Here is a 114,102-nt window from a genome sequence, read left to right on the forward strand (position 1 = left end):
CGACGCCCGCGCGGGCCTCGCCAGCCCGGTGCCAGGCGCCACCGCGGCCGCCGCGCTGCCGGGAGCGGGCGGCGCTGGCGCGGACTTCGGGTTGGGCGGCTTCGCCGAACGCATCCCGGGCATCTCGCGGATGAAGGGCAACCCGAAGCTGCCGTTCGTGATCGCCGTCGCGTTCGCGGTCGCCGTGATCACCGCGCTCGTGCTGTGGAGCCGCGCGCCCGACTATCGCGTGCTGTACAGCAACCTGTCGGACCGCGACGGCGGCGCGATCATCACCGCGCTCCAGCAGGCAAACGTTCCATACAAGTTCGCCGACGCCGGCGGCGCGATCCTCGTGCCGTCGAACCAGGTGCATGAAACGCGCCTGAAGCTCGCCGCGATGGGCCTGCCCAAGGGCGGCTCGGTCGGCTTCGAGCTGATGGACAACCAGAAATTCGGCATCAGCCAGTTCGCCGAGCAGGTGAACTACCAGCGCGCGCTCGAAGGCGAGCTGCAACGCACGATCGAGTCGATCAACGCCGTGCGCGGCGCGCGCGTGCATCTCGCGATCCCGAAGCCGTCGGTGTTCGTGCGCGACAAGGAAGCGCCGAGCACGTCCGTGTTCGTCGATCTCTACCCGGGCCGCGTGCTCGACGACGGCCAGGTGCAGGCGATCACGCGGATGGTGTCGTCCGGCGTGCCCGACATGCCCGCGAAGAACGTGACGATCGTCGACCAGGACGGCAACCTGCTCACGCAGTCCGCGTCGGTGTCCGGCCTCGACGCGAGCCAGCTCAAGTACGTGCAGCAGATCGAGGGCAATACGCAAAAGCGCATCGACGCGATCCTCGCGCCGATCTTCGGCACCGGCAACGCGCGCTCGCAGGTCAGCGCGGACGTCGATTTCTCGAAGATCGAGCAGACCTCGGAAAGCTACGGCCCGAACGGCACGCCGCAGCAGGCCGCGATCCGCAGCCAGCAGACCAGCAGCGCGACCGAACTCGCGCAGGGCGGCGCATCGGGCGTGCCGGGCGCGCTGTCGAACACGCCGCCGCAGCCGGCTTCCGCGCCGGTCGTCGCCGCCAACGGCCAGGGCGGGCCGCAGACGACGCCGGTCAGCGACCGCAAGGACCAGACGACCAACTACGAGCTCGACAAGACGATCCGCCATCTCGAGCAGCCGATGGGCAACGTGAAGCGGCTGTCGGTCGCCGTCGTCGTCAATTACCAGCCGGTCGCCGACGCGAAGGGCCACGTGACGATGCAGCCGCTGCCGCCCGCGAAGCTTGCGCAGGTCGAGCAGCTCGTGAAGGACGCGATGGGCTACGACGAGAAGCGCGGCGACTCCGTCAACGTCGTGAACAGCGCGTTCTCGAGCGTGAGCGACCCGTACGCCGACCTGCCGTGGTGGCGCCAGCCGGACATGATCGCGATGGCGAAGGAAGCCGCGAAGTGGCTCGGCATCGCGGTCGCTGCGATCGCGCTCTATTTCATGTTCGTGCGCCCGGCGATGCGCCGCGCGTTCCCGCCGCCGCAGCCGGTCGCGCCGGCGCTCGCGGCGCCGGACGATCCGGTCGCGCTCGACGGCCTGCCCGCGCAGCTCGGCGCCGACGAAGCCGACCCGCTGCAGCTCGGCTTCGAGAACGAGAAGCACCGCCACGAACGCAACCTCGACTATGCGCGCACGATCGCCCGCCGGGATCCGAAGATCGTCGCCACCGTCGTGAAGAATTGGGTGTCCGATGAACGCTGAAGGTTTGACCAAGAGCGCGCTGCTGCTGATGTCGATCGGCGAGGAAGAAGCCGCCCAGGTATTCAGGTTCCTCGCACCGCGCGAGGTCCAGAAGATCGGCGCCGCGATGGCCGCGCTGAAGAACGTCACGCGCGAGCAGATCGACGACGTGCTGCAGGACTTCGTGAAGGAAGCCGAGGGACACACCGCGCTGTCGCTCGATTCGAGCGACTACATCCGCTCGGTGCTGACCAAGGCGCTCGGCGAGGACAAGGCCGGCGTGCTGATCGACCGCATCCTGCAGGGCAGCGACACCAGCGGCATCGAGGGCCTGAAGTGGATGGACTCGGGCGCCGTCGCCGAGCTGATCAAGAACGAGCACCCGCAGATCATCGCGACGATCCTCGTGCACCTCGACCGCGACCAGGCGTCCGAGATCGCGTCGTGCTTCGCCGAGCGGCTGCGCAACGACGTGATGCTGCGGATCGCGACGCTCGACGGCATCCAGCCGGCCGCGCTGCGCGAGCTCGACGACGTGCTGACCGGCCTGCTGTCCGGCAGCGACAACCTCAAGCGCAGCCCGATGGGCGGCATCCGCACCGCGGCCGAGATCCTGAACTTCATGACGAGCAACCATGAAGAAGGCGTGCTCGAAAGCGTGCGCCAGTACGACGCCGATCTCGCGCAGAAGATCATCGACCAGATGTTCGTGTTCGAGAACCTGCTCGACCTCGAGGACCGCGCGATCCAGATGGTGCTGAAGGAAGTCGAGTCGGAAACGCTGATCGTCGCGCTGAAGGGCGCGCCGCCCGCGCTGCGCCAGAAGTTCCTCGCGAACATGTCGCAGCGCGCGGCCGAACTGCTCGCCGAGGATCTCGACGCGCGCGGCCCGGTGCGCGTGTCCGAAGTCGAAACGCAGCAGCGCCGCATCCTGCAGATCGTGCGCAACCTCGCCGAAAGCGGCCAGGTCGTGATCGGCGGCAAGTCGGAAGACGCGTATGTCTGATTCCAAGCGCGCGCGCGCCGGCACCCTCACCGCGTACCAGCGGTGGGAGATGACGTCGTTCGATCCGCCGCCGCCCCCGCCGCCTGCCGACGATGCGGCAGCGGCGGCCGCCGCGCTCGCCGAGGAATTGCAGCGCGTGCGCGACGCCGCGCACGCCGAAGGCCATGCGGCCGGGCACGTCGAAGGCCAGGCACGCGGCTACCAGGCCGGTTTCGAGCAGGGCCACGCGCAGGGCTTCGAGGCCGGCCAGGCCGAAGCGCGCGAACAGGCCGCGCAGCTCGCGGCCCTCGCCGCGTCGTTTCGCGAAGCCGTGTCGAACGCTGGGCACGATCTCGCGGCCGACCTCGCGCAGCTCGCGCTCGACATCGCGCAGCAGGTCGTGCGCCAGCACGTGAAGCATGATCCCGCCGCGCTCGTCGCGGCCGTGCGCGACGTGCTCGCCGCCGAGCCGGCGCTGTCCGGCGCGCCGCATCTCGCGGTGAATCCGGCCGACCTGCCCGTCGTCGAAGCGTATCTGCAGGACGATCTCGATACGCTCGGCTGGAACGTGCGCACCGACGCGTCGATCGAGCGCGGCGGCTGCCGCGCGCATGCGGCCACCGGCGAAGTCGACGCAACGCTGCCCACGCGCTGGCAGCGCGTCGCCGCCGCGATCGGCAAGGTGGGCGCGTGGTGACGCGCGTGCCCGAGTCGTTCGCGCACGACGGCATGACGCCGCTCGAACGCGAACTCGCGCTCGCGTCGTTCGGCCCCGACGGCGCGCACGACCCCGCCCGCCATGCGAAGCCGCTCGCGGTCGGCACGCCCGACGACGCGCCACGCGCACCGCACAATCCGCATCTCGCACAGTGGCGCTCGCACCTGAACGGGCTCGCCGAGCGCAGTCAGCGCGCGCTGCCGCTGCGCCCGTGCGGGCGCCTCACGCGTGCAGCCGGCCTCGTGCTGGAGGCGATCGGGCTGCGCCTGTCGGTCGGCGCCGAATGCACGATCGAATTGCCGCCAGGCAGCACGCTGCCGCACGCGGAAGCGGAAGTCGTCGGCTTCTCCGGCGACCGCCTGTTCCTGATGCCGACCACCGACGTCGCGGGCGTCTTGCCCGGCGCGCGCGTGTGGCCGCTCGAGAACGCGCCCGTCACCGACCCGCTCGCGGGCGCCAAGCGGCTGCCGGTCGGCTGGAAGATGCTCGGGCGCGTCGTCGACGCATCGGGCCGCCCGCTCGACGGCCTCGGCCCGCTCGGCTCGAACGCCGACGCCCCGCTGTCGGCGCCGTCGATCAACCCGCTCGATCGCGAGCCGATCCACCACGTCCTCGACGTCGGCGTGCGCGCGATCAACGCGCTGCTCACCGTCGGCCGCGGGCAGCGGATGGGGTTGTTCGCGGGCTCCGGCGTCGGCAAGTCGGTGCTGCTCGGCACGATGGCGCGCTACACGAGCGCGGAAGTGATCGTGATCGGGCTGATCGGCGAACGCGGCCGCGAAGTGAAGGAATTCATCGAACAGATCCTCGGCGAGGACGGACTCGCGCGCTCGGTCGTCGTCGCGGCGCCGGCCGACGTGTCGCCGCTGCTGCGGATGCAGGGCGCGGCGTACGCCACGTCGCTCGCCGAGTATTTCCGCGACCAGGGCAAGCACGTGCTGCTGCTGATGGATTCGCTCACGCGCTACGCGATGGCGCAGCGCGAGATCGCGCTCGCGATCGGCGAGCCGCCCGCGACCAAAGGCTATCCGCCGTCGGTGTTCGCGAAGCTGCCCGCGCTCGTCGAACGCACCGGCAACGGCCCCGAAGGCGGCGGTTCGATCACCGCGTTCTACACGGTGCTGACCGAAGGCGACGACCAGCAGGACCCGATCGCCGATTCGGCGCGCGCCATTCTCGACGGCCACGTCGTGCTGTCGCGCGCGCTCGCCGAGGCCGGTCACTATCCGGCGATCGACATCGAGGCGTCGATCAGCCGCGCGATGACCGCCCTGATCGACGAAAAGCATCTCGACCGCGTGCGGCAGTTCAAGCAGATGCTGTCGCGCTACCAGCGCAATCGCGACCTGATCGCGGTCGGCGCGTACGCGCCCGGCCGCGACGCGCAGCTCGACCGCGCGATCGCGCTCTACCCGCGCATCGAATCGTTCCTGCAGCAGGGCTTTCGCGAATGCGCGCCGTTCGCGTCCAGCCTCACCGCGCTCGATGCGCTGTTCGACGTATACGGAGGCTGACCCGGATGGCACACGGCTTTCCCCTTCAATTGCTGCTCGACCGCGCGCAGGAAGACCTCGACACGGCCGCGAAGCAGCTCGGCACCGCGCAGCGCGAGCGCGCGTCGGCCGCCGAACAGCTCGACGCGCTGCTGCGCTATCGCGACGAATACCACGCGAACTTCGCGCAGTCCGCGCAGCACGGCATGCCGGCCGGCAACTGGCGCAATTTCCAGGCGTTCATCGATACGCTCGACACGGCGATCGCGCAGCAGCGCAACGTGCTGGCCGCCGCCGAAGCGCGCATCGACGAAGCGCGCCCGAACTGGCAGCAGAAGAAGCGCACCGTCGGCTCATACGAAATCCTGCAGGCGCGCGGCGTCGCGCAGGACGCGCAGCGCGAGGCGAAGCGCGAGCAGCGCGACGCCGACGAGCACGCCGCGAAGATGCTGCGCATGCGGGCCGATGCGGCCCGATCGGCATAACCGTCCACCGCCTTCGAACGAGAGAATCGCCATGCCTCCCCTTCCTCTGCTCGGCGCGCTGATCGACACCGCGGGCGCCGCACTCGGCGCCGTCCGCGGCGCGGGTTCGTCCGCCGGCAACGATGCCGCGGTCGCGCCGGCCGCCGCGCCGTTCGCACAGACGCTGAAGCACAGCGTCGTCACGCGGCACGACACAGCGCACGGCAGCAAGCCGGATACCGCGACGAAACACGCGTCGTCGACGCCGGCCGCCGGCGCCAGACATCCCGGCGATGACGACGACAAGTCCGCCGACGATGCGGGCACCGCCAGCAATGGCGACGCCGCCGCGCTCGCCGCGGCCGCGGCCGCCGTGCAGGCGCAGCTGCAGGCACGCGTGAACGACGGAACGCCGGCCAGTGCCGATGCAGCGACGGCCGCGGCGGCATCCGCCCAGCCGGATGCCGCGGGGCACGCAAGCCAGGATGCGACGGCCGTGCCGGCATCGGGCCGCGACGCGCTCCAGGCTGCGCTGGCGAAGCTGACCGGCGGCGCGGGCGCGATCGGGGCGAGCACGGCATCGGCGACGTCCGGATCGGCCGCCGCCGCGCCGCTCGCGTCGAAGGCGTCGGCGTTCGACCGCACGCTTGCCGACTCAAAAGGCGCGCTCGCCGCGCAGCAGACACCCACGCAGGCCAACGCGCAGGCGCTGCAGGCCGCCGCGAGCGCCGAGCCGGCTGCGCATGCGCTGGCGCAGACCGGCGACACTGCGAGCCCGAGCGCCGACGCGATGGCCGCGGCCGCCGCAACGGCTGCCGCCGCGGCGCAGTCCGGCGTGCCGGCATCGCCGGCCGCCGGCGCGATCGCCGCGGCCAACCCGCACGTGCTGTCGCCGCAGGTCGGCACCGCCGACTGGACCGACGCGTTGAGCCAGAAGGTCGTGTTCCTGTCGAACGCACACCAGCAGAGCGCCGAGCTGACGCTGAACCCGCCAGACCTCGGCCCGCTGCAGGTCGTGCTGCGCGTCGCCGACAATCACGCGCACGCGCTGTTCGTGTCGCAGCATGCGCAGGTGCGCGATGCGGTGGAAGCCGCGCTGCCGAAGCTGCGCGAAGCGATGGAAGCGGGCGGGCTCGGCCTCGGCAGCGCGAGCGTCAGCGACGGCGGTTTCGCATCGCAACAGCAGAACGCGCAACAGAGCTTCTCCGGCGGCCAGTCGCCGCAGCGCGCACGCGCCGGATCGTCAGGCGTCGATGCACCGGTCGACGCTGTGCAATCCGCAGCGGCCGCCGCGACCGTGAGCCGCGTGGGCCTCGTCGATACGTTTGCCTGAACATCGCGCGCCGCGTGCCGGTGCGTGCCGCTCAGCGGCCGTGCACCGCCGCGGCCGCCTCGCCGCGCGGCATGCCGCCCTTGCGCGCCGCGACGATGAAGTCCGCCGCGCGCTCGCCGATCATCACCGACGGCGCATTCGTGTTCCCGCCGATCAGCGTCGGCATCACCGACGCATCCACCACGCGCAATCCTTCGACGCCGCGCACCCGCAATTGGGGATCCACCACCGTCCGCGCGTCCGAGCCCATCCGGCAGGTGCCGACCGGGTGATAGATCGTGTCGGCATGCGCGACGATCGTCGCACGCAGCTCGGCTTCGCTCTGGTCCGCCCGCGTGTACAGCTCGCGCCCGCCCTGCGACGCGAGCGGCGCCTGCGACAGGATCCGGCGCATCGCCTGCGCGCCACGCACGAGCAGGTCCAGGTCGCGTGAATCGCTGAAAAAGCGCGGATCGATCAACGGCGCATCGCGCGCATCGCCGCTCGCGAGCGCGACCGTGCCGCGGCTGTACGGACGCAGCGCGCACACGTGCAGCGAATAGCCGAAACCCCAGTGCATCTTGCGGTTGTGATCGTCGACCAGCGCCGTGCAGAAATGCAGTTGCAGGTCCGGACGATCGATCGACGGATCGCTCTTGATGAAGCCGCCCGCTTCCGCGACGTTGCTCGTCATCATCCCCGAGCGGCTCGAGAAGTAGCGCGCGAGCGCCGGCGTCATCTTCGCGATCCCGCGCAGGCAGATGCCGACGAGCTGCGACGAATTCACGCGCGTGTTGATGATGAAGTCGATATGGTCGATCAGGTTCGCGCCGACGTCCGGCGCATCCTGCACCACCGCGATCCCGTGCCGGCGCAGCTGTTCGGCCGGACCGATCCCCGAGCACATCAGCAGTTGCGGCGAATTGAACGCGCCGGCCGACAGGATCACCTCCGCGCGTGCACTGAGCGTCTCGACGCTGCCGTTGCGCGACACCACGACGCCCACCGCGCGCTTGCCGTCGAAGCCCACACGCAGCACCGTCGCATCGGTGATCACGTTCAGGTTCGGCCGGTTGCGGCCGTAGATGTACGCCCGCGCGACGCTGCAGCGCGAACCGTCGCGATGCGTGACCTGATAGAAGCCGACGCCTTCCTGCGTCGCGCCGTTGAAGTCGTTGTTCAGCGGATAGCCGGCCGCGTGCGCGGCCTGGATGAATCGTTCGGAGAACGGATTACGAAAGCGCAGATCGGAGACGGTCAACGGGCCGTCCGCGCCGTGCCACGCATCGGCGCCGCGCTGGTTGCCTTCCGCGCGGCGAAAATACGGCAACACGTCCTGCCAGCCCCAGCCCGTCGCGCCGAGTTGCGCCCACTCGTCGTAGTCGCCCGGGTGGCCGCGCGTGTAGATCATCGCGTTGATCGCGCTCGAGCCGCCCATCCCGCGCCCGCGCGGCTGGTAGCCGCGCCGGCCGCCGAGCCCCGGCTGCGGCACCGTCTCGTAGCCGTAGTTCGTGCCGAGCTTGAACGGCACGAGCGCCGCGATACCCACCGGCATGTTCACGAGCAGGTTGCGCTCCGTATGCGAGCCCGCCTCGATCAGCGCGATCGTCGCGTCGGGGCATGCATCGGCGAGACGGCTGGCGAGGCTCGACCCGCCCGACCCTCCGCCGACGATGATGTAGTCGTATTGCATGTCATGTCTCCTTCGCGTCATGAACGGCACCCGGCGCGGCCCGGCTCCGCTTGTAATGTTCGGGCATTGTAGGAATGGCCGTCGCGCGCGCGGCACGCGGATTCAAGAGCGATTCCTCTAAACGCCCGCGTGAACTAAATTTAAGATGTATCGATTCATTCGACGCGATGCACCGGCCGCGAGAAGCCGCGCCGTCGCGAAACTGGGGAGACGACGATGCAGCGCCAGGTTCTGCAGGCCGTGTGCCGACCGGGTCGTCCGGACGCACTGCGCGCGGCCCGCATTTCATTTCAAACGGCGGGCCATGCGGTGACGTCCGGCAACGCGCGCGCAGCCGATCGAAATCGAACGGCGCGCGGCGCCGCCAACCGTTTGGACGGCTTGTCGCACGCGCGGCACGACGTACCGGATTCCGCACGGCCGCGCGCAGCGCGCCGCCCCGCTCCGGTGCATCGGCACGCACGCGCAGCACGACATCGCATGCACGCCGGGCAGCGCATCGCGTCCCGCGCGCGTGCCGTGCAACCCCGTTTTCGGATGCGGACACCGTCGCGCGGATGCGACGCATGCCGCACGCAGCAACCGGTTTCAGACCGCGTATCGCATCCGGCCCCGCGCCGCGCGACGCGCGCCACCCCGATCCGCCCCGCCACGCTCGACGAGCGGGCACGTGCGGCCTGACCGCTGGCCGACGCGCCACGCCCCACTGGAGGAGACGACATGAAAAACGACCTGCCCGAACTGGCCCCGCAAGCGCTGCCGTCGCTCGATGCGCTGACGTCGCTGCTGCGCGATCAGCGCGCGGCCTATCTGCGCGCGCCGTACCCGGAATGGGACACCCGCGCGCAGCATCTGCGCGCGCTGCGCACGATGCTGATCGATCACGCGGATGCGCTCGCCGACGCGATCAGCGCCGACTTCGGTCATCGCGCGAAGCAGGAAGTGCTGCTGTCGGAAATCTGGATGGCGAAGGAAGAGATCGACGACGCGCTCAAGCACGGCAAGCGCTGGATGAAGCCGATCCGCAAGCCGATGAACAAGTGGCTGCGTCCGGCGCGCGCGAAGGTGCTGCCGCAGCCGCTCGGCGTGGTCGGCATCGTCGTGCCGTGGAACTACCCGGTGCTGCTGGCAGCGGGCCCGCTGATCTGCGCGCTGGCCGCCGGCAACCGCGCCATCGTCAAGATGTCCGAACTGACGCCGCGCACGTCCGCGCTGTTCGAGCAATTGATCGCGAAGACCTTCTCGCGCGATCACGTCGCGGTCGTGAACGGCGATGCCGAGATCGGCGCCGCGTTCAGCGCGCTGCCGTTCGATCACCTGCTGTTCACCGGCTCGACGCACGTCGGCCGTCACGTGATGCGTGCCGCGGCCGACAACCTGACGCCCGTCACGCTCGAACTCGGCGGCAAGTCGCCGGCCATCGTCGGCCCGAACGCGCGCTTCGACGCGGCCGTCGACGCGATCATCGGCGGCAAGACGCTGAACGCGGGCCAGACCTGCATCGCGCCCGACTACGTGCTGCTGCCGCGCGGCATGGAAGCCGCGTTCATCGAGCGCGCGCGGGCGCGCTTCGCCAAGCTGTATCCGGACCTGTCGGCCAACGGCGATTACACGACGATCGTGTCGCCGCGCCACTACGCGCGGCTGCAGCAACTCGCGACCGACGCGCAGGCGGCCGGCGCGCAACTGCATCCGCTGACCGATGCGCCGTCCGATCCCGCGTTGCGCCGCTTCGTGCCGTGTGCGGTCACGCACGTGCCGGCCGCATCGCAGTTGATGCAGGAAGAAATCTTCGGGCCGCTGTTGCCGCTCGTGCCGTACGAGCGCCTCGACGAGGCGATCGCCTACGTGAATGCGCGCCCGCGGCCGCTCGCGCTGTATCTGTTCGACGAAGACCGCGGCACGATCGACCGCGTGATGCGCGAAACGATCTCGGGCGGCGTGACGGTCAATGAAACGCTGATGCACATCGCGTGCGGCAGCCTGCCGTTCGGCGGCGTCGGCGCAAGCGGAATGGGGGCGTATCACGGCTACGACGGCTTCGTGACGTTCTCGAAGATGAAGCCGGTGCTCACGCAGCCGCGCGTGAACATGCGCGGGCTGATCGCGCCGCCTTACGGCAAGCGTTTCGCCGCGGTGATCAAGATGATGCTGAAGTTCTAGGTGGCGCGGGCCGCGCGTCACGCGCGGCGGTCCACCTGAAAATGCCGCGCGGCGACGCTGCCGCGCGCGCCGTCACACGGGCCAGAGCGGCCCTTCCTGCATCGCGCCGATCTGCTCGCGCAGTTCGAGGACGCGCGCTTCCCAGTAGCGATGCGTGTTGAACCACGGGAATGCGGCCGGAAAGGCCGGATCGTCCCAGCGGCGCGCAAGCCACGCCGCGTAGTGAATCAGCCGCAGCGTGCGCAATGCCTCGACCAGATGCAGTTCGCGTGGCTCGAATTCACAGAAATCCTCGTACCCGGCGAGCAGGTCGGCGAGCGCACGCGATGCGCCTTCGCGATCGCCCGGCAGCAGCAGCCACAGATCCTGGACGGCAGGCGCCATCCGGCTGTCGTCGAAGTCGACGAAATGCGGGCCCGCGTCGGTCCACAGCACGTTGCTCGGATGGCAATCGCCGTGCGTGCGCAGCAGGCGGATTTCGCCCGCGCGCTCGAACGCCGCCTCGACGCCTTCCAGCGCGAGCGTGACGGCCGTTTCGTACGCGGGCCGTACGTCGTCCGGAATGAAATCGTGCGCGAGCAGGTAGTCGCGCGGCTCGTAGCCGAACGTGCGGATGTCGAGCACGGGGCGCGCGACATACGGCTGCGTCGCGCCGACCGCATGGATGCGGCCGATGAAGCGGCCGAGCCATTCGAGCGTATCGCTGCGGTCGAGATCGGGCGCCCGCCCGCCGCGCCGCTCGAAGATCGAGAAGCGGAAGCCGTCGAACGCGTGCAGCGTGCGGCCGTCGAACGTGCGCGCCTGCACGGCCGGAATCTCGCGCGCGGCGAGCTCGGCGACGAACGCGTGCTCTTCCAGGATCGCTTCGTCCGACCAGCGCCCGGGCCGGTAGAACTTCGCGACGACCGGCGGGCCGTCTTCGATGCCCACCTGGTAGACGCGGTTTTCGTAGCTGTTGAGGGCGAGCAGGCGCCCGTCGGTACGCAGCCCGGCCGGCATCAACACGCTGTCGAGCGCATCGAGCACGCACTCGGGCGTGAGGCCGGCGAACGGCGGGCCGGCGGGAGCGGCGGGGGTGGAAGTGACGTCTTTCATGCCCCGCATTGTGCCGTCAGCCGCGCCGAAAGACGAGCTTCCGGTGCGGCATGCACGCTCAGTGGATCGCGGCGCCGGCCGGCAGCACGGATTCGCCGGTGTCGATCAGGTCCTCGAGAAAGAACGGCTCGGTGTTGAGTTCTTTCGACTCGCCCGGCACGCCCGCGTACCAGGTCACCATGGCCATGTCGCCCAGAACGCGCTGAACGATGCCGCGCGCGCCCTTCGGCACCGCGATATGGGTAGTACAGACAATCGACCCGACATGCATGATGGTTCCCCACTCTTGAAACTTGAAACCCGGCCCGCTGGCGAGCCGGCAAATGCACGATCCGCGCCGCCCTCGCCGGGGTGTTGCGCGTATCCCATTGTTCACGGTTTATCGAAGCGCGAAAAGAAGAAGAAGCGGGTGAAGTGCCGCGAATTCGTCGAATGTCTCCAATCAACCACTGCATCGCGCGTGCGCTTGCACGGGCGGATACCCCCATCATACCCTGTCGAATGTGACTGTCTGCCGAATCGGGCCGGCCGCCGCGCGGCGCGCACGCGAATTGCGCAACGGGCGTATCGTCTGCCCTTTGCCCGGCCGTCAGGAGATTTCGCGTGACCGCATCCAACGGAACCACGCCCGCGGCCTCGCGCCGCGATGCATCCCCGCCCTATCTCGAACGTGGTTCGCGCAACTATTGGCGCGCGAGCGTCGCGCTGCTGTTCGCCGGCTACGCGACCTTCTCGCTGCTCTACTACGTACAGCCGCTGCTGCCGGAATTCTCGAACGCGTTCGGCGTGAGTCCCGCGCAAAGCAGTCTCGCGCTGTCGTTCGCGACGGGCGCGCTCGCCGTGGCCGTGTTCGTCGCGGGCTTCGTGTCCGAAGGGCTGAGCCGCCACCGGCTGATGACCGCATCGCTGATGCTGTCGTCGCTCCTCACGCTCGTCGCCGCGTTCGCGCCGCACTGGCACCAGATGCTGGTGCTGCGCGCGCTCACCGGGCTCGCGCTCGGCGGCGTGCCCGCCGTCGGCATGGCATATCTCGCCGAGGAAGTGCACCCCGACGGGCTCGGGCTCGCCATGGGACTCTACGTCGGCGGCAACGCGATCGGCGGGATGGCCGGGCGCGTGATCGCGGGCGTGCTCGCCGACCTGTTCACGTGGCGCATCGCGATCGGTGCGATCGGCGTGCTCGGCCTCGCCGCGACGCTCGCATTTCGCGCGTTGCTGCCGCCATCGCGCCATTTCACGCCGCGTCGCGGGCTCGGCTTCGCGCAGCATCGCGCGGCGCTCGTCCGGCATCTCGCCGGCCGCCGCGAATTGCCCGTGCTGTTTGCAACGGCCTTCATCCTGATGGGCGGCTTCGTCACGCTGTACAACTACGTCGGCTATCGGCTCCTCGCGCCGCCGTATTCGATGAATCAGGCAACGATCGGCGCGATCTTCATCGTCTATCTGGTCGGCGTCGTCGCCTCGCCGTGGTCGGGGCGGATGGCCGATTCGATCGGCCGCGGCCGCGTGCTGATCGCGAGCGTCGTCATCATGCTGGCCGGCGTCGCGCTGACGCTGCTGCAGCCCGTCGCCGCGATCGCGTTCGGCATCGCGTGCGTGACGTTCGGCTTCTTCGCCGGGCATTCGACCGCGAGCGGCTGGGTCGGACGCCTCGCGACGCAAGGCAAGGGGCAGGCCGCCGCACTGTATCTGCTGTCCTACTATCTCGGTTCGAGCATCGTCGGCTCGCTCGGCGGACGCTTCTGGAGCGCGTACGGCTGGCCCGGCGTCGCGGCGCTCGTCGCCACGCTGCTCATGGCCGGGCTGGCGGCCGCCGCGTGGCTGCGCTCGCGCGAACGCAGCGGCGCGGCGTGACGCCGTTCGTGCACGCGCGCCGGCGCATCGCCGGCAGTTGCGCCGGATGGCTACCTTGCGTTACCTTTGAAGCTCATTCGCGTTCAAGCGCATTTCGACACACGATGCATCCGCTCACGTCCGCTCTCGCAAAATCCCGGCCGCAGTTCGATACGCGGCCGCAGGCGTGCGCGCATCCGTCGGTCCTTCCCCCTCCTGTCGCACCGCCGCTCGTCGGCGCCGCGCCGCCCCCGCCGGCGGCACGCGCCGGCTGACCCGCCGGCTTTCGTTCTCCGTTTTCCATTCGCCCGTTTGCGGCCGTTCGTGCGCGTTGACGCACGGTGCGTTGCTGCGCGCGCGACATGGAACGTTTCGATCCGTTCGACAGGTGGATTCACATGGTTTCGTTCAAACGCGCGCTCGCCGCGCATGGCGCGACGTCGCTCTTCGTGCTGCTGTGGAGCAGCGGCGCGATCTTCGCCGAACTCGGGCTGCGTCACGCATCCGCGTTCGTCTTTCTCACCGCACGCTTCGCGCTCGCGTCGCTCGTGCTGCTCGCGCTGGCTGGCATGCGCGGACGCTGGCTGCCGCCGCGCGGCGAGCGGCGCATGGCCGCGCTGACCGGCTTGCTGATGATGGGCGGCTATTCGATCTTCTATTTGCTCGCGCTCGAGCGCGGAATCGCGCCGGGCGTGCTCGCGACGATCCTCGGCGTGCAGCCGATCCTCACGCTCGCGATCGTCGAGCGACGCTGGCAACCGATGCGCGTCGCGGGGCTCGGGCTCTCGCTGGCGGGCCTCGCGCTCGTCGTGTACCGCGGCGTGGGCGTCGGCGGCGCCGGGCTGCCGATCGCGGGTGTCGCCTGCGCGCTCGCCGCACTCGTCGCGCTGACCGTCGGCTCGCTGCTGCAAAAGCGCGTGCGCGCCGCACCCGCCGACGTGCTGCCGCTGCAGAACGCACTCGGCCTCGCGCTATGCGTGGCGATCCTGCCGTTCCGGCCGATCTCGCTCGATGCGAGCTGGGCGTTCGTCGTGCCGCTGCTCTGGCTCGGCATCGTGATCTCGGTGATCGCGCAGCTGCTGTTCTACCGGCTGATGCAGCGCGGCGATCTCGTCAACGTGACGAGCCTGTTCTATCTCGTGCCCATCGTCACCACGCTGATGGACGCGGTCTGGCTCGGCAACCGGCCTGAACCGCTCGCGCTCGCCGGCATGGGCGCGATCGTCGCGGGGCTCGCGCTCGTGTTCCGCACGCCGGCCGCTCGCGCACAACCCGATCGCGCGTAAGCGTGCACGCGCCGCCGCGCCCGCGGGTGCGGCGGCGCGCGTCGAAGATGCACGACATTCGCGCGCGAAATGAAATGAACGTGAAAGACATGCGCAAGGCATTCGTCCGATTCGCGGGAAATATGCGAAATCCCCGGGGTTTTCCGCTGACTTTTAACGGTCTGGATAGCGAAAAAAGGCGCCGGGTTGCCTATACTCGAATTGCCCGCCTTGCTCGCAATCGAGGCGGCTCGACACTAGAAATACCCGGCAGGGAGCTGGAAGCGGCGCCAGCGCGCCGACTCCGACCGACGCCCCACCGGGGTGGGGCCGAAGTAAGCGCTGAAGCGCCAGCTCCGGCCGACACTGGAGACACGCATGACGACCTATTTCACGATCGGCGACTTCATCCTGTTGATTCCGATGGCGCTGGCCGGCGCGCTGTTCCTCGGCGCGGTGCCCTGCGCAACCGAATTCCGCCACAACCTGCTGCGCGTGCTGGGCGTCATTCTCGGCGTTGGCGTCGCGGTGTTGCTCGTCGAAGGCCTGCCTGCGCTGATCTAGCAGCGCATCTCGGCGTGCAGGTCACGTCGCTGCACCGCAGCGACGTGATGGGGTGCATGCATGCGCGGCGATACGGCACGCGATGGTTCGCATCCCGTATCGACTGCATCGATCACCGGTCAGATCGCCTGATCGGTGGACGGCTTTTCCCACAGATTGATGCCACCTTCGGTCGCGTAGCGATCGATTTCCGCGAGTTCGTCGGCCGTGAACGCGAGGTTCTTCAGCGCGCCGACGTTTTCACGCACCTGCTCCGCCCGGCTCGCGCCGATCAGCGCGGACGTGACGCGACCATTGCGCAGCACCCATGCGAGCGCCATCTGCGCGAGACTCTGCCCGCGCCGCTCCGCGATGCCGTTGAGCTTGCGCACATGCTCGAGGTTGTCCGCGCTCAGGTGATCTTGCTTCAGCGAACCGCCGCCCGGCTTGTTCACGCGTGCGTCGGCCGGCACGCCGTTCAGGTATTTCGACGTGAGCAGCCCTTGCGCGAGCGGCGTGAACGCGATGCTGCCCGTGCCGACGCCGTCGAGCGTATCGAGCAGATCCTCTTCGATCCAGCGGTTCAGCATGTTGTACGACGGCTGGTGAATCAGCAGCGGCACCTTGTACTGCGCGAGCAGCGCGGCCATCTCGCGCGTCTTCGCGGCCGAATACGACGAGATGCCGATGTACAGCGCCTTGCCCTGCTGCACGGCCGATGCGAGCGCGCCGGCCGTTTCCTCGAGCGGCGTGTGGGCGTCGAAGCGATGCGAATAGAAGATGTCGACGTAGTCGAGGCCCATGCGCTGCAGGCTCTGGTCGAGGCTCGCGAGCACGTACTTGCGCGACCCGCCGCCGCTGCCGTACGGGCCCGGCCACATGTCCCAGCCGGCCTTCGTCGAGATCAGCAGCTCGTCGCGGTACGGCCGGAAATCCTCCTTCAGCAGCCGGCCGAAGTTGGTTTCGGCGCTGCCGTACGGCGGCCCGTAGTTGTTCGCGAGATCGAAGTGGTTGATGCCGAGGTCGAATGCGGTGCGCAGGATGTCGCGCTGCGTCGCGATCGGCGTCGCGTCGCCGAAGTTGTGCCACAGGCCGAGCGACAGGGCGGGCAGTTTGAGCCCGGACTTGCCGCAGGTGCGGTACTGCATGTCGGCATAACGCTCGGAAGCTGCTTCGTAGGCCATGAGTCTGTTCCATCAGGACATCGGGGGAAGGGACGCGCGCCGCACGCGAACATCGCGCGCCGGCGGCGAGGAAAACGTACGACGACTATGGTAGCGAACGCGGCGCGAGCGCGCACGGCGATGGACGCGGCCGCGCTCGTCGCCTACACTGCGGCGTCTCGAATCACCGTTACAGCGAGGTTGGTATGTCCCGGGTCATCTCGGTTGCGCTGCTCGTCGGCGGCGTCCTGCTGCTGTATTTCGGCGGCCAGTCGTTTCATTCGATCAACGACAACGTGTCGCGCTTCTTCACCGGCTCGCCCGCCACGAAGACGATCCTGCTGATCGTCGGCGGCGCCGTCGCCATGCTGATCGGCCTGATCGGCCTCGCGATGCCGGCCAGCAAGCGCTGAGCGCAGCACTGCGCCACTGCGCAGCGGTCTGCGTCACGCGATCGGGCCGCGCACAATGCAACGGGCGGCCTGGGCCGCCCGTTTCTTCATCCGCCGAGCCGCCGCGGCGCCCCGTCGGGCGACCACGCCGGCCGAAACCGCTGCTAGAACTGCACTTCCGGCTTCGCCGCCGAACGCGTGCCCGGCAGCGGCCGGTTGCTCACGCCGTGATACGTGTACACGAGCGAGAACTTCACCTGGTCCGAACGGTTCTGCCCTGCCGAATGCAGCGTATTGCAGTGGAAGAACACGACGTCGCCCGTCTGGAGCGGCGGGCAGGTTGCCGCGTCGATCATCTTCCGGTTTTCCGGCAGGTCGCCGCGGAAGAACTTCGCATTGTCGAACGCTTCCGGCCCGAATTCGGCCGTGTGCGAGCCCGGCACCAGCCACAGCGCGCCGTTTTCGTTCGTTTCCGGCCCGAGTGCGAGCCACACCGACACCATGTCCGCGCGTTCGAACGACCAGTAACGGAAATCGCGATGCCAGCCGGTGAGGCTGCCGTACGCCGGATGCTTCGTCATCATGCAGTTGTGATGCGCGCACGACAGAACCGGCTGCTCGCCGAAGTACTCGCGCATCCACGCGCCGATTTCGGGCGCGATCGCGCGCTCGGCGAACGCCGGATCGCGCGCGTACGCGTCGAGCAGCCGCCGCACCGTATGCCCGCCCGGTGCATGCTTCGACTCGGGCGCGCCCGGATAGCGCAGGTCCGCCTCGAATTCGATCGGCTCCGCCGCTTCCTGCAACTGGCGTTCCGCGACGCGCTTGAGCGCCGCGCACTGCGCTTCCCCGACGAGGCCGCGCGCAACGACGAAGCCGCGTTCGCGCAATTCCGCGACTTGCGCGCGGATCGATTCCGACTGCAATGGTGACGACATGGGATGCCAGACGTTTATTGTGTGAATGTGACGATTGTAAATCGGCGCCGGATGCCTCGAACAGCACCATTGTCGTGCGCAGGGGCATGCCAATCGGCGATTTGATCTGACTCAAGGGAACTGTGCGGCGCGACGCGAGCCTCAGCGACAGGCGGTATGCGGCACGCGCTTGCGGCACGAGGGTTTATGGCGACTTTTGCCGGTCATGAAACCCCTGTAGCCTGTCGCGGCCTGTCAATTCTGGCGGGCGCGGCGCGCAACGACTTTCGGTAAGATGCGTTGCGCCATCCGAGGCCGTTCATACCAGTGCGCTCTCAAGGGCGCCATCCATACAAGCGAAGCATCGTTCACATGCCATTCCGTCTGACTTCCCGTCTCAGCCGCGCTGCGAAGCGCGTCGTGCCGTCCGCTCCCGCCCGTTCGCTGCGCCACCACGGCGCACGCACGCAGGCGCTCGCCGAGCGCACGCACGCGCATAGCCGGCTTGACGGCATCCGCGCGTGGTTCCACGCGTTTTTCTCGATGGTGAGCACGCAGGCGTTCGCCCGCCGTGCCGGCCTGCGCTCGCTGCTGCAGAAGCCGTCGTCGCTGCGCGCGCTCGCGCTGCGTCGCACGCTCGGCCCGCAGCGCCGCGTCAACCGCCCGCGCCGCCTCGCGGCGAGCACCGGGTGGTTCGGGTTCGGCGCACGCTGAAGCCGTGCCGCGGGCAATGCCCGCGACGATCGCCGCGTTGCGGCGCTCGACACGCATAAAAAAACCCCGGCATGCCGGGGTTTTTTTGTTTCGTGCGAACGACGCTTACGCGACGCGTGCCGTCGGCTCCACGCCGGCCGCTTCGGCCAGTGCGAGTGCCTTGTCGGTGGCTTCCCACGAGAATTCCGGCTCTTCGCGGCCGAAGTGGCCGTAAGCTGCCGTCTTCTCGTAGATCGGGCGCAGCAGGTCGAGCATCTTGATGATGCCCTTCGGACGCAGGTCGAAGTGCTCGCGCACGAGCTTCGTGATCACGGCATCCGACACGCGGCCCGTGCCGAACGTGTTGACCATCACCGAGGTCGGCTCGGCGACGCCGATCGCGTACGACACCTGGATCAGCGCGCGCGACGCGAGGCCGGCAGCGACGATGTTCTTCGCGACGTAGCGGCCTGCATACGCTGCCGAACGGTCGACCTTCGACGGATCCTTGCCCGAGAACGCGCCGCCGCCGTGCGGTGCGGCACCGCCGTAGGTATCGACGATGATCTTGCGGCCGGTCAGGCCGCAGTCGCCCTGCGGGCCGCCGATCACGAACCGGCCGGTCGGGTTCACGAGGAACTTGATGTCGCCCTTGATCAGGTCGGCCGGCAGCGTCGGCTTGATGATTTCCTCGATCACGGCTTCGCGCAGCGCCGGCAGCTCGATGTCCGGTGCGTGCTGCGTGGACAGCACGACGGTGTCGATCGCATCCGGGCGGCCGTCGACGTAGCGGACCGTCACCTGCGACTTCGCGTCCGGACGCAGCCATTGCAGGCGGCCGTCGCGGCGCAGGCTGGCCTGGCGCTCGACAAGGCGGTGCGACAGGTAGATCGGCAGCGGCATCAGTTCCGGCGTTTCGTCGCATGCGTAACCGAACATCAGGCCCTGGTCGCCAGCGCCTTGATCGAGGTTGTCGTCATGCGCGCGGTCGACGCCTTGCGCGATGTCCGGCGACTGCTTGTCGTACGCGACGAGCACGGCGCAACCCTTGTAGTCGATGCCGTAGTCGGTGTTGTCGTAGCCGATGCGCTTGATGGTGTCGCGCGCGATCTGGATGTAATCGATGTTCGCCGTCGTGGTGATTTCACCGGCCAGCACGACGAGACCCGTATTGCACAGCGTTTCCGCCGCAACGCGGGAATATTTGTCTTGCTCGAGGATGGCGTCGAGAATCGCGTCCGAGATTTGGTCCGCGACCTTGTCCGGATGGCCTTCGGAGACGGATTCGGACGTGAAGAGATAATCGTTTGCCACTTTTTCAGGCTCCTGTGTGGATACGGTTGGTTTCACGTAGCCAGCTTCGTTGGGCCTGAAGCGGCGACGCTTTAGCGGATTACCAGGACCGGGCAGCGCGCTTCGCGCCAGCCGGCTTCGCCCCGCAAGTTGTCAGTTAACTCGGCGAAGCCCGTATTATAGCGGCTTTCGTGAATTGTCACAGAGCGCCACCCGTGCCGCATCGTCCGCTGTTCTACCCCCCTGTTCGCAACGTGCCGGCCAGCCGGCCCCACGGAGGTTCCGCATGCTAGGCCGCCTCGGCACGCACCTCGCCATCGGCTTGTTGAAGCTGCTCGCCCTGCTGCCCTACGGCTTGACCGCACGGTTCGGCGACGGCCTCGGCTGGCTGCTGTACCAGATTCCCAGCCGGCGAAAGCGCATCGTACATATCAATCTGAAACTCTGCTTCCCCGACTGGAGCGACGAACGGCGCGAGGAAGTGGCGGGCCTGCACTTCCGTCACGCGATCCGCAGCTACGTCGAGCGCAGCGTCCAGTGGTTCGGCTCCGAGCGCAAGCTCGCGAAACTGATCCAGGTCGACAGCGCGGTCGACCTCACCGATCCCGATCTGCCCCCGACGCTGTTCCTCGGCCTGCATTTCGTCGGCATCGAAGCCGGCTCGATCTGGCTGAACCGGTCGCTGCACCGCCGTTGCGGGTCGCTGTACCAGCCGTTCTCGAACGCGATACTCGAGGAAGAGGCGAAAAAGGCACGCGGGCGCTTCGACGCCGAGATGGTCGGCCGCGCGGACAGCGCGCGCGTCGTGCTGCGCTGGCTGCGCGACCGCAAGCCGGTGATGCTCGGCGCGGACATGGATTACGGGCTGCGCAATTCGACGTTCGTCCCCTTCTTCGGCGTGCCCGCCTGCACGCTGACGGCCGTCGGCCGGCTCGCGAAGACGGGCCGTGCGCAGGTCGTGCCGTTCATCGGCGAGGTGCTGCCGAACTACAAGGGCTACCGGCTGAAGGTATTCAAGCCGTGGGATCACTACCCGACCGGCGACGACGATCTCGACGCGCGGCGGATGAACGCATTCCTCGAGGAACAGATTCCGCTGATGCCCGAGCAGTATTACTGGGTTCACAAGCGCTTCAAGACCCGGCCGCCCGGCGAGCCGAGCCTCTATTGAGTCAGTCGGGGCCGCGGGCGCGCCGTCAAACGCGCGCCTGCGCCCTCGTCACCTTCGGCACGCCTTTCGCGCGCGCCTGCCACAGATCGTAGGCCGACTGCTGCGCGAGCCACAGATCCGCCCGCCCGCCGTTTTCCTCGCCCAGCCACGCCTCGAGACGCAGCGCCATTTCGGGCGAGATGCCGGCATGGCCGTGCAGGATGCGCGACAGCGCCGCCCGCGTGACGCCGAGCTGCGCGGCGGCTTCGGTAACGGTCAGGCGGAGCGCCGGCAAAATGTCGTCACGCAGCGTTTCGCCCGGATGGGGCGGATTGAAGATGCGAGTCATGGCGTTGAATGACCTCAGTGATAGTCTTGATAGTTGACCAGGACGACATCGGGGCCCTCGACCCTGAACGTCAGGCGCCAGTTGACGCCCACGCTCACCGAGTAGTAACCCTCCAGCCCGCCGGCGAGGCGGTGAAGGCGCCAGCCCGGAACGTTCATGTCGAGCGGCTGACTCGCCATGTCGAGACGGGCAAGCTGGCGCCGCAACCTCGGGGCATGATCCGGCCGGATGCCCGCCTCGCTCCCGTTCGTGAAAAACGCCTGCAGCCCCTTGTGCTGCCATGACTTGATCATGGGCCTCCCATACTCTCGGCGATATCGATGGCATGGCCCGCATGGCGTATAGCCAGACTATACGAATCGCCCGATTGAGTTGTCAATTTGACCGGTACGAAAACACGCACGCGGCTCGTCCCGTGCGCAGGCAAAGAGCCCGGGCGCGTGCCGCCGGATTCGCTCGCCCTGGCAACGCCCGCCACACCGCACCACCTCAATCTGCCCACTCGCCGCCCGTGCAACCAGTCGGCCGATCGGCCGACATCTTCCGGCTCCGCCGCCCGAACGACACCCGCCGCCCGCCCGCGCAGGACGCCCCTGTCCGCTGCATGTATCATTTGCGGTTGAGATCAGCACGACGAACGAGGCTGCCCGGGATGGCGGCACATCGTCTTCGTCGCGCCGACCGCCTTGTTCGCCATGGAACCCCGGACCCTGTGAAACTCTCGTTCACCAAGATGCACGGCGCGGGCAACGACTTCGTCGTGCTCGACGGCTATTCGCGCGCGTTGCCGCCGCTCACCGAAGCGCAAGTGCGCGCGCTCGCCAGCCGGCACTTCGGCATCGGCGCCGACCAGTTGCTGCTCGTCGAAAAACCGACCATCGACGGCGTGGACTTCAAGTACCGGATCTTCAATTGCGACGGCGGCGAGGTCGAACACTGCGGCAACGGCGCGCGCTGCTTCGTGAAGTTCGTCAGCGACCGCGGCCTGACCGACAAGCGCACCGTGCGCGTGCAGGTAATGAAGGGCCTGATCACGCTGACGATGCAGGACAACGGCGAAGTCGTCGTCGACATGGGCGCGCCCGTGTTCGCGCCGGCGCAGGTGCCGTTCGACGCGTCGGGGCTCGACGGCCGCACGGAAGGCCGCGACACGCTGTGGCCGCTCGACGTCGGCGGCCACACGCGCTGGATCTCGACGGTGACGATGGGCAACCCGCACGCGGTGCAGGTCGTCGACGACGCCGAAGCGTATCCGGTGCGCGAAGAAGGCCCGCTGATCGAGCGCCATGCACGCTTTCCGGCGCGCGTGAACGCCGGCTTCATGCAGATCGTGTCGCGCAACGAGGTGAAGCTGCGCGTATACGAACGCGGCGCGGGCGAAACGCTCGCGTGCGGCACCGGCGCGTGCGCGGCGGTGGCGGCCGGCATCCGGCGCGGCCTGCTCGATTCGCCGGTGACCGTGCACACGCACGGCGGCACGCTGACGATCGGCTGGGACGGCGCGCGCGACGAAGCCGCCGCGCTGACGATGGCCGGGCCCGCCACGACCGTGTTCGAAGGCGAGATCGACCTGAACGTCTGACCCTTCAACGTCCTGACTCCTGATAACTGAACGCTCCCGTCACATGAACGATCGCGAAGTCGCCGACTACCTGCTCGCCAATCCCGAATTCTTCGCGCAACACGCGGAACTGCTCGCGACGATCCGTCTTGCGAACCCGCACGGCAAGGCCGCGATCTCGCTGCAGGAGCGGCAGATGGAAATGCTGCGCGACAAGAACAAGCACCTCGAGCGCCGGCTCGCGGAGCTGGTGCGCTACGGGCACGAGAACGACAGCCTGTCCGCGAAGTTCAGCCGCTGGACCGCCCGCGTGATCGCCGAGCGCGACCCGTACGCGCTGCCGCGCACGATCGCCGACGGCATTTCCGACGTGTTCGACGTGCCGCAAACGGCGCTGCGCGTATGGGACGTCGCCGACACTTACGCGCAGGCCGATTTCGCGCGCCAGGTCGGCGAGGAAGTGCGTCTGTTCACGAATGGCCTGTCGACGCCGTACTGCGGCGCGAACACCGGCTTCGAAGCGGCCCAGTGGCTCGCGCCCGCGGTGGTGCCGGCCGCGAACGCGGCGGAAGGCGGCGAAGCCGCGCCGGCCGGCGACGGCGCGGCCACGTCGGTCGCGCTGCTCGCGCTGCGCGCGCCGCTCGCCGGCGCAGACGCGCCCGCCTTCGGCCTGCTCGTGCTCGGCTCGCCCGATCCGCGCCGCTTCCACGACGGGATGGCCACCGATTTCCTCGCGCAGATCGCGACGCTCGCGAGCGCCGCGCTCACGCGCCTGCTGCCGCACTGACGCCGCACCCGCGATGACCGACGATCCGATCGCCGCCTACCTGTCGAACCTGAAGCACGTCAGGCAGCTGTCGGAACATACGCTGCGCGCGTATACGCACGAACTCGACGAACTGAAGAAGCTCGCGTCCGGCCGTCCGCTCGAAGCGCTGACGGCCACCGACATGCGCGGCGCGGTCGCCCGCGCCCACGCGGGCGGCCTGTCCGCGCGATCGATCTCGCATCGGCTGTCCGCGTGGCGCGCGTTCTACCGCTGGCTCGCGCAGCGCATCGAGATGCCGGCGAACCCGGTCGCCGCGGTGCGTGCGCCGAAGCGCCCGAAAACCTTGCCGAAGGCGCTGTCGGTCGACGACGCATCCGCGCTGATGGACGCGCCGCTCGCCAACACCACCGAAGGCATCCGCGATCACGCGATCCTCGAACTGTTCTATTCGTCCGGGCTGCGCCTCGCCGAACTCGTCGGGCTCGACGTGATGTACACGCAGGCCGACGGCTACCGGTCGATCGGCTGGCTCGATCTCGCCGAAGCCGAAGTCACCGTGCGCGGCAAGGGCAACAAGGAACGCAAGGTGCCGGTCGGCCGCAAGGCGATCGACGCGCTGAACGCGTGGCTCGCGGTGCGCGGCGAATTCGTGAAGCACGACCCGCATCCGCTGTTCGTGTCCGTGCGCGGCAACCGGATGGCGCCGGGCGTCGTGCGCGAGCGCGTGAAGCGCGCGGCGCTCGCCGCGGGCATTCCCGCCAACGTCCACCCGCACGTGCTGCGCCACTCGTTCGCGACGCACGTGCTGCAATCGAGCGGCGACCTGCGCGCGGTGCAGGAACTGCTGGGCCATGCGAGCGTCGCCGCGACGCAGGTCTATACGTCGCTCGACTTCCAGCATCTCGCGAAGATTTACGACAGCGCGCATCCGCGCGCGAAGAAGCGCGACTGACGCATCCCGTCTTACCCGCCGCGCACGGCGACCGGCACCGGCCGGCTTCGCCCGCGGCCCATTTCGATCCGATCATGCAAACCGTCACACTCAAACCGTCCAAGGAAAAATCGCTGCTGCGCCGGCATCCGTGGATCTACGCCAATGCGATCGATCGCGTCGACGGCAAGCCCGCGCCTGGCGCGACCGTGATCGTGCGCGCGCACGACGGCCGCTTCCTCGCGCGCGGCGCGTACAGCCCGCAGTCGCAGATCCGCGTGCGCGTATGGAGCTTCGACGAGAACGAACCGATCGACCACGCGTTCTTCAAGCGCCGCGTGCAGCGTGCGGTCGCGCACCGCACGACGATGGTGTCAGGCACGGGCGCCGTGCGGCTCGTGTTCGGCGAGGCCGACGGGCTGCCGGGGCTGATCGTCGACTACTACATCGCGGACACGGCCGAACCGGGCGCCGCGCCGCGCGGCCAGCTCGTGTGCCAGTTCATGGCCGCCGGCGTGGAAGCCTGGAAGGACGCGATCGTCGCGGCACTGAGCAGCGCGACCGGCTGTCCGAACGTGTACGAACGCTCGGACGTATCGATCCGCGACAAGGAAGGGCTCGAACAGACGACCGGCGTGCTCGCCGGCGACGCGCCGCCCGCGACGCTGATCTCGAACGAAAACGGGGTGCGGTATCACGTCGACGTGCCCAACGGCCACAAGACGGGCTTCTACGTCGACCAGCGCGACAACCGCGCGCTCGTCGCGCAGTACGCGGCCGGCCGCGACGTGCTGAACTGCTTCTGCTACACGGGCGGCTTCTCGCTCGCCGCGCTCAAGGGCGGCGCGACGCGCGTCGTGTCGATCGACTCGTCGGGCGACGCGCTCGCGCTCGCGCAGCAGAACGTCGTGGCGAACGGCTTCGACGCCGAACGCGCGACCTGGCTCGACGCCGATGCGTTCAAGACGCTGCGCCGCCTCGTCGACGAAGGCGAGCGTTTCGACCTGATCGTGCTCGATCCGCCGAAGTTCGCGCCGACCCGCGACAGCGTCGACCGCGCGGCGCGCGCCTACAAGGACATCAACCTGAGCGGCTTCAAGCTGCTGCGTCCGGGCGGCCTGCTGTTCACGTATTCGTGCTCGGGCGCGATCGACATGGATCTGTTCCAGAAGATCGTCGCGGGCGCGGCCGCCGACGCGAAGGTCGATGCGCGCATCCTGAAGCGGCTCGGCGCGGGCGTCGATCACCCGTTGCTCGCCGCGTTCCCGGAAGGCGAATATCTGAAGGGCCTGCTGTTGCAAATCGTCTGATCGCCCCGATCTACGCGCACACCCGCGTCCGCCGGCCGTTCCCGCTGGCGGACGCGCTTGCCCCTGTCGTCCGGACGACGGGCACGGGCTTGACAGGTATGTTTCAATGGATGGTTGTGCGCCCCGGCTCGCGAGTCGACGGCGCGACGCACACATCCTGGTTTTGACCCCGATTCACGAACCACAGGCGACCGACATGGCCACTCCCGTCACCATCCTCACCGGCTTCCTCGGCAGCGGCAAGACGACGCTGCTCAAGCGCATCCTGAACGAACAGCACGGCATGAAGATCGCCGTGATCGAGAACGAGTTCGGCGAAGAGAACATCGACAACGAGATCCTCGTGCAGGACTCGAACGAGCAGATCATCCAGATGAGCAACGGCTGCATCTGCTGCACGATCCGCGGCGACCTCGCCCGCGCGCTCGGCGATCTGGCCGCGAAGAAGCGCGAAGGCAAGCTCGATTTCGACCGCATCGTGATCGAAACGACCGGCCTCGCGAACCCGGGCCCCGTCGCGCAGACCTTCTTCATCGACAGCGAGATCGCCGACGACTTCCTGCTCGACGCCGTCATCACGCTGGTCGACGCGAAGCACGCGAACGCGCAGCTCGACGAACACGAAGTGGTGCAGCGCCAGGTCGGCTTCGCCGATCGCCTGTTCATCACGAAGTCGGACCTCGTCGACGACCAGGCCGTCGCGGCGCTCAAGCACCGCCTGATGCACATGAACCCGAAGGCGACGATCAAGGTCGTGAATTTCGGCGAAGCGGACATCAAGGAAATCTTCGACCTGCGCGGCTTCAACCTGAACGCGAAGCTCGAGATCGACCCGGACTTCCTCGCCGAGGACGATCACGCGCACCATCACCACGATCACGACCATGATCACGCGCATTGCGACCACGATCACGGTCAATGCGCGCACGATCACGACCACGGTCACCACCATCATCACGCGCACCACGACGACAAGATCAAATCGTTCGTGTACCGCAACGACCGCCCGTTCGACCCGAACAAGCTGGAAGACTTCCTCGGCGGCATCCTGCAGATCTACGGGGAACGGATGTTGCGCTACAAGGGCGTGCTGTACATGAAGGGCGTCGATCGCAAGGTCGTGTTCCAGGGCGTGCACCAGATGATGGGCAGCGATCTCGCCGCCAAGTGGCTGCCGGTCGAGAAGAAGACCAACAAGATGGTGTTCATCGGCGTCGACCTGCCGCAGGACCTGATCACCGACGGCCTCGACGCCTGCCTCGCCTGAGCACTCGGGCAAGCCCCGCGAGCCGCCCGCGCGGCCGCCTCGGCGAGCCGCCGGGGCCGTCGCGCGGCGCCTTTTCCGGGAAGGGTTTCGCCGTCATCGCTTTTTCGCGATTTGCGCGTTATATTTTCTAGATATTGGCGCAGCCGACGGGGATCGACCCGATACGGCGCCCGCTTGCGATTCAGTTACAATACGTGCCCGCTGGAGTACGGCAATAACAGGCCCGGTTCTTGCAGAACCATTACCCGGGCATCGCAACCGCGCCGGATCGCCCATCCATCACCGGCCGCGGCCGAAGCGATCTGCCGCGCAGCACACCGGTTCGCCGCGCGCAAATCCGCGCCAGGCCTATCCTGGTATTTGAGAACCGGTTTTCCAGAGGCTTTCGGCCCCGCGGCGGCAAATCGCAAATGATTGCAAGCGCAGTTGCGGGTAATCCCAAAGTGCAGGCACTATCTCCGGATTTGCCGCACATTGAAGAAGCAAGCAGATGACGAAGAAACTCTTGACCGAAGCCGAAATCCTGAAGATGAGCGACAAGGATTACATGAATGAGGATCAGCTCGCCTTCTTCAAAAATCGGCTCGAACAGTTGCAGGCGGACATCCTCAAGAATGCAGGCCAGACGACCGAGAACCTGCGCGAGACGGTGATCGTGCCCGATCCTGCCGATCGCGCGACGATCGAGGAAGAGCACGCGCTCGAGCTGCGTACGCGCGATCGCGAACGCAAACTCCTCAAGAAGGTTCAGCAATCGCTCGCCCGCATCGATTCCGGCGACTACGGCTGGTGCGAGGAAACCGGCGAACCGATCGGCATTCCGCGCCTGCTCGCGCGTCCGACGGCCACGCTGTCGCTCGAAGCGCAAGAGCGCCGCGAGCTGCGCCAGAAGCTGTTCGGCGACTGATCGAGCGGCGTTCCGCTCAAACACGCTGCTTCCCGAAAGCGCGCGGCCTGCCGCGCGCTTTTTGTTTTTCCGGCGCCGATCCCGGTGCCCGGCCGCCGGCGACGACGCGCGCCGGCCGATTTGCATCCTCCTCTTGATATCCCGGCGCCCGCCCTAAAATGAAACGGACGCGCGCCGGGCCGCTTCCCGGCGCACTGCGATTCATGCGGCGGCGCCTCGCGCCGCCCGACTCTTCCCCGTTTTTCTCAAGGAACGCAGATGGAGCAATTTCACGGCACGACCATCGTTTCGGTCCGGCGCGGCGACAAGGTCGCGCTCGGCGGCGACGGCCAGGTAACTCTCGGCAACATCGTCATGAAGGGTGGCGCGCGGAAAGTGCGGCGGATCTACAACAACCAGGTACTGGTCGGATTCGCGGGCGGCACCGCCGATGCGTTCTCGCTGCTCGATCGCTTCGAGGCGAAGCTCGAGAAGCACCAGGGCAACCTGACCCGCGCGGCCGTCGAGCTCGCGAAGGACTGGCGTACCGACCGGATGCTGCGCCGCCTCGAGGCGATGCTGATCACGGCCGATGCCACCACCACGCTGGTGATCACCGGCAACGGCGACGTGCTCGATCCGGAAGGCGGCATCTGCGCGATCGGTTCGGGCGGCGCCTACGCGCAGGCCGCGGCCCGCGCGCTCGCGGAGAACACCGAGCTGTCGCCGCGCGAGATCGTCGAAAAGTCGCTCGGGATCGCCGGCGACATGTGCATCTACACGAACCACAACCGCATCATCGAAACGATCGAGTAAGGACCGCACCATGAGCACCATGACCCCTGCCGAGATCGTCTCGGAACTCGACAAGCACATCATCGGCCAGGCCAAGGCGAAGAAGGCCGTCGCGGTCGCGCTGCGCAACCGCTGGCGCCGCCAGCAGGTCGCCGACCCGCTGCGTCAGGAAATCACGCCGAAGAACATCCTGATGATCGGGCCGACGGGTGTCGGCAAGACCGAAATCGCGCGCCGCCTCGCGAAGCTCGCCGATGCGCCGTTCATCAAGATCGAAGCGACCAAGTTCACCGAAGTCGGCTACGTCGGCCGCGACGTCGACAGCATCGTGCGCGACCTGATCGAGATCTCGGTCAAGCAGACGCGCGAATCCGAGATGCGCAAGGTGCGCAGCAAGGCGACCGACCAGGCGGAAGACCGCATCCTCGACATCCTGCTGCCGCAGCCGCGCGCGGTGGGCTTCGGCGGCAACGCCGATCACGCGAACGACGACAACAACGCGACGCGCCAGACGTTCCGCAAGCGCCTGCGCGAAGGCCAGCTCGACGACAAGGAAGTCGAACTCGACCTCGAGCAGCCGTCGGCCGGCATGGACATCATGGCGCCGCCCGGGATGGAAGAGATGACCGAGCAGATCCGCTCGATGTTCTCGAACCTCGGCAGCGGCAAGAAGCAGCGCCGTAAGGTGAAGATCAAGGAAGCGCTGAAGCTGCTGACCGACGAGGAAGCGGCGAAGATGCTCAACGACGAGGAAGTGAAGACGAAGGCCGTGCAGAACGTCGAGCAGAACGGCATCGTGTTCCTCGACGAGATCGACAAGATCACGTCGCGCAACAACGAAGGCAGCGGCGGCGAAGTGTCGCGCCAGGGCGTGCAGCGCGATCTGCTGCCGCTCGTCGAAGGCACGACGGTCAACACGAAGTACGGGATGGTGAAGACCGATCACATCCTGTTCATCGCGAGCGGCGCGTTCCACCTCGCGAAGCCGAGCGACCTGATTCCGGAACTGCAGGGGCGCTTCCCGATCCGCGTCGAGCTCGACTCGCTGTCGGTGAACGACTTCGAGGCGATTCTCGTCGCGACCGATGCGAGCCTGGTCAAGCAGTATCAGGCGCTGCTCGCGACCGAAGACGTGCAACTCGAGTTCGCCGCCGACGGCATCCGCCGCCTGGCCGAGATCGCGTACGCGGTCAACGAGAAGACCGAGAACATCGGTGCGCGCCGGCTGTACACGGTGATCGAGAAACTGCTCGAGGAAGTGTCGTTCTCGGCCGGCAACCACGCCGGCGAGCGCGTGACGATCGACGCGAAGTATGTCGACCAGGCGCTCGGCCAGGTGTCGCAGGACGAAGACCTGTCGCGCTACGTGCTGTAACGCGCGCGGCGTCGAATGCGAAACGGGCGGCCCCTTCGGGGGTCGCCCGTTTTTTCATGGCTGCGCGATGCCGCTCGGCCGTCTTCAATACCCGATCGCGCGCCTGCTGAAACGCGAGATCGTCGCGCGCGTGTCTCCGGCCCCAGGCCCGCGCGGATAACGCGCCCGGCTTACTGCCGGACCGGCTTCTTCGCGAGCTTGCGCTGCAGCGTGCGGCGGTGCATGTTCAGCGCGCGCGCGGTTGCCGAGATGTTGTTGTTGTTCTCCGCCAGCACGCGCTGGATGTGCTCCCATTCGAGCCGGTCGACCGACAGCACGACCGGGTTCTCGAGCGCCTCGTCGGCCTGCACTTCGCTCGCGTTGGTCTGCAGCGCGGCCAGGATCGACTCGATGTTCGCCGGCTTCGCGAGATAGTTGTCGGCGCCTTCCTTCACGGCCTGCACGGCGGTCGCGATGCTCGCGTAGCCCGTCAGCACGAGAATCCGCGCGTCGGGCTGCAGGTCGCACAGCGGCGCGATCAGGCTCAGGCCCGAATCCTCGCCGAGATGCAGGTCGACGGTGATGAACTGGAACTTGCCGCCGGCGGCGAGCCGCAGCGCCGCCTCCTTGTCGTGCGCCTGCTGGACCGCGTAGCCGCGGCGCTCGAGGCCGCGCGCGAGCGTACCCGCGAACACCTCGTTGTCGTCGATCACCAGGAAATTGTTCTCGCTCATGTGGTTTCTCCGTCTACGTGTTGGTTGAGGCGGCCGGCGCCGCGATGTGCGTCACCGGCAGGCGCAGCACCGCGCGCGTGCCGCGGCCGGGGGTGCCGGCCGGACGGCTGTCCGGCGTGGCAGCCGTGCGCTCGGCCGCGCGCTGGCCCGATGCAGCAGCAGCATGGCCATTCGCCGCGCTGCCGGCGCGCACGGCGGCGCTTGCCCCGCGCGGCGCGACATCGGACAGCTCGATCTCGCCGCCCAGGCGCACGGCCGCGCTGAATGCCAGGTACAGGCCGACCCCGTGCCCGCCCTGCGTGCTGTCCACCGGCATCGCGCCGAGCGATTCGCGCAGCGCGGCCGGAATGCCGGGCCCGTCGTCGCATACTTCGAATTCGATCTGTTCGGCCGACCGGTCGTTGTACGAGAGCCGCGCGGCCAGCGTCACGCGGTGCGGGCTGGCCCGCGCGGCGTTGTCGAGCAGGATCGTGAGGATCTGGCCGGCCGCGACCGTGTCGTCGAGCGCGACGCCCGACGGGCGTGCGCCGAGCAGTTCGAACTGCACGTGCGGATGCCGCAGGCGCCAGTGCTCGACGAACGTGTCGAGCCAGTCGCCCACCGGCTGGCGGCTCGCGGGCGCGCTCGCACGGCTGCGCAGGCGCGCAAGCGCCGATGTGCAAAGCGTCATCTGCTCTTCGAGCACCTTCAGGTCGGCCTCATAGCGCGCGAGCCCCGGATCGGCACGCGCCGCGTCGCGCAATTCCTCGGCGAGCATCGCGATCGTCGACAGCGGCGTGCCCATCTCGTGCGCGACGGTGGCGGCCTGCACGCCGAGCGCAACCGCCCGCTCGTCGCGCAGCAGATGCGCCTGCGCTTCGCCGAGCGCCGCATCGCGCTGGCGCAGCGCGTTCGACATGCGCGCGACGAACCACGCGGTCAACCCGACGCTGACCATGAAGTTCACCCACATCCCGGTGCGGTAGTAGTCGAACAGGTTCGCCGGGTTATCCATGTTGAGCGGCACCGAATCGAAGCCGAGCGCCGCATAGCACGCGACGGCGAACGCCGCGAGCCAGATCATCAGGTGCCACGGCAGCACGGCCGCCGCGATCGCGAGCGACGGCAGGTACAGCGACACGAACGGATTGGTCGTGCCGCCCGACAGGAACAGCAGCGCCGACAGCGCACCGAGGTCGACCCACAGCTGGCCGAGCAGCTCGAAATTGGTCTCGGGCCGCGCGCGCAGCACCCGCACCCAGGTCAGCGCATTGAAAACGATTTCGAGCACGATGACCATCAGCATCGCCGGCAACGGCAGATGCACGCCGAAATAGGTCTGCACGACGCCGATCGTCGCGAGCTGGCCGATGATCGCAAGGTTGCGCAGCCAGAACAGGTGGCTGAGATTGACGCGCCCGGTGGTGGTGATTCGTTGCATCCGGCCAGTTTACCCGTTTAGCGCCCGACGCCTCTAGCGGGGCCGGATCGAAGACGTTGGATGCACGGACCGCGATGCATCGGCGCCTCGCGCCGCGGCACGGGGATCCGTCCGCCCACGGTCAGCCGGGCGCGCCGGCCATGCGCTGCGCGATCTCGTCGGCGAGGCATTCCGGGCATCGGCAGCGCGCGCCGGCCGCGGGCGGCGCATCGCCGGGCGGCACCGGCATCGACGCGCACCAGCAGTCGAACGGCTGCGTGCGGGCACCGCAGTCGAAGCCGCGCCCACAGTGCGGGCAGCGCGCGCGGTGCGGGGCCGAACGAGCGGCGGCGGCGGAATCGGTCATGGTGCAATCGCGGAAGCGGGCATGAAATCGCCCTACGCGACAAGCATAGCGCGGCGCGCGGATTTTGCACGTCGGCCATCCGGCCGATGCTGCCCGCCATCGCACCGGAACGCGCGCTGCGCGCACCCGCCCGCACTGCGACCCGGATCGGCGCCGCACGGCCCGGCGCCATAGCCGGCGGGCCGCCGCGCGCAGCGCCCGCCCTGTGCCACCCACCTTCCAGCCAGCCCAAAAACCCGATGCTGCGCTGCGCCACTCCTGTACAATTCGCCCTGTTTCAACCGTTCCCAGCCAGAGCCGCCGCCATGTCCGAGCCCATCGACCTCTCGCAGATCGCCCCCACGCTGAAAGCAGAAATCCTCGCCGAAGCGCTGCCGTACATCCGCCGCTACCACGGCAAGACCGTGGTGATCAAATACGGCGGCAACGCGATGACGGAAGAACGGCTCAAGCAGGGCTTCGCGCGCGACGTGATCCTGCTGAAACTGGTCGGCATCAATCCTGTGATCGTCCACGGCGGCGGTCCGCAGATCGACCATGCCCTGAAGAAGATCGGCAAGGCCGGCACCTTCATCCAGGGCATGCGCGTGACCGACGAAGAGACGATGGAAGTCGTCGAGTGGGTGCTGGGCGGCGAAGTGCAGCAGGACATCGTGATGCTGATCAACCACTTCGGCGGCCATGCGGTGGGCCTGACCGGCAAGGATGGCGGCCTGATCCACGCACGCAAGCTGCTGATGCCGGATCGCGACAACCCGGGCCAGTACATCGATATCGGCCAGGTCGGCGAAGTCGAGGCGATCAACCCGGCGGTCGTGAAGGCGCTGCAGGACGACGCGTTCATCCCGGTGATCTCGCCGATCGGCTTCGGCGAGGACGGCCTCTCGTACAACATCAACGCGGACCTCGTCGCCGGCAAGCTCGCAACCGTGCTGAACGCCGAGAAGCTGCTGATGATGACCAACATCCCCGGCGTGATGGACAAGGACGGCAACCTGCTGACCGATCTGTCCGCGCGCGAGATCGATGCGCTGTTCGAGGACGGCACGATCTCGGGCGGCATGCTGCCGAAGATTTCGTCGGCGCTCGACGCCGCGAAGAGCGGCGTGAAGTCGGTGCACATCGTCGACGGCCGGATCGAGCACTCGGTGCTGCTGGAAATCCTGACCGAGCAGCCGTTCGGCACGATGATCCGCTCGCATTGAGCGCGCGCCGGCCGCCCTCCGGCCCCGACCTGCCGGCGTCGCTGCGACGCCGGCGCATCTCCCGCAGCCGGCCGCGCGCCGGCGCACCCGTCTGGCTGTTCGATCTCGACAACACGCTGCACCACGCATCGCACGCGATCTTTCCGGAGATCAACCGCGCGATGACGCAGTACATCATCGACGCGCTCCACGTCGAGCGTGCCGAAGCCGACCGGCTGCGCACCGGCTACACGCAGCGCTACGGCGCGGCGCTCCTCGGCCTCACGCGCCACCATCCGATCGATCCGCACGATTTCCTGCGGGTCGTCCACACGTTTCCCGACCTGCCCGCGATGCTGCGCGCCGAGCGCGGCCTGGCACGCGTCGTTGCGTCGCTGCCCGGCCGCAAGTTCGTACTGACCAACGCGCCCGAGAACTATGCGCGCGCGGTGCTGCGCGAGCTGCGCATCGAGCGGCTGTTCGAGCGCGTGATCGCGATCGAACACATGCGCGACCGCCACGCGTGGCGCGCGAAGCCCGACCACACCATGCTGCGCCGGACGCTGCGCGCCGCGCATGCGCGGCTCGCCGACGCGATCCTCGTGGAAGATACGCGCGGCCACCTGAAGCGCTACAAGCGCCTCGGCATCGGCACCGTGTGGATCACCGGCCATCTGCCGGGCCATTTGCCCAACGTCGGCCGTCCGCATTATGTCGACCAGCGCATTCGTTCGTTAAAATCGCTGCGACTGGGCACACGATCGGGGCGACAGAAATGCAGCCGACTTACCCGCAGGACCAAGCCGTAACGGAAAACCAGGCCACACCGTCCCGCCCGCGCCCGAAGCCGGGCGAGCGGCGCGTGATGATCCTGCAGACGCTCGCCGCGATGCTCGAGGCGCCCAAGCCCGAGAAAATCACGACCGCCGCGCTCGCGGCCCGGCTCGACGTGTCGGAAGCCGCGTTGTACCGGCATTTCGCCAGCAAGGCGAAGATGTACGAAGGGCTGATCGAATTCATCGAGCAGGCGCTGTTCGGCCTCGTCAACCAGATCGTCGCGAAGGAGCCGAACGGCGTGCTTCAGGCGCGTACGATCGCGCTGACGATGCTCAATTTCGCCGCGAAGAATCCGGGCATGACGCGCGTGCTGACCGGCGAGGCGCTGGTCGGCGAGGACGAGCGGCTCACCGAGCGCGTGAATCAACTGCTCGACCGGATCGAAGCGACCGTCAAGCAATGCCTGCGGGTCGCGCGCACGGAAGCGGATGCACCCGACGGCGCGGCACCGTTCGAACTGCCGCCCGACTACGATCCCGCCGCGCGCGCGAGCCTGCTCGTCAGCTACGTGATCGGCCGGTGGCACCGCTTCGCGAAGGGCGGATTCCAGAAGCCGCCCGCCGAGCAGGCCGATGCGCATTTGCGGTTGATCTTGCAGTAACGCGTGAGACGGCGGCGGGCGCGCAAGCGCGCCGTCGAGCGTCGCATTCGCGTGACGACCTCGTCGATGCGCAGGCACCGATTCCGCGCCCGCCGCGACAACACGGCATGGCCTCGTCCGTCCCGCTCCCAAGCCCAAGCCCAAGCCCAAGCCCAAGCCCAAGCCCACGGTCATGACGGCCTGATTCGATCCGGGGTTCGAGTTTCTCGCATGCCCTCATTAATTCGCGATCCTAATTAGCCACCCGCCGGAATGAACGGGTCATCGACGCGCGCTCATCCGTCAAATGGCCTCTCAATCCTCGCGGAACGCCCGCACGTCGCCGTCCCGGCACGGGTATGCGGCGTACGAGTGACGGGCCTCTGACGATTCTTAAAAGATATTTAGTACTCGACCTACGGGAAATCCAAACAACTTGGACATCGTCCCATTCTTTCGAATCACTTACTTCGGAACAATATCACCTGTTTCCCGCAGCTGCTGCCGCCCCGTAGCAGCGACGCGCGACAGCGCAATGGAAACGTCCGTGCGTCGTCTTTCGACGCGAGGCTCTTACTAACAGGTACGTAAATGTCCAAAAAAGCACTTTCCATTCTGATGGCGACAGCAGGTCTCCTCGCCGCTGCCTCGTCGGCTCAGGCAGCTGACGGCACGATCACGATCACCGGCGAAATCACCGCCCAAACCTGCAACATCTCGGGCGACGGCGGCGGCAAGGATTTCACCGTCACGCTGCCCACCGTGTCGACGTCGGCGCTCTCCGTGCCGGGTTCGACGGCCGGACGCAAGCCGTTCCGCATCAACCTGTCGAACTGCTCGCCGAATTCGGGCAACGCATCGGTGTACTTCGAGCCGGGCACGACGGTCAACTCGCAAACGGGCCAGCTGTTCAACGCGACGGGTGACGCGAAGAACGTCGAGGTCGGCCTGCTGAACAAGGACGGCTCGAACATCAAGCTCGGCGCGGCGCAAGCGCAGCAGAACTCGCAGACCGTGCCGATCGCGGGCGGCGCGGCAGAGCTCAACTATTTCGCGCAATACGTCGCGACCGGCGGCGCCGCGACGGCCGGCAAGGTCGGCACGTCGGTCATGTACTCGGTCTCGTACCAGTAATCCGGCTTCGCGACCGGCGGCCCGCGCCCGCGATTCAGCGGCGGCGCGCGGGTCGCCCTCCCAATCACCAGCGAGTCTGTTTATCTACAAGGAGAAATCGGCGATGAGAATGCCAACGAACTTGAGTCTGAGCGTGGGCACCGCGGCGCTGGCCGTGTCGCTGTTCGGCGCGGCAACGGCAGACGCCAGCGTCGTGATCGGTGGAACGCGCGTGGTGTATCCGGAAAAGGAGCGTGAGGTCACGGTCAAGCTGACCAACGAAGGCGATCGTCCGTCGCTCGTGCAAGCCTGGATCGACGACGGCAACGCGAACGCGCTGCCCGACGAATCCAAAGTGCCGTTCATGCTGACACCGCCGTTGTTCCGTCTGGATCCGAAGAAAGGCCAGAGCCTGCGGCTGATCTACACGCAGGAACCGCTCGCACAGGACAAGGAAACGCTGTACTGGCTCAACGTGCTCGACGTCCCGCCGCAGGCCGCGGACGACGCCAATACGCCGAACCTGCTGCAACTCGCGTTCCGCTCGCGCATCAAGCTGTTCTTCCGCCCAGCCGCGCTGCAAGGCGTCGCCGACGAATCCGCGGAAAAGGTGACCTGGAATTTCGCACCGAAAGCCGGTGGCGGCTATGCGCTGCAGGCGAAGAACCCCACGCCTTACCACGTGACGTTCACCAAGCTCACCGTCAAGTCCGGCAGCACGACCTGGACTGACGACAAGGGCGGCATGGTCAAGCCTGGCGCGACCGAGCAGTTCGACGTCGGCAACGTGCAATCGATGCCGGGCGCACCGATCGAGGTCGATTACACGTTCCTCAACGACTACGGCGCGGGCATCGAAGGCAGCTACGCGCCGAAGAAAGCGCACTGACGCCACCCAGGCATTCCTGACTCAATCCGTCGCTGATCGACGGCGCGTAATCGCGCCGGCGCCGGCAGACCGTCGCTCGCAATATGACGATGCGGCATCAATTTATCGAATTCATGCGAGCGAATCATCAAATTCAACCGTTGGAAGCTACCGCACGCTTTGCGCTGAAGCCGAGCTATCTGCTCGTCATGGCGACGCTCGGCGGCTGGACGGCCGGTGCGCAGGCTGCCGACACGACGGCCGCCCCGGCGGAGCGCTTCGACGTCGCGCAGGTTCAGTTCAACGACACGTTGATGATGAAACCGCGCGGCCAGCGGCTCGACCTCGATCGCTTCGCCAAAGGCAATCCGGTGCCTGCCGGCGACTACCTGGTCGACCTTTACGTCAACGAAACGTGGACCGGCCGCTCGACGGTGCGCTTCGATGCAGCGGCAGGCGCGACCGACGCGACGCCGTGCTTCGATCGCACGCTCGTGAGCCGCCTCAACCTCGACGATCAGGCGCTGACCGACGCCGCGCGTGCCGAGCTGGTGCGCGTGCAGGCCGGCGAATGCACGAGCGTCGACAAACTGGTGGCCGGCGCGACGACCGAATTCGACATGTCGGAGCTGCGGCTGAACGTGAGCATTCCGCAGGCCGCGCTGCTGCGCAATCCGCGCGGCTACGTGAGTCCGGAACTGTGGGACAGCGGCGTGACGAGCGCGACGCTCAAGTACAACGCCAACGTGTTCCGCAATACGTCGTCGGGATACGAAAGCACGCAGGGATACGTCGGATTGAATGCCGGCGTCAACGTCGCGAACTGGCATTTCCGGCACAACGGCACCTACACCGCGCAAACGCGGGGCGACAGCCGCTACCAAAGCCTCAACACCTACGTTCAACGCGACCTGCCGGCTTGGCGCAGCCAGTTGAAGATCGGCGAGACCTACACCGACGGCACGCTGTTCGACAGCGTGGGCATGCGCGGCGTCACACTCGAGACCGACGACCGGATGCTGCCCGATTCGATGCGCGGCTACGCACCCGTGGTCCGCGGCGTCGCAACGAGCAACGCGCACGTCTCGGTTTCGCAGAACGGCGCGGTGCTGTACGAAACCAACGTCGCGCCGGGGCCGTTCGAGATCAACGACCTGTACGCAACCGGCTACGGCGGCAACCTGCTCGTCACGGTGACCGAAGCCGACGGCAAGACGCACAGCTTCACGGTGCCGTATGCGGCCGTCGTGCAATCACTGCGTCCGGGCATCTCGCGGTTCGGCGTCGCGCTCGGGCAGTTGCGCGAGCCGCAGCTCGAACGCCATCCGAATTTCGCGCAAGCCACTTATCAGCGCGGCATCAGCAACCTGATAACGGGCTACGTCGGCGCGATCGTCGCGGAGAACTACCTGGCCGGGCTGGTCGGTGCGGCACTCAATACGTCGCTCGGCGCGTTCGCCGCCGACGTCACGCATGCGAGCGCGCGTATTCCGGGCGCCTCCGCAACGACCGGGCAAAGCGTTCGCGTCAGCTACAGCAAGTCCGTCGAGGCGACCGGCACGAACGTCGCGGTCGCCGCGTATCGCTACTCGTCGCGCGGCTACTGGACCATGCGCGACGCAATGTATGCCCGCGAACTCGCGGCCGGGGGCAACGATACAAACAGCGTCTACCGGCAACGCAACCAGGTCCAGCTGACGCTCAATCAGACGCTCGGCGAAAAGCGCGGCAGCCTGTTCGCGGTGGGCTCGACGGTCAACTACTGGAATCACCCGGGCACGACGACGCAGTTCCAGCTCGGCTACAACAACAGCCTGCGCGTCGCCGGCCTCAACCTGAGCTACAACCTGTCGGTCTCGCGGCAACGCGACGGCGCCACCGGCCAACTGAGCAACCAGGTGTACGCGAACGTAACGGTTCCGCTCGGCCGACGCTCGTATGCCCCGACGCTGAGCGCGAGCGTCGCACGCAACAGCCAGGGCGGCACGACCGCCCAGACGTCGCTGACCGGCACCGTCGGAAAGTCCAACGCGTTCTCGTACGGCGTCAACGTCAATTCCGGCGGCGGCGCGACGTCCGGCGGCGGCAATGCGCAGTATCGCAGCACGTTCGCGACGTTCTCCGGCAGCGCGACCGGCGGCAGCGGCTACTCGAGCGTGTCCGCCGGCGTATCGGGCGCACTCGTCGGTCACGCGGGCGGCATCACGCTCGCCAACGATCTCGGCGACACCGCCGCGATCGTCGAGGCGAAAGACGCTGTCGGCGCGCAAGTCACGAACGGCACGGACGTGCGGATCGACGGGCGCGGCTACGCGGTGCTCCCGTATCTGACGCCGTACAAGATGAACACCGTCGAACTGGACCCGAAGGGCATCCCGACCGACGTCGAAATGCTGACGACCAGCCAGCAGGTCGCGCCGCGTGCGAATTCGATCGTGAAGCTCAAGTTCGGGACGGTCAGCGGTCGCGCAGTACTGCTGACGATGCGTCAGCCTGATGGCTCACCGGTGCCGTTCGGCAGCACCGTCATCGACGCAGACGGCAAGACCATCGGGTTGGCCGGACAGGGCGGCAAGTTGTTCGCCCGCGGCCTGGACGACACCGGCACCCTGACGGCGAAATGGGGCAATCGCAAGACCGAAGTCTGCTCCTTCAGTTACCAACTGCCTGTCAAGCACAGCAAGAGCGACGTGTACACGCGTGTCGAATCGACATGCGACAACGCTGCAGCGTCGCATAACGCCGCAGCAACCGATGCACGGGAAGGGGCTGATGATTCGATCGACGCTGTTGGCGCGAAGCTTCCTTCCGGCAACGGTTCGCACTAGGAAACCCGGCACGCCCCAAAGCCCATCCAGGCGAAATGTCACCCAATGCAAAACGAAAAGACCATGCTCAAATATCTGCTGATTACCACGCTTTGTATCGCTGGCTCGGCGTATTCAGTCGCCAGCCGAGCGCAAATTCCAACTTGCTATAACGACGAAACGGGTGCCGATTATCAGCGCAGCTTCTCTTTCGGCACCGTCCTTGTCCCGCGCGACATACCTGACGGCACGGTTTTGGCGACAAAGATCCTGACGCTGCCATATCGATGCGACGCGAATACGACTTCGCCGTATGGATATTCGTTTTACTTCATGAACAATCAGCGGCCCACCGGCATTCCCGGCGTTTCGTATGTGTTGACCAGCTTGCCCGCGCCGGAATCCCTGGGGCTGCGCTTCACCAATCTCGAGACCGGAGAGGTCATGATGGTCTACAACGGCGCAACGCAGGATTGGGCACCGCCTCATACGACGACGAAACCGATTGAAGGCCGATACCAAATCAAGGTCGAACTGATCAAGGCCAGCGATCGCATATACAACGCGGTCATCCCGAACGGTACCGTCGGCATATGGCAGATAGGCGCAAAGAACCGGGCTCGTCCCACGTACGGATACAAGTACCAGATCTATTGGAATGAAGCCGGCAAAGGAAAGCTGATCATCATGCCGAAGACCTGCACCGTCACCACGCCGGATATCAAGTTCCCATTGCCGCCGGTGGCCGCGAGCAAGCTCGGTACAGTGGGCATGACCGCGGGTGATACCGGCTTCAACATCGGACTGAATTGCAAGTCCGGATCGAACGTCTACGTGACGCTGACTGATTTGACGAACCAGGGCAATACGGGAAATCAACTGACGCTCACGCCGGATTCGTCGGCGCAAGGCGTGAAACTGCGCATTTTGAGAAATGGACAGCCCGTCGGCTACGGTCCGGATTCGGCCGCCATCGGCAACACGAATCAATGGTATGTCGGCCCGTCCGCAACGCTCAGCAACATTCCGCTGACCGCGCAATATATCGCGACCGGCAAGGTGTCCAGCGGAACGGTGAAGGGCGTCGCTACGTTCACGATGAGTTACCAGTAGTCGCAGCACGCCGAATGGCACAGTAATTCGGTAGTACCGGTCGCCGGGTAGCGCAGAGCGACCGATACTCACTGACGACCATCGCCCGATCGATGGTCGAACGACCTTCCATTTTGCAATCCTTATAGATGCATCGGAAGGTTGGCTTTCGGACCCAGTCGGATGTTGTTCGTACGACCTGTCATGGCAGGTGAGCGACCTGATGACGAAGTCCATTTTTTTCTCAACCAGTACCAGAGGATTTGATATGAAGCTCGCACTCTCCAGCATCGCAGCACTCGCCGTCGTTGCCGCAGCAACCCTGCCCACCGTGGCACACGCCACCGACGGCACGATCACCATCAACGGCCAGATCGGTACGCAGACCTGCACGATCAACGGCAACGGCACGGGCGGCAAGGACTTCACCGTCGCACTGCCGAAGGTGTCGACGTCGTCGCTCGCCACCGGCGGCTCGACGGCCGGCCGCACGCCGTTCAAGATCGGCCTGACGAACTGCTCGCCGGCAACCGGCAACGTCTACACGCACTTCGAACCGGGCACCACGGTCAACTCGACCACCGGCCAGTTGTTCAACGCAACGGGCACCGCGAAGAATGTCGAAGTCGGCCTGCTCAACGGCGACACGAGCAACATCGGCGTAGGCAAGGCCGATGAAAATTCGAAGGCGGTCGCACTGTCGAACGGTGCTGCAGAGCTGCCGTATTACGCTCAGTACGTCGCGACGGGCGGCCCTGCAGGCCAAGGCACGGTGAACACCTCGGTGATGTACTCGATCATGTATCAGTAAAGTCCGAGAACCGGCGCGCGTCCCGTGCGCCGGATCGTCACAGGGGCGCGGGGGCGCGCGCCCCTTCCCCGGCATCCTCGGCGAACCAGCGCGCCATCGATCCGCATGCCGACGGCATTGTCGTTCTACCCGTCGTGGCTGCATCTCGCCTCTTTCAGGATTCCGTAACCAACCAGGCCGACAACGCTCGCGCCGGATGACTCGCCATGGGTCAACGCAGTACCTCATCCAGGCAGTCGGTTCCGAAGCACCGTCGCGCGTCACGTGTTCTCCATGCCGCCCGTTGGTCTGTTCCGAAAATTCGAACTCGTCCAATATCCAAACCTGCTAAACAAAACTACTTTTCACCTGTTCAAGACAATAAAGGTGATCTGGTGAACCGCAGTTATTTCCTCTCGTCCCGAGCACGCGTGCGCCTGTACGTCGCACATTCGGCCCTGCTCGCCGGTGCGGCGATGTCGTCGCCATCGACTGCACAAGTCACGGGCGGTGGCGCGCAGCAAGCCGACGGCATCGAACTCGAAGTTGCGCCGGGTGAATATTCGACGCACAAGCCCGGCCAAGACGTGCTTTCCGCGATCAACGGCGGCACGCTGACGACCCGCAGCCGGACCCGCATCTTTTCGACCGGCAACAGTTCGGCGGGTGCCGCCGCGTGGGGCAGCAAGTCGCGTGTTGTCCTTCGCGATACCGAAATCCGGACCCGCGGCAGTTCCAGCACCGGCATCGACCTGCGTAACGGCGGTAGCGCATCCGCGGAGCGCGTGTCCATCGATACCGACGGCGACTATTCGCATGGCGCGTCCGTCGACGGCAACAATGCGCACCTCACGCTGTCCGACAGCGTGATCGTGACGCGCGGCAAGGAAGCGAGCGGCATCACGGCGATCCTGGCGCCGGGCGGCACCATCGACGTGTCCGACACGCTGATCCGTACCAGCGGCCTGTTCGGCACCGGCCTGTCCATCAGTTACGGCGGCGTCCGGGCGACACTGACCCGCACCGATATCCGCACGGACGGCGACTATGCGTCGGTGCTGTATCTGCCGAGCTCGTCCACCGTTGCATTCAGCGACTCGTACCTGGAAACCGCCGGCGACTACGCGCTCGGCGTGGACACGCGCGAGGGCAGCGTCGAGCTCGCGCGCACGCGCGTTATCACGCACGGCAAAAGCGCGCACGGGCTTTATGCATCGAAGGAATACACCGATACGCCGGTCGTCGATGCCACCGATACGTTCGTGACCACCACCGGCGCGCGCGCGATCGGCGCGATCGCCCGCCTCGGCGGCAAGTTCTCGATGACGCGCGGCGGCATCACGACGAGCGGCGAGAGCGCGCGCGGCGTGATGTCGGCCGGTACGGACTCCGTCGCGTCGCTCGTCGATACCAGCGTCGAAACCCACGGCAAGGAAGCCGTCGCGCTTTATTCGAGCGCCGGCGGCACGATCGATCTCGTGCGGACCAGCGCGCGCGCAACCGGCGACGGCGCTCATGCAGCGGCCGTCTACGGCGGCACGCTGACGATCGACGACGGCTTGCTGATCAGCGAACGCCACGGCGCGATCGACGCGTCGGACGCGACCATCGTGCTGAAGAACGGCACGCGCGCCATCGGCGGCAACGGCAAGCTGCTGTCCGTGCATGCCGAGTCGGGCGAGCCGGTCAGCCTGACGCTCGACGCCCGCTCCCATGCCGTCGGCGACATCGTCAACCAGCCGACCGACGACGGCAGCCCGACGGATGCCGTGACGGACGTCACGCTCGCCAATGCCTCCACGTGGACCGGCGCGACCGACGTGGTCCGCTCGCTGTCGCTGGACACGAACAGCCAATGGACCGTCACCGGCGACTCGACGGTCGGTTCCGTCTCGCTGAACGATTCGACGATCGCATTCGACACGCCGGCTGCCGACGTGCCACTCACGCCGCGCACGCTCGTCGTCACGGGCGACTATGCGGCCCGCAACGGCAGGCTCGTCCTCCATACGACGCTGCAGGACGATGCATCGCCCACGGACCGCCTCGTGATCGACGGCGGACGCGCATCGGGCGACACCGGCATCATCGTCAAGCGCACCGGCGGCGACGGCGCGCCAACGACCGTCGGCATCCCGATCGTCCAGACCCGCAACGGCGGCACGACGGATGCAGCGGCATTCAAGCTCGACGCGGCCTCGGACGGCTTCCGGCAACGCTTCGGCACGTTGTCCGCCGGCGGCTACGACTACATGCTGGCGCGCGGCGGGCAAGGCGGACAGCCTGACGACTGGTATCTCGTCTCCGCGGCGAAACCCGAACCGCCGATCGAACCGGAAGTCACGCCGCCGCCACCGCCCCCACGCGCCGCCGCACCGGAACCCGACGCGTACATGGCAAACGCCGATGCCGCATCGATGATGGCGATCCATACGCTGCATCAGCGCGACGATCGCTCGCTGCGCACCAGCGCGGCAGGCCCGCTCGACGGCGCGGTCTGGCTGCGCGCCGAGGGCCAGATGACGTCGATGTCGGGCGGCAACCGCAGCGTGTCGGGCAACGGCCGCCTGATTCACGCGGGCGCCGACCTGTTCCGCTTCGGCGACGGTCGCGGCGGCAGCGTGCGCGTCGGTGCGATGGGCATGTACGGCAGCCAGACGAACTGGTCGACGCGCCCGCTGTGGAACCCGCTCGAGCGCCGCATCACGAACGCCACCTCGCGCGGCAGCGTGGCTGGCTACAACGTCGGGCTGTACGGCACCTGGTACGGCAACCGCGACATCCTGACCGGCCCCTACGTCGATACGTGGTTCATGTACGGCGCCTATGCGAACAGCGTCGGCGGCAGCCTCGCGGCCGACTCGTACCGGTCGCGCACCGTCACGGGCTCGGTCGAAACGGGCTATTCGCTGCCGTTCTACGAGCGCGGCGACACGCGTTTCTTCGTCGAGCCCGAAGTGCAACTCGTCGTGTCGGACTACCGCGCGGATGCGCATGCCGCGCCCGGCGGCCGGATCGACGGCCAGGGCGCCACCGACGTGCTGACCCGCGTCGGCGTGCGCGTGCACGGCGTCACTGCGATGTCTGCCGGACGCGAGCTTCGGCCGTTCATCGAGGCGAACTGGTGGCACGGCCCCGGTTCGCGCTCGCTGACGCTCGATCGCAATGCCTTCTCGTTCGCCGTGCCGCGCGACCGCGCCGCCGTGCGCATCGGGGCGACCGGACAGGTGAGCCGGCAATTCTCGGTGTCGGCAAGCCTCGGCGTGGAAGGAAATCTGTCCGACTATTCGGTGGTGAAGGGGCAACTCTCGGCGAAATACCGCTGGTAACCCCGCCGGCGGCCCGCGGGGTGCGAAATCCGCACCCCGCGGAATTCCGCTATACTTTGCCGACTGCCGCCTCCTTGGCGGCAGGTCGGAAGCGCGCCGATTTGCTGACTCGATTGCGGGCGCGCGAACCGGCCGGGCATGGATGTGTATCTTTGTCCCGGCGGTTCACTACAAATGCGGCTAAAGAGGTCGTCAGCCGCGCACCTTCGCCTCCGCGCATCGCCGACACCATTTAGCCGCCCAGTCATAAGGCGGAACGAATGGAATCGATCGGCATCGTCGCTCCACAGACCATGCACTTCGCCGAACCGCTGCGCTTGCAAAGCGGCAGCGTGATCGGCAACTATCAGCTCGTCGTCGAGACGTACGGCGAGCTCAACGCCGCGCGCTCGAACGCGGTGCTCGTCTGCCACGCGCTCAACGCGTCGCACCACGTCGCCGGCGTCTATGCGGACGATCCGCGCAGCACCGGCTGGTGGGACAACATGGTCGGCCCCGGCAAGCCGCTCGACACCAACCGCTTCTTCGTGATCGGCGTGAACAACCTCGGCTCGTGCTTCGGCTCGACCGGCCCGATGAGCGTCGATCCGTCGTCCGGCAAGCCGTACGGCGCGCGCTTCCCGGTGGTTACCGTCGAGGACTGGGTGCATGCGCAGGCGCGCGTCGCCGACGCGTTCGGCATCGAGCGCTTCGCCGCCGTGATGGGCGGCAGTCTCGGCGGGATGCAGGCGCTCGCGTGGAGCCTGATGTATCCGGAACGCGTCGCGCACTGTATCGACATCGCATCGACGCCGAAGCTGTCCGCGCAGAACATCGCGTTCAACGAGGTCGCGCGCTCGGCGATCCTGTCCGATCCCGACTTCCATGGCGGCGACTACTACGCACACGACGTGAAGCCGAAGCGCGGCCTGCGCGTCGCGCGGATGATCGGCCACATCACGTACCTGTCCGACGACGACATGGCTGAGAAATTCGGCCGTGCGCTGCGCCGCGCGGACGGCGCGCTCGACGCGTACAACTTCAGCTTCGACGTCGAGTTCGAGGTCGAGTCGTACCTGCGCTACCAGGGCGACAAGTTCGCCGACTACTTCGACGCGAACACGTACCTGCTGATCACGCGCGCGCTCGACTACTTCGACCCGGCCAAGGCGTTCGACGGCAACCTGACCGCCGCGCTCGCCCACACGCAGGCGAAATACCTGATCGCGAGCTTCTCGACCGACTGGCGCTTCGCGCCGGCGCGTTCGCGCGAGATCGTGAAAGCGCTGCTCGACAACAAGCGCACGGTCACCTACGCGGAAATCGACGCGCCGCACGGCCACGACGCGTTCCTGCTCGACGACGCGCGCTATCACAACCTGCTCCGCGCGTATTACGAACGAATCGCCATCGAGGTGGGTGCATGAACCAGCAAGCGCTGAACTCCCTGTCCGCCCGTGCGGACTTCCGTGCGATCGCCCGCTGGGTCGAACCGCGTGCGACCGTGCTCGACCTCGGCTGCGGCGACGGCTCGCTGCTGTCGCTGCTGTCGGAAGAACTGGACGTATCCGGCTACGGGATCGAACTGAACGATGCGGGCGTGCTCGCGAGCGCGAAGAACGGGATCAACGTGATCCAGCAGAACCTCGAGGACGGCCTGCGCCTGTTCGAGGATCACAGCTTCGATTTCGCGATCCTGTCGCAAACGCTGCAGACGATCCACCAGACGGCCGCGATCCTGCGCGAAACCGCGCGCGTCGGGCGCGAGTGCATCGTGTCGTTCCCGAACTTCGGCTACTGGGCGCACCGGCTGTCGGTGCTGCGCGGCCGGATGCCGGTGTCGAAGTCGCTGCCCTACCAGTGGCACAACACGCCGAACGTGCGGGTGCTGACGATCAAGGATTTCGAGGCGCTCGCGCCGGAAGTCGGCGTCACGATCCTCGACCGCATCGTGCTGCACGAAGGCCAGCCGATTCGATGGGGAGCGAACTGGCGTGGTAGTCTTGCTGTCTACCGCGTCAAGCGCAGCTGAGCCAGGGGGCCGTTGACGGGAGATCCGGCCCGCACATGCGTGCGACCGCCCCCTGCGCGGTCCGCGCCGCCTGCGCTGCCGCCGCAATCAGTCAACGCTACCCAGTTCCTGTCCATGTCGAAAACGCCACACGAGGCGCCCGCACTCACCGCTCACGAGGATCACCCCGGCTGGCGCGCCTATCTGAACACGCACATGCTGATCTGCGTGTTCCTGGGCTTCACGTCCGGCCTGCCGCTCTTCACGCTCGTCTACCTCGTGCAGGCATGGCTGCGCTCCGAGGGCGTGAACCTGAAGGAAATCGGCCTGTTCGCGCTGATTCAGTTCCCGTATACGTGGAAGTTCCTGTGGGCGCCGCTGATGGACCGCTACATCCCGCGCCTGCCCGGCTGGCGGCCGGGCCGCCGGCGCGGCTGGATGCTGTTCACGCAGGTGCTGGTCGCCGGTGCGATCGCCGCGCTCGGCTTCGTGTCGCCGCGCGACTCGATCTGGACGGTCGCCGCGCTCACGACGCTCGTCGCGTTCTTCGGCGCGAGCTCCGACATCGTGATCGACGCGTATCGCCGCGAACTGCTGCGCGACACCGAGCAGGGCCTCGGCAACGCGGTGCACGTGAACGCGTACAAGCTCGCCGCGCTGATCCCGGGTTCCCTGGCGCTGATCCTGTCCGATCACATGCCGTGGGACGTCGTGTTCGCGCTCACCGGCGCATTCATGCTGCCGGGCATCCTGATGACGCTGGTGGTGCGCGAGCCCGAAGTGGTCGGCGCGCCGCCGCGCAACCTGCGCGACGCGATCGTGCTGCCGTTCCGCGAATTCATCCAGCGCGATGGCTGGGCCGGTGCGCTGCTCGTCATCGCGTTCATCTTCCTGTTCAAGATCGGCGACACGATGGCGACCACGCTGTCGACGTCGTTCTTCCTCGACATCGGCTTCACGCGCACCGAGATCGGCATCGTCGCGAAAACCACCGCGCTCGTCGCGAGCGTCGCCGGCGGCATCGTCGGCGGCGTGTGGCTCGTGAAGATCGGGATCGGCCGCGGGCTGTGGATCTTCGGCGCGCTGCAGATGGTGTCGACGCTCGGCTTCGCATGGCTCGCGCAACTCGGCCCCGGCTCGCCGGTGCTCGCGATGCTGTACGACTTCACGGTCTCGACGAGCCACGCGATCGCGGCCGGGCTATCGGTGTTCGGCATCGCCGTCACGCCGCAATTCAGCCCGATGACGGTCGCGCTCGCGATCGTCTATGGCTTCGAAACCTTCACGACGGGCCTGACGATGGCCGCGTTCGTCGCCTATATCGCGAGCACGACCGACCCGCGCTACACGGCCACGCAATTCGCGTTGTTCACGAGCCTCGCGTCGGTGCCACGCACGCTCGCGTCGGCCGCAAGCGGCTTCATCGTCGCGAAGATCGGCTGGTTCGACTACTTCATCGCGTGCACCGCACTCGCGATCCCCGGCATGCTGCTGCTGTTCAAGATCGCGCCGTGGAACGGCGTCGCACGCAACGGCGAGGCCCGCCGTGCGCAGTGATCGACTGCATGGCCTGGCACGCATCGCCGCGTCGCTGAGCGTCGGCATCGCGGCACTCGCGACCGGAAGCGCGCATGCGGCCGACGCAAACGCGACCTCGGCAGGCTCCGCACCGGCCACCGCGCCCGCTTCGCCGTCCACGCCGGCGGCACCCGCTACGCCGTCCGCGGCCGAAGCCGCGCAGCCGACCGGTGCGGCCGCGTCCACGAAAGCCTATACGCCGACACCGCAGCAAGTCCGCTACGGCAACGCGATCGCGTTCCGCACGCTGATCCCGTCAACGCTGCTCGAACAGCTCACCGCGACCGAATACGCGCAAATCGTGCAGGCAGCCGCCGACAGCAGCCGCCTGCTGCCCGAGAACCAGCCGCGCGTGAAGCGCCTGCGCGCGATCGTCGCGAAGCTCGCGCCGTATTCGGTGAAGTGGAACGATCGCGTGAAGAACTGGGCGTGGGAGGTCAATGCGATCCGCTCGCGCGACATCCGCATCACCTGCCTGCCGGGCGGCAAGGTCCTCGTGTACGGCGGGATGCTCGACCGCGTGCGCCTGAACGACGACGAATTCGGCGTGCTGCTCGCGCATGGCATCGCGCATGCGCTGCGCGAGCACGCGCGCAGCAATTTCAGCACGACGTCGCAAACCTCGCTGCGCGCGGCCACGCTGCCGCCGCTGTTCGGCGTCGGCGACCCGCTGCCGCAGGCCCTGAACCTCGGCGCACGCCTGCAGACGCTGCGCTACGACCCGACCGACGAAACCGAAGCCGACGTGATCGGCGGCGACATCGCCGCACGCGCGGGCTTCGATCCGCGCGCGGCGATCACGCTGTGGGACAAGCTCGCGGCCGCGACGCGCGCGGACAAGGCGACGGGCTTCATCTACCTGCACCCGTACGGCGCCACGCGGCGCCAGGATCTGCTGAACCGCCTGCCCGACCTGATGCCGCTGTACGCGAAAGCGGTCGGCAAACGCGTCGACGCGCTGCCCGACTACGCGGGCATCAGCGCGCAGCGGCGCAAGGTCGTGCGGCGCTGAGCGCCGCATCCGGCGTTCTGCATTCGGCGGCGCACGGCGTCCGGCACTACGCGCGGACGACCGATTCGACCGGCCGGCTTCCGGCGCCGCTTTCGCGCATCGCACGCACTTCGTCACCCGGGCTGCGGCCGAACAGCCGCTTGAACTCGCGGCTGAACTGCGACGCGCTCGCATAGCCGACCCGCGCGGCGGCGGCCCCCGCCCCGACGCCGTCCTGCACCATCATCAACCGCGCCTGGTGCAGGCGCGCGGCCTTCACATACTGCATCGGCGACGTCGCGGTCACGTGCTTGAACTGCGCGTGGAACACCGCGAGGCTCATTCCGGCCTCGCGCGCGAGCGTCTCGACGTCGAGATCGGCCGTCAGGTCCGCATGGATGCGCCGCAGCGCCTTCGCGATGCGGCCGAAATGATGCTGCTGAACGAGCGCCGCGCGTATCGCGTCGCCCTGCGCGCCGGTCAGCACGCGATACGCGATCTCGCGCATGATCGCCGGCCCGAGCACGCACGTATCGTGCGGCGACGCGAGCGCTTCGAGGAGGCGCACCACCGCGTCGGCAAGCGGCGCATCGAGCGGTGTCGAGTAGACGCCGTGAGGCTCGCTGACCGCGGCGCCGAGCGTCTCGTCGAGCAGGATCGCGAGTTCGGCGATCACCGCGAGATCGACGCGGATCGAGATCGCGAGAAACGGCTCGTCCATGCTCGCGAAGGTTTCGCATTCGAACGGCAACGGCACCGACAGCACAAGATACTGCTGCGCGTCGTAGACGAACGAGCGCTCGCCGAGATAGCCGAGCTTGCGGCCCTGGCACACGACGATGATGCTCGGCTCGTACAGCACCGGCATACGCGGCACCGGCCGGCTCACGCGGATGAAGCGCACGCCGTCGAGCGCCGCCAGCGTGTCGCCCTCGTTCGGCGCGAGGCGCGCATGCAGCTCGATCATGCGGCGCCGCACGCGGTCGCCCGAGTCGTCGAAAAGGGGCTGGAAGCTCATCGGCGTCATCCTGTCCTGCAAGAGAATCTGGCTCGCAATGTAGCACCCTGAAACCGTTTTGACGGCCGCTCGCGTGCAATTCGAGAGGAATAGGCAAATCTTCGAGACCTTCGTGTATTTCGCCGCGGCCGCGCGCTCCTTACGATGGGCACCTGTCTCGCCGCACCGCCACATGGTGCGGCGGCAGTCTGTTTCGCCGGATGTTTTCCCGGACAAGGAGCCCCCTGCATGAGCACAACTTACGCTTACGCGGCGACCGATGCGCGCTCGCCGCTCGCCCCGTTCGAATTCCAGCGCCGCGCGCTGCGCGACCTCGACGTCCAGATCGAGGTGTTGTACTGCGGCGTTTGCCACTCGGACCTGCACCAGGCCCGCAACGAATGGCGCAACACGATCTACCCGGTCGTGCCGGGCCATGAAATCGTCGGCCGCGTGACCGCGACCGGCCCCCAGGTATCGCGCTTCAAGGTCGGCGAGCTGGTCGGCGTCGGCTGCCTCGTCGACTCGTGCCGCACCTGCCCGAGCTGCGAGGAAGGCCTCGAGCAGTATTGCGAGAACGGCTTCGTCGGCACCTACAACGGCCAGGATCGCGTGACCGGCGACGTCACGTACGGCGGCTACTCGACGCAGCTCGTCGTCGACGAGGCATTCGTGCTGCGCGTGCCGGAGACGCTCGACCCGGCCGGCGCCGCGCCGCTGCTGTGCGCGGGGATCACGACCTATTCGCCGCTGCGCCAGTGGAACGTCGGCCCCGGCAAGAAGGTCGGGATCGTCGGCCTCGGCGGGCTCGGCCATATGGGCGTGAAGCTCGCGCGCGCGATGGGCGCGCACGTCGTGCTGTTCACGACGTCGCCGTCGAAGATCGAGGACGGCAAGCGGCTCGGCGCGCACGAAGTGGTGATCTCGAAGGACGAAGCGCAGATGAACGCGCACCTGAACAGCTTCGACTTCATCCTGAACACGGTCGCCGCGCAGCACGACCTGAATCCGTTCCTGCACCTGCTCAAGCGCGACGGCACGATGACGCTCGTCGGCGCGCCGGAGCACGACCACCCGTCGCCGCAGGTGTTCAACCTGATCTTCAAGCGCCGCCGCCTCGCGGGCTCGCTGATCGGCGGGATCGCGGAGACGCAGGAAATGCTCGATTTCTGCGCGGAACACGGGATCACGTCGGATATCGAAACGATTCCGATGCAGCAGATCAATGCCGCTTACGAGCGGATGCTGAAGAGCGACGTGAAGTACCGGTTCGTGGTGGACATGGCGTCGCTCAAGCAGTAAGCGACGCGCCAGACGAAACGGGCCGCATGTTCGACATGCGGCCCGTTTTGCATCCGGCGACCGGCAGGTTCGACTGCGGTGCGCGTCATGCCGCACCGCGTCGACGATTACTTCTTGTAGTCGTAATCCACCGTCAGCGGCGCGTGATCGCTGAACTTGATGTCCTTGAAGATCGACGTGCTCTTGGCGGTGCCGGCCACGCCCGGCGTCGCGATCTGGTAATCGATCCGCCACCCGACGTTCTTCGCGTATGCCTGGCCGCGGTTGCTCCACCACGTGTACTGCTCCGCGCGCGGGTCGAGCGTGCGGAACACGTCGACATAGCCGACGTCGTCGAACAGTTGCGTGAGCCACGCGCGCTCTTCCGGCAGGCAGCCCGAATTCTTCTGGTTGCTCTTCCAGTTCTTGATGTCGATTTCCTTGTGGACGATGTTCACGTCGCCGCACAGGATCACCTCGCGCTTTTTCTTCAGCTCGGCCAGGTGCGGCATGAACTCGTCCATGAAGCGGTACTTCGCCTGCTGGCGCTCTTCGCCGCTCGAGCCGGACGGCACGTACACCGACACGACCGACAGCTTGCCGTAGCGCGCCTCGACGTAACGCCCCTCGGAGTCGAATTCGCTGCTGCCGAAGCCGATGATCACGTCATCGGGCTCGTGGCGGCTGTACACGCCCGCGCCGCTGTAACCCTTCTTCTCGGCGTGGTGGAAATAGCTCCTGAAGCCGTGCGGCTCGACGAATTCGGCCGGCAGGTCGTCGGCCGACACCTTGATTTCCTGCACGCACACGCAGTCGGCGTTCTGCTCGCCGAACCATTCGAAGAAGCCTTTCTTCGCGGCGGAGCGGATGCCGTTCAGGTTGGCGGTAATCACTCGCATCATGTCGGGTTCCGTTGTTCAGTTCAGTTCGATGTTTTTTTACAGGATCGCAGCCTAGCGGATCTTCACCCCGTCGAGCTCCGGCTTCGGCGGCGGGAATTCGAGCTTCATGTCGGTCATCGTGCGCAGCAGCAGTTCGGAGATCATCACGTTGCGGTGCGTCTTCGAGTTCGCCGGAATCACGTACCACGGCGCATGCTCGGCCGACGTCGCGGCGAGCGCGTCGCGGTACGCCGACTGGTACGCGTCCCAGTGCTTGCGCGCGTCGAGATCGGAGATGTCGAATTTCCAGTGCTTGGCCGGATCGTCGATGCGCGCCTGCAGCCGCTCGCGCTGCTCGTCCTTCGAGATATGCAGGAAGCACTTGATGATCGTCGTGCCGTTCTCGGCCAGCATCGTCTCGAAATCGCGGATCTGCCGGTAGCGGCGCTCGCATTCCTTGTCGTCGATGAGGTCGAGCACGCGCGGCACGAGCACGTCTTCGTAGTGGCTGCGGTTGAAGATCGCGAGTTCGCCCGCGGCCGGCACCTGCGCATGCACGCGCCACAGGAAGTCGTGCGCGGCCTCGATCGGCGTGGGCGCCTTGAACGGCACGATGCGCAGGCCGAGCGGATCGACGTCGCGGAACACCGCGCGCACGGTGCCGTCCTTGCCGCTGGTGTCCATCCCCTGCAGCACGAGCAGCACGCGCTTCTTCTGCTGCGTGTGCAGGCGCTCCTGCTGCACGTCGAGCGCCGTCGACACGGCGGTGAGCCGTTCGCGGTCGGCGTCCTTCGAACCCGACGAGAACGGCTTCGCGCCCGGATCGAACGCATCGAGCTTGAATCCGGCAGCTTCCTTCTCGCGCGTGCCGTACGGCACGCGGAAATCGTCGAGCGACGGTTGTTTCGCCATTCGTTCCTCCGTTGGACGGTGTGGTGCGCACGTGCACACGATAACGCATGCACCAAAACGACGGGCCGCCCCGAACAGGTTCGGCGGCGGCCCGTCGTCAAGCGCGGTTCAGGCGCGCGCCCATGTTCAGCCGAGCTTCTTCTTCAGCAGTTCGTTGACCTGCTGCGGATTGGCCTTGCCCTTCGTCGCCTTCATGGCCTGGCCGATCAGCGCGTTGAACGCCTTTTCCTTGCCCGCGCGGAATTCCTCGACCGACTTCGCGTTCGCCGCGAGCACCTCGTCGATGATCGCTTCCAGCGCGCCGGTGTCGGAGATCTGCTTCAGGCCCTTCGCGTCGATGATGCGGTCGGCCGCGCCTTCGTCGGTTGCCTGCTCGTCCCAGATCGTCGCGAAGATTTCCTTCGCGATCTTGTTCGAGATCGTGCCGTCGGCGATGCGCTGCAGCACCAGCGCGAGCTGGGCGGCCGAGACCGGGATCGCGTCGATCTCGATGCCGTCGCGGTTCAGTTGCGACGACACGTCGCCCATCAGCCAGTTCGCGGCGATCTTCGCGTTCGCCGCGCCGGCCTTCGCGACCACCGATTCGAAATACGCGGCCATCGCCTTGCTCGACGTCAGCACGCCCGCGTCGTACGCGGACACGCCATATTGCTCGGCGAAGCGCTGCTGCATCGCGGCCGGCAGCTCGGGCATCCCGGCCTGCACGCGCTCGACCCAGTCCTGGCCGATCACGAGCGGCATCAGGTCGGGATCGGGGAAGTAGCGGTAGTCGTGCGCGTCTTCCTTGCTGCGCATCGAACGCGTCTCGCGCTTGTCCGGATCGTAGAGGCGCGTTTCCTGCACGACTTCGCCGCCGTCCTCGATCAGCTCGATCTGGCGACGGACCTCGTAGTTGATCGCTTCCTCGAGGAACCGGAACGAGTTCAGGTTCTTGATCTCGGCACGCGTGCCGAACTTCTCCTGGCCGACGGGGCGCACCGACACGTTCGCGTCGCAGCGGAACGAGCCTTCCTGCATGTTGCCGTCGCAGATGCCGAGCCACACGACGAGCGCATGCAGCGCCTTCGCGTAGGCGACGGCCTCGGCCGCGCTGCGCATTTCCGGCTCGGTGACGATCTCGAGCAGCGGCGTGCCCGCGCGGTTCAGGTCGATCCCCGTCATCCCGGCGAAGTCTTCATGCAGCGACTTGCCCGCATCTTCCTCGAGGTGCGCGCGGGTCAGGTTGACGGTCTTCTCGTACGCTTCCTTGCCGGCCTTTTCGTTGGCGGGCACCTGGATCGTGATCTGGCCGCCCTGCACGACCGGAATCTCGTACTGGCTGATCTGATAGCCCTTCGGCAGATCGGGGTAGAAATAATTCTTGCGCGCGAAGATGCTGCGCGGCGCGATGGTCGAGCCGATCGCGAGGCCGAAGCGGATCGCGCGCTCGACCGCGCCGCGGTTCAGCACCGGCAGCACGCCCGGCAGCGCCAGGTCGACCGGGCAGGCCTGCGTGTTCGGCTCCGCGCCGAACTGCGTCGACGCGCCGGAGAAAATCTTAGAGACGGTCGACAGTTGCGCGTGCGTCTCGAGACCGATAACGACTTCCCACTGAGTCATGCTTACACCCCCGCCGGAACTTGCTTGTGCCAGTCGGTCGCGCGCTGGAACGCGTCCGCGACCTGCAGCATCCGGGCTTCGTTGAAATAGTTGCCGATGATCTGCAGGCCGACCGGACGCTTCGCGTTCGCGCCCGCGCCGAAACCGCACGGCACGCTCATGCCGGGCAGGCCGGCGAGGCTCACCGACAGCGTGTAGATATCCGCGAGATACATCTGCACCGGATCGTCGCCCTTCGCGCCGAGATCCCATGCGACCGTCGGCGACGCCGGGCCCATGATGACGTCGCAGGACTTGAACGCTTCCTGGAAATCCTGCGCGATGATGCGGCGGATCTTCTGCGCCTGCAGGTAGTACGCGTCGTAGTAGCCGTGCGACAGCACGTAGGCGCCGACGAGAATCCGGCGCTTCACCTCGGGGCCGAAGCCTTCGGCGCGCGACTTCTTGTACATGTCGAGCAGGTCGCCGTACTGCGCGGCGCGATGGCCGAAGCGCACGCCGTCGAAACGCGACAGGTTCGACGACGCTTCAGCCGGTGCGATCACGTAGTACACGGGGATCGACAGCTCCGTCTTCGGCAGCGATACGGGCACGAGCGTCGCGCCGAGCGCTTCATATTGCTTGAGCGCCGCGTCGATCGATGCGCGCACGTCGTCGGCGAGACCGTCGCCGAAATATTCGTTCGGCAGGCCGATGCGCAGGCCCGCGAGCGGCTTGCCCGCGTCGTTGCCGGCCGCCCACGGCTGGCCAAGGTGGCGCGTGAAGTCTTCGTCGTCGTGCTCGAGGCTCGTCGAGTCGCGCTCGTCGAAGCCGGCCATCGCGTTCAGCAGCAGCGCGCAGTCCGACGCGCTCTGCGCCATCGGGCCGCCCTGGTCGAGCGACGACGCGAACGCGATCATCCCGTAGCGCGACACGCGGCCGTAGGTCGGCTTGATGCCCGTCACGCCCGCGAACGACGCGGGCTGGCGGATCGAGCCGCCGGTGTCGGTGCCGGTCACGGCCGGCGCGAGGCGCGCGGCGACGGCGGCCGAGCTGCCGCCCGAGCTGCCGCCCGGCACCGCATTGGTGTCCCACGGGTTCTTCACCGCGCCGAACGCCGAGTTCTCGTTGGACGAGCCCATCGCGAACTCGTCCATGTTGGTCTTGCCGAGCGTGACCATGCCGGCCGCCTGCAGGCGGGCGACGACGGTCGCGTCGAACGGGCTCTCGTAGTTCGCGAGCATCTTCGAGCCGGCGGTCGAGCGCCAGCCGCGCGTGACGAACACGTCCTTGTGCGCGATCGGCAAGCCGGTCAGCGCGCCGCCCGCGCCGCGCGCGAGCTCGGCGTCGGCGGCCTTCGCCTGTGCGAGGGTCAGATCGGCGTCGACATGGACGAACGCGTTCAGGTCGCGAGCCGCGTCGATCCGTTTCAGGTAGAGCTGCGCGAGCTCGACGGCCGAGCATTCCTTGGCGGCGAGCGCGGCGCGCAGTTCGGTCAGGCTTTTTGCGTGCATTGAGTGGTTTTCCTGGGAATTCTGGGTCGCGCGCAGCGCAGGGCCGGCGCGCTTGTCAGCGAATGCTTACTCGATCACCTTCGGCACGAGATAGAGGCCGTCCTGGACGGCCGGCGCCGGACGCTGGTTGTCGTCGCGATTGACGACTTCCGTCACGGCGTCGTCGCGCAGGCGTTGCGCGACTTCCTGGATCTGTTCGATCGGGTGGGCGAGCGGCGCGATGCCGGCGGTGTCGACCGCCTGCATCCGCTCGACGAGGCCGAAGAATTCGTTGAGCTGGCCGAGCGTATGCTCGGCGTCGGCGTCGGCCATTTCGAGTCGCGCCAGGTGCGCGATGCGTTTCACATCGGTCAGGGTCAGGGCCATGCGATCACCGGAAAAACAAGACTGCGCAACACCTCGAAAACAGCGTTGCGGCGGGGGGTTGGAGGGTGCGATCCCACCCTCAAAAATCGGGGCCGAAGCGGCAAAAATACCGCCCGTTTCGATTCAAATACCGTGAAATTATAAGGTATCATTACGCGTTCGACCCAAACCCGGCAGCCTTTTCCCGCACCGTTTCGCCCCACTTCGGCAAGCCGTGCGTGCTTCGTGCGCCCCCGGTAGACATCACTCGCAGCTTCGTGCGCCGCGGCGGCCGCTTCCGCCACGCTTCCCGAGGCTGTTATTTTTTCCGCTGCCGCCCTCAGCGCTCGCTATGCAGGGCCGGCCCAGAGCGAAACAGGATTCTGAATGTTCGGTTTTTTGCGCAGCTACTTCTCCAACGATCTCGCGATCGACCTCGGCACCGCAAACACCCTGATCTACATGCGCGGCAAGGGCATCGTCCTCGATGAGCCGTCCGTCGTGTCGATTCGCCAGGAAGGCGGCCCCAACGGCAAGAAGACGATCCAGGCGGTCGGCAAGGAAGCCAAGCAGATGCTCGGCAAGGTACCGGGCAACATCGAGGCGATCCGCCCGATGAAGGACGGCGTGATCGCCGACTTCACCGTCACCGAGCAGATGATCAAGCAGTTCATCAAGACGGCGCACGAATCGCGCATGTTCTCCCCGTCGCCGCGCATCATCATCTGCGTGCCGTGCGGCTCGACCCAGGTCGAGCGCCGCGCGATCAAGGAAGCGGCACACGGCGCCGGCGCCTCGCAGGTCTACCTGATCGAGGAGCCGATGGCGGCCGCGATCGGCGCGGGCCTGCCGGTGTCGGAAGCCACGGGCTCGATGGTCGTCGACATCGGCGGCGGCACGACCGAAGTCGGCGTGATCTCGCTCGGCGGCATCGTGTACAAGGGCTCGGTGCGCGTCGGCGGCGACAAGTTCGACGAAGCGATCGTCAACTACATCCGCCGCAACTACGGGATGCTGATCGGCGAACAAACCGCCGAAGCGATCAAGAAGGAGATCGGCTCCGCGTTCCCGGGCTCCGAAGTCAAGGAAATGGAAGTGAAGGGCCGCAACCTGTCGGAAGGCATTCCGCGCAGCTTCACGATCTCCAGCAACGAAATTCTCGAAGCACTGACCGACCCGCTGAACCAGATCGTGTCGTCGGTGAAGATCGCCCTCGAGCAGACGCCGCCGGAACTCGGCGCCGACATCGCCGAGCGCGGGATGATGCTGACGGGCGGCGGCGCACTGCTGCGCGACCTCGATCGCCTGCTCGCGGAAGAAACCGGCCTGCCGGTGCTCGTCGCGGAAGACCCGCTCACGTGCGTCGTGCGCGGCTCGGGCATGGCGCTCGAGCGCATGGACAAGCTGGGCAGCATCTTCTCGTACGAGTGATGGTCTAAGCAGTCCCGTTTGATATGACGCACCCGCGGCGTGGCCGGATCGCTCGTTCAGAACGAACCGCCACGCCGTTTGCGCGTCTGAGCATTATTTAACCGATCACCACGCGCCCGGCGCCGACCATGGAATACAGTCCGCCGCCCCTCTTCAAGCAAGGTCCGCCCGCGCTCGCGCGGCTCATCTTCTTCGTCGCACTCGCGATCGCGCTCCTCGTGTCGGACGCGCGCTTCAGCACGCTCGAAATCGTCCGCGGCGTGCTGGGCACCGTGCTGTACCCGCTGCAGCGCGCGGCGCTCGTGCCGCGCGACCTGTTCATGGGCGCGGCCGACATCGCCGTCACGGGCGCATCGCTGCGCCACGAGAACGACGCGCTGCGCAAGCGCAACCTGCAGCTGTCCACGCAGGCCAACCAGGCCGCCGTGCTCGCGCAGGAGAACGTGCACCTGCGCGCGGTGCTCGAACTGCGCCAGCACATCGCGACGCAATCGACGCCGGTCGAGATCCAGTACGACACCAGCGACCCGTTCACGCAGAAGATCGTGATCGGGCAGGGTTCGCAGCAGGGCATCCAGGACGGCGCACCGGTCGTCAGCGAAGACGGCGTGATCGGCCAGGTCACGCGCGTGTTCCCGCTGCAGGCCGAAGTCACGCTGATCACCGACCGCGACCTCGCGATTCCCGTGCAGGTGCTGCGCACCGGCCTGCGCAGCGTGATCTACGGCACGCCGAAGGGCGACTCGCTCGACCTGCGCTTCGTGCCGACCAGCTCCGACCTCCTCGTGGGCGACGAACTCGTCACGAGCGGCCTCGACGGCGTCTACCCGCCGGGCCTGCCGGTCGCGAAGGTCGTGCGCGTCGACAAGCTCGCCGACACCGCATTCGCCCGCGTGACCTGCGCGCCGATCGCCGCCGTGCGCGGCGCGCGCCAGATGCTCGTGCTGCACTACCAGAACGACGCCCCGCCGCGCCCGGCCGATCCCGATCCGGCCGCCGACAAGAACGCGAAGGGCGCCAAAAAGGGCGCGAAGGCTGCCGCAAAAAGCGAGAAGGCCGCCGCGAATGCGAAGCCGGCCGCCGCGCCTGCGAAGCCCGCGGCCGGGCAATCAGGAGCCCAGCGATGAACCGCCCGCAATACATCCTGCAGCCGGTCAACCCGTACTTCATCGTCTTCAGCCTCGCCGCCGCGTTCCTGCTGAACCTGATGCCGTGGGGCCGCCTGCCCGGCGTGCCCGACTTCGTCGCGCTCGTGCTGCTGTTCTGGAACATTCACCAGCCGCGCAAGGTCGGAATGGGCGTCGCGTTCGCGCTCGGCATCCTGATGGACGTGCATGACGCGGGGCTGCTCGGCGAGCACGCGCTCGCCTATACGCTGCTGTCGTACGGCGCGATCACGATCCACCGGCGCGTGCTGTGGATGCCGATCGGCGTGCAGGTGCTGTATGTAACGCCGCTGCTCGTCGTCGCGCAGCTCGTGCCGTTCGTGATCCGCCTCGTGATGGGCGCCGCGTTCCCCGGCTGGCGCTATCTGGTGGACGGCTTCGTCGAGGCCGCGCTGTGGCCGATCGCGAGCCATCTGCTGCTGATGCCGCAACGCCGCCCGGTCGATCCGGACGATACGCGCCCCATCTGAGCCGCGCCGCCAGGACCGACCTTGAATACCCGCCGCCCCCAAGCCCGCCGCGCGCCGCGCTCCGGGGCCGCCCGTCGCCCGCGCCCGCTCGCCGCGCACGGGCCAGATCGAACGTAACCGCATGACCGAATTCAACGACACCCAGCAACAGCTCTCGAGGTTCCGCCTGCGCGTCGCGGCGGCGGGCGTGTTCGTGTTCGTCTGCTTCGGGCTGCTCGCGAGCCGTTTCTTCTACCTGCAGCTGTTCCAGCACGGCAAATACGCGCTGCAGGCCGAGGAAAACCGCATCTCGGTCGCGCCGATCGTGCCGAACCGCGGGATCATCACCGACCGCAACGGCGTCGTCCTCGCGAAGAACTATTCGGCGTATACGCTCGAAATCACGCCGTCGAAGCTCGACGACACGCTCGACAACACGATCGACAAGCTGTCCGAGATCATCCCGATCGATGCGCGCGACCGCCGCCGCTTCAAGAAGCTGCAGGAAGACTCGAAGAACTTCGAGAGCCTGCCGATCCGCACGCGCCTGACCGACGCGGAAGTCGCACGCTTCACCGCGCAGCGCTTCCGCTTCCCCGGCGTCGACGTGCGCGCGCGGCTGTTCCGCCAGTACCCGCTCGGCATGACGGCCGCGCACGTGATCGGCTACATCGGCCGGATCTCGAAGCGCGACCAGGATCGCATCGACGCGATGAGCGACGACAACGACAGCGATCAGGAAAATTACGATCCGCGTCGCGACGCGAACAACTACAAGGGCACCGACTACATCGGCAAGATCGGCGTCGAGCAGAGCTACGAGACCGAGCTGCATGGCCTGACGGGCTTCGAGGAAGTCGAGGTGACGGCCGGCGGCCGGCCGGTGCGCACGCTGTCGCGCACGCAGGCGACGCCCGGCAACAACCTCGTGCTGTCGCTCGACATCGGGCTGCAGCAGGTCGCCGAGCAGGCGTTCGCCGGCAAGCGCGGCGCGCTTGTCGCGATCGAGCCGAAGACGGGCGACGTGCTCGCGTTCGTGTCGTCGCCGAGCTTCGATCCGAACTCGTTCGTCGACGGCATCGACCAGCAGACCTGGGACGAGCTCAACAACTCTCCCGACAAGCCGCTCCTGAACCGCCCGCTGCACGGCACCTACCCGCCCGGCTCGACCTACAAGCCGTTCATGGCGCTGGCCGGCCTGACGCTCGGCAAGCGCACGCCGGGCTGGGGCTTCCAGGATCCCGGCTACTTCACGTTCGGCGGCCACACGTTCCGCAACGACGTGCGCTCGGGCCAGGGCTGGGTCGACATGAACAAGGCGATCATGGTGTCGAACGACACCTATTTCTACATGCTCGCGCGCGACCTCGGCGTGAATGCCATCGCGAACTTCATGAAGCCGTTCGGTTTCGGCCAGATCACCGGGATCGACATCCAGGGCGAGGCGCGCGGGATCCTGCCGTCGACCGACTGGAAGAAGAAGGCGTTCAAGAAGCCTGCGCAGCAGAAGTGGTTCGACGGCGAAACGATCAGCCTCGGGATCGGCCAGGGCTACAACTCGTTCACGATCCTGCAGCTCGCCCATGCGACCGCGACGCTCGCGGACAACGGGATCGTGATGAAGCCGCACCTCGTGAAGGAAATCGAGGATCCGATCACGCGGGCGCGCCACCTGACCGTGCCGAAGGAAAGCGAAGTGATCCCGCTCAAGCAGTCCGACATCGACGTCGTGAAGCGCGGGATGGAGAACGTGGTCGAAAACCCGTCGGGCACCGCGTACAAGGTGTTCCGCGGCGCCCAGTACCTGGCGGCCGGCAAGACCGGTACCGCACAGGTGTTCTCGTTGCAGGGCTCGAACTACAAGGGCCACCTGCTCGCCGAACACCTGCGCGACCACGCGCTGTTCATCGCGTATGCACCGGTCGACCATCCGCAGATCGCCGTGGCGCTGGTCGTCGAGAACGGAGGCTGGGGGGCGCAGGCCGCGGGCCCGATCGCGCGCCGCGTGCTCGACTTCTACCTCGTCGACCGCCAGAACCCGCAGAGCGAGTCGGCCGCCGTGGCCGCGGCCGCCTCGGCGACCGAGCCGGTGAACGCACCGGTGATCGGCGACGCATCGAAGCCCGCCGTCGTCGCGGCCGGCTTCACCGCGCTGCCGCAACCGGTCCCGCCGAACGCGGCCAGCGCGGCGAACGCCGCATCGGCGCCCGACGCGGCGAGCGCCGCGCAGCCGGCCGACGCCAGCGCCGCCGCGCCGATGGCCGCGAGCCTGCCGCCGATCCGGCGTCCGCATCGGCCGCGCCGGCCCGCCAGCGACGCGCAGCCGGCTGCCACCGCACCGCGCGACGACAACTACCGTGCGACGGCCTCCGCGAAAGCGGCGACCGCCGGCACCGCTCATTAACGGAGAAAGGCATGCAATTCGACAAGCGCGCCTGGCTCGACAAGATCAAGCAGATGTTCGCGGGCTTCGACCGCCCGCTCGCCCTCATCGTGTTCCTGCTGCTGTGCGTGGGCATCGTCACGCTGTACAGCGCGGCGATCGACATGCCGGGCCGCGTCGAGGATCAGCTGCGCAACATCATGCTGACGTTCGTGCTGATGTGGGTGATAGCCAACATCCCGCCAACGACGCTGATGCGCTTCGCGGTCCCGCTCTATACGTTCGGGGTCGCGCTACTCGTTGCGGTCGCGCTGTTCGGGATGACCAAGAAGGGCGCGAAACGCTGGCTGAACGTCGGCGTCGTGATCCAGCCGTCCGAAATCCTCAAGATCGCGACACCGCTGATGCTCGCGTGGTACTACCAGCGCCGCGAAGGCGGGGTGCGCTGGTACGACTTCGTCGCCGCGTTCGGGATCCTGCTGGTGCCGGTCGCGCTGATCGCGAAGCAGCCCGACCTCGGCACGGGCCTGCTCGTGTTCGCGGCCGGCTTCTTCGTGATCTATCTCGCGGGCCTGTCGTTCAAGCTGATCGTGCCGGTGCTGATCGCGGGCGTGATCGCGGTCGGCTCGATCGCCGTGTTCGAGCAGCGCATCTGCCAGCCCGACGTGCAGTGGCCGCTGATGCACGACTACCAGAAGCACCGCGTGTGCACGCTGCTCGACCCGACGTCCGACCCGCTCGGCAAGGGCTTCCACACGATCCAGGCCGTGATCGCGATCGGCTCGGGCGGCGTGCTCGGCAAGGGCTACCTGAAGGGCACGCAGGCGCACCTCGAGTTCATTCCGGAAAAGCACACCGACTTCATCTTCGCGGTGTTCTCGGAAGAATGGGGGCTCGTCGGCGGCCTCGTGCTGCTGACGCTCTACATGGCGCTGATCGCGCGCGGGCTCTATATCGCCGCGCAGGGCGCGACGCTGTTCGGCCGCCTGCTCGCGGGCTCGCTCACGCTCGCGTTCTTCGTCTATGCGTTCGTCAACATCGGGATGGTGAGCGGCGTGCTGCCCGTCGTCGGCGTGCCGTTGCCGTTCATGAGCTACGGCGGCACCGCGCTCACGACGCTCGGCATCGCGATCGGGATGATCATGAGCGTCGGACGACAGCGGCGGCTGATGAAAACCTGACGACACGGTGCGGCACACAGCTGCCGGCAGTCGCAGCAACGAAGAAACGGCGCCCCGGGCGCCGTTTTTCGTCGGGCCGGTCGAAATCGAACGCGGTCACGCCGTGCGGCGCGCGCTCATTGCGGCGTCGCGCGCGGGCTCCCGTGGTCCGCACCGGCGCCCGATGCCGGCCCCTGCGTCTTGAGCCGCGCGCTCAGCTCCTTGAATTTCAGCTCGGCCGTCTCGTCGCCCTGTGCCGCCGCCGCCGCGTAATACGCGCGCGCGATGTTCAGGTTCTGCGTGACGCCGTCGCCACCGCGCTCGTAGAACGACGCGGTCACGTACTGCGCGGTCGGCTCGCCGGCGTCCGCCGCAAGCTTGTACCACTCGAACGCCTGCCGGTTGTCGCGCGGCGTGCCGCGCCCGTCGAGGAACTGGTTCGCGAGCGACAGCTCGGCCTGCACATGCCCCTGCTTCGCTGCCCGCAGGAACCAGCGGTGCGCTTCGACCGGGTTGCGCGCAACGAACTCGCCGTCGTCGAACATCCGCCCGTACACGTACTGCGCGTGCGACATGTTCGCGTCGGCCGCGCGCTTCAGCCAACGCAGCCCTTCGTCGACGTTCGCCGTCACGCCGACGCCGGTGAGCAGCATCATCGCGTAATTGAACTGCGCGAGCCGGTCGCCGCGCTCTGCCGCGTCGTGGAACTGCACCAGCGCCGCGCGATAGTCGCCGGCGTTGTAGTCGGCGACCGCCGATTGCGTCTCGTGCGCCGGATCCGGTTGCGCGTGCGGCGCATTCTGCGCGGCCGCGGCGACGCACACGGCCCACAGCCCGAGCAGCATACCGATCCGCCCGTGCGCAGCGATCGCACCGGCCGCACACCGCGCGCGCATGCCGCCCGCGCCATCGCCCGCATTCATGATCGCACCTCCTGCAATGCCTGCCGCGTCGCGCGCAGCAGCCACGTCACGTCGGCCGACAGCGTGATCATCCGGTAGCCGGCCTCGCGATACTGGCGCGCGCTCGCCGTATCGCCCGCGAAGATGCCGACCGCGACGCCGGCCTGCTTGCCGGCCGCGAGCACGCGCGCCATCGCGGTTTCGACGTCCGGGTGGCGGCTGTCGCCGAGATGCCCGAGGCTCGCCGCGAGATCGGCCGGCCCGATGAACAGGCAGTCGACACCGGGCGTCGCGGCGATCCGCTCGACTTCGTCGACGCCGCGCGCCGATTCGATCTGCACGATCACCGCGAGCTGCGCGTTCGCCGTCTGCAGGTAATCGCGGCGCATCCCGAATGCCGCCGCGCGCACCATCCCGGCGACGCCGCGCAGCCCGTCCGGGGAATCGGACGACGGGAAGCGGGTGAGCCGCACCGCATGCGCGGCGTCGTCGGGCGTCTCGATACCAGGAAACATCAGCGTGCGCGCGCCGGCGTCGAGCGCGCGCTTCACGAGCCACGGCTCGCGCCCCGGCACGCGCACGACGGGCTCGCTCGGCAGATGCGCGGCGGCCAGCGCACGCAGTTGCGACGCGACGTCGCGACTGTCGTTCGGCGCATGCTCCATGTCGATGCACAGCCAGTCGTAGCCGGCGTGCGCGAGCGCTTCCGCGGCCGAGTCGCAACCGAGCGACAGCCAGAGGCCGTACAGCGGCTCGTCGCCGTCATGCAGACGTTGCTTGAGGGAATTGGTGAGCGTGCTCATCGATACGGCCTCCTGGCGGACAGGCAATCGAACGGGACAAGCAACAGGCGAAGCGTGCGCAACACGCCGGGCCCTGGGACGTTAGTCGGTCGCAAGCGGCCGATCTGACAACGCGGGCCGCGCGACGGCGCACGGACGCGTTTTCCGGTGCCACGCAACGATCATAGCGCGGCGTTACACGGAATGTGGGAACGGGCAGAGAGCGGCGCCGCGCGAGGCCGGTACGGCGCGATGGCAGACAGCCCGCGCCGGCTGGCGGGGCTGACGGGAAGGCAGGATCAGCGGCCGGGCTGGCGCTCGACGTCGGCCCAGCAGTTCGGCGTTTCGTACAGGCGCACGCGCTCCAGGCGCAGGTTCACGCCGTAGTGCGCGTCGTACACGTTCGCGAGGATATCGAACGCGATCGCCGCGAGGTTCTCGACGGTCGGGATCCGGTCGATCACGACCGTCTTGTGGTCGGCCATCTGCTCGAGGAACGAGCGCACGACTTCGTCGCGCGCGTAGACCAGGAACGCATGGTCCCACTTGTTGACGAGGTGCTCGACCGCGAGCGCCTTCACGTCGGCGAAATCCATCACCATGCCGCGGTCGGGCGCGCCCTCGGTATCGACGAGATCGCCGCGCAGCGTGACTTCGAGCACGTAGCGATGGCCGTGCAGGTTCCGGCACTGGCTGCGGTGATCGGGAATGCGGTGGCCCGCGTCGAATTCGAGTTTTCGGGTAATCAGCACGATGTCAAAAGCCGTGGCTCAGGGAATGTTCAGATATTTGTGGGTCTGCATCGACAGCCGCCACTGCGGATGCCGCTTGCACCAGTCGATCGCAAGCTTCGTGTTGATGTCGCGCGACGGGCCGTCCATCGGCTGCACCAGAAAATACGCGAAATCGAGCTTCGCGTAGTCGGCGAGCCGCTGGTTGTCCTGCGGGATCACCACCTTCAGTTCGTTGCCCTTCGTGACGACGAGCGGCGCATCGGCCTTCGGGCTCACGCAGATCCAGTCGATCGTCTCGAGCACCGGCAGCGAACCGTTGGTCTCGATCGCAATCTCGAAGCCCGCCGCATGCAGCGCGTCGACGAGCGGCTGGTCGAGCTGCAGCATCGGTTCGCCGCCGGTGCAGACGACGAAGCGATGCGCTTCGCCGTCCGGCCACAGGCCGGCGATCGTCGCGACGAGCGCTTCGGCATCCTTGAACTTGCCGCCGTTCTCGCCGTCCGTGCCGACGAAGTCGGTATCGCAGAAGCGGCACACGGCGTCCGCACGATCCTCTTCGCGGCCCGACCACAGATTGCAGCCGGCGAACCGGCAGAACACGGCCGGACGGCCGGCGTTCGCGCCCTCGCCCTGCAACGTGTAGAAAATTTCCTTGACCGCGTAAGTCATCGTGCTTCGTCCGGCTCGCGCCGCTCGTTGTCGATCAGAATCGGTTATCGATGAAGCGCTGCCGGCGCATGTGCGTCACAGCGGCGCTTCGGTCACCCGCTCGCCCTTCAGGTAAGCCTCGTAGCCGCGCTTGCGCAGCTTGCAGGCCGGGCATTCGCCGCAGCCGAAGCCCCAGTCGTGCAGTTCCGCGCGCTCGCCCACGTAGCACGTGTGCGTCTCGACGCGGATCAGCTCGACGAGCGCCTCGCCGCCGAGTTGTTCGGCGAGCTGCCAGGTCTGCGCCTTGTCGAGCCACATCAGCGGCGTCTCGAGCACGACACGCGTGTCCATCCCGAGGTTCAGCGCGACCTGCAGCGCCTTCATCGTGTCGTCGCGGCAGTCCGGGTAACCCGAGAAATCGGTCTCGCACATCCCGCCGACCAGCACGCGCAGCCCGCGGCGATAGGCGATCGCCGCGGCGATCGTCATGAACAGCAGGTTGCGGCCCGGCACGAACGTGTTCGGCAAGCCGTTCGCCGTGGTCTCGATCTCGATCGTGCGCGTCATCGCGGTATCGCTGATCGCGCCGAGCACCGACAGGTCGATCATGTGATCGTCGCCGAGCCGGTCCGACCAGGCGGGGAACTGATGCTTCAGCGCTTCGCGCACGCCTTCGCGACATTCGAGTTCGACGCGGTGGCGCTGGCCGTAATCGAAGCCGAGCGTCTCGACCGTCTGGTAGCGTTCCAGGGCCCAGGCCACACACGTGGCCGAGTCCTGCCCGCCGGAAAACAACACGAGCGCGCCGTCTTTAGCGTCTGTCCGAATCACCGTGATACTCCGTGAATGTGTAGGCTCGCGTCGCGCTGCGCCCCGGGGCCGACAGCCGCCGGACGGCCCGACGCGTGCCGGCCTGCGCCGGCTCGACCAGTATAGGCAGCGCGGTCGGCCGCGAACGCGGCGGAGCGCTTATACCGCCCATCGCGCGGCATCGTTGCCGCGCGTCACGGCGGCGCCTGCGGGCAGCCATGCCGTGCGCATGAAGCGATGCGCTAAGTCATTGAGCGGGCACGGATTTTATCACGCCCCCGAAAATACTGCCGGGCAGGCCTCCGACGACACGCAATACCCACCACAAACGAAAAACCCCAAGAACCTTCCGATTCTTGGGGTTGGAACTGCTGGTGGCCTGGGACGGAATCGAACCATCGACACGCGGATTTTCAATCCGCTGCTCTACCAACTGAGCTACCGGGCCAACGAAGAAGAGAAAGTATATCCAGCCTGACGCACTCGCGCAAGTGGTTTTCGTAAAATATTTTATGCAACGCCGTCCGACGGCTTCTTGCCGAGCTCGACGCCAAGCTGTTTGAGCTTGCGATACAAGTGCGTGCGCTCGAGGCCGGTCTTCTCCGCGACGCGCGTCATGCTGCCGTTCTCGCGCGCGAGGTGATACTCGAAGTACGCGCGCTCGAACGCGTCGCGCGCTTCGCGCAACGGGATGTCGAACGGGATCGCGGCCGTCTGGCCCGCAAGGCCGAGTGCCGCGGCCATGTCGTCGCCGAGCGTCGGCAATGCCGCCGCGGACGCCACCGCTGCCGGGCCCGCGGCCTGGCCGGCACCGGCCTTCAGCGCCGCGTTGACGGACACGGGTGCCGCGCCGCGCGCGAGACCGTGCTCGACGGACTTCAACAGCTTCTGCAACGCGATCGGCTTCTCGAGGAAATCGAGTGCGCCGATCTTCGTCGCTTCGACGGCCGTGTCGATCGTCGCGTGCCCGGACATCATGATCACGGGCATCGTCAGCAGGCCCTGTGCCGCCCACTCCTTGAGCAGCGTGACGCCGTCGGTATCGGGCATCCAGATATCGAGCAGCACGAGATCGGGCGCCTGATTCAGACGGTACTCCCGCGCGGCCTGCGCGTTCTCCGCCGCCTCGACGACATGTCCTTCATCGCTGAGGATCTCCGAGAGCAATTCCCGGATGCCCATTTCATCATCTACCACCAGGATGGTTGCCATTTACGCTGCCTTTGTCTGCACACTTGCTTTTGTCTTGGCCGGAGCCGTCCCGCCCTGCGCGCCAGGTTCGGCGCCTGGCGTATCGCTCGCCATCTGCAGGAACAGAATCGACACCTGCGCCCCCTCGACGGTCTCGCCGTGCATGCGATTGCGCAGATCGATCCGCGCGCCGTGCTCGTCGACGATTTTCTTGACCGTGGCCAACCCGAGCCCCGTGCCCTTCGCCTTCGTCGTGACGTAAGGCTCGAACGCGCGCGTCAGGATGCGTGCCGGAAAACCGGGCCCGTTGTCGGACACGGTAAGACGTACCGCGACGCGCGTTTTGCCCTCGGCGTCGGGATCGCCATATTCTACTGTCTTGGTTTCGATCAACACACGCGGATGCGCGACTTCCGCGACCGAATCCTGCGCGTTCTGCAGCAGGTTGTGAATCACCTGGCGCAATTGCGTCGCGTCGCCGCGAATCACCGGCAGCGACGGCGCGAGCTCGGCGACGATCGCGCTCTTGCCTTCGCCGACGCCATACAGCCCGAGCACCTCGCTCGCCAGTTCGTTCAACTGCAGGTTCGACAGCACTGCCGGCGGCGTGCGCGCGTACTCGCGGAAATCGTCGACCATCCGCTTCATCGCGGCCACCTGGTTGACGATCATCGTCGCGCCGCGCTTGAGCACGTCCGCGTCGTGCGGCGCGAGCTTGTCGGACAGCTTCATCTGCAGCCGCTCGGCCGACAGCTGGATCGGCGTCAGCGGGTTCTTGATCTCGTGCGCGAGCCGGCGCGCGACTTCACCCCACGCGACCGAACGCTGCGCGGAAATCACGTCGGAGATGTCGTCGAACACGACGACGTAGCCGGACGTCTGCGGATCGTCCGCCTCGCCCTCGACCGTCGATACGAGCCGCGTGCCGCGCACGAGCAGCGTCAGCGGATCGGCTTCGCCGGGCACTTCGACCGCGAACTGCTGCTGCCAGTGACCGCGATCGCCGCTGCCGCCGTCGGATGCCGCCTCGCGATCGGCGAACGCCTTGCGCACCATCGCGCCGAATTCCGCAACGACGCCGATCCGGTCGAGCGCCGTGCCGATCATCGAGTTGAACGGCTGCCGGAAGATGCGCTCGGCGCCGCGGTTGGCCGTCGTCAGCCGGAACTGGCGATCGAGCACGAACACGCCGGCCGTCAGGTTCGCGAGGATGCTCTCGAGATACGTCTTCGAATGCTCGAGCGCGACCCGGTTCTTCTCGACCGCGAGCCGCGCCTCGGACAGCTGGCGCGTCATCGCGTTGAACGACTGCGTGAGGAAGCCGAGCTCGTCGCGCGTCTTGATTTCGCGCTTCGGCGTGTAGTCGCCTTCCGTGATCTCCTTGGTGCCCTGCGCGAGCAGGAACAGCGGCCGCGCGAGCTGCTGGCCGAGCGCGAGCGCGAGCATCATCGCGATGAAGGTCGCGAGGAACAGCGCGAGCGTCAGCGTGCCGATGTACATCTTGCGCAGGCCGGTGCGGCCAAGCGATTTCTCCTGGTACTCGCGATACGCGCGCTGCACCGCGTCCGCGTTGTGCGCGAGCGTCGGCGGCACCGGCTGCGTGAGCTGCAGGAACCGCTCGGCCGGCTGCAGCAGCGACGTCGTCGCGTCGGGAATCGGCCGCACGACGCGCAGCCGCAACGCGCCCTTCGCGCCATGCGCCTGCGGGTCGCCGTCGACTTCGCCTTCGATCGCCGCGTACACGCCGTGCTCGCGCGCCTGGCTCAGCATCAGCGAGGTCGGCAGGTCGTCCGGAATCAGCGCGGCGAAATTGCCCGACGCCTGCGCGACGATGTGCAGGTCGGGCGCGGCGCCCGAGCCGCCGCGGCTCGGTTCGACGATGGTCGCGTCCTGCACGCCGAACTGGTCGCGCAAGCGCAGCAGCGTGAGCGTCGTGCCGTTCGTGTTCGCATCGACGCTCGCGAGCTGGTCGGTCATCAGCCGCGCCTTCGTCTGCAGGTCGGACAGCGACGCGTCGAGCATCCCGCGGCCGAGGTTCAGGCCGGCCGTCAGCGCGGTCTCGACGTTCACGTCGAACCACGACTCGATACTGCGCGACACGAACTGGTACGACACGATGTAGATGATCCCGCCCGGCACCACGCCGACGAGCGCGAAGAACACCGCGAGCTTCGCGAGCAGCCGCGTGCCGAACTTGCCCTTCCTCAGGCGCACGACGATCATCCCGATCAGCCCGAGCACCACGAGCAGGAACACGAGCGCGACGACGATGTTCATCGCGTACAGCCACGAGTAGTAGCGGTCGAAGAATTCGGTGTTCGCGCTCGCGGCCGCGAGCAGCACGAGCAGCAGCAGCGCGGTGATCGCGACGGTCGATACGATCACGCGAATGAGGAGGCTCTTCCCGCTGGCCGCGCGGCGCACTTTATTTAGCACGTTCGGTCACCGTGAAGTTGAAGCGCTTCCAGTCCGACCCGAGCGTCCAGTCGCGGTTGTTCACCGCGTCGACCTGGAACGGCTTCGGCATCAGCGCGGTATCGAGCTGCATCCGCACCGACGCCGTGTAGGTTTCGCCGCCGCGCACCTGGTTGCGGTCGATCACGTGCCACGACGTGATGTGCCTGACGACCGCGAGCGCATCTTTCAGCGACGGGAAGCCGAGCTGCAAGCCGCCCGTCGACACGCGATATTCGCGGGTGAGCGGCTGGAACGACAGGCGGATCGTCTGCGACACCGACACCGGCTGCTCGTCGAACCAGTACCAGCGCGCGCGGCTCAGCTCGAAGTCGGTCGTGAAGTACAGCGGGATGCCCTTGTTGACCGCATCCTCGAGGTTCGGATTCAGCTCGAAATCGAAGCGGGCATCGAGGCTCCAGCCGCTTCCGTCGGCCTGCAGCGACGCGCGCTGCACGGCGATCGATTCGGCATGCGCCGGCCGAACGACAGTCAGCCACAGCGCCAGCGCGACCATCAGGACGGCTGCGAGCCGAAGTGGAAAAAGGTGTTTGATCGTCACCGTTTCTGAAACCGCGCGTAGAAAAATCCGTCGTGATCGGTGTTCTGGTCGAGTGCGCCGGCCGCCCCGCCGCGCACGCCGCCCGGCAGCAGTTGGCCGGGCGCGTCCAATCGTACCGCATCTTCACAGGCCGCTTCAAACCAGCGCGCCTGCAATTCGCCTTCTTCGGGAAAGATCGAACAGGTCACGTAAAGCAGTTCGCCGCCCGGCTTCACGAGCGGCCACAGCGCCGACAGGATGCGGCGCTGTTCCACGACGAGCGCCGCGATGTCGGCTTCGCGGCGCAGCCAGCGGATATCGGGATGGCGACGCACGATGCCGGACGCCGAGCACGGCACGTCGGCGAGGATGCGATCGAACGGACGGCCGTCGTACCACGCTTGCGGCGCGCCCGCATCGCCGACGCGCACGTCCGCCGTGAGCGACAGGCGCGCGAGGTTCTCGCCGATGCGCGCCGCGCGCGTCGCATCGCTTTCCAGCGCGACGACGTCCGCGTCAGCCAGTTCGAGGATATGACCGGTCTTGCCGCCCGGTGCCGCGCACGCGTCGAGCACGCGCATGCCGTCGCGCGCACCGAGCCATTCGGCCGCGAGTTGCGCGCCGGCATCCTGCACCGACACGACGCCGTCGGCAAAACCCGGAATGCGGTCGACCGGCAGCGCCGACGCGAGCCGCACCGCATGGCGGCCGATCGCGGTCGCTTCTATTCCGCCGGCGCGCAGCGTGTCGAGATACGCGTCGACGCTCGAACGGCGAGCGTTCACACGCAGCGTCAGCGGCCCCTGGCGCTCGCCGGCCTCGAGGATCGCCTGCCACGTGTCGGGCCATGCACGCTTCACCGCGTCGACCCACCACGTACGGTAATTCCAGCGCGCAACCGGATCGCCCTGCAGCGCCGCTACGAGCGCGTCGCGCTCGCGCAGGAAACGCCGCAGCACCGCGTTGACCATCCCCTTCGCGAATACGTATTCGCGTCGCCCGCCGATCACCGTCACGGCCTGGTCGACGATCGTGAACGCCGGATACGCCGCCGCGTCCTCCGGATCGAGCAGCAGCGCGAGCGCGCCGGCAAGCACCGCGTGCACGTGTGCGGGCGGCGCCTTGCTGACGAGCTTGCCGATCAGCCAGTCCGCGCTGCCCAGGCGACGCATCGTCCGGTACGCGATGTCCTGCGTCGCGCCGCGCGCGAGCGCCTGCGCGCCGGCCGGCATCTGCGCGAACACCGCGGCGAGCGCCGCCGGCAACGCGGTACCGCGCCGCACCGCATCGACTGCCTGCGCGGCCGCGTCGAGCGCGAAGCCCAGCGAATCGGGCGCGAGGTGCAGCGCGGACAGGCGCGCAGGGCGGCCGGCGGTGGACGGAGCGGAGGAGCGGGTTCGTGTCATCGGAGCAAAATCGGCAAACGGGACGCGGCAGGCGGCGAGGCCACGATGGCCGCGTGGCCGCGCGATCCCAAACCGCGCATTGTATCGTGCGGCCCATGCGGCCCCTTTACGGGACGCGCAAATGAAACGCCCCGCAGCGCGGGGCGTGCGGGGCGATGCGTGAAGTGCGGCGCGGCTTAGTCGAAACGGCCGGTACGGGCCATCTCCATCAGCCGCGCAATGCGCTCCTCGGTGGCCGGGTGCGTGGAGAACAGGTTCTGCAGGCCGCCGCCGTGCAGCGGGTTCATGATCATCATCTGTGCGGTGGACGGATGCGCTTCGGCCGCCTGGAACGGGATGCCGGCCGCATAGCGATGGATCTTGTCGAGCGCGGTGGCGAGCGACTGCGGATCGCCGGAGATCTGCGCGCCGCCGCGGTCGGCCTCGAATTCCCGCGCACGCGAGATCGCCATCTGGATCAAGGCGCCTGCGATCGGTGCGAGCAGCGCGACCGCGATCCCGGCGATCGGGTTGGCCGGCCGGCCGTTCTCGTCGCGCCCGCCGAAGAACATCGCGAAGTTGGCCAGCGCCGAAATCGCGCCCGCCATCGTCGCGGTGATCGTCGAGATCAGGATGTCGCGGTGCTTCACGTGCGCGAGCTCGTGCGCCATCACGCCGCGCATTTCGCGTTCGGACAGCACGCGCAGGATGCCCGTCGTCGCGGCGACCGCCGCGTGCTCGGGGTTGCGGCCCGTTGCGAACGCGTTCGGCGCATCTTCGTTGATCAGGTAGACGCGCGGCATCGGCAGGTTCGCGCGCGTGGCCAGCTCGCGCACCATCCGATAGAACTGCGGTGCCGTGTTCTCGTCGACTTCCTGCGCGTTGTACATGCGCAGCACCATCTTGTCCGAGAACCAGTACGAGAAGAAATTCATGCCGAGCGCGAACAGCAGCGCGATCGTCATGCCGCGCGAGCCGCCGATCATGCCGCCGATCACGATGAACAGGGCCGTGATCCCGGCCATCAGCATCGCCGTTTTGACCCAATTGAACATACCCACTCCTTATCCGTCAGGGGACCGCCGCGCATCAACAGGTGCGGCGAGAAATTGTAAGTGATTTGTTAGATAAGGTCTTGCCGGAAAAATTCAATTTCAACGTTGCGACGCCGCCAGCCGCAGGCCGAGGCCGACGAACGCACTGCCGACCGTGCGGTCGAGCCACTTCTTGACGCCCGGCTTGCCGGAAAAGCGCTGCGTGACGCTGCCGGCGACCCAGGCGACGACGCTGGTCCAGAGGGTGCTCATCACGACGAACACCGACCCCAGGGCCAGGAACGCCAGTGCCTTGTGCGGGCTGTCGGCCGACACGAACTGCGGGAAGAACGACACGAAGAACAGCACGACCTTCGGATTCAGCACGTTGGTCCAGAAACCCTGCATGAACAGCTGGCACAGCGGCTTCGCGGCAGTGGGCTGCGCATCGGCATTCGCCGGCGCGGCCGCCTGCTTCATGACGATCATGCGCACACCGAGGTAGATCAGGTAGGCGGCACCGACCAGCTTGATCGCCGTGAACGCGGCAGCCGACGCCGCGAGCAGCGCGGTCAGCCCGAATGCGCAGGCAAGCGCGTGCACGCAGCAGCCGGCCGAAATGCCTAGCGCCGACATCAGCCCCGCGCCGCGGCCCTGCGCAACGCTGCGGCCGACGATATACGCGGTATCCGGGCCGGGCGTGACGTTCAGCAGGAAAACCGCGAGCACGAAGAAGCCGAAATGGGTGATGCCAAACATGAAAACCTCAAAACCGAAAAGCGCAGGGAAATTCTACGCGCGCCTGCCGCGTCGCGCGACTCGGCCATCCGGCCGATTGTGCGCGGCCGGCACACCGTGTCGAATGGTGTTCAGGCCGCGTCGGGCAACGTGAAGCGCTGGCCGGCAGCGAGCGGCGAGCCGGCCAGGAATTCGCGCGCGGGCAGCCGCTTGCCGCCCGGCTTCTGCAGTTGCGTCACGCGCAGCGCGCCGCTGCCGCAGGCGACGATCACGCCTTCCGGCGCGGCTTCGACGATCGTGCCGGGCACCGCGTCGCCGCGTGCGGCCACGGGCTCGGCCGCCCACAGCTTGATTGCCGCGCCGTCGAGCGTCGCGACGCCGCCCGGGAACGGATCGAACGCGCGCACCTGGCGCGCGAGCACGTCGGCCGGCTTGCGCCAGTCGAGCGCCGCTTCGTGCTTGCCGATCTTCTCCGCGTAGGTCACGCCGTCGGCCGGCTGCGGCGTGGCGGGCAACGCACCGTCACGCTCCAGCCGCACGAGCGCGTCGACGATCAGCCGCGCGCCGTCGGCGGCCAGCCGGTCGTGCAGCGTCGCGGTCGTATCGTCGGGTGCGATCGCGATGCGCGCTTCCTCGATCATCGCGCCGGTGTCGAGGCCGACATCCATCTGCATCAGCGTGACGCCCGTCTCGGCGTCACCGGCCTCGATCGCGCGGTGGATCGGCGCCGCGCCGCGCCAGCGCGGCAGCAGCGACGCGTGGATATTGATGCAGCCGGCGCGCGGGATATCGAGCACTTCCTGCGGCAGCAGCAGTCCGTATGCCGCGACCACCATCACGTCGTGCGGAGTCGTGCGCAGCAGCTCGATCGCGTCGGCGGCTTCCTGCGGGTATTTGCCCGCGCGGCGCAGCGACGGCGGCTGCGCGACGGGCATCCCGTGCTCGACGGCGTAGCGCTTCACCGCGCTCGCCTGCAGTTTCATCCCGCGCCCGGCGGGGCGATCGGGCTGGGTGAGCACGAGCGGCACCGGAAAACCGGCCTCGTGGATCGCGGCGAGTGCAGCCGCGGCAAATTCCGGCGTGCCGGCAAAAATCACGCGCAACGTATGGGTCATGACAGCGTTCGGGAGGGCTTGGCGAACGCGCGTTACATCGCGCGTTCGAGTTTCTTCATCTTCGTCTTGATGCGGGTCTGCTTCAGCGGCGACAGGTATTCGACGAACACGCGCCCCATCAGGTGATCCATCTCGTGCTGCACGCACACGGCCAGCAGGCCCTCGCAGTCGAGCTCGAAGGTCTCGCCCCGCTCGTTGAGCGCACGCACGCGCACGTGGTCGGGACGCTCGACTTCGTCGTAGATGCCCGGCACCGACAGGCAGCCCTCTTCGTACACCTGCTTGGCGTCGCTCGACCAGACGATCTCGGGATTGATGAACGCGCGCAGCTCGTTCTTCTCCTCGGAGACGTCGATCACGATCACGCGCTCGTGCACGTCGACCTGCGTGGCCGCCAGGCCGATGCCCGGCGCTGCGTACATGGTTTCGGCCATGTCGGCGACGAGCTTGCGGATCCGGTCGTCGACCTTGTCGACGGGCTTGGCGACCTTGTGCAGCCGCTTGTCGGGGTAATGAAGAATGTTCAGCAAAGCCATGGTGTTCGGTATTCGGTGGAGCGGCGTGCCGCATCGGCCATCCGGCCGGCTGGCGCCGCCGCCGGGATGCAATGAAGATGAGGCGAACGCGCGGCATATCCATGCCGCGAGTCAAGCCTCCTGCAATCGGCCGGACGCCTGTGCGCGCGGCCCTGTCGAGTATTTCGGATGATGAAAATTTTATCATGGCGCCACGTCGTTCGCTGGCCGTCGCATTCGAGGGGAACCTCATGTCGCCGCAAGCGCTGACCACTTCCGCGCTGCGTGCATGGCTGCAACTCGCGCATGCGCCGGGCCTCGCGCCGCCCGTGCTGCAGATTCTGCTCGATGCATTCGGCACGCCCACGGCGCTGCTGCGTGCGTCCGACGGCGCCATTGCCGCGGCGAGCAGCGCCGCCGCCGCGCAGGCGGTACGCGCAAGCGAGCGGGACGACCTCGACACGCGCACCGACGCCGCGCTCGCGTGGCTCGATGCGCCGGGCAACGCGATCGTCGCGCTCAACGATCCCGCGTACCCGGCGCGGCTGCGCGACCTGCACGATCCGCCGCCGCTGCTATATGTAAAGGGCCGGCTCGACCTGCTGCATGCCCGCGGCCTTGCCGTGGTCGGCAGCCGCCACGCCACACCGCAAGGGCTCGCCGACGCGACGCGCTTCGCCCACGCGCTGTCCGATGCGGGGCTCGCGATCGTTTCCGGCCTCGCGCTCGGCATCGACGCGGCCGCGCATCGCGGCGGGCTCGACGGCCGCTCCGGCACGATCGCGGTGATCGCGACCGGCGCCGATCTCGTCTACCCGGCACGGCACCGCACACTCGCCCACGAAATCGCCGCACACGGCACGATCGTGTCGGAATGGCCGCTCGGCACGCCCGCACGGGCATCGCATTTCCCGCAGCGCAACCGGCTGATCGCCGCGCTCGGGCTCGGCGTGCTAGTCGTCGAAGCCGCGCCGCGCTCCGGTTCGCTGATCACCGCGCGGCTCGCGAACGAGCTGGGCCGCGACGTGTTCGCGATGCCCGGTTCGATCCATGCGCCGCTCGCGCAGGGCTGCCATGCGCTGATTCGCGACGGCGCGAAGCTCGCCGCGACGCCGCTCGACGTGCTCGAGGAATACGGGCTGGGTGAGCCAAGGACTCAGGCTCGGGCTCACGCCGCCGACGGCGCGGCAGGCTCCGCGAATTCGGGCACGATCCCGGGCGCCAGCGATGAATCCGGCAATGCCGGCAGGCGCGCGCGTGCGCGTCCCGTGCAAGCAGCGTCGGTCGATCCAGCGGCAGCCGTCCGGATCGAAGCCGCACCGCCCGGGTCTCCTGCAGAGCGATCGGTGCTCGTCGCCCTCGGATACGGCCCCGTTACTTACGAATGGCTCGCCGAGCACACCGGCCTGTCCGATGACGTGCTGCACGGCGCGCTGCTCGCGCTCGAGCTGGCCGGCCGCATCGCGAGCGTCCCCGGCGGACGCTTCGCGCGGCTTGACGCGGCGCCCACCCCGCCTGCGTCCGGCGTGCTACATTCCCCGGCATAGGGGCGGCCGTGCCGCCGACGATATCCAAGGAATTCCATGCCCGCGCTGAATCTCGACACCGATGCCGATCGGATCGCCGAGCGCCTCGCCGATCCCGACACGCTGCTGGTCGCCTGCCTGTGCGCCGAATGGTGCGGCACGTGCCGCGACTACCGGACGGCCTTCGACCAGCTCGCCGACGCCCATCCCGATGCCTGCTTCGCGTGGATCGACATCGAAACCCACGCCGACCAGCTCGACGATCTGGACGTCGAGAATTTTCCGACCATCCTGATCGAGGACGCCAACACCGCGCGCTTCTTCGGCACGGTGCTGCCGCACGCGGCGATCGTCGAACGGATGCTGTCCGACCTGAGTGCGGTGCCCGGCACGCCGCACGCTCCGAAATTGCGCAACGTCCTGAACGTCGAGGCGTGAACCGCGCACCGGCCGGGCGGCTTTTCGCACCGTTGCGCGTGCCGCCATGTCGGGCGCTTGCCGCCGTTGCGGCCCCCCTCTATGATGAGCCGCTTTTTACACGCCGCGCCGCCGTCGCTGCGGCGTGTGCTATAAAGCCGTCGTAAAAGGGACCCACACCGGCGATCCCGGTCTACCAACACACACCTGTCATGTCCAAAGCACTGATCATTGCGGAAAAGCCTTCTGTCGCGAACGACATCGCGCGCGCTTTGGGCGGCTTTACCAAGCATGACGAATACTACGAGAGCGACGAATTCGTCCTTTCGTCCGCAGTCGGCCACCTGCTGGAAATTGCCGCCCCTGAAGAGTACGAGGTCAAGCGCGGGAAATGGAGCTTCGCCCATCTGCCCGTCATCCCCCCGCATTTCGACCTCAACCCGATCGCAAAAAGCGAATCGCGGCTGAAGGTCCTCACCAAGCTGATGAAGCGCAAGGACGTCGATCGCCTGATCAATGCATGTGACGCGGGGCGCGAAGGCGAGCTGATTTTCCGCCTGATCGCGCAGCACGCGAAGGCGAAGCAGCCGGTCCAGCGCCTGTGGCTGCAATCGATGACGCCGCAGGCGATCCGCGACGGTTTCGCGAACCTGCGCAGCGACACGGACATGCAGCCGCTCGCCGACGCCGCTCGCTGCCGCTCGGAAGCCGACTGGCTCGTCGGGATCAACGGCACGCGCGCGATGACCGCGTTCAACAGCAAGGGCGGCGGCTTCTTCCTGACGACCGTCGGCCGCGTTCAGACGCCAACGCTGTCGATCGTCGTCGAACGTGAAGAGAAAATCCGCCGCTTCGTCCCGCGCGACTACTGGGAAGTGAAGGCCGAGTTCGCATGCGCGGGCGGCTTCTACGAAGGCAAGTGGTTCGACCCGAAATTCAAGCGGGACGAATTCGATCCGGAAAAGCGCGACTCGCGCCTGTGGAGCCTGCCGGCCGCCGAAACCATCGTCGCCGCGTGCCGCGATCAGATCGGCACGGTGTCCGAGGAATCGAAGCCGTCGACGCAACTGTCGCCGCTGCTGTTCGACCTGACGAGCCTGCAGCGCGAGGCGAACAGCCGCTTCGGCTTCTCGGCGAAGAACACGCTCGGTCTCGCGCAGGCGCTGTATGAAAAGCACAAGGTGCTGACCTACCCGCGTACCGACGCGCGCGCGCTGCCGGAAGACTACATTTCGACGGTGCAGTCCACGCTCGAGATGCTCAAGGAGAGCCACAACTACCTGCCGCACGCGAAGCAGGTGCTCGACAAGGGCTGGGTGAAGCCGAACAAGCGGATCTTCGACAACTCGAAGATCAGCGACCACTTCGCAATCATCCCGACGCTGCAGGCGCCGAAGTCGCTGTCCGAGCCGGAGCAGAAGCTGTACGACATGGTCGTGAAGCGCTTCCTCGCGGTGTTCTTCCCCGCCGCCGAATTCCGCGTCACGACGCGGATCACCGAAGTCGTCGGCCATCACTTCAAGACCGAAGGCAAGGTGCTCGTCGAGCCGGGCTGGCTGCAGGTGTACGGCCGCGACGCAGAAGGCGCGGACGCGAACCTCGTGCCGGTGCAGAAGGGCGAGAAGGTCAAGACCGACGAGATCGCTGCAGTCGCGCTCGTGACGAAACCGCCGGCACGCTACTCGGAAGCGACGCTGCTGTCCGCAATGGAAGGCGCGGGCAAGCTGGTCGAGGACGACGAACTGCGCGAGGCGATGGCCGCGAAGGGTCTCGGCACGCCGGCCACGCGCGCGGCCATCATCGAAGGCCTGCTCGGCGAGAAATACCTCGTGCGCGAAGGCCGCGAGCTGATCCCGACCGCGAAGGCATTCCAGTTGATGACGCTGTTGCGCGGGCTCGGCGTGAAGGAACTCACGGCCCCCGAGCTCACCGGCGAATGGGAATACAAGCTGTCGCAGATGGAGCGCGGCAACCTCGGGCGCGACGCGTTCATGCAGGAAATCGCCCGCATGACGCAGCAGATCGTCAAGCGCGCGAAGGAATACGATTCCGACACGATCCCCGGCGACTACGCGACGCTCGCGACGCCGTGCCCGAACTGCGGCGGCCAGGTGAAGGAAAACTACCGCCGCTTCGCATGCACGAAGTGCGAGTTCTCGATCTCGAAGATCCCGGGCAGCCGGCAGTTCGAGATCGCGGAAGTCGAGGAACTGCTGCGGGAGAAGACCATCGGCCCGTTGTCCGGTTTCCGCAGCAAGATGGGCCGCCCGTTCTCGGCGATCCTCAAGCTCTCGTTCGACGACGAAACGAAGAACTACAAGCTCGAATTCGACTTCGGCCAGGACCAGGGCGGCGAGGAAGGCGAAGCGCCCGACTTCTCCGCGCAGGAGCCGGTCGGCGCATGCCCGAAGTGCAAGGGCCGCGTGTTCGAGCACGGAATGAGCTATGTGTGCGAACACTCGGTCGCGAACCCGAAGACGTGCGACTTCCGCTCGGGCAAGGTGATCCTGCAGCAGGAAATCACGCGCGAGCAGATGGCCAAGCTGCTCGCCGACGGCCGCACGGATCTGCTGCCGGGCTTCAAGTCGTCGCGTACGGGCCGCAACTTCAAGGCGTTCCTCGTGAAGCAGCCGGACGGCAAGATCGGTTTCGAGTTCGAGAAAAAGGAACCGAAGGCGGCAGCCGCGAAGAAGACGGCAAAATCGGCGACGAAGGATGCCGAAACCGTGACGGAAGGCGCGGAAGAGAAACCGGCACCGGCCCGCAAGACCGCCGCCCGCAAGACGACGGCGCGCAAGACGGGTTCGTAATGGCGACCTGATCGCCGGGGCGTCCCCGGCGCATCGCGCGCCGGCGGATGGCGATAAAAAAACGCGGATCGATCGCTCGATCCGCGTTTTTCTTTGTGCCGGGGCAATCGCCGCCCGGCGACACGCCGTTACAGCGGCGACGGCACCGCCACGCGCGGACGCGGCGAACGCGCGAGACGCGGCTGCAGGTTCGGGTCGGTCGATTCGGCCGGATCGGCACGCATTTCCACGCCGATCGGCGCAGGCGCCGCGCCCTGCGAGGCCCATTGTTCGCCCATCATCGCGTCGGTCGAGTGGCTGAAATGCTCGACGAGGTGGTCGATGAACGTGCGGACCTTCGCGGGCAGGTGACGCCGGCTCGGATACGCAATGTTGATCTCGACCTGCGGCAGCCGGAAATCCGGCAGCAGCCGCACCAGCGCGCCACGCGCGATGTCGCCGCCGATCAGGTAGCTCGGCAGGATCGCGACGCCCATTCCGAGCAGCGCGAACTGGCGCAGCATCGCGGTGTTGTTCGCGACGATCACGTTGGTCGGCCGGACGCGCACTTCGCCGTCCGGCCCCGTGAACACGCGCTCGTCGCCCCAGTATTCGGTCGGCAGGCTCAGGGCCGGGTGCTCGACGAGCTGCTCCGGATGCGTCGGCACGCCGTGCTTTTCCAGATAGCTCGGCGTCGCACACACGGTCATGCAGCCCGTGGTCAGCCGCCGCGTGACGATGCTCGCGCTGCGCATCTGGCGCGTGACGACGATGCCGACATCGAAACCTTCCTCGACGAGATCGACCTGGCGATCGACCAGCGTCAGATCCGGCACCACTTTCGGGAAATTCTCGGTGTACGACTGCAGGACGGGCGCGAGGTTATGCAGGCCGAATACGACCGGCGCGACGATGCGCAACGTGCCGACCGGCTCGTGGTTGCGCGCGACGACCATCTGTTCGACGTCCTCGAGCTCATCGAGAATCTGGCGCGCCCGCTCCAGATAGACCTGGCCCGACTCCGTCAGCGAAAGGCTGCGTGTAGTGCGGTTCAGCAAACGCGTGCCGAGCCGGCCTTCCAGGTCGGCGACGTGGCGCGTCGCGACCGCGTTCGAGATATCCATTGCACTCGCGGCCCGCGCGAAACTGCCGAGATCCGCAACCTTGACGAACACGCGCATCGACTGCAAATGATCCATAAACGACTCCTGCCGCTGTTACAACTTCAAAAAGTTGAAGCAAATGCGTAATTCTCCTACGACAACGGAAAAGATGCAGAGTTGCCTAACGAGACCGTGAAACGAGATAAAAACAGTCAAAAATCCTCACCTATTGCGGATAATTGATCCAATTATTCTGATTGCAGCAACAATTGGGTGAACCTCGTCGGGTAAGCGGTTGAATCAGGAAAGACCTGTTTGATGCGACACAGCAGCGCACCCGCCGGCATCGCACGGAAGCGGCGCCGGATCAGGCCGGCGCCGATTGCGGCGGAGCGTAACAACCTGTTAAAAAGACACCATGGAGCACGCCGACGTAGCATCATGTCGGCCCCGGCCGGGCGGGACGGGTGCGCAACGTGCGCCGCCGCCACCGCCGCCGCTTTCAACGCGCGATTCCCGCTGACCATGAAAATTGCCATCCTCGACGACTACCAGGACGCCGTCCGCAAGCTGAACTGCTTCGAGATGCTTGCCGATCACGACGTGAAGGTCTTCAACAACACGGTGCGCGGCCTGGGACAGCTCGCGAGCCGTCTGGCGGAAGTCGAGGCGCTCGTGCTGATCCGCGAGCGCACGCCGATCACGTCGCAGCTGCTCGCGAAGCTGCCGAATCTGCGCATGATCAGCCAGACCGGCCGCGTGTCGAGCCACATCGACCTCGAAGCCTGTACCGACCGCGGCATCGCGGTGCTCGAAGGCACCGGTTCGCCGGTCGCGCCGGCCGAACTCACCTGGGCGCTCGTGATGGCCGCCCAGCGCCGCATTCCGCAATACGTCGCGAACCTCAAGCAGGGCGCATGGCAGCAATCGGGCCTGAAGACGTCGGCGATGCCGCCGAACTTCGGCCTCGGGCAGGTGCTGCGCGGCCAGACGCTCGGGATCTGGGGCTACGGCAAGATCGGCCGCCTCGTCGCCGGCTACGGCAAGGCATTCGGGATGAACGTGCTGATCTGGGGCCGCGAGCATTCGCTCGAGGCCGCGCGCGCCGACGGCTACACGGCCGCCGAAAGCCGCGAAGCGCTGTTCGAGCAGAGCGACGTGCTGTCGCTGCATCTGCGGATGCACGACGACACGCGCGGGATCGTCAAGCAGGAAGACCTGATGCGGATGAAGCCGACGTCGCTGCTCGTCAACACGAGCCGCGCAGAGCTGCTCGAGGAAAATGCGCTCGTCAACGCGCTGTCGCACAACCGCCCGGGGATGGTCGCGATCGACGTGTTCGAGAGCGAACCGATCCTGCAGGGCTACAGCCTGCTGCGAATGGAAAACGTGATCTGCACGCCGCACATCGGCTACGTCGAACGCGAAAGCTACGAGCTCTATTTCAGCGCGGCGTTCAAGAACATCCTCGCGTTCGACCAGGGCGACATGTCCAGCGTCGCGAACCCGGAAGCGCTGACGCCGATCCGCAAGCGCTGATCCGCGCCGCGCGGGCCGCGCATGTCGCGCGGCCCCGCTTCGCCGTTCCTTTCTTCAGGCGGCCACGCGGCCGCCCGTCATCGCGTCGACGCGCGCAAGGAAATGCTCGCCGTCGCGCCGCCCGAGGTCGTACGCATGCCGCATCTGCGACGGGCTCGTGTAATCCCAGCTCGAAATCGGCACCTTGCTCGACGGCTGCACGTACAGCCGTCGCTGCTCGCCGTGCGCGACCGTGAACATCTGCGGACGCGGATACAACCGCGTGACCAGCACCAGCACATCGCCCGGCGACGGGTCGAGCGCGCCGACCGGCACGTTGTCGACCATCCCGCCATCGAGCACGGGCCGCCCGCCGCGGCGCAGCACCGGCGTGAACGGCGGCGTGCACGACGACTGCAGGATCAGGTCGGCGAGTTCGTCGACGGTCGCACAGGCCTGCGCGCGCACGAACTCGGGACGAAAGCCGAGCCTGCGGCCGAGCGTCGGGTGCAGCGTCTTGCGCACGTATTTTTCGATGTTATACGCGACGAGCCCCGCCGCGACCGCGCTGCGCGCGCCGAGCCAGCGCGGCACGTGCGACACGCCGATGCGGATCTCCGGTGCGTCGGCGAGTTGCGGAAACGGCTCGCCGTAGATGTCGAGCAGCGCCTGGCGGTAGATCCGGTAATGCGGAAACACGGGCTCGCGGCCGAACAGATTGCCCCAGTAAGCGTTCTTGCGGTTGTGGCGCAGCGCTTCCTCGTAATAGCGCATCACCCATGCGGCGTCGCGCGTATACAGCATGCAGGCGGTGGCCGCGCCGGCCGAGATGCCCGCGATCACGCGCGGGCGCAGCCCGAGCGCCGGCTGCGCGACGTCCCAGAAGCCGGCCTGCCACCAGCAGCGATTGCCGCCGCCCGCAAAGACGATCTGGTCGAACATCGCGCCGCTCAACTGACGAGCGCGTAGGTCGACGTCGCGTGAACGGCCATCTTGCCGTCCTCGTCGAACAACTCGACTTCACCGAACACGAGGTTGCGGCCCATCCGCAGCACGCGCGCAGTGACGAGCACGTCGCCCTTGCGCACCGGCCGCATGAAGTTGGTGTTCAGCGAAACGGTCGTCATCGGCCGGAACTCGCCGAGCGCGGCCGAGATCGCGACCACCATCGCCGTGTCGGCCGCGGCCGTGAACACCTGGCCACAGATGATGCCGCCCGAATGGCGGAATTCGCCGGAAAACGGCAGGCGCATCGTGACGGTGTCGTCGCCGATCGAAACGGGGACCAGACCGAGCGAGCGGACCCATGGGGCCAGCAGGCGATCCAGCAATTCGCGGACTGCGTTTTCGTCCATCTTCGGATGTCCAGAAAACGTTGCGCGACCGCCGCGCAACGCATGTGGACGTCATCATACCGGGAGCACGCCGATAGCGATGGCTCGTTACCGCGCCGACAGCCGCCGTTGTCGCGATGAAATATTTTGAAGAAATTTGCAGAAAGGACTTGCCAAGGGTGAGATACCCGGGCATAATCTTTCTTCTGTTGGGGGCGTTAGCTCAGTTGGTAGAGCAGCGGACTCTTAATCCGTAGGTCGAGTGTTCGAGTCACTCACGCCCCACCAGGAATTTCAAAGGCCGGTTAGCGCAAGCTAACCGGCCTTTTTCCATTTCCGCTGCCGATTCGCCCCGCCTGCATCGCGGTATGCAGCCGCACGCATCTCCCGCACCGTTTCCGCTAGAATCGTCCGACAAATATCACACAACCGGCACGGCGATCGCCACATCGCTGCCGGCACTGAGAGAGCATGGGACGTCAAACATGGAATCATGTGAACGAGACCGGGCCATTCAGAGGGCATGGTCACGCCGGCGGCAGCGCGCAAGTCGACGCGCGTCGCCCATCCGACCGCATCCGGATCCGTCGCACAACACACGCAGCGAATCCGGTCATGCCGCGTAAGGACGCGTTCGTCGCGTTCGCACTCGGCGTTGCGCTGCTCGCGCTCGCAGCCGCGCTCGCCATCACGGCCAGCAGCACGGCCGGCCAGCTGGTTCGCACACCGGGCACGGTCGTACGCATCGTGCAGGACAGCGACGCGATGCGTGCGTACCGTCCGATCGTCGCCTACCTCTCGAACGACGGCCAGCGCCGCGAAGTCGCCGGCAATACCGCGTCGAGCGTCCCTGCGTACGACATCGGGGAAAGCGTCGACGTCCTGCTCGACCCCGCCCATCCCGAGCGCCCCGCCCTGATCGACGATTTCGCGCAACGCTGGTTTCCGGCTGCCGTGCCTGCGCTGCTCGCCGTCGTGTCGCTCTCGATCGGCGGCTTGCTGTACGTGAACGAGCGCCGCAACCGGCGATCCGGCGCACTGCCGCGCCGCGCTGCCGCCAAACCGGTGCGGCGCCGCTGGAACATCGCGGTCGTGCTGATCCCGATCGCGATCGGCACCGGCTTCCTGGCCGGTGCAGGCGCCGCGGGCCTGCGCCAGTGGCAGATCGCCCATCATTACGCACACTCGATCGGCCACGTCGTCGAGGTGGCCGGCACCGCACGCTCGTCGCGCCATTCGGCGATCGTCGCGTTCACGACCGACAGCGGCCGCCCGATCACGTTCACGCAAGGCCCGGCGTCATCGCCACGCTTGCATGAAGGCGACGCGGTCAACGTGCTGTACGACCCTGTCACGCCGGAGCGTGCGGTCGTCGACCAGTTCTGGGATCGCTGGCGCGTCGCGGGCATCCTGTTCGCGATCGGTGCGCCGCTCTTCGTTGCCGGGCTGTTCGCCGCCGCGAGGCTGTGGCCCGAACATCGGCTGCACCAAGTCGCCGAATGACGAATACGGAGCCGGGCCGGTCAAACCGCGCGGCGCCGGCTTCACCGCTCCCTGAACGCCTCCACCTTCGCGCGATTCCCGCACGTGCGCATGTCGCACCACCGTCGTCCGACGCCTCTGCCGCGATCGACGAAGAACCACGTACAGCGGCCGCATTGCCGAACGCGCGCGAGATCGTCGCTGCGCAGCAGATGCTCGAACCCGAGCGCCGCCGCATCCATCCAGCGCGACGCGGCACGCGCATCGGGCCGCCATGCGAAGCGGCCATCGACCGCGTCGAATGTGCTGCGCCCGATCGCATCGCGAATCGCCTCCGCGAGACGGTTCGCCGCTCGCGCGCCTGCGCTGCCGCCGTCGCCGGCCGTCAGATGCGCGAGCGCGGCATAAGCGTCCTCGCGAAAACCGTGCAACGCGGCGAGCTCGTCCACACCATCCTGCCGCGGATGACGCAGAAACCGCGTCAGGTCGGCCTCCGCCAGCAAGCCCGACTTCCCGGCCCACGCGCGCACGGCCGGCCAGTCGACGAACTTGTCGTCGTCACGCGTCTTGCCCGTGTCGGCCACCGTGTTCAGGAAGTCGAGCGCCGGATGGCCGCCGACGAAATCGGCCGTGCTCCATGCGTGCGCCTGTCGCTCAGGGTCGTATCGAGTAACCATTTATTTTCACCTATCGGTTTCACATCCAGGCAAACCGGCGTAACCTGTTAACAACCAAAACAGGTTAGCACGGAGATGCCGATGCTCGAATTGCCGAACCGCTTCGATTTCGAAGGCCACCGGATCGCATGGGGAACGCTCGGTGAAGGGCCGCCGCTGGTGCTCGTTCACGGCACGCCGTTTTCATCGCAGGTGTGGCGACGCATCGCCCCGTGGCTCGCGCGGCGCCATCGCGTGTTGTTCTACGACCTGCTCGGCTACGGCCAGTCGGACATGCCGGACGCGGACGTATCGCTCGGCCGGCAAAACGTGCTGTTCGGCGCGATGCTCGACGCATGGAACATCGTGCGCCCGCGCGTGCTCGCACACGACTACGGCGGGGCAACCGTGCTGCGTGCGCATTTCCTCGACGGCATTGCATATTCCGACCTGACGCTCGTGAACCCGGTCGCGATCGCGCCGCAAGGCTCGCCGTTCGTGCGGCACGTCGCGCAGCATGAAGCCGCGTTCGCCGGCCTGCCGGCCTATGCGCATCACGCACTCGTGTCGGCCTATATCGGCAATGCGGTCGCGCGGCCGTTGAGCGACGACGTGCTGTCGATCTACCGTTCGCCGTGGCTCACGCCCGCCGGCCAATCCGCGTTCTATCGGCAGATCGCGCAGATGCGCCAGCGCTACGTCGAGGAAGCCGAAGCCCGTTACGCGCGGCCGGACTTTCCGGTACGCATCGTGTGGGGCGAGGACGACGGCTGGATTCCGCTCGAACAGGGGCAGGCGCTCGCCGATCGCATCGCGGGCGGCAAGCTGATCCGCGTGCCGCGCGCGGGGCACCTCGTTCAGGAGGATGCGCCGGAAGCGATCATCGCGGCGGTGCTCGACGGGCACGCGCGCGGTTGAGCGCCGCCGCGCAGCACGTCAGAGGGCCGGCATGCCTTGCGCGAGCGTCGCGACGAACTTCGCGGTGCGCGGGTCGCGCGGCCGGCCGAACAGCTCGCGCGACGCGCCGGCTTCGACTACGCGGCCTTCCGCGAGAAACACCGCATCGTGCGCAACCGATGCGGCCAGACGCAGATCGTGCGTGGCCATCAGCATGGTCGTGCCTTCGCGCGCGAGCTGGCGCAGCACCTCGACGACTTCGACGGACAGCTCGGGATCGAGCGCCGACGTCGGCTCGTCGCACAGCAGCACCTGCGGCGACGGCGCGAGCGCACGCGCGATCGCGACGCGCTGCTGCTGCCCGCCCGACAAGGTCGCGGGCCACGCGTCGGCCTTGTCCGCAATGCCGACCTTGTCGAGCAACGCGAGCGCGCGTTCGCGTGCCTGCTCGCGCGGCCAGCGCTGCACGGTCACGAGCCCTTCCATCACGTTCTGCACGACGCTCAGGTGCGGAAACAGCTGGAAATTCTGGAACACCATGCCGGTCTGCCGGCGCACCGCGAACACGGCGTCGCGCGACGGCCGGTGCCCCGCCGTGAATTCGATGCGCGCGTCACCGACCGTGAGCGTGCCCGTCTCGGGCACTTCGAGCAGGTTCACGCAGCGCAGCAGCGTGCTCTTGCCGCTGCCGGACGGCCCGATCAGCGCCGTCACGCTGCCGGGCTGCAATGCGAGGTCGATCGCGCTCAGCACGCGATGCGCGCCGAACGACTTGTCGATGCGCTCGAGACGAATCATCGCAACTCCGCATGGAACAGCGCGTGACGGCCGAAACGGAGTTCGAGGCGACGTTGCAGCGTGGAGAGCACCGAGCTGAACAGCAGATAGATCAATGCGGCTTCGGTGTAGAGGATCAGCGGCTCGTAGGTCACGGCCGCGATGCGCTGCGCGGCCTGGAAGATTTCCGGCACGGTCAGCACGGCCGCGAGCGACGTGTCCTTCACGAGCGAGATGAACGAATTCGACAGCGCGGGCAGCGCGACGCGCGCGGCCTGCGGCAGGATCGCGCGACGCAGCGCCTGCGCGCGCGTCATCGCCATCGAATAGGCGGCTTCCCACTGCCCCTTCGGGATCGATTCGATCACGCCGCGAATCACCTCGGCGTTGTACGCACCGACGTTCAGCGAGAAGCCGATCACGGCGGCGGTCAAAGGATCGAGCACGATTCCGACATTCGGTAGTCCGTAGAAGATCACGAACAACTGCACGAGCAGCGGCGAACCGCGAAACAGCCAGATGTAGAAGCGTACGCCGGCCTGCGCCCAGCGCGGCCCGAACAGGCGCGCGAGCGCCGCACCGAACGCGAGCAGCAGGCCGATCGCGAACGACGCGAGCGTGAGCGGAACCGTGAACACGAGCCCCGCAACGAGCAGGGGCCGCAGCGATTCCGCCATCAGGTGCAGCCAGGCCGGCATCGTTCAGCCTCGCATCACGGCTGCGACACGTCGCGGCCGAAATACTTCTGCGAGATCTTCGCGTAGGTGCCGTCGGCCTTGATGTCGGCGAGCGCCTTGTCGATCGCGGCCACCAGCGCGGGGCTGCCCTTGCGCAGCAGCACGCCCGACGCATCGCCGGCGCCGGTCGTGTCGGTCGCCGCGATCTTCAGTTTCGCGTCGGGCTTGTGCTTGCGGAAATCGAGGTACGACAGCGAGTCGTTGATCGTCGCGTCGACGCGCCCCGAGCTCAGCAAATCGATCGATTCGTTGAAGCCCTGCACCGGCACCACGTCCGCACCGTGCGCGGCCGCGAGCTTGCCGAAGTTGCTCGTCAGCGTGTTCGCGGATTTCTTGCCCTTCAGGTCGTCGAACGAGCGGATCGACGTGTTGTCCGCGCGCACGATCAGCACCGCGTGCGACGTGATGTACGGCGTCGAGAAATCGTATTTCGCCTTGCGCGCGTCGGTGATCGACACTTCGTTGACGACCGCGTCGTAGCGGTTCACGTCGAGGCCCGCGATCAGCCCGTCCCACTTGCCTTCGACGAATTCGGGCTTCACGCCGAGCCGCTGCGCGATCGCGGTCGCGATGTCGACGTCGAAGCCGGTCAGCTTGCCCGTCGCATCGTGATACGTGAACGGCGCATACGTGCCTTCGGTGCCGACCCGGAACACGCCGGCCGACTTGATCTGCGACAGGTCGTCGGCGGCGAGCGCACTCGTGGCCGCGACGGCCTGCAGCATCGCGACGACCAGGATGGAGCGGAGGATTTTCATGATGCGGACCCCGAATGATTGAAGGGAGTGATCCCGCCGGCGCACGTGCGCCGTTCGAGAGGTCCGCGAATTCTACCGATGCTGGCAAGCCCGGCAAAAACGCAAATCGGCTAACGATATGAGCCGATCGAATAACGCCCGCACCGGCCGTGAAACCGGTGCGGGCGCGAATGTCCGCACATTACGTGCGACTTACCACGGCAGCGAATAGGTCTTCGTATTCGTGAAGCTCTTCATCGCTTCCTGCACGCCTTCCTTGTAGCCGAGACCCGAATCCTTCACGCCGCCGAACGGCGTCAGTTCGAGCCGGTAGCCCGGCACCTCGCGCACGTTCACGCTGCCGACTTCGAGCTCCGTGATGAAGCGCGTGATGCTGTCGAAGCGGTTCGTGCAGACCGACGACGACAACGCATAGTCGGTGCTGTTCGACATCCGGATCGCCTCGTCGATGTCGCGAAAGCGCATGATCGGCGACACGGGCCCGAACGTCTCGTACTTCACGAGCGGCATGTCGGGCGTCACGCGATCGACGACCGTCGGCGAATACAGCGCGCCGTCGCGCACGTTGCCGACCAGCAGGCGCGCGCCGCGCGAAATCGCGTCGTTCACCTGCTGCTCGCAGAACTTCGCGGCCGCTTCGTCGATCACCGTGCCCATGTCGACCGATGGATCGGCCGGGTTGCCGTACGCCCACGCGCGGGTCTTCTCGACCACCAGCTCGGTGAAGCGATCGGCCACCGCCTCGTGCACGAGCATCCGCTTGATCGCGGTGCAGCGCTGCCCCGAGTTCTTGTACGAGCCCGACACCGCGAGCGTGCTCGCCTCGTCGAGGTCGGCATCCTCCATCACGATGATCGGGTCGTTGCCGCCGAGCTCGAGCACCGCGCGCCGGTAGCCCATCCGCGACGCGATCGATTTGCCGATCGACACGCCGCCGGTGAACGTGATCAGGTCGATCGCCGGGTTCGTGATCAGTTCGTCCGCGATGTCCTTCGGGTCGCCGGTCAGCACCTGCAGCATCTGCGGCGGCAGGCCCGCTTCGTACAGGATGTCCGCGAACAGGTAGCACGACAGCGGCACCTTCTCCGACGGCTTCACGACGATCCGGTTGTTGGTGGCGACCGACGGCACGACCTTGTGCGCGACCTGGTTCATCGGATGATTGAACGGCGTGATCGCGGAAATCACGCCGAGCAGCGGCTCGCGCTGCGTGTACACGCGGCGCTTCTTGCCGTGCGGCGTCAGATCGCACGAGAAGATCTGCCCGTCGTCCTTCAGCACTTCGCCCGCGCCGAACGTGAGCACGTCGGCGACGCGCCCCGCTTCATACGTCGAATCCTTGATGCACAGCCCGGCTTCGGCCGTGATCAGCTCGGCGATCTCGGCGGTGCGGGCACGCACGATGTCGGCCGCACGACGCAGGATCGCCGCCCGCTCGTGGCGCGTGAGCGACGACCGGTACGCGCGGGCGACCGCGAATGCGCGCCGCACGTCGTCGAGCGTCGCCTTCGGCACGGTGCCGACGAGCGAGCCGTCGTACGGGTTTCGTACCTCGATCACCGCGTCGCGATGGATCCGTTCACCATCGATTCGCAGTGCTTCACGATGAAGCGCGTGGACATCCGTCGATGCTGCAATGGCGTTCATGAGTATCTCCCTGGCGGATACGTGCGTATCACTGCAGATGGTTGAGCGCGATGTCGATGATGTCGAAGTTGCGCAGCCGCGCGCGGCCCGAAACGTCGGTCGCGACCGGCTTGCTGAAGATCAGCGGCACGATCTGCTCGGAGATCCCGCCGTGCGAGCGCAGCGGCACGTCGAGGCCGGACAGGTCGTGCTTGATGCGGCGCGTGCCGAGCACGACGTCCTGCTTCGAGATCACGATCAGGTCGCCCATCCGCGCCGGCGGCAGCTCGAACCGCGCGCAGCCTTCGGCGCCCGTCAGCACGACCTCGATGCCGTCCACCGCGGCGAGTCGCGCGCGCAGCGCGTCGGCATCGGCGGAATCCGGCACGTAGACGGTCGCGAACGAGCCGAGCGCGCCGTGGTGCACGACGTACGGATCGGTGATCGGCAGGATCACGCGCGCCGCATCGTGGCCGAGCCACTCGTCGAACAGCTCCTGCAGGTAGATCACGTTCGGCTCGCCGGTCTCGCCGTCGTGCTTCGCGTTCATCCCGTGGTCGGCCGTGATCGCGACGATCGCGCCGAGTTCGTCGAGCCGCTTCAGATACGTGTCCATCATCTGGTAGAACGCGTTCGCGCCGTCCGTGCCGGGTGCGCACTTGTGCTGCACGTAGTCGGTGGTCGACAGGTACATCAGGTCGATCGGGCGCGTCTCGAGCAGGCGCACGCCGGCCGCGAACACGAATTCCGACAGGTCCGCGCTGTACACGCTCGGCACCGGCTTGCCGACCAGTTCGAGCACGTTGTCGATGCCGTTTTCCTCGATGCTCGCCTCGTCGGCCTTTTCCGACGAGAAGCAGATGCCCTTGAGCCCCTTGCCGAGCAGGCGCCGCAGCTTGTCCTTCGCGGTGACGACCGCGACGCGCGCGCCCTGTTCGGCGAAGGTCGCGAGCACGGTGGGCGCGACGAGGTACTTCGGATCGTTCATCAGCACCTCGGCGCCGGTGTCGCGATCGTAGAAGTAGTTGCCGCTGATCCCGTGGATCGCCGGCGGCACGCCGGTCACGATCGACAGGTTGTTCGGGTTCGTGAAGCTCGGCACCACGCACTCGCCCTTGAGCGCCGTGCCCGGCTTCAGCAGCGTGCGCAGGAACGGCGCCACGCCGGCCTCGGCCGCCATCTCGAGATATTCATAGGCGCAGCCGTCGACGCAGACGACCACCACGGGGCGGCTCATCCAGTTGTAGCGGCGGCCGTTCACTTCCACGGATACAGGCGTTTCAGTCATGACGTTCAGTCCTTTCGGTTCGAAGGGGGTTGAGCTGTCGGCGCCCGCGCCGCGCCGAGGAGGTGTTTTCCATGCTTGACATTAAAATGGATGATTTGTAGATTGTCAACAACATGCAGAGAACAGAAAGCAAAATACGAAAACACGAGGAAGCACGAAGAGGGCTGGTCTCTACTCATCCGCCGCTCGCCGCGGCGCCACAGTCAAGGGGTCTGAAGATGAACGAAGTGCCGGTACACAAGCGTTTGAATGGATGGGCGACGGGCGTGGCCCGTCTCGCGCTGGCCGCCGCAGTCGCGCTGGGCGCGGCGCAGGCGGCCCACGCGAAGACGTCGCTGCTCGTCTACACCGCGCTGGAAGACGAGGCGATGAAGCCCTACAAGGACGCGTTCGAGAAGGCGAACCCCGACATCGAGATCCGCTGGGTGCGCGACTCGACCGGCTCGGTCACCGCGAAACTCCTCGCCGAAAAGAACAACCCGCGCGCGGACGTCGTGCTCGGTCTCGCCGCATCGAGCCTCACGCTGCTCGACCTGCAGGGGATGCTGATGCCGTACGCGCCGAAGGGCTTCGACCAGCTCACGCGCAAGTACAGCGACGCGAACACGCCGCCGCGCTGGGTCGGCATGGACGTGTGGGGCGCGACGATCTGCTACAACCGCGTCGCCGCGCAGGCGAAGAACATTCCGAAGCCGACGTCGTGGGAAGACCTGACGAAGCCGATCTACAAGGGCGCGATCGTGATGCCGAGCCCGGTGTCGTCGGGCACCGGCTATCTCGACGTCACGGCGTGGCTGCAGACCTTCGGCGACGACCGTGGCTGGAAATTCATGGACGCGCTCGACAAGAACGTCGCGCAGTACGTGCATTCGGGCTCGAAGCCGTGCACGCTCGCCGGCACCGGCGAATTCCCGATCGGCATCTCGTTCGAATTCCGCGGCCACGAGCTGCAGGCGCAGGGCGCGCCGATCGACCTGGTGTTCCCGAAGGAAGGGCTCGGCTGGGACATGGAAGGCACGGCGATCATGAAGACGACCAAGCAGCCGGACGCCGCGAAGAAGCTGGCCGACTTCATGGCGAGCAAGGAAGCGAACGAGATCACCGCGCGCTGGTGGGCGATCGTCGCGTACCCGGGCGTCGCGCGCAAACTCTCGGGCATCCCCGACAACTATGCGGACCTGCTCGTGAAGAACGACTTCGTGTGGTCCGCGAAGAACCGCCTGTCGATTCTCGACACCTGGCAGAAGCGCTACGGGGCGAAGACGCAGCAATGACCCGGCAGTAACGCCGCACCCAGCAGCGGGGCCGCGTCACGCGCCGCCCCGCATCTGTTCCCATCGTCGTATCCGGCCCGCTGGCGGGCCGCCCGCAGCGTGGAGGCGTGCATGGCACCCTATCTGAGCGTAGAACGCATCGAAAAGCGGTACAACGACACACAAGTCCTCACCGACATCAACCTGAGCGTGATGAAGGGCGAGATGATCTGCTTCCTGGGGCCGTCCGGCTGCGGGAAAACCACGCTGCTGCGGATCATCGCGGGGCTCGAGGCGCAAAACGCCGGCCACATCATGCAGGACGGCCGCGACATCTCGCGGCTGCCGCCGCAACTGCGCGACTACGGGATCGTGTTCCAGTCGTACGCGCTGTTTCCGAACCTCACCGTCTACGACAACGTCGCGTACGGGCTGGTGAACCGCAAGATGAAGCGCGAGGTGATCCACGAGCGCGTGCATACGCTGCTCGCGCTGGTCGGCCTGCCCGACAGCCATCGCAAGCATCCAGGGCAGTTGTCCGGCGGCCAGCAGCAGCGCATCGCGCTCGCGCGCGCCCTAGCGACGTCGCCCGGCCTGCTGCTGCTCGACGAACCGCTGTCGGCGCTCGACGCACGCGTGCGCGTGCGGCTGCGCCAGGAGATCCGCGCGCTGCAGCAGCGGCTCGGCGTGACGACGATCATGGTCACGCACGACCAGGAAGAAGCGCTGTCGATGGCCGACCGCATCGTCGTGATGAATCACGGCGTGATCGAGCAGATCGGCACGCCGCTCGAAATCTACCGGCAGCCCGCGTCGCCGTTCGTCGCGGACTTCATCGGCCGCGTCAACACGATTCCCGCCGAAGTCGCGCAGGACGGCACGCTGCGCGCCGGCGGCGTCGGCTTCGACTGCCGGCCCTGCGCCACCCGGCCGGCGCAGGGCGCGGCCGTGTCGGTCTATGTGCGCCCCGAGGACCTGCGCATCCGCATTCCTGGCGAGACGCCCGACAACGTGCTGGCCGGCCGCGTCGAGAAGCTCGAATTCCTCGGCGCGTTCTGCCGCGTGAGCTTCAAGATCGACGGGCTCGACGGCCAGGAGATCGTCGCCGACCTGTCGTATCACGACGTCGATCGCACCGGCGTGCAGGCCGGCGCGCGGGTCGACCTCGCACTCGACCGAGAGCATGTGCGCGTGTTTCCGAGCGCGAAGGAGCGACTGCAATGAGCACCGTCCTCACCGAACGCCGCCGCGGCGCGGCCGCCCCCGCCGACGTGCGGCAGATCACGCACTGGCACGACCGCGTCGCACAGCTCGCGCTCGTCGCGATGGCCGCGCTGATGTCGCTGTTCCTGCTGCTGCCGCTCGCGCTCGTCGTGCAGAAATGCTTCGTCGATGCGGACGGGCACTTCGTCGGCGCGCACAACTTCATCGAGTATCTCGAGGACAGCGGCGTGCTGCGCTCGATGCTGCATTCGCTGACGGTCGGCACGCTCGTCACGGCGATCGTCGTGCCGATGGCGTTCACGTTCGCGTATGCGCTGACGCGCTCGTGCATGCCGCTGAAGAACGCCGCCCGCACGATCGCGCTGCTGCCGCTGCTCGCACCGACGCTGCTGTCCGCCGTATCGTTCATCTACTGGTTCGGCAACGCGGGGCTGCTCAAACCGCTGCTGCACGGCCATTCGATCTACGGGCTGCCGGGCATCGTCGCGAGCATGGTGTACGCATCGTTCCCGCACGTGCTGATGATCCTCGTCACCGCGCTGTCGCTCGCGGACGGCCGGCTCTACGAGGCCGCCGACGCGATGGGCACGCGCCGCACGCGCAAGTTCTTCACGATCACGCTGCCCGGCGCGAAGTACGGGCTGATCAGCGCGACGATGGTCGCGTTCACGATGTGCATCAACGACTTCGGCGTGCCGGTGGTGATCGGCGGTTCGTACAACGTGCTGTCGACCGACATCTACAAGCTGATCATCGGGCTGCAGGACTTCAACCGCAGCGCGGTCGTGAGCCTGATGCTGCTGTGCCCGGCGCTCGTCGCGTTCGGCGTCGACTACTTCATCCGCCGCCGCCAGCAGTCGCAGCTCGGCGCGCGCTCGACGCCGTACCAGCCGAAGCCGTCGCGCGGCTTCGACGCCGCGATGCTCGCGTACTGCGCGCTGGTGTGCGCGTTCTTCATCGCGGTGGTCGGCATCTCGGTGTTCGCGTCGTTCGTGAAGTTCTGGCCGTACCAGATGAGCCTCGGGCTGCAGCACTACAAGATGGGGCTGATCGGCGCCGGCATCTTCGACGCGTACAAGAACAGCCTGCGGATGGCGGCGACCGTCGCGCTCGGCGGCACGATCGTCGTGTTCGGCGGCGCCTACCTGATCGAGAAAACGCGCGGCGCGCGCTGGCTGCGCGGCTTCATCAGCCTGTGCGCGATCCTGCCGATGGGCGTGCCCGGCCTCGTGCTCGGCATCAGCTACATCTTCCTGTTCAACGCGCCCGGCAATCCGCTGAACGGGCTGTACGGGACGCTGTGGCTGCTCGCGATCGTCACGGTCGTCCACTACTACGCGTCGAGCCACCTGACGGCCGTCACGGCGCTGCGGCAGATCGATAGCGAGTTCGAGGCCGTGTCGGCGTCGCTGAAGGTGCCGTTCTACAAGACCTTCGTGCGCGTGACCGTGCCCGTGTGCCTGCCCGCGATCCTGCTGATCGCGCGCTACCTGTTCGTCAACGGGATGACGACGGTCTCCGCCGTCGCGTTCCTGTACTCGCCGGACACGCAGCCCGCGTCCGTCGCGATCCTGAACCTCGACGACGCGGGCCAGATGGGCCCGGCCGCCGCGATGGCGACGCTCGTGCTCGCGACCTCGTCGTTCGCGTGCGTGCTGTTCGCCTGCATCTCGCACCGTCTGTTGCGCCGCACGCAGGCCTGGCGCAATCCGCATCGCCATTGATCCCTTAGCCGCATTCACGTGACGTCCCGACTTCATCAAGGAGACACCATGACGCTCGCCACCCAGCCCATCCTGCTCACCCCCGGCCCCCTGACGACCTCGGACCGCACGCGCGACGCGATGCTGCGCGACTGGGGATCGTGGGACAGCGACTTCAACGCGATCACCGCGCGGCTGCGCGAACGGCTGCTGCAGATCGTGCACGGCGAAGGCACGCACGAATGCGTGCCGCTGCAAGGCAGCGGCACGTTCTCGGTCGAAGCGGCGATCGGCACGCTCGTGCCGCGCGACGGCCACTTGCTGGTGCCGAACAACGGCGCCTACTGCGCGCGCCTCGCGAAGATCTGCCGCGTGCTCGGCCGCAAGCTCACGACGATCGACTACAGCGAGGAGCGCCGCGTCGATCCGGCCGACGTCGAGCGCGCGCTCGCCGCCGATCCGACCATCACGCACGTCGCGCTCGTGCACTGCGAAACCGGCGCGGGCGTGCTGAACCCGCTGCACGACGTCGCGAAGGTCGTCGAGCAGCACGGCCGCGGGCTGATCGTCGACGCGATGAGTTCGTTCGGCGCGATCGACATCGACGCGCGCACGACGCCGTTCGATGCGGTGATCGCCGCATCCGGCAAATGCCTCGAAGGCGTGCCGGGGCTCGGCTTCGTGATCGCGAAGCGCAGCACGCTCGAGCGTTGCGAAGGCAACAGCCACTCGCTCGCGATGGACCTGTACGACCAGTGGGTCTACATGCAGCGCACGACCCAGTGGCGCTTCACGCCGCCGACGCACGTGGTCGCGGCGCTCGATGCGGCCGTCGCGCAATACGTCGACGAAGGCGGGCTCGCCGCGCGCGGCGGCCGCTACCAGCGCAATTACCGCGCGCTGATCGACGGGATGCTCGCGCTCGGCTTCCGGCCCTTCCTCGATCCGGCGATCCAGGCGCCGATCATCGTCACGTTCCACGCGCCGGACGATCCGAACTACGACTTCAAGCGCTTTTATCAGGAGGTCAAAAAGCGCGGCTACATTCTGTATCCGGGCAAGCTGACCGAAGTCGACACGTTCCGCGTCGGCTGCATCGGCCACTTCGGTGAAGCCGGCATTCCGGGCGCGGTCGCCGCGATCGCCGACACGCTGAAGGCGATGGGCGTGCGCCGCATCTCCGCCGAAGCAGCCGCCTGAACGCGCTGTCCCGGGCCGCACGGCGGCGCACGGCTTCCCGCCGCGCGTCGCCGTGCGGCGGTTTCGCTTTGGTTTTCTCCCGCCGTGCGCGGCACGGTGGACCTCTGGACCTCTACTGGCACGACACCCGATGCGACCCTTCTGGATCGAACAGGCCCTGTTCAACGATGGCGATCTCGCCCCCGCGCTGCAGGGCGCAACGCAGGCCGACGTCTGTATCGTCGGCGGCGGCTTCACGGGGCTCTGGACCGCGATCCAGGCCAAGCAGCAGAACCCGGCGCTCGACATCGCGATACTCGAGGCCGACCTGTGCGGCGCCGGCGCGAGCGGGCGCAACGGCGGGTGCCTGCTCACGTGGTCCGCGAAATTCCTGACGCTGCGGCGGCTGTTCGGCGAAGCGGAAGCGATCCGGCTCGTGAAGGCGTCGGAAGCGGCCGTCCAGCACATCGCCGACTTCTGCCGGGCGCACGGCATCGATGCCGAGCTGCGGCTCGACGGCACGCTGTACACCGCCACGTCCCGCGCGCAGATCGGCACGCTCGCGCCGGTGCTCGACGCGCTCGCCGCGTGCGGGATCCACAGCTACGCGCCGCTGCCGGCCGCCGAAGTCGCGCGCCGCTCGGGTTCCGCGCGCAATCTCGACGGCGTGTACTCGCCGATCGCCGCGACCGTGCATCCGGGCAAGCTCGTGCGCGGGCTGCGCCGCGTCGCGCTCGCGATGGGGATCCGGATCTACGAGCGCTCGCCGTTCGTCGACTTCACGCCGGGACAGCCGGCCGTCGTACGCACGCCGTCGGGCAGCGTGCGCGCGGGCAAGCTGGTCTTCGCGATCAACGCGTGGATGGCGAGCCGCTTCCCGCAGTTCGAGCGCACGATAGCGGTGGTGTCGAGCGACATGGTCATCACCGAGAAATGCCCGGCGCTGCTCGAGCAGACCGGGCTCGTGGACGGCGTGTCGGTGCTCGATTCGCGGATCTTCGTCTACTACTACCGCACGACCGCCGACGGCCGGCTGATGCTCGGCAAGGGCGGCAACACGTTCTCGTGGCGCAGCCGCATCGCGCCCGTGTTCGACCAGCGCTCGCCGTACGAGGCGCAGCTCACGCGGAGCCTGCGCGAATTCTTCCCGTCGCTCGCGGGCGTGCCGGTCACCGCGAGCTGGAACGGCCCGTCAGACCGCTCGGTAACGGGCTTCCCGTTCTTCGGCCGCCTCGACGATGCGCCGAACGTGTTCTACGGCTTCGGCTATTCGGGCAACGGCGTCGGGCCGACCTACATGGGCGGGCAGATTCTGTCGTCGCTGGTGCTCGGCCTCGACAACGCGTGGACGCGCAGCCCGATCGTGCGCGGCCCGCTTGGGGCTTTCCCGCCTGAGCCGATTCGCTATGTCGGCGCGCACGTCGTGCGCAACGCGATCCGCCGCAAGGAACGCGCGGAGGACGAGAGCCGGCAGCCGGCGAGGGTCGACACGTGGCTCGCGAAGTTTGCGAGTGCGGCGGGGAAGGCTGACAAGGCGTGACAATACGCTGATGCGATGACGTGACGCTCAATGAAAATGGGACGCCAAGAAGCGTCCCTTTGCTTTTGATGCAGCGGCCCGCGCGGCCGCTTTACACGCGCGCGACTTTCTCCCGCGCCGCCTTGCCCGTCGCGGGCAGCCCCTGTTCGTGCGTGCGGCGCATCCGCGCGAGCCCATGCGCGACGTGCTCGCGCACAAGCGCAACCGCCTTCTCCTCGTCGCCGCCGGCGAGCGCCTGCACGATCTTGTCGTGCTCGGCCGCCGACACCGCGATCGCATCCTCCTCGGCTTCGATCGCGGCCTGGCGCAGCAGCCCGAGCTGGCGCACGAGCCGGCGATAGGTATCAGTGAGGTGCGTATTGCCGACGCCCACCACCATCGCATCGTGGAACTGCACGTTCAGCTCGGTATAGCGCGTGACGTCATGCGTCTTCGCGGCATCCTTCATCGACTGGATGATGCCCTTCAGCACCTTCAGCGTATCGGGCGAAATGCGCTTCGCAAGCGCGCGCGCGACCGATTCGTCGAGCATCGCGCGCACTTCGTAGATCTCCTCGGCTTCGCGCAACGGCACGATGCGCACCGTCACGCCACGGTTCTTCTCGTTGCGCAGCAGCCCGGCCTGCTCGAGCGCGCGGAATGCCTCGCGCACGGGGCCGCGCGACACGTTCAGCTTGGTCGCGATATCGACTTCATTGAGTTTCTCGCCGGGTGCGTATTCGCCGGACACGATCGCGCGCTCGAGCATGTCCTGGACAATCATCGCGAGCGACTGGCTTTGCAGGAGTTCGATGGCGTTGAGCGCGTTCGGGGCAGTCATGGTCGGCAGGCAGCAAAGCTGCGAATGAAAACGAGGGCGCCATATCGGCGAATGATCCCTGTATACCCTCGCCCCGACATATTGTCAACAGTTTTCAGTTTCCAAAAACCAATCCCGCGTGCCGGAATCCGGATGAAACCGACCGGCACGCGGCGTCGCGCGGCGGCGGACAAGCAGGCCGCCGAACCGCGCGACGCCGGCTTGCCGTCAGGCCGTCTGCTTGAGCGGCCCCGGATCGCTCTGGCTCGGCCGGCCCGTCTCGACGTGGCCCGCGAAGCGGCGCACGACCTTGTCGTCGCCGCCGCGCAGCGTCGTCGCGGTGATCGTCAGATCGTACCAGCCGTGGCTCGACGACAGCTCGAAGTGATCCTCGATGCGCTCGCCCGGCGCCAGCGTGTAGCTGCGCGCATGCGCGTGGCTGTATGCATTGTCGACGACCACACGGCAGCTCGCGCGCCCGCTGTTGCGCAGTTGCAGGTACACGTGACGGTTGCGCACGTCGTAGCCGATTTTCGCTTCCGGGTTCGCGTGGCGGGCGTCAGCGGCCAGCCGCGTATTGCCCTGGAATTCGCACAGATAGCCGTTCGGGCCATACGCGGCGAGATGGTAGTCGCCGCCCGCGGCCGACGTGCTCCACGTATCGGCGAACCGGTCGTGCGACGACACCGCATAGCGGCGCGGCGGCGTCGCCGGATTGCGGCGGTCGTACACGTAGAACGCGGCGCCCGCATCGCCCGAATTCGCGAAATCGAGCGATACAGCGTCGTCGCGGCCGTTCACGCGGGCATGCACGAACAGTTCGTACGGCAACGCACGTGCCGGACGCGTGCCCGCTTCCTGCGCCGGCATCGACTGCTGCGCGGGCACCTGGTACGCCTGGCCGGCCGTCGCGATGTGCTGGGGCACCGTGAAGCTCGCCGTGCGCGTGTCGGGGCGCGCGGAGAAGTCGAACGCCGACGTGAGGTCGCCGCAGATCGACCGGCGCCACGCGCTGATGTTCGGCTCCTTCACGCCGAAGCGCGCTTCGAGGAAACGCAGCACCGACGTATGGTCGAACGTCTCCGAGCAGACCCAGCCGCCCTTCGTCCACGGCGAGATGATGATCAGCGGCACGCGCGGCCCGAGGCCGATCGGCTGGATGCCGCCCGGGTCCGCGCCCGGCACGAGCGGGCTCATCTCGCCCGGATACTTGTTCAGGTCGAGCAGTTCGTCGCCGAGGTTCGACAGCAGGTTCGACGACACGATGCCCTGGCCGCCCACACCGCTCGTGACCGGCGGCACCGGCGGCACGACGTGGTCGAACAGCCCGTCGTTCTCGTCGTAGTTCAGGATGAACACCGTCTTCGCCCACACCTCGGGGTTCGACGTCAGCGCTTCGAGCACCATGTCGATGTAGAACGCGCCGTCGGTCGGCGACGCCTGCGGGTGCTCGCTGTACTTGTACGGCGCGACGATCCACGACACCTGCGGCAGCCGGTTCGCCTGCACGTCCGCCTTCAGCTCGGCGAGCGTGTGATCCGACGCGCCCTTGTCGACGAGCGGGCCGCTCGCGCCTTCCTTCACCTGGAAGCGCTTGAAGAACATCAGCGAATTGTCGGTGTAGTTGTCGGTCGGGTCGCCCGGAATGCCGGTGCCGCCCTGGTACAGCTTCCAGCTGATCTTCGCGTTCTCGAGGCGTTCCGCGTAGGTCGTCCACGTGTAGCCGTTCACATCGTCGCGCTCGCCGATGCCCGGGCCGTTCGGCGGGTTGCCGTAGACGTTGCGCGGGTCGATCGTGCCGGTCCACAGATAGATGCGGTTCGGCGCCGTGTCGGCGTGCGCGGAGCAGAAGTACGAATCGCAGATCGTGAACGCGTCGGCGAGTGCGTAGTGGTACGTAAGATCCTGGCGCTTCAGGTAGCCCATCGTCAGGACATCCTGCTTCTGGTTCACCCACTGGTCCCACTGGCCGTTGTTCCAGGACAGATGGCCGCTGCTCCAGCCGTGGTTGGTGCCCGGCTGGAATTCGGTCGTCTGCTTCGGATCGAGGTAGAACGGCAGCACGTACGGCGCGGCCGGATCGAGCCCGCGCGAATGGTAGTTCTTCGTGAACACCGACGCCGGCGGCTGCTGCCACACCGGCGCGCCGCTCGGCAGCAGGTGCGGGCGCGGGTCGTTGAAACCGCGCACGCCGCGCAACCCGCCGAAGTAATGGTCGAACGAGCGGTTTTCCTGCATGAAGATCACGACGTGTTCGACGTCGCGGATCGTGCCGGTGCGATACGCGGCCGGCATGGCCAGCGCGTTGCGGATGGCCGGCGGAAAGCCGGCGTAGGCGGCCATCGCGCCGGCCGACTGGGCGGCGAGGCGCAGGAAATCGCGTCGATTGGTGGCGGACATGAAGAAGATCCTGTTTGTCGTAGGAGGGATGGCGCCGGTCGAGCGGGGCCGGCGGTCGGTGCGTTGCCGCTATTAGTCCGCACCGGCATGTCCCGGCCGTGACCGGTTCCAGCAGGTTTCTTGCGCTCACCCCCAGCTTTTTTGCGAAGCGGCGCACAACGCGCCTTTCATCCGGCCGACATACGCATGCGCTACGCTGACGCGCGATACAGAGGGGGAGAAGCCGAGTCGTGTTCGATCAGCTGAAGGCGTTCCATGCGACCGTCCGGCAGGGCAGCATCACGCGCGCCGCGCGCCACCTCGGCGTGAGCCAGCCGACGATCGCCGCGCAGATCCGGCAGGTCGAGCAGCTGTACGGCGTCGAGTTGTTCTACCGCAGCGGCCGCAAGCTCGAGGTCACCGAGACCGGCATCGAGCTGCTGCCGCTCATCGAGAAGATGATCGCGCTCGAAGCGCAGGCCGACGTCACGCTGCGCAACATCGGCGGCCTGTTCGAAGGTCAGTTGCGGATCGGCGCGACCGGGCCGTACTACATCATGGATGCGGTCGGCCGTTTCTCGCACGCGCATCCATCGATCGCGCTCACGTGCCGGATCGGCAATTCCGAGGAAATCCTGCAGGCGCTGCACGAATTCCGCATCGATCTCGCGGTGTCGTCGCAGCGCAATGACGCGGAAGGCCTCGAACGCAAAGTGATCTCGACCGATCCGCTGGTGCTCGTCGTGCATCGCGACCATCCGCTCGCGCGCTTCGACGCGATCGACGCCGCGCAGCTCGCCGACGTGCGGCTGCTGATTCGCGAGGAAGGCTCGGTCACGCGCCGCTGCACGGAGACGATCCTCGCATCGGCCGGCGTCGCGGCCACCTCGGTCGCCGAGATCGGCAGCCGCGAAGCGATCCGCGAGGCCGTCCTGCACAGCGTCGGCGGGAGCCTCTTTCCGCGCGGCGAGGCCGAGCGTCATCCGGACCTGCGCGTCGTCGAGCTGCGCGGTGTCGACACGACGATCGACGAATACGTGTACTACCTGAAGGCGCGCCGCCACAGCCCCGCGATCGATGCGTTCCTCGCGTGCATCCTGCCGGCGCAGCATGCAGCGCACGATGCGATGCCTGCAACGCGGCAGGTGAACGCGCGCTGAGCCGCCGCGCGTTCACCGGTTCCGCGCCCTTCCATCGTCTTTCCGGCGCTATTCCCGCGCCTTCCCTCGTTGTTTTCCTCGTGCCTTCCTTCCTGCCCTGCGCCGCGCGTTACTTCGGCAGCGCCGGGATCATCCACGTCAGCACGTGCTGCTGCAGGAACACCAGCACGCCGAGCAGCAGCGTGAGAATCACGCTGTGCCAGAAGGTGCGCGCGAACACGACGCCCTCCTGCCCCTTCAGGTCCGTCGTCGACACGCCCGTCGCGATGTTCTGCGGCGAGATCATCTTGCCCATCACGCCGCCGGACGAGTTGGTCGCGGCCATCAGCACCGGATCGAGGCCGAGCTGCCGGGCGGCGACCACCTGCAGGTTGCCGAACAGCGCATTGCCCGACGTATCGCTGCCGGACAGGAACACCGCGATCCAGCCGAGCGACGCCGACACGAGCGGGAACAGCGCGCCGGTCGACGCGACGCCGGTGCCGAGCGTGTAGCTGATCCCCGAGTAGTTCAGCAGGTACGCGAGGCCGACGATCATCATCACCGTGACGATCGCGATCCACGTCTGCCGCCACGTCTTGACCACGCATTCGAAGAACGCGCCGATGCCCGTGCGCGTCATCGCGGCCGTGATGATTGCCGACACGAGGATCGCGGTGCCGGTGCCGAGCGGCTGGAAGTCCCAGACCGCCGCATACGGCTTGTGGTACAGCGACACGAACACCGTGTTGTGCAGGCCCGGCCACTTGATCTTCACGTCGCCGATCGCGGCGATGTTCGCGTGCACCCAGACGATCACGACCACCGACACGACGATCCACGGCAGCCAGCCGCCGAAGCCCGCACGCGCGGCGCCGGCCGTCGCGGGCACGCTGCGCGCGAGTGCGTATTGCGGATCGGGCTGCGGCTTCCACACCTGCAGGAAGCCGATCGTGACGATCAGCGACGTGAGCGACGCCAGCACGTCGGTGAGCTGATAGCCGAGGAAGTTCGACGTGACGAACTGCGCGATCGCGAAGCTGCCGCCGGACACGAGCAGCGCGGGCCACAGCTTCGCAATCGAGCGCAGGCCGCCATACGCGCCGACCACGTAGAACGGCAGCAGCAGCGCAAAGAACGGCAGTTGCCGGCCGACCATCGCGGCAAGCGTGGTCGGCGGCAGCGACGTGACCGCGCCGAGCACGGTGATCGGCACGCCGAGCGCGCCGAACGCGACCGGCGCCGTGTTGAACAGCAGCGTGTAGGTGAGCGCTTCGAGCGCGGGGAAGCCGAGTGCGATCAGCAGCGCGCTGGTGATCGCGACCGGCGTGCCGAAGCCCGAGATCCCTTCGAGCAGGCAGCCGAACGAGAACGCGACGACGAGCAGCACGAGGCGCCGATCGTCGGGCAGGTTGTCGAGCATCCACTGCCGGAACTGGTCGAAGCGCCCCGACTTCACCGCGATGTTGTACAGCAGCAAGGCGTTGAAGACGATCCACATCACGGGCACGACCGCGAGCGCCATGCCGGCGCCGACCGCGTTGAGCGCGAGGCCGGCCGGCATGCCCCACGCGCCGATCGCGACCGCGAGGCCGGCGACGAGCCCGGCCAGCGACGCCTGCCACGCCGGCCGGCGCAGCACGCCGAGCGCGATCAGCGCGACCGCGATCGGGATCACCGCGACGAGAAACGACAGGAACAGCGAGTTGGCGACGGGCGTCAACGGCTGTGCGAACAAGATGCCGGGCGGCAGGGCTGCAGTGGGATTCATCGTGTCTCCGTTGTCGATTGGAGTCGGCGCTTTAGCGCTTACTCCAATCCCATGCTTTGCGGTCGATTGGAGTCGGCGCTTTGGCGCTTACTCCAATCCCATGCTTTGCGGTCGATTGGAGTCGGCGCTTTAGCGCTTTACTCCAGTCCCATGCTTCGCGGTCGATTGGAGCTGGCGCTTGGGTGCTTGCTCCAGCCCCATGCTCCGTGGCCGCTCGGATGCCGGCAGGACTTGGCGCTTCGGCGCGTGCTCCGATTCTTGCGGCTTGTGCAGTCGGCGATAGCCTGCGCCGTCGCGCGTGCTTCGCCTCGTGCCAAGTGTTCGTTCCACGGACGCGACGATCCCCGACGTTTGCGCATGCAACCATGCGACAGCGCCGACCGATCGGTCGCTTAAAAAGGTTAGGAGGCGCATCGCGCTTGCACAAGGGGGGACAAGCCCGATGCGCGGCGCCCGCGACACGCCGCCGGCCGCACGATGAACGGCCGATGGCGGCTGGCTGACGCGCGCGCCAGCCAGTCGCCGCAATGTTGCACAGCCGGCAAAGGTGCCTGACGGCGAGCGGGATGTTTCGTTTGGCGTCCGAAGCCTAGACTGGCTGCATCGATTCCGCCCGCGCCGACGAATGCGCGGCGCCGGAACTTCACGGAGCAAACACCATGAAAACCATGAAACTTGCGGCCTGCACGTTACTGCTGATCGGCTCGGCCGTGGCCGCCCAGGCCCAAGCCCAGGCCGCGTCGACGCTGACGCGTGCGGACGTTCGCCAGGAACTCGTGGAATTGCAGGCCGCCGGCTACCGGACGAGTCTCGCCAGCAGTCCCGACTTTCCGCAAAACATGCAGGAAGTCATGCAGCGTGCCGCGCAGGCGCGCGGCGACGCGGCCGGCTACGGCAGCAACGGCCATGCAAATGTGGAATCGGGGAAGCCGGCGCTGCCGCAGGTGGTCGATCGCGACACGTACGCGCATCATTGATGCTTGAAGCGGGAGAAACCGGGACGAGCGCATGAGCGCGCTACAACCCGGCCCGCAGCCGGCCGGCCCGCTGCGCGTCGCGCAGCGGGCGGCGGCGATCAAACGCTGAAGCGGTTCAGCGTGTACGCACGATAGGCCGCGACGAACGCGTCGAACGATCCGGCCTCCTTCGCCTCCAGTTCGGCCTGCTCGGCGAGCGACTTCGCGGCAAGCGCCTGCTCGGCGCGCATCGTATCGGCCGAAGGCGGATTCGCACGGAAGTGCGCGGCATGCACTTCGCTGTGCGCGAGCGCGAAGTCGAGGAACGACTGCCCGTTCTCGCGCATCGTACGCAGCACGCGCGCCGACGGTGTACGCTCCGGATCCGCAAGCTTCTCGCGCTGCGCGGCGATCGCGCGCACATGCTCGTCGCCGCCACGAATCTCGTCGAGCCGGCGCCCGATGGTCTCGATATCGGCCATCAGGTCGTCCGCCCACGCCTGCAGCGTGACCGGCTGGCCGTCGCGCGTCAGCGTGAGCCCCGGCTTGCGGCCGTCCATCGTCACGCTGCCGAAGTTCGCATTCGCTTCCTTGTACGCATCGCAGTCGAGCATCGGGCTGTCGTCGAGCGCGCAGGCGAGCAGGAACGCGTCGATGAAGCGCGCGGTGTCGAGCGCGATGCCGGTCGGTTCGAACGGGTCGATGTCGAGGCAGCGCACTTCGATGTACTGCACGCCGCGCGACGCGAGCGCATGCAGCGGACGCTCGCCCGAATACGTGACGCGCTTCGGCCGGATCGTCGAGTAGAACTCGTTCTCGATCTGCAGCACGTTCGTGTTGATCTGGATCCACTCGCCGTCGCGGTGCGTGCCGATCGCCTCGTACGGCGGATACGCTTCGCTCACGGCCTTCGACAGCGCGTCGAGATAACCGGGCAGCGTGTTGTAGTCGACGTGCAGCGCGGCCTGCGCGGTCGTGTTCGAGTAACCGAGGTCGCTCATCCGCAGGCTCGTCGCATACGGCCGGTACAGCGTATCGGCATCGAATGCGTTGAGCTTGTGCGGCTTGCCGCGCAGGAATTTCGCGTCGAGCGCCGGCGATGCGCCGAACAGGTACATCAGCAGCCAGCTGCGGCGGCGGAAGTTGCGGATCTGCGCGAGATAGCGCTCCGACTGGTAATCGACGAGCGTGGCCGTCGACCCTTCTTCCGCATGCAGGCGCCGCCACACTTCCTCGTGCAGCGAGTAGTTGTAGTGGATACCGGCGATGCACTGCATCGTGCGGCCGTAGCGATACGCGAGGCCGCGGCGGTACACCGTCTTCAGGCGGCCGATGTTCGACGTGCCGTAATCGGCGATCGGAATGTCATCGTCGGCCGGCAACAGGCCCGGCATCGAGTCGTTCCACAGCATCTCGTCGCCGAGCGACGCATACACGTAGCGGTGCAGATCGTCGAGACGCTCGAGCGTGATCGATGCGTCGGGTTCCGCCGGCGTGATCAGTTCGATCAGCGCTTCGGAATAGTCGGTCGTCAGTGACGGGTGCGTGAGTGCCGAACCGAGTGCGCGCGGATGCGGCGTGAACGCGATCATCCCGTCGCGCGTCACGCGCAGGCTTTCCTTTTCGATGCCGCGCAGGCCGTCGGGCAGATGCTGCCGCGTCGGGCCCGAGCTCAGCGCTTCGAGACGATTCAGCAGCAGTTCGGACTGGCGGTGAGTCATGGTGTTCGACATGGAGACGCAAGTGCGTGACGGCCGCGTGCAGAACGCCGCGCGCGGCCGGCTGGATTATTGGTCGCTTCGTTGGTAGCGGGCACTTTAACATCTCGCCGTAACACGCGCTTGAGGCGGCTCAGGGCAGGCCGCGCGCGGCGCGGCGGGCCGCCGGACGGAGCGATGGCGGCCATCATGTCGCGCACGGCCGGCTTCGCGTCGATGCCGACGCGCGTGGCGATCGATGCGAATTCGTCGGACGGAACACGGCGTGCACCTCTGCGGCGACAGGTGCAACCGGCGCTACCGAACCCGTCAACCCGTGCTCGCCGTACGCGAATCGCGCCGTGCATTCGACATGGCCCGAGCCGGATTCGCCGAATCGCGCACAGCGGGCGTAACCATGAGGAGGCCGACCGATCCGCCCGGCGTTCGCCCTGCACGAGCTGCATCGCGGCGGCGCTCGTTCACCCCGGGCGACCGGCTACCACGCCCTTCACCCGCCGCGCGCGCCGCCGGCCCGGTCCGCCACGTCGTTCCACAAATGCAGCGCCGCATACGCGCGCCACGGCCGCCAGCCTTCGGTGCGATGCTTCTGGCTCGCGAGCCGGTCGAGCGACGGATCGCGCGCGGTGATCGACTGCATCAGCACGAGATCGGACGCCGGCCACGCGTCGGGGTCGCGCCATGCGCGCATCGCGATGTATTCGACGGTCCACGGGCCGATGCCCGGCAGATCGAGCCATGCGCTGCGCAGCGTGCCGAGATCGGCATGCGCGGGGTCGAGCGGCACGTCGCCGGCCGCCACCGCGCGCGCCATGCCCGTCAGCGCCGCCGCCCGCTTGCCGGGCATCCCGATCTTCTGGAGATCGCACGCAGCCAGCGCGTCCGGCGTCGGAAAACGCCATGCGGGCACGCCGTCCGGCGCGGCCGTGCCGCCGTCATGCGCGACGCGCTCGCCCGCCCGTTCGACGAGCCGGCCGACGATCGTCGTCGCCGCCTTCACGCTCACCTGCTGGCCGACGATCGCGCGCACCGCGAGTTCGAACCCCGACCAGGCACCCGGCACGCGCAATCCCGGCGCGGCCTCGACGAGCGGCGCGAACCACGGATCGCGCCCGAGCGCGCCGCCGATCGCGGCCGGATCGGCGCCGAGGTCGAACATCGACGCGACGCGACGCGCGAATGCGTCGTCGACACGACGCGCGGCCGCCCCTTCGACCGTCGCGATCAGGCAATGCCTGCGCGGATGCTTCGTGACGGTGAGCCGGCCCGCGTCGCCATGCAGATCGACGATGCGGCGATACACGCCGTCGACGACCTGCTCGACGCCCGGAATCGCACGTCCGCTGAAGAAGCGCAGCATGCGCGCCCAGTCGTACGGCGCCTTGAAGCGCAGTTCCATCTGCGCGGACGGCGGCACATGGCCGCCGTTCGCGATGGACGTGATCATGGTTTGTTCAATGCTCAAGCTGCGTTGCCCTCCGCAACGACATCGGTTTCATCGCCGTGCGCATGACGCGCCTCGGATGCGAGCAGCGTCGCCTTGCGGCGCACGCCCCAGCGATATCCGGCGAGCGCGCCGCCCTTCTGCACGACACGGTGACACGGAATCGCGAGCGCGACCGGGTTCGACGCGCATGCCGACGCGACGGCCCGCACCGCGCGCGGCGAGCCCAGCGCCTCGGCGATCTCCGAATAGCTGCGCGTTTCGCCGTACGGGATATGCGTGAGCGCTTCCCACACGCGCTGCTGGAACGCGGTCGGCGCGATGTCGAGCGGCAGGTCGAACGCGTGCCGCGTGCCGTCCAGGTACGCCCGGATCTGCGCGACGAACGGCGCGAGCCGCGACGGCGCTTCGACCAGCTCGGCGCGCGCGAACGCGTCCGTCAGCTCGGCGACGAGCGCGGCCGGCGCGTCGCCGAACGCGATCCGGCAGATGCCCTGTCCGGTCGCGGCGACGAGCACCGTGCCGAGCGGCGTCGCCGCGGTCGCATAGTCGATCCGCAGGCCGGCGCCCTGGCGGCGGAACGCGGACGGCGCCATCCCGAGCTCGCGCGGCACCGATGCATAGAGCCGCGACGGCGAATTGAAGCCCGCGTCGACGGCGGCCTGCGTGACCGGCTGCCCGCTTTGCAGCGCCTGCCGCAGCGCGGCGCCGCGCTGCGCGGCCTGATACTGTCGCGGCGACACGCCGACCACGCGCTTGAAGAGCCGCTGCAGATGGAACGGGCTCACATGCACGGCGTCGCTCAGTTGCTGCAGCGTGAGCCGCTCGGCATGCGCGTCGAGCACTGCGCACGCGCGATTGACGATTTCCAGCTCGCGCGGCAGCCCTTCCGGCTGGCAGCGCTTGCACGGCCGGAACCCGGCTGCACGTGCGGCGGCCGGATCGGCAAAGAAGGACACGTGCTCGCGCCGCGGCAGCCGCGACGCGCAGCTCGGGCGGCAGAACACGCCGGTGGTGCGCACGGCATAGAAGAACGCACCGTCCGCATGCGGATCGCGGGCGGTCACGGCGCCCCAGCGGGCATCGTCGGTCGGATAGGCGGTTTTCATCTGAACCTCGCACTCTCTAGTGTAGATGGTGCCTACTCTAGACATCGGCACATGCCGTCGCGCCCTGAATCTTGCTCTGTGATTCGCGTCGGCGAAAGCGGGGCATAAACCGGGGGCATATCGCAATCGGTCGATCGGACGAAAAGCCGCGCCGGCGCTGTCCGGGCGCCGCTTTCGTCATCATCCCGTCACGCTTTTGCTGCAGTGCGGCTGCGACAAATCGCCGTCCTGACGATTTTTTACACTCGAAATATTGCAACGCACCATCGCCGTGTGTATAGTTGGAACTGTCTCCTCCATGTCTCCTCCTGATATGGATTAAGCCCGTTCCGCTCTGCGTGAACGGGCTTTTTTTCGTCCATCGCTCGTGGCCGTTCCGGCGCGCGTCGCCGGTGCGGTCTACACTCGGTGCACGCTGTCCGCGAAGGAGTGCCCGTTCATGAAACCGACCATCCGCGCGATCGATCACGTCGTGCTGCGCGTGACCGACATGGCCGCGATGACGCGCTTTTACTGCGATGCCGTCGGCTGCCACGTGGAAAAGGAACAGCCCGACCTGGGCCTCGTGCAATTGCGCGCGGGCGACGCGCTGATCGACCTGCTGTCGGTCGGCGGCCCGATCGATCGCCCTGACAGCGGCCCGCCGGGCACGGGACGCAACCTCGATCACCTGTGCCTGCGCGTCGAGCCGTTCGATCCCGCCGCGCTGACCGAGCATTTCGCCGCCTGCGGCGCGCGGCCCGGCGCCCCCGCCGAACGCTACGGTGCGGGCGGCTACGGGCCGTCGATCTATCTGTTCGATCCCGAAGGGAACATGCTGGAATTCAAGGGGCCGCCCGCCGCGCCCGGCTGAGCGCGAGAGTTCACGCGTCCGCGCGCGCCTTCAGCACCGTCCACTCGACCGCGACGGGATCGTGGTCCGCGCTCGAGATCCATGCGGCGCCGTCCTGCACCGTGCACTGCAAACGCATCGTGCGCTCGGCCAGCTGCCCGAGCGCAGTCGCGACGCCGTCGGCCAGCGACAGCACCTGCACGTTGCGCAGCCGTTCGACCTTGCTGCGCACGCCCTGCCACCAGATATCCGACGTCTTGCCGCCGTATGCGATCACCGTAACCTGTCCGGCGCGGCCGGCAGCCTTCGAGATGCGCCGCTCGTCGGGCTGGCCTGCCTCGATCCAGACGTCGATCGCGCCCGTCAGATCCTTTTGCCACAGATCGGGTTCGTCGACGTCCGACAGCCCCTTGGAGAACTCGAGACGCTCGTGCGCGAACAGCGCGAACGCGACGATGCGCACCATCATCCGGTCGTCGGTTTCCGACGGGTGACGTGCAACCGTCAACGCGTGATCGGCGTAGTAGTGCCGATCCATGTCGGCGATTTGCAGTTCGGCTTTGTAGATCGTGGATTTCAGCGCCATGCGGATGCGGCCCGGGCGGGCATTCGGTTCGGTCGGGTCGTGATGATACCGAATGCGCGCCGCCCGGCGCTCGATGCGTGCGCCACAGCACGACGGCCCGGCATCGGCCGGGCCGCATTCAGGCCGCGCCGCCGGCGTGCACGGCCGGAGCGCGATGGCGAGAGGTACGCTGCGGGTTATTGCTTTACGAAGCGCGAATCGGTCCAGAGGCCTTGCTGGTCGCTGTTGTCGGCGCTCACGAACTGCACGTCGCCCTGATCGACCGACACCACGCGGAAGCGCTGGCCTTCCGGCACCGACAGGCAACGGTAGTCGTCGAAGTACTGCTGCCTCGCCTGCGACTTGCCGTCACGCTCATGACTCAGTACGGAGTCCAGATTGTCTTTCGACAGACAGCCCCATGCATTCTTCGTCAGCTGGATTTCCTGCTTCGGCTTGACGGCCGAATCACCGTCTGCCTGGGCAATCGACACGAAGGAAAATGCGCCGACAAGGGCGAAAAGGACACCGGCTCGCTTCATCATATTTGTCTCCAGGCTTGCGGGCACCAAGCTGGGTTAGCTATGTGTTTAAAGGTGATCGTGAACCCGCGTTTTTCACTTTAGAAGACCGGCAAGCGATATCAAGCACATTTGTTGTGCGATCGCAATAGCGGCCGATTGTCGCACCCTGCGCGCCGCCGGATTTTCGCGTGCCGCGCATGCGCGGCGACGCTTGCCGCACCGCGCACAGGCCCGTACCGCCGAGCGCAAAGCACTGCCCGACAAGGCTTTCAGCAAAATTACAACACGCCGATTGAACGGTTTGGATAATTCATTTCAATATCGGCGCGACTTTGATGCATCGCACCTA

General features: G+C 67.3%; 102 protein-coding genes and 2 tRNA genes (1 of these 104 running past the window's edge). 55 read left to right on the forward strand and 49 right to left on the reverse strand.

Annotated features, from left to right (window positions below; genetic code table 11):
* The 6 genes in view from fliF to DCN14_RS31040 are tightly spaced (at most 31 nt apart) and all read left to right on the forward strand, a layout consistent with a single transcriptional unit that may run on beyond the window.
* Window positions 1-1,732, forward strand: partial view of a flagellar basal-body MS-ring/collar protein FliF gene (gene fliF, locus DCN14_RS31015; RefSeq protein WP_096508365.1) — the 3' portion only. The gene continues 32 nt to the left of window position 1, outside the view; only the last 1,732 of its 1,764 coding nucleotides appear in the window; the start codon falls outside the window, past its left edge; the stop codon is at window positions 1,730-1,732.
* Window positions 1,722-2,717, forward strand: coding sequence for a flagellar motor switch protein FliG (fliG, locus tag DCN14_RS31020; protein WP_096508366.1), 996 nt, complete (start codon window positions 1,722-1,724; stop codon window positions 2,715-2,717). The genes fliF and fliG overlap by 11 nt, the downstream gene beginning before the upstream one ends.
* A complete protein-coding gene (fliH, locus tag DCN14_RS31025) occupies window positions 2,710-3,393 on the forward strand; it encodes a flagellar assembly protein FliH (RefSeq protein ID WP_096508367.1) in 684 nt (227 codons plus the stop codon). Before fliG ends, fliH begins: the two co-directional genes overlap by 8 nt.
* A complete protein-coding gene (gene fliI / locus DCN14_RS31030) occupies window positions 3,387-4,928 on the forward strand; it encodes a flagellar protein export ATPase FliI (protein WP_096508368.1) in 1,542 nt (513 codons plus the stop codon). The genes fliH and fliI overlap by 7 nt, the downstream gene beginning before the upstream one ends.
* 5 nt (window positions 4,929-4,933) lie before the next feature.
* A complete protein-coding gene (fliJ, locus tag DCN14_RS31035; RefSeq protein ID WP_096508369.1) occupies window positions 4,934-5,392 on the forward strand; it encodes a flagellar export protein FliJ in 459 nt (152 codons plus the stop codon).
* Between the two features lie 31 nt (window positions 5,393-5,423).
* Window positions 5,424-6,704, forward strand: a complete 1,281-nt coding sequence (locus tag DCN14_RS31040; RefSeq protein ID WP_096508370.1) for a flagellar hook-length control protein FliK — start codon at window positions 5,424-5,426, stop codon at window positions 6,702-6,704.
* 31 nt (window positions 6,705-6,735) lie between these two features.
* Here the strand turns inward: DCN14_RS31040 and DCN14_RS31045 are convergent, their stop codons facing one another.
* On the reverse strand, window positions 6,736-8,376 hold the full coding sequence (locus tag DCN14_RS31045) for a GMC family oxidoreductase N-terminal domain-containing protein (protein WP_096508371.1): 1,641 nt from the start codon (window positions 8,374-8,376) through the stop codon (window positions 6,736-6,738).
* Between the two features lie 720 nt (window positions 8,377-9,096).
* Between DCN14_RS31045 and DCN14_RS31060 the strand changes: the two genes are divergently transcribed.
* On the forward strand, window positions 9,097-10,539 hold the full coding sequence (locus DCN14_RS31060) for a coniferyl aldehyde dehydrogenase (RefSeq protein WP_096508372.1): 1,443 nt from the start codon (window positions 9,097-9,099) through the stop codon (window positions 10,537-10,539).
* Between the two features lie 72 nt (window positions 10,540-10,611).
* On the opposite strand, the gene DCN14_RS31065 is transcribed toward DCN14_RS31060, so the two are convergent.
* Entirely contained in the window at window positions 10,612-11,643 is a 1,032-nt protein-coding gene (locus DCN14_RS31065) for a serine/threonine protein kinase (protein ID WP_096508373.1), read from the reverse strand.
* Window positions 11,644-11,692: 49 nt separating this feature from the next.
* Window positions 11,693-11,905 carry a hypothetical protein gene (locus DCN14_RS31070; protein ID WP_011886311.1) on the reverse strand — a complete coding sequence of 71 codons (213 nt, stop codon included), beginning with the start codon at window positions 11,903-11,905 and terminating at the stop codon, window positions 11,693-11,695.
* A gap of 332 nt (window positions 11,906-12,237) precedes the next feature.
* On the opposite strand from DCN14_RS31070, the gene DCN14_RS31075 reads away from it, so the two are divergent.
* The 3 genes from DCN14_RS31075 (at window position 12,238) to DCN14_RS31090 (ending at window position 15,296) form a co-directional block, all read left to right on the forward strand.
* Complete coding sequence (locus DCN14_RS31075; RefSeq protein ID WP_096508374.1) at window positions 12,238-13,488, forward strand: MFS transporter; 1,251 nt, start codon at window positions 12,238-12,240, stop codon at window positions 13,486-13,488.
* A 377-nt stretch (window positions 13,489-13,865) separates the two neighbouring features.
* On the forward strand, window positions 13,866-14,753 hold the full coding sequence (locus DCN14_RS31085) for a DMT family transporter (RefSeq protein ID WP_096508375.1): 888 nt from the start codon (window positions 13,866-13,868) through the stop codon (window positions 14,751-14,753).
* 357 nt (window positions 14,754-15,110) lie between these two features.
* Window positions 15,111-15,296 (forward strand): hypothetical protein, encoded by a 186-nt coding sequence (locus DCN14_RS31090; protein ID WP_011353526.1) that lies wholly within the window; start codon window positions 15,111-15,113, stop codon window positions 15,294-15,296.
* Between the two features lie 119 nt (window positions 15,297-15,415).
* On the opposite strand, the gene mgrA is transcribed toward DCN14_RS31090, so the two are convergent.
* A complete protein-coding gene (gene mgrA, locus DCN14_RS31095) occupies window positions 15,416-16,459 on the reverse strand; it encodes an L-glyceraldehyde 3-phosphate reductase (protein ID WP_096508376.1) in 1,044 nt (347 codons plus the stop codon).
* Between the two features lie 185 nt (window positions 16,460-16,644).
* Between mgrA and DCN14_RS31100 the strand changes: the two genes are divergently transcribed.
* Entirely contained in the window at window positions 16,645-16,851 is a 207-nt protein-coding gene (locus DCN14_RS31100) for a DUF3185 family protein (RefSeq protein WP_096508377.1), read from the forward strand.
* 143 nt (window positions 16,852-16,994) lie between these two features.
* On the opposite strand, the gene DCN14_RS31105 is transcribed toward DCN14_RS31100, so the two are convergent.
* Complete coding sequence (locus DCN14_RS31105; RefSeq protein ID WP_096508378.1) at window positions 16,995-17,768, reverse strand: phytanoyl-CoA dioxygenase family protein; 774 nt, start codon at window positions 17,766-17,768, stop codon at window positions 16,995-16,997.
* A gap of 351 nt (window positions 17,769-18,119) precedes the next feature.
* On the opposite strand from DCN14_RS31105, the gene DCN14_RS31110 reads away from it, so the two are divergent.
* Window positions 18,120-18,461: a hypothetical protein gene (locus DCN14_RS31110; RefSeq protein WP_096508379.1), complete on the forward strand. Its 342-nt coding sequence runs from the start codon at window positions 18,120-18,122 to the stop codon at window positions 18,459-18,461.
* Window positions 18,462-18,566: 105 nt separating this feature from the next.
* Here DCN14_RS31110 and metK read toward each other — a convergent pair whose 3' ends face one another.
* Window positions 18,567-19,754, reverse strand: coding sequence for a methionine adenosyltransferase (gene metK, locus DCN14_RS31115; RefSeq protein ID WP_096508380.1), 1,188 nt, complete (start codon window positions 19,752-19,754; stop codon window positions 18,567-18,569).
* Between the two features lie 265 nt (window positions 19,755-20,019).
* Between metK and lpxL the strand changes: the two genes are divergently transcribed.
* Window positions 20,020-20,904, forward strand: coding sequence for a lauroyl acyltransferase LpxL (gene lpxL, locus DCN14_RS31120; RefSeq protein ID WP_096508381.1), 885 nt, complete (start codon window positions 20,020-20,022; stop codon window positions 20,902-20,904).
* Between the two features lie 25 nt (window positions 20,905-20,929).
* Here lpxL and DCN14_RS31125 read toward each other — a convergent pair whose 3' ends face one another.
* On the reverse strand, window positions 20,930-21,232 hold the full coding sequence (locus DCN14_RS31125; RefSeq protein WP_096508382.1) for a HigA family addiction module antitoxin: 303 nt from the start codon (window positions 21,230-21,232) through the stop codon (window positions 20,930-20,932).
* 14 nt (window positions 21,233-21,246) lie between these two features.
* Complete coding sequence (locus tag DCN14_RS31130) at window positions 21,247-21,525, reverse strand: type II toxin-antitoxin system RelE/ParE family toxin (RefSeq protein ID WP_096508383.1); 279 nt, start codon at window positions 21,523-21,525, stop codon at window positions 21,247-21,249.
* A 419-nt stretch (window positions 21,526-21,944) separates the two neighbouring features.
* Between DCN14_RS31130 and dapF the strand changes: the two genes are divergently transcribed.
* From dapF to hslU, 8 genes are all read left to right on the forward strand, one after another.
* Window positions 21,945-22,814, forward strand: a complete 870-nt coding sequence (gene dapF / locus DCN14_RS31135; protein WP_096508384.1) for a diaminopimelate epimerase — start codon at window positions 21,945-21,947, stop codon at window positions 22,812-22,814.
* 43 nt (window positions 22,815-22,857) lie between these two features.
* Window positions 22,858-23,580 carry a DUF484 family protein gene (locus DCN14_RS31140; RefSeq protein ID WP_096508385.1) on the forward strand — a complete coding sequence of 241 codons (723 nt, stop codon included), beginning with the start codon at window positions 22,858-22,860 and terminating at the stop codon, window positions 23,578-23,580.
* 13 nt (window positions 23,581-23,593) lie between these two features.
* Window positions 23,594-24,514: a tyrosine recombinase XerC gene (gene xerC / locus DCN14_RS31145; RefSeq protein WP_096508386.1), complete on the forward strand. Its 921-nt coding sequence runs from the start codon at window positions 23,594-23,596 to the stop codon at window positions 24,512-24,514.
* Between the two features lie 74 nt (window positions 24,515-24,588).
* The gene (locus tag DCN14_RS31150) at window positions 24,589-25,803 is read left to right on the forward strand and encodes a class I SAM-dependent rRNA methyltransferase (protein WP_096508387.1); all 1,215 of its coding nucleotides are present in this window, start codon (window positions 24,589-24,591) and stop codon (window positions 25,801-25,803) included.
* Window positions 25,804-25,999: 196 nt separating this feature from the next.
* Window positions 26,000-27,070, forward strand: a complete 1,071-nt coding sequence (locus tag DCN14_RS31155) for a GTP-binding protein (protein WP_096508388.1) — start codon at window positions 26,000-26,002, stop codon at window positions 27,068-27,070.
* 490 nt (window positions 27,071-27,560) lie between these two features.
* The gene (gene dksA, locus DCN14_RS31165; protein ID WP_006477498.1) at window positions 27,561-27,977 is read left to right on the forward strand and encodes an RNA polymerase-binding protein DksA; all 417 of its coding nucleotides are present in this window, start codon (window positions 27,561-27,563) and stop codon (window positions 27,975-27,977) included.
* Between the two features lie 258 nt (window positions 27,978-28,235).
* A complete protein-coding gene (gene hslV, locus DCN14_RS31170; protein WP_006755256.1) occupies window positions 28,236-28,772 on the forward strand; it encodes an ATP-dependent protease subunit HslV in 537 nt (178 codons plus the stop codon).
* A 10-nt stretch (window positions 28,773-28,782) separates the two neighbouring features.
* Window positions 28,783-30,126, forward strand: coding sequence for an ATP-dependent protease ATPase subunit HslU (gene hslU / locus DCN14_RS31175; protein WP_096508389.1), 1,344 nt, complete (start codon window positions 28,783-28,785; stop codon window positions 30,124-30,126).
* A gap of 170 nt (window positions 30,127-30,296) precedes the next feature.
* On the opposite strand, the gene DCN14_RS31180 is transcribed toward hslU, so the two are convergent.
* The 3 genes from DCN14_RS31180 to DCN14_RS31190 all read right to left on the reverse strand — a co-directional run bounded on the left by DCN14_RS31180 (window position 30,297) and on the right by DCN14_RS31190 (window position 32,605).
* The gene (locus tag DCN14_RS31180) at window positions 30,297-30,839 is read right to left on the reverse strand and encodes a response regulator transcription factor (RefSeq protein WP_011658200.1); all 543 of its coding nucleotides are present in this window, start codon (window positions 30,837-30,839) and stop codon (window positions 30,297-30,299) included.
* A gap of 13 nt (window positions 30,840-30,852) precedes the next feature.
* Window positions 30,853-32,259, reverse strand: a complete 1,407-nt coding sequence (locus DCN14_RS31185; protein ID WP_096508390.1) for an ATP-binding protein — start codon at window positions 32,257-32,259, stop codon at window positions 30,853-30,855.
* A gap of 121 nt (window positions 32,260-32,380) precedes the next feature.
* Complete coding sequence (locus DCN14_RS31190) at window positions 32,381-32,605, reverse strand: cysteine-rich CWC family protein (RefSeq protein ID WP_096508391.1); 225 nt, start codon at window positions 32,603-32,605, stop codon at window positions 32,381-32,383.
* Window positions 32,606-32,910: 305 nt separating this feature from the next.
* Between DCN14_RS31190 and argB the strand changes: the two genes are divergently transcribed.
* From argB to DCN14_RS31265, 13 genes are all read left to right on the forward strand, one after another.
* Window positions 32,911-33,810 (forward strand): acetylglutamate kinase, encoded by a 900-nt coding sequence (gene argB, locus DCN14_RS31200; RefSeq protein WP_006490510.1) that lies wholly within the window; start codon window positions 32,911-32,913, stop codon window positions 33,808-33,810.
* Window positions 33,807-34,598 (forward strand): pyrimidine 5'-nucleotidase, encoded by a 792-nt coding sequence (locus DCN14_RS31205; protein WP_096508392.1) that lies wholly within the window; start codon window positions 33,807-33,809, stop codon window positions 34,596-34,598. The genes argB and DCN14_RS31205 overlap by 4 nt, the downstream gene beginning before the upstream one ends.
* Complete coding sequence (gene slmA, locus DCN14_RS31210) at window positions 34,565-35,227, forward strand: nucleoid occlusion factor SlmA (protein WP_096508393.1); 663 nt, start codon at window positions 34,565-34,567, stop codon at window positions 35,225-35,227. The genes DCN14_RS31205 and slmA overlap by 34 nt, the downstream gene beginning before the upstream one ends.
* A 570-nt stretch (window positions 35,228-35,797) precedes the next feature.
* Window positions 35,798-36,340: a fimbrial protein gene (locus DCN14_RS31215; protein WP_096508394.1), complete on the forward strand. Its 543-nt coding sequence runs from the start codon at window positions 35,798-35,800 to the stop codon at window positions 36,338-36,340.
* A gap of 103 nt (window positions 36,341-36,443) precedes the next feature.
* Window positions 36,444-37,208: a fimbria/pilus periplasmic chaperone gene (locus tag DCN14_RS31220; RefSeq protein ID WP_096508395.1), complete on the forward strand. Its 765-nt coding sequence runs from the start codon at window positions 36,444-36,446 to the stop codon at window positions 37,206-37,208.
* Window positions 37,209-37,348: 140 nt separating this feature from the next.
* The gene (locus tag DCN14_RS31225) at window positions 37,349-40,015 is read left to right on the forward strand and encodes a fimbria/pilus outer membrane usher protein (protein ID WP_240327365.1); all 2,667 of its coding nucleotides are present in this window, start codon (window positions 37,349-37,351) and stop codon (window positions 40,013-40,015) included.
* A 63-nt stretch (window positions 40,016-40,078) separates the two neighbouring features.
* On the forward strand, window positions 40,079-41,107 hold the full coding sequence (locus tag DCN14_RS31230; protein ID WP_162826260.1) for a fimbrial protein: 1,029 nt from the start codon (window positions 40,079-40,081) through the stop codon (window positions 41,105-41,107).
* Window positions 41,108-41,354: 247 nt separating this feature from the next.
* Window positions 41,355-41,897: a fimbrial protein gene (locus tag DCN14_RS31235; RefSeq protein WP_096508397.1), complete on the forward strand. Its 543-nt coding sequence runs from the start codon at window positions 41,355-41,357 to the stop codon at window positions 41,895-41,897.
* Between the two features lie 374 nt (window positions 41,898-42,271).
* Window positions 42,272-45,205 (forward strand): autotransporter outer membrane beta-barrel domain-containing protein, encoded by a 2,934-nt coding sequence (locus DCN14_RS31240; protein WP_240327366.1) that lies wholly within the window; start codon window positions 42,272-42,274, stop codon window positions 45,203-45,205.
* 260 nt (window positions 45,206-45,465) lie between these two features.
* The gene (locus tag DCN14_RS31250) at window positions 45,466-46,611 is read left to right on the forward strand and encodes a homoserine O-acetyltransferase (protein WP_096508398.1); all 1,146 of its coding nucleotides are present in this window, start codon (window positions 45,466-45,468) and stop codon (window positions 46,609-46,611) included.
* Window positions 46,608-47,216 carry a methionine biosynthesis protein MetW gene (gene metW / locus DCN14_RS31255; RefSeq protein WP_044847830.1) on the forward strand — a complete coding sequence of 203 codons (609 nt, stop codon included), beginning with the start codon at window positions 46,608-46,610 and terminating at the stop codon, window positions 47,214-47,216. The genes DCN14_RS31250 and metW overlap by 4 nt, the downstream gene beginning before the upstream one ends.
* Before the next feature lie 114 nt (window positions 47,217-47,330).
* On the forward strand, window positions 47,331-48,752 hold the full coding sequence (locus tag DCN14_RS31260) for an AmpG family muropeptide MFS transporter (protein WP_096508399.1): 1,422 nt from the start codon (window positions 47,331-47,333) through the stop codon (window positions 48,750-48,752).
* Complete coding sequence (locus DCN14_RS31265) at window positions 48,742-49,785, forward strand: M48 family metallopeptidase (RefSeq protein ID WP_096508400.1); 1,044 nt, start codon at window positions 48,742-48,744, stop codon at window positions 49,783-49,785. Before DCN14_RS31260 ends, DCN14_RS31265 begins: the two co-directional genes overlap by 11 nt.
* A gap of 46 nt (window positions 49,786-49,831) precedes the next feature.
* On the opposite strand, the gene DCN14_RS31270 is transcribed toward DCN14_RS31265, so the two are convergent.
* Window positions 49,832-50,782, reverse strand: a complete 951-nt coding sequence (locus DCN14_RS31270; RefSeq protein ID WP_096508411.1) for an AraC family transcriptional regulator — start codon at window positions 50,780-50,782, stop codon at window positions 49,832-49,834.
* A gap of 228 nt (window positions 50,783-51,010) precedes the next feature.
* Here DCN14_RS31270 and DCN14_RS31275 point away from each other — a divergent pair, with 228 nt between their 5' ends.
* Complete coding sequence (locus tag DCN14_RS31275; protein ID WP_096508401.1) at window positions 51,011-52,063, forward strand: NAD(P)-dependent alcohol dehydrogenase; 1,053 nt, start codon at window positions 51,011-51,013, stop codon at window positions 52,061-52,063.
* 107 nt (window positions 52,064-52,170) lie between these two features.
* Here DCN14_RS31275 and DCN14_RS31280 read toward each other — a convergent pair whose 3' ends face one another.
* The 5 genes from DCN14_RS31280 to gatC form a co-directional block, all read right to left on the reverse strand.
* Window positions 52,171-52,944: an exodeoxyribonuclease III gene (locus DCN14_RS31280; RefSeq protein ID WP_096508402.1), complete on the reverse strand. Its 774-nt coding sequence runs from the start codon at window positions 52,942-52,944 to the stop codon at window positions 52,171-52,173.
* A 51-nt stretch (window positions 52,945-52,995) separates the two neighbouring features.
* Window positions 52,996-53,835 (reverse strand): polyphosphate kinase 2 family protein, encoded by an 840-nt coding sequence (locus tag DCN14_RS31285; RefSeq protein ID WP_096508403.1) that lies wholly within the window; start codon window positions 53,833-53,835, stop codon window positions 52,996-52,998.
* 126 nt (window positions 53,836-53,961) lie between these two features.
* Entirely contained in the window at window positions 53,962-55,434 is a 1,473-nt protein-coding gene (gene gatB, locus DCN14_RS31290; RefSeq protein WP_096508404.1) for an Asp-tRNA(Asn)/Glu-tRNA(Gln) amidotransferase subunit GatB, read from the reverse strand.
* Between the two features lie 2 nt (window positions 55,435-55,436).
* The gene (gene gatA / locus DCN14_RS31295) at window positions 55,437-56,927 is read right to left on the reverse strand and encodes an Asp-tRNA(Asn)/Glu-tRNA(Gln) amidotransferase subunit GatA (RefSeq protein WP_096508405.1); all 1,491 of its coding nucleotides are present in this window, start codon (window positions 56,925-56,927) and stop codon (window positions 55,437-55,439) included.
* A 66-nt stretch (window positions 56,928-56,993) separates the two neighbouring features.
* Complete coding sequence (gene gatC / locus DCN14_RS31300; RefSeq protein ID WP_096508406.1) at window positions 56,994-57,293, reverse strand: Asp-tRNA(Asn)/Glu-tRNA(Gln) amidotransferase subunit GatC; 300 nt, start codon at window positions 57,291-57,293, stop codon at window positions 56,994-56,996.
* A 366-nt stretch (window positions 57,294-57,659) separates the two neighbouring features.
* Between gatC and DCN14_RS31305 the strand changes: the two genes are divergently transcribed.
* The 5 genes from DCN14_RS31305 (at window position 57,660) to rodA (ending at window position 63,882) form a co-directional block, all read left to right on the forward strand.
* The gene (locus DCN14_RS31305; RefSeq protein WP_004189550.1) at window positions 57,660-58,703 is read left to right on the forward strand and encodes a rod shape-determining protein; all 1,044 of its coding nucleotides are present in this window, start codon (window positions 57,660-57,662) and stop codon (window positions 58,701-58,703) included.
* Window positions 58,704-58,831: 128 nt separating this feature from the next.
* Window positions 58,832-59,830 (forward strand): rod shape-determining protein MreC, encoded by a 999-nt coding sequence (gene mreC, locus DCN14_RS31310; RefSeq protein WP_096508407.1) that lies wholly within the window; start codon window positions 58,832-58,834, stop codon window positions 59,828-59,830.
* Complete coding sequence (mreD, locus tag DCN14_RS31315) at window positions 59,827-60,339, forward strand: rod shape-determining protein MreD (RefSeq protein ID WP_009687274.1); 513 nt, start codon at window positions 59,827-59,829, stop codon at window positions 60,337-60,339. The genes mreC and mreD overlap by 4 nt, the downstream gene beginning before the upstream one ends.
* Window positions 60,340-60,460: 121 nt before the next feature.
* The gene (gene mrdA, locus DCN14_RS31320; protein ID WP_115531468.1) at window positions 60,461-62,722 is read left to right on the forward strand and encodes a penicillin-binding protein 2; all 2,262 of its coding nucleotides are present in this window, start codon (window positions 60,461-60,463) and stop codon (window positions 62,720-62,722) included.
* A gap of 11 nt (window positions 62,723-62,733) precedes the next feature.
* A complete protein-coding gene (gene rodA / locus DCN14_RS31325; RefSeq protein WP_096508467.1) occupies window positions 62,734-63,882 on the forward strand; it encodes a rod shape-determining protein RodA in 1,149 nt (382 codons plus the stop codon).
* A 116-nt stretch (window positions 63,883-63,998) separates the two neighbouring features.
* On the opposite strand, the gene DCN14_RS31330 is transcribed toward rodA, so the two are convergent.
* From DCN14_RS31330 to def, 14 genes are all read right to left on the reverse strand, one after another.
* Window positions 63,999-64,784, reverse strand: coding sequence for a tetratricopeptide repeat protein (locus DCN14_RS31330; RefSeq protein WP_096508466.1), 786 nt, complete (start codon window positions 64,782-64,784; stop codon window positions 63,999-64,001).
* The gene (locus DCN14_RS31335; protein ID WP_096508465.1) at window positions 64,781-65,566 is read right to left on the reverse strand and encodes an aldolase/citrate lyase family protein; all 786 of its coding nucleotides are present in this window, start codon (window positions 65,564-65,566) and stop codon (window positions 64,781-64,783) included. The genes DCN14_RS31330 and DCN14_RS31335 overlap by 4 nt, the downstream gene beginning before the upstream one ends.
* A gap of 278 nt (window positions 65,567-65,844) precedes the next feature.
* Window positions 65,845-66,297, reverse strand: coding sequence for a 6-carboxytetrahydropterin synthase QueD (queD, locus tag DCN14_RS31340; protein WP_014895699.1), 453 nt, complete (start codon window positions 66,295-66,297; stop codon window positions 65,845-65,847).
* A gap of 18 nt (window positions 66,298-66,315) precedes the next feature.
* The gene (gene queE, locus DCN14_RS31345) at window positions 66,316-66,948 is read right to left on the reverse strand and encodes a 7-carboxy-7-deazaguanine synthase (RefSeq protein WP_096508464.1); all 633 of its coding nucleotides are present in this window, start codon (window positions 66,946-66,948) and stop codon (window positions 66,316-66,318) included.
* Window positions 66,949-67,023: 75 nt separating this feature from the next.
* The gene (gene queC / locus DCN14_RS31350) at window positions 67,024-67,758 is read right to left on the reverse strand and encodes a 7-cyano-7-deazaguanine synthase QueC (RefSeq protein WP_096508463.1); all 735 of its coding nucleotides are present in this window, start codon (window positions 67,756-67,758) and stop codon (window positions 67,024-67,026) included.
* 351 nt (window positions 67,759-68,109) lie between these two features.
* Window positions 68,110-68,185: transfer RNA gene (locus tag DCN14_RS31355), tRNA-Phe, on the reverse strand.
* A gap of 62 nt (window positions 68,186-68,247) precedes the next feature.
* The gene (gene esaR / locus DCN14_RS31360; protein WP_096508462.1) at window positions 68,248-68,949 is read right to left on the reverse strand and encodes a response regulator transcription factor EsaR; all 702 of its coding nucleotides are present in this window, start codon (window positions 68,947-68,949) and stop codon (window positions 68,248-68,250) included.
* Window positions 68,950-71,364, reverse strand: a complete 2,415-nt coding sequence (gene esaS, locus DCN14_RS31365) for a sensor histidine kinase EsaS (RefSeq protein ID WP_096508461.1) — start codon at window positions 71,362-71,364, stop codon at window positions 68,950-68,952.
* Window positions 71,354-71,944 (reverse strand): DUF4390 domain-containing protein, encoded by a 591-nt coding sequence (locus tag DCN14_RS31370; protein ID WP_096508470.1) that lies wholly within the window; start codon window positions 71,942-71,944, stop codon window positions 71,354-71,356. The genes esaS and DCN14_RS31370 overlap by 11 nt, the downstream gene beginning before the upstream one ends.
* Window positions 71,941-73,329 (reverse strand): 16S rRNA (cytosine(967)-C(5))-methyltransferase RsmB, encoded by a 1,389-nt coding sequence (gene rsmB / locus DCN14_RS31375; protein ID WP_096508460.1) that lies wholly within the window; start codon window positions 73,327-73,329, stop codon window positions 71,941-71,943. The genes DCN14_RS31370 and rsmB overlap by 4 nt, the downstream gene beginning before the upstream one ends.
* Before the next feature lie 176 nt (window positions 73,330-73,505).
* Window positions 73,506-74,363, reverse strand: a complete 858-nt coding sequence (gene htpX, locus DCN14_RS31380) for a zinc metalloprotease HtpX (RefSeq protein ID WP_096508459.1) — start codon at window positions 74,361-74,363, stop codon at window positions 73,506-73,508.
* Window positions 74,364-74,462: 99 nt separating this feature from the next.
* A complete protein-coding gene (locus DCN14_RS31385; protein ID WP_096508458.1) occupies window positions 74,463-75,101 on the reverse strand; it encodes a LysE family translocator in 639 nt (212 codons plus the stop codon).
* A gap of 110 nt (window positions 75,102-75,211) precedes the next feature.
* Window positions 75,212-76,195 carry a methionyl-tRNA formyltransferase gene (gene fmt, locus DCN14_RS31390; RefSeq protein ID WP_096508457.1) on the reverse strand — a complete coding sequence of 328 codons (984 nt, stop codon included), beginning with the start codon at window positions 76,193-76,195 and terminating at the stop codon, window positions 75,212-75,214.
* 32 nt (window positions 76,196-76,227) lie between these two features.
* Window positions 76,228-76,731: a peptide deformylase gene (gene def / locus DCN14_RS31395; protein ID WP_096508456.1), complete on the reverse strand. Its 504-nt coding sequence runs from the start codon at window positions 76,729-76,731 to the stop codon at window positions 76,228-76,230.
* A gap of 185 nt (window positions 76,732-76,916) precedes the next feature.
* On the opposite strand from def, the gene dprA reads away from it, so the two are divergent.
* The 3 genes from dprA to DCN14_RS31410 all read left to right on the forward strand — a co-directional run bounded on the left by dprA (window position 76,917) and on the right by DCN14_RS31410 (window position 81,463).
* A complete protein-coding gene (dprA, locus tag DCN14_RS31400; protein ID WP_240327367.1) occupies window positions 76,917-78,257 on the forward strand; it encodes a DNA-processing protein DprA in 1,341 nt (446 codons plus the stop codon).
* Window positions 78,258-78,293: 36 nt separating this feature from the next.
* On the forward strand, window positions 78,294-78,674 hold the full coding sequence (locus DCN14_RS31405; RefSeq protein ID WP_096508454.1) for a thioredoxin family protein: 381 nt from the start codon (window positions 78,294-78,296) through the stop codon (window positions 78,672-78,674).
* Between the two features lie 191 nt (window positions 78,675-78,865).
* Window positions 78,866-81,463, forward strand: coding sequence for a DNA topoisomerase III (locus DCN14_RS31410; protein ID WP_096508453.1), 2,598 nt, complete (start codon window positions 78,866-78,868; stop codon window positions 81,461-81,463).
* Between the two features lie 128 nt (window positions 81,464-81,591).
* Here the strand turns inward: DCN14_RS31410 and DCN14_RS31415 are convergent, their stop codons facing one another.
* Entirely contained in the window at window positions 81,592-82,641 is a 1,050-nt protein-coding gene (locus DCN14_RS31415; RefSeq protein WP_096508452.1) for a LysR family transcriptional regulator, read from the reverse strand.
* Window positions 82,642-82,793: 152 nt separating this feature from the next.
* Window positions 82,794-83,084, reverse strand: coding sequence for a hypothetical protein (locus tag DCN14_RS38150; protein ID WP_143331736.1), 291 nt, complete (start codon window positions 83,082-83,084; stop codon window positions 82,794-82,796).
* On the opposite strand from DCN14_RS38150, the gene DCN14_RS31420 reads away from it, so the two are divergent.
* Window positions 83,071-84,084: a D-2-hydroxyacid dehydrogenase family protein gene (locus DCN14_RS31420; protein WP_096508450.1), complete on the forward strand. Its 1,014-nt coding sequence runs from the start codon at window positions 83,071-83,073 to the stop codon at window positions 84,082-84,084. The two genes, DCN14_RS38150 and DCN14_RS31420, sit on opposite strands and share 14 nt — an antisense overlap.
* Window positions 84,085-84,138: 54 nt before the next feature.
* Here the strand turns inward: DCN14_RS31420 and DCN14_RS31425 are convergent, their stop codons facing one another.
* Together DCN14_RS31425 and DCN14_RS31430 are read right to left on the reverse strand one after the other, a co-directional pair.
* Window positions 84,139-85,005 (reverse strand): patatin-like phospholipase family protein, encoded by an 867-nt coding sequence (locus DCN14_RS31425; protein ID WP_096508469.1) that lies wholly within the window; start codon window positions 85,003-85,005, stop codon window positions 84,139-84,141.
* Between the two features lie 8 nt (window positions 85,006-85,013).
* A complete protein-coding gene (locus tag DCN14_RS31430; RefSeq protein ID WP_096508449.1) occupies window positions 85,014-85,418 on the reverse strand; it encodes a PaaI family thioesterase in 405 nt (134 codons plus the stop codon).
* Window positions 85,419-85,609: 191 nt separating this feature from the next.
* Here DCN14_RS31430 and DCN14_RS31435 point away from each other — a divergent pair.
* Both DCN14_RS31435 and DCN14_RS31440 read left to right on the forward strand, forming a co-directional pair.
* A tRNA-Lys gene (locus DCN14_RS31435) sits at window positions 85,610-85,685 on the forward strand.
* Window positions 85,686-85,868: 183 nt separating this feature from the next.
* On the forward strand, window positions 85,869-86,900 hold the full coding sequence (locus tag DCN14_RS31440; RefSeq protein ID WP_096508448.1) for a DUF3592 domain-containing protein: 1,032 nt from the start codon (window positions 85,869-85,871) through the stop codon (window positions 86,898-86,900).
* A 41-nt stretch (window positions 86,901-86,941) separates the two neighbouring features.
* On the opposite strand, the gene DCN14_RS31445 is transcribed toward DCN14_RS31440, so the two are convergent.
* Window positions 86,942-87,556 (reverse strand): CGNR zinc finger domain-containing protein, encoded by a 615-nt coding sequence (locus DCN14_RS31445; RefSeq protein ID WP_096508447.1) that lies wholly within the window; start codon window positions 87,554-87,556, stop codon window positions 86,942-86,944.
* A gap of 81 nt (window positions 87,557-87,637) precedes the next feature.
* On the opposite strand from DCN14_RS31445, the gene DCN14_RS31450 reads away from it, so the two are divergent.
* Window positions 87,638-88,453: an alpha/beta fold hydrolase gene (locus tag DCN14_RS31450; protein WP_096508468.1), complete on the forward strand. Its 816-nt coding sequence runs from the start codon at window positions 87,638-87,640 to the stop codon at window positions 88,451-88,453.
* A gap of 18 nt (window positions 88,454-88,471) precedes the next feature.
* On the opposite strand, the gene DCN14_RS31455 is transcribed toward DCN14_RS31450, so the two are convergent.
* The 5 genes from DCN14_RS31455 to phnA form a co-directional block, all read right to left on the reverse strand.
* On the reverse strand, window positions 88,472-89,230 hold the full coding sequence (locus DCN14_RS31455) for an amino acid ABC transporter ATP-binding protein (protein WP_096508446.1): 759 nt from the start codon (window positions 89,228-89,230) through the stop codon (window positions 88,472-88,474).
* Window positions 89,227-89,907, reverse strand: a complete 681-nt coding sequence (locus DCN14_RS31460; RefSeq protein ID WP_096508445.1) for an amino acid ABC transporter permease — start codon at window positions 89,905-89,907, stop codon at window positions 89,227-89,229. Before DCN14_RS31460 ends, DCN14_RS31455 begins: the two co-directional genes overlap by 4 nt.
* Window positions 89,908-89,921: 14 nt before the next feature.
* Window positions 89,922-90,704, reverse strand: a complete 783-nt coding sequence (locus tag DCN14_RS31465; RefSeq protein WP_096508444.1) for an amino acid ABC transporter substrate-binding protein — start codon at window positions 90,702-90,704, stop codon at window positions 89,922-89,924.
* Between the two features lie 192 nt (window positions 90,705-90,896).
* Window positions 90,897-92,351, reverse strand: a complete 1,455-nt coding sequence (gene phnY, locus DCN14_RS31470) for a phosphonoacetaldehyde dehydrogenase (protein ID WP_096508443.1) — start codon at window positions 92,349-92,351, stop codon at window positions 90,897-90,899.
* Between the two features lie 28 nt (window positions 92,352-92,379).
* Window positions 92,380-93,618: a phosphonoacetate hydrolase gene (gene phnA, locus DCN14_RS31475; protein WP_096508442.1), complete on the reverse strand. Its 1,239-nt coding sequence runs from the start codon at window positions 93,616-93,618 to the stop codon at window positions 92,380-92,382.
* A 218-nt stretch (window positions 93,619-93,836) separates the two neighbouring features.
* Here phnA and DCN14_RS31480 point away from each other — a divergent pair, with 218 nt between their 5' ends.
* The 5 genes from DCN14_RS31480 (at window position 93,837) to DCN14_RS31500 (ending at window position 100,517) form a co-directional block, all read left to right on the forward strand.
* A complete protein-coding gene (locus DCN14_RS31480) occupies window positions 93,837-94,892 on the forward strand; it encodes a putative 2-aminoethylphosphonate ABC transporter substrate-binding protein (protein ID WP_096508441.1) in 1,056 nt (351 codons plus the stop codon).
* 111 nt (window positions 94,893-95,003) lie between these two features.
* Window positions 95,004-96,095, forward strand: a complete 1,092-nt coding sequence (locus DCN14_RS31485) for a putative 2-aminoethylphosphonate ABC transporter ATP-binding protein (RefSeq protein ID WP_096508440.1) — start codon at window positions 95,004-95,006, stop codon at window positions 96,093-96,095.
* The gene (locus tag DCN14_RS31490) at window positions 96,092-97,819 is read left to right on the forward strand and encodes a putative 2-aminoethylphosphonate ABC transporter permease subunit (RefSeq protein ID WP_096508439.1); all 1,728 of its coding nucleotides are present in this window, start codon (window positions 96,092-96,094) and stop codon (window positions 97,817-97,819) included. Before DCN14_RS31485 ends, DCN14_RS31490 begins: the two co-directional genes overlap by 4 nt.
* Window positions 97,820-97,867: 48 nt before the next feature.
* Window positions 97,868-98,998: a 2-aminoethylphosphonate--pyruvate transaminase gene (locus tag DCN14_RS31495; RefSeq protein WP_096508438.1), complete on the forward strand. Its 1,131-nt coding sequence runs from the start codon at window positions 97,868-97,870 to the stop codon at window positions 98,996-98,998.
* 130 nt (window positions 98,999-99,128) lie between these two features.
* The gene (locus DCN14_RS31500) at window positions 99,129-100,517 is read left to right on the forward strand and encodes an FAD-dependent oxidoreductase (protein WP_096508437.1); all 1,389 of its coding nucleotides are present in this window, start codon (window positions 99,129-99,131) and stop codon (window positions 100,515-100,517) included.
* Window positions 100,518-100,608: 91 nt separating this feature from the next.
* Here DCN14_RS31500 and DCN14_RS31505 read toward each other — a convergent pair whose 3' ends face one another.
* Both DCN14_RS31505 and DCN14_RS31510 read right to left on the reverse strand, forming a co-directional pair.
* Window positions 100,609-101,337, reverse strand: coding sequence for a phosphonate utilization associated transcriptional regulator (locus DCN14_RS31505; protein WP_096508436.1), 729 nt, complete (start codon window positions 101,335-101,337; stop codon window positions 100,609-100,611).
* Between the two features lie 207 nt (window positions 101,338-101,544).
* A complete protein-coding gene (locus tag DCN14_RS31510; RefSeq protein WP_096508435.1) occupies window positions 101,545-103,716 on the reverse strand; it encodes a phospholipase C, phosphocholine-specific in 2,172 nt (723 codons plus the stop codon).
* A 230-nt stretch (window positions 103,717-103,946) separates the two neighbouring features.
* Between DCN14_RS31510 and DCN14_RS31515 the strand changes: the two genes are divergently transcribed.
* A complete protein-coding gene (locus tag DCN14_RS31515; RefSeq protein WP_096508434.1) occupies window positions 103,947-104,855 on the forward strand; it encodes a LysR family transcriptional regulator in 909 nt (302 codons plus the stop codon).
* A 109-nt stretch (window positions 104,856-104,964) separates the two neighbouring features.
* Here DCN14_RS31515 and DCN14_RS31520 read toward each other — a convergent pair whose 3' ends face one another.
* Entirely contained in the window at window positions 104,965-106,605 is a 1,641-nt protein-coding gene (locus tag DCN14_RS31520) for an L-lactate permease (protein WP_096508433.1), read from the reverse strand.
* Between the two features lie 659 nt (window positions 106,606-107,264).
* Between DCN14_RS31520 and DCN14_RS31530 the strand changes: the two genes are divergently transcribed.
* Window positions 107,265-107,582, forward strand: a complete 318-nt coding sequence (locus DCN14_RS31530) for a DUF4148 domain-containing protein (protein ID WP_096508431.1) — start codon at window positions 107,265-107,267, stop codon at window positions 107,580-107,582.
* 98 nt (window positions 107,583-107,680) lie between these two features.
* On the opposite strand, the gene gshA is transcribed toward DCN14_RS31530, so the two are convergent.
* The 3 genes from gshA to ada all read right to left on the reverse strand — a co-directional run bounded on the left by gshA (window position 107,681) and on the right by ada (window position 111,832).
* Window positions 107,681-109,294 carry a glutamate--cysteine ligase gene (gshA, locus tag DCN14_RS31535; RefSeq protein WP_162826261.1) on the reverse strand — a complete coding sequence of 538 codons (1,614 nt, stop codon included), beginning with the start codon at window positions 109,292-109,294 and terminating at the stop codon, window positions 107,681-107,683.
* Between the two features lie 475 nt (window positions 109,295-109,769).
* Window positions 109,770-110,744 (reverse strand): AlkA N-terminal domain-containing protein, encoded by a 975-nt coding sequence (locus tag DCN14_RS31545; RefSeq protein ID WP_096508428.1) that lies wholly within the window; start codon window positions 110,742-110,744, stop codon window positions 109,770-109,772.
* Window positions 110,741-111,832 (reverse strand): bifunctional DNA-binding transcriptional regulator/O6-methylguanine-DNA methyltransferase Ada, encoded by a 1,092-nt coding sequence (ada, locus tag DCN14_RS31550; RefSeq protein ID WP_096508427.1) that lies wholly within the window; start codon window positions 111,830-111,832, stop codon window positions 110,741-110,743. The genes DCN14_RS31545 and ada overlap by 4 nt, the downstream gene beginning before the upstream one ends.
* Window positions 111,833-112,271: 439 nt before the next feature.
* On the opposite strand from ada, the gene DCN14_RS31560 reads away from it, so the two are divergent.
* Window positions 112,272-112,685, forward strand: a complete 414-nt coding sequence (locus DCN14_RS31560) for a VOC family protein (protein ID WP_096508426.1) — start codon at window positions 112,272-112,274, stop codon at window positions 112,683-112,685.
* A 10-nt stretch (window positions 112,686-112,695) separates the two neighbouring features.
* On the opposite strand, the gene DCN14_RS31565 is transcribed toward DCN14_RS31560, so the two are convergent.
* Both DCN14_RS31565 and DCN14_RS31570 read right to left on the reverse strand, forming a co-directional pair.
* Entirely contained in the window at window positions 112,696-113,250 is a 555-nt protein-coding gene (locus DCN14_RS31565) for a YaeQ family protein (RefSeq protein ID WP_096508425.1), read from the reverse strand.
* A 176-nt stretch (window positions 113,251-113,426) separates the two neighbouring features.
* Window positions 113,427-113,774 carry a hypothetical protein gene (locus DCN14_RS31570; protein WP_096508424.1) on the reverse strand — a complete coding sequence of 116 codons (348 nt, stop codon included), beginning with the start codon at window positions 113,772-113,774 and terminating at the stop codon, window positions 113,427-113,429.
* Between the last annotated feature and the right edge of the window lie 328 nt (window positions 113,775-114,102).

It is taken from the genome of Burkholderia sp. IDO3 (assembly GCF_003366075.1).
Taxonomy (GTDB): domain Bacteria; phylum Pseudomonadota; class Gammaproteobacteria; order Burkholderiales; family Burkholderiaceae; genus Burkholderia; species Burkholderia anthina.

Excerpts from the sequence above, each read along its gene's own strand:
- DCN14_RS31440 (WP_096508448.1), top strand. The coding sequence starts at position 85,869 with ATGGGACGTCAAACATGGAATCATGTGAACGAGACCGGGCCATTCAGA.
- gatB (WP_096508404.1), bottom strand. The coding sequence starts at position 55,434 with ATGACTCAGTGGGAAGTCGTTATCGGTCTCGAGACGCACGCGCAACTG.
- dksA (WP_006477498.1), top strand. The coding sequence starts at position 27,561 with ATGACGAAGAAACTCTTGACCGAAGCCGAAATCCTGAAGATGAGCGAC.
- DCN14_RS31465 (WP_096508444.1), bottom strand. The coding sequence starts at position 90,704 with ATGAAAATCCTCCGCTCCATCCTGGTCGTCGCGATGCTGCAGGCCGTC.
- DCN14_RS31415 (WP_096508452.1), bottom strand. The coding sequence starts at position 82,641 with ATGGATCATTTGCAGTCGATGCGCGTGTTCGTCAAGGTTGCGGATCTC.
- DCN14_RS31565 (WP_096508425.1), bottom strand. The coding sequence starts at position 113,250 with ATGGCGCTGAAATCCACGATCTACAAAGCCGAACTGCAAATCGCCGAC.
- DCN14_RS31140 (WP_096508385.1), top strand. The coding sequence starts at position 22,858 with ATGAACGATCGCGAAGTCGCCGACTACCTGCTCGCCAATCCCGAATTC.
- DCN14_RS31480 (WP_096508441.1), top strand. The coding sequence starts at position 93,837 with ATGAACGAAGTGCCGGTACACAAGCGTTTGAATGGATGGGCGACGGGC.
- DCN14_RS31455 (WP_096508446.1), bottom strand. The coding sequence starts at position 89,230 with ATGATTCGTCTCGAGCGCATCGACAAGTCGTTCGGCGCGCATCGCGTG.
- DCN14_RS31280 (WP_096508402.1), bottom strand. The coding sequence starts at position 52,944 with ATGATGCGAGTGATTACCGCCAACCTGAACGGCATCCGCTCCGCCGCG.
- mreC (WP_096508407.1), top strand. The coding sequence starts at position 58,832 with ATGGAATACAGTCCGCCGCCCCTCTTCAAGCAAGGTCCGCCCGCGCTC.
- phnA (WP_096508442.1), bottom strand. The coding sequence starts at position 93,618 with ATGACTGAAACGCCTGTATCCGTGGAAGTGAACGGCCGCCGCTACAAC.
- DCN14_RS38150 (WP_143331736.1), bottom strand. The coding sequence starts at position 83,084 with ATGGCAATTTTCATGGTCAGCGGGAATCGCGCGTTGAAAGCGGCGGCG.
- DCN14_RS31305 (WP_004189550.1), top strand. The coding sequence starts at position 57,660 with ATGTTCGGTTTTTTGCGCAGCTACTTCTCCAACGATCTCGCGATCGAC.
- fliJ (WP_096508369.1), top strand. The coding sequence starts at position 4,934 with ATGGCACACGGCTTTCCCCTTCAATTGCTGCTCGACCGCGCGCAGGAA.
- hslV (WP_006755256.1), top strand. The coding sequence starts at position 28,236 with ATGGAGCAATTTCACGGCACGACCATCGTTTCGGTCCGGCGCGGCGAC.
- queE (WP_096508464.1), bottom strand. The coding sequence starts at position 66,948 with ATGACTTACGCGGTCAAGGAAATTTTCTACACGTTGCAGGGCGAGGGC.
- DCN14_RS31150 (WP_096508387.1), top strand. The coding sequence starts at position 24,589 with ATGCAAACCGTCACACTCAAACCGTCCAAGGAAAAATCGCTGCTGCGC.
- DCN14_RS31090 (WP_011353526.1), top strand. The coding sequence starts at position 15,111 with ATGACGACCTATTTCACGATCGGCGACTTCATCCTGTTGATTCCGATG.
- DCN14_RS31270 (WP_096508411.1), bottom strand. The coding sequence starts at position 50,782 with ATGAGCTTCCAGCCCCTTTTCGACGACTCGGGCGACCGCGTGCGGCGC.
- phnY (WP_096508443.1), bottom strand. The coding sequence starts at position 92,351 with ATGAACGCCATTGCAGCATCGACGGATGTCCACGCGCTTCATCGTGAA.
- DCN14_RS31570 (WP_096508424.1), bottom strand. The coding sequence starts at position 113,774 with ATGATGAAGCGAGCCGGTGTCCTTTTCGCCCTTGTCGGCGCATTTTCC.
- DCN14_RS31500 (WP_096508437.1), top strand. The coding sequence starts at position 99,129 with ATGCGACCCTTCTGGATCGAACAGGCCCTGTTCAACGATGGCGATCTC.
- slmA (WP_096508393.1), top strand. The coding sequence starts at position 34,565 with ATGCAGCCGACTTACCCGCAGGACCAAGCCGTAACGGAAAACCAGGCC.
- DCN14_RS31520 (WP_096508433.1), bottom strand. The coding sequence starts at position 106,605 with ATGAATCCCACTGCAGCCCTGCCGCCCGGCATCTTGTTCGCACAGCCG.
- argB (WP_006490510.1), top strand. The coding sequence starts at position 32,911 with ATGTCCGAGCCCATCGACCTCTCGCAGATCGCCCCCACGCTGAAAGCA.
- DCN14_RS31495 (WP_096508438.1), top strand. The coding sequence starts at position 97,868 with ATGACGCTCGCCACCCAGCCCATCCTGCTCACCCCCGGCCCCCTGACG.
- DCN14_RS31420 (WP_096508450.1), top strand. The coding sequence starts at position 83,071 with ATGAAAATTGCCATCCTCGACGACTACCAGGACGCCGTCCGCAAGCTG.
- DCN14_RS31560 (WP_096508426.1), top strand. The coding sequence starts at position 112,272 with ATGAAACCGACCATCCGCGCGATCGATCACGTCGTGCTGCGCGTGACC.
- fliG (WP_096508366.1), top strand. The coding sequence starts at position 1,722 with ATGAACGCTGAAGGTTTGACCAAGAGCGCGCTGCTGCTGATGTCGATC.
- DCN14_RS31425 (WP_096508469.1), bottom strand. The coding sequence starts at position 85,005 with ATGTTCGACCAGATCGTCTTTGCGGGCGGCGGCAATCGCTGCTGGTGG.
- DCN14_RS31060 (WP_096508372.1), top strand. The coding sequence starts at position 9,097 with ATGAAAAACGACCTGCCCGAACTGGCCCCGCAAGCGCTGCCGTCGCTC.
- DCN14_RS31235 (WP_096508397.1), top strand. The coding sequence starts at position 41,355 with ATGAAGCTCGCACTCTCCAGCATCGCAGCACTCGCCGTCGTTGCCGCA.
- DCN14_RS31485 (WP_096508440.1), top strand. The coding sequence starts at position 95,004 with ATGGCACCCTATCTGAGCGTAGAACGCATCGAAAAGCGGTACAACGAC.
- rsmB (WP_096508460.1), bottom strand. The coding sequence starts at position 73,329 with ATGACACGAACCCGCTCCTCCGCTCCGTCCACCGCCGGCCGCCCTGCG.
- hslU (WP_096508389.1), top strand. The coding sequence starts at position 28,783 with ATGAGCACCATGACCCCTGCCGAGATCGTCTCGGAACTCGACAAGCAC.
- mrdA (WP_115531468.1), top strand. The coding sequence starts at position 60,461 with ATGACCGAATTCAACGACACCCAGCAACAGCTCTCGAGGTTCCGCCTG.
- ada (WP_096508427.1), bottom strand. The coding sequence starts at position 111,832 with ATGAAAACCGCCTATCCGACCGACGATGCCCGCTGGGGCGCCGTGACC.
- esaR (WP_096508462.1), bottom strand. The coding sequence starts at position 68,949 with ATGGCAACCATCCTGGTGGTAGATGATGAAATGGGCATCCGGGAATTG.
- DCN14_RS31100 (WP_096508377.1), top strand. The coding sequence starts at position 16,645 with ATGTCCCGGGTCATCTCGGTTGCGCTGCTCGTCGGCGGCGTCCTGCTG.
- rodA (WP_096508467.1), top strand. The coding sequence starts at position 62,734 with ATGCAATTCGACAAGCGCGCCTGGCTCGACAAGATCAAGCAGATGTTC.
- DCN14_RS31185 (WP_096508390.1), bottom strand. The coding sequence starts at position 32,259 with ATGCAACGAATCACCACCACCGGGCGCGTCAATCTCAGCCACCTGTTC.
- DCN14_RS31330 (WP_096508466.1), bottom strand. The coding sequence starts at position 64,784 with ATGAATGCGGGCGATGGCGCGGGCGGCATGCGCGCGCGGTGTGCGGCC.
- DCN14_RS31040 (WP_096508370.1), top strand. The coding sequence starts at position 5,424 with ATGCCTCCCCTTCCTCTGCTCGGCGCGCTGATCGACACCGCGGGCGCC.
- def (WP_096508456.1), bottom strand. The coding sequence starts at position 76,731 with ATGGCTTTGCTGAACATTCTTCATTACCCCGACAAGCGGCTGCACAAG.
- DCN14_RS31110 (WP_096508379.1), top strand. The coding sequence starts at position 18,120 with ATGCCATTCCGTCTGACTTCCCGTCTCAGCCGCGCTGCGAAGCGCGTC.
- DCN14_RS31335 (WP_096508465.1), bottom strand. The coding sequence starts at position 65,566 with ATGAGCACGCTCACCAATTCCCTCAAGCAACGTCTGCATGACGGCGAC.
- mgrA (WP_096508376.1), bottom strand. The coding sequence starts at position 16,459 with ATGGCCTACGAAGCAGCTTCCGAGCGTTATGCCGACATGCAGTACCGC.
- fmt (WP_096508457.1), bottom strand. The coding sequence starts at position 76,195 with ATGACCCATACGTTGCGCGTGATTTTTGCCGGCACGCCGGAATTTGCC.
- DCN14_RS31510 (WP_096508435.1), bottom strand. The coding sequence starts at position 103,716 with ATGTCCGCCACCAATCGACGCGATTTCCTGCGCCTCGCCGCCCAGTCG.
- gatA (WP_096508405.1), bottom strand. The coding sequence starts at position 56,927 with ATGCACGCAAAAAGCCTGACCGAACTGCGCGCCGCGCTCGCCGCCAAG.
- DCN14_RS31445 (WP_096508447.1), bottom strand. The coding sequence starts at position 87,556 with ATGGTTACTCGATACGACCCTGAGCGACAGGCGCACGCATGGAGCACG.
- gatC (WP_096508406.1), bottom strand. The coding sequence starts at position 57,293 with ATGGCCCTGACCCTGACCGATGTGAAACGCATCGCGCACCTGGCGCGA.
- DCN14_RS31285 (WP_096508403.1), bottom strand. The coding sequence starts at position 53,835 with ATGGCGAAACAACCGTCGCTCGACGATTTCCGCGTGCCGTACGGCACG.
- DCN14_RS31460 (WP_096508445.1), bottom strand. The coding sequence starts at position 89,907 with ATGCCGGCCTGGCTGCACCTGATGGCGGAATCGCTGCGGCCCCTGCTC.
- DCN14_RS31405 (WP_096508454.1), top strand. The coding sequence starts at position 78,294 with ATGCCCGCGCTGAATCTCGACACCGATGCCGATCGGATCGCCGAGCGC.
- DCN14_RS31430 (WP_096508449.1), bottom strand. The coding sequence starts at position 85,418 with ATGGACGAAAACGCAGTCCGCGAATTGCTGGATCGCCTGCTGGCCCCA.
- lpxL (WP_096508381.1), top strand. The coding sequence starts at position 20,020 with ATGCTAGGCCGCCTCGGCACGCACCTCGCCATCGGCTTGTTGAAGCTG.
- mreD (WP_009687274.1), top strand. The coding sequence starts at position 59,827 with ATGAACCGCCCGCAATACATCCTGCAGCCGGTCAACCCGTACTTCATC.
- DCN14_RS31410 (WP_096508453.1), top strand. The coding sequence starts at position 78,866 with ATGTCCAAAGCACTGATCATTGCGGAAAAGCCTTCTGTCGCGAACGAC.
- DCN14_RS31490 (WP_096508439.1), top strand. The coding sequence starts at position 96,092 with ATGAGCACCGTCCTCACCGAACGCCGCCGCGGCGCGGCCGCCCCCGCC.
- DCN14_RS31215 (WP_096508394.1), top strand. The coding sequence starts at position 35,798 with ATGTCCAAAAAAGCACTTTCCATTCTGATGGCGACAGCAGGTCTCCTC.
- DCN14_RS31275 (WP_096508401.1), top strand. The coding sequence starts at position 51,011 with ATGAGCACAACTTACGCTTACGCGGCGACCGATGCGCGCTCGCCGCTC.
- htpX (WP_096508459.1), bottom strand. The coding sequence starts at position 74,363 with ATGTTCAATTGGGTCAAAACGGCGATGCTGATGGCCGGGATCACGGCC.
- DCN14_RS31130 (WP_096508383.1), bottom strand. The coding sequence starts at position 21,525 with ATGATCAAGTCATGGCAGCACAAGGGGCTGCAGGCGTTTTTCACGAAC.
- gshA (WP_162826261.1), bottom strand. The coding sequence starts at position 109,294 with ATGTCGAACACCATGACTCACCGCCAGTCCGAACTGCTGCTGAATCGT.
- dprA (WP_240327367.1), top strand. The coding sequence starts at position 76,917 with ATGGCGCCACGTCGTTCGCTGGCCGTCGCATTCGAGGGGAACCTCATG.
- DCN14_RS31155 (WP_096508388.1), top strand. The coding sequence starts at position 26,000 with ATGGCCACTCCCGTCACCATCCTCACCGGCTTCCTCGGCAGCGGCAAG.
- DCN14_RS31530 (WP_096508431.1), top strand. The coding sequence starts at position 107,265 with ATGAAAACCATGAAACTTGCGGCCTGCACGTTACTGCTGATCGGCTCG.
- fliH (WP_096508367.1), top strand. The coding sequence starts at position 2,710 with ATGTCTGATTCCAAGCGCGCGCGCGCCGGCACCCTCACCGCGTACCAG.
- DCN14_RS31505 (WP_096508436.1), bottom strand. The coding sequence starts at position 101,337 with ATGACTGCCCCGAACGCGCTCAACGCCATCGAACTCCTGCAAAGCCAG.
- DCN14_RS31105 (WP_096508378.1), bottom strand. The coding sequence starts at position 17,768 with ATGTCGTCACCATTGCAGTCGGAATCGATCCGCGCGCAAGTCGCGGAA.
- xerC (WP_096508386.1), top strand. The coding sequence starts at position 23,594 with ATGACCGACGATCCGATCGCCGCCTACCTGTCGAACCTGAAGCACGTC.
- DCN14_RS31260 (WP_096508399.1), top strand. The coding sequence starts at position 47,331 with ATGTCGAAAACGCCACACGAGGCGCCCGCACTCACCGCTCACGAGGAT.
- DCN14_RS31125 (WP_096508382.1), bottom strand. The coding sequence starts at position 21,232 with ATGACTCGCATCTTCAATCCGCCCCATCCGGGCGAAACGCTGCGTGAC.
- DCN14_RS31190 (WP_096508391.1), bottom strand. The coding sequence starts at position 32,605 with ATGACCGATTCCGCCGCCGCCGCTCGTTCGGCCCCGCACCGCGCGCGC.
- DCN14_RS31045 (WP_096508371.1), bottom strand. The coding sequence starts at position 8,376 with ATGCAATACGACTACATCATCGTCGGCGGAGGGTCGGGCGGGTCGAGC.
- DCN14_RS31180 (WP_011658200.1), bottom strand. The coding sequence starts at position 30,839 with ATGAGCGAGAACAATTTCCTGGTGATCGACGACAACGAGGTGTTCGCG.
- DCN14_RS31250 (WP_096508398.1), top strand. The coding sequence starts at position 45,466 with ATGGAATCGATCGGCATCGTCGCTCCACAGACCATGCACTTCGCCGAA.
- DCN14_RS31220 (WP_096508395.1), top strand. The coding sequence starts at position 36,444 with ATGAGAATGCCAACGAACTTGAGTCTGAGCGTGGGCACCGCGGCGCTG.
- DCN14_RS31085 (WP_096508375.1), top strand. The coding sequence starts at position 13,866 with ATGGTTTCGTTCAAACGCGCGCTCGCCGCGCATGGCGCGACGTCGCTC.
- DCN14_RS31450 (WP_096508468.1), top strand. The coding sequence starts at position 87,638 with ATGCTCGAATTGCCGAACCGCTTCGATTTCGAAGGCCACCGGATCGCA.
- DCN14_RS31230 (WP_162826260.1), top strand. The coding sequence starts at position 40,079 with ATGCTCAAATATCTGCTGATTACCACGCTTTGTATCGCTGGCTCGGCG.
- DCN14_RS31385 (WP_096508458.1), bottom strand. The coding sequence starts at position 75,101 with ATGTTTGGCATCACCCATTTCGGCTTCTTCGTGCTCGCGGTTTTCCTG.
- DCN14_RS31070 (WP_011886311.1), bottom strand. The coding sequence starts at position 11,905 with ATGCATGTCGGGTCGATTGTCTGTACTACCCATATCGCGGTGCCGAAG.
- metW (WP_044847830.1), top strand. The coding sequence starts at position 46,608 with ATGAACCAGCAAGCGCTGAACTCCCTGTCCGCCCGTGCGGACTTCCGT.
- DCN14_RS31065 (WP_096508373.1), bottom strand. The coding sequence starts at position 11,643 with ATGCGGGGCATGAAAGACGTCACTTCCACCCCCGCCGCTCCCGCCGGC.